The organism is Desulfosporosinus sp. FKA (assembly GCF_002196785.1).
Taxonomy (GTDB): Bacteria; Bacillota; Desulfitobacteriia; order Desulfitobacteriales; family Desulfitobacteriaceae; genus Desulfosporosinus; species Desulfosporosinus acididurans.
This window is the reverse complement of the sequence record NZ_NAHZ01000026.1, coordinates 57,126-154,651: the sequence shown is the minus strand read 5'-3', so window position 1 is coordinate 154,651 and position 97,526 is coordinate 57,126. Positions and strand designations below refer to the sequence as shown.

99 protein-coding genes, 1 pseudogene and 1 riboswitch (1 of these 101 only partly in view) are annotated in these 97,526 nt (G+C 42.5%); of the genes and pseudogenes, 91 read left to right on the top strand and 9 right to left on the bottom strand.

The annotated features are described in order from the left end of the window. Positions 1-199: 199 nt before the first annotated feature. The 15 genes from B5771_RS09640 (at position 200) to B5771_RS09570 (ending at position 19,034) form a co-directional block, all read left to right on the top strand. Positions 200-1,198, top strand: a complete 999-nt coding sequence (locus tag B5771_RS09640; protein WP_088187331.1) for a tripartite tricarboxylate transporter substrate binding protein — start codon at positions 200-202, stop codon at positions 1,196-1,198. 96 nt (positions 1,199-1,294) lie between these two features. Further along, on the top strand, positions 1,295-1,777 hold the full coding sequence (locus B5771_RS09635; protein ID WP_172408223.1) for a tripartite tricarboxylate transporter TctB family protein: 483 nt from the start codon (positions 1,295-1,297) through the stop codon (positions 1,775-1,777). 24 nt (positions 1,778-1,801) lie between these two features. After that, complete coding sequence (locus tag B5771_RS09630) at positions 1,802-3,295, top strand: tripartite tricarboxylate transporter permease (protein WP_088187329.1); 1,494 nt, start codon at positions 1,802-1,804, stop codon at positions 3,293-3,295. A 94-nt stretch (positions 3,296-3,389) separates the two neighbouring features. Continuing rightward, entirely contained in the window at positions 3,390-4,907 is a 1,518-nt protein-coding gene (locus B5771_RS09625) for a sulfatase (protein ID WP_088187328.1), read from the top strand. A gap of 91 nt (positions 4,908-4,998) precedes the next feature. Further along, positions 4,999-6,510 carry a sulfatase gene (locus B5771_RS09620; protein WP_088187327.1) on the top strand — a complete coding sequence of 504 codons (1,512 nt, stop codon included), beginning with the start codon at positions 4,999-5,001 and terminating at the stop codon, positions 6,508-6,510. 16 nt (positions 6,511-6,526) lie between these two features. Then, a complete protein-coding gene (locus tag B5771_RS09615) occupies positions 6,527-7,534 on the top strand; it encodes a thioredoxin domain-containing protein (RefSeq protein WP_088187326.1) in 1,008 nt (335 codons plus the stop codon). An 82-nt stretch (positions 7,535-7,616) separates the two neighbouring features. Further along, positions 7,617-8,036, top strand: coding sequence for a glycine cleavage system protein GcvH (gcvH, locus tag B5771_RS09610; protein ID WP_088187325.1), 420 nt, complete (start codon positions 7,617-7,619; stop codon positions 8,034-8,036). 255 nt (positions 8,037-8,291) lie between these two features. Next, positions 8,292-9,563 carry a glucose-6-phosphate isomerase gene (locus B5771_RS09605; protein ID WP_088187324.1) on the top strand — a complete coding sequence of 424 codons (1,272 nt, stop codon included), beginning with the start codon at positions 8,292-8,294 and terminating at the stop codon, positions 9,561-9,563. 56 nt (positions 9,564-9,619) lie between these two features. Further along, positions 9,620-10,555, top strand: a complete 936-nt coding sequence (locus B5771_RS09600) for a triose-phosphate isomerase (RefSeq protein ID WP_088187323.1) — start codon at positions 9,620-9,622, stop codon at positions 10,553-10,555. Between the two features lie 33 nt (positions 10,556-10,588). Beyond that, positions 10,589-11,965 carry a dihydrolipoyl dehydrogenase gene (gene lpdA, locus B5771_RS09595; protein WP_088187322.1) on the top strand — a complete coding sequence of 459 codons (1,377 nt, stop codon included), beginning with the start codon at positions 10,589-10,591 and terminating at the stop codon, positions 11,963-11,965. A gap of 24 nt (positions 11,966-11,989) precedes the next feature. Further along, positions 11,990-13,429, top strand: a complete 1,440-nt coding sequence (locus B5771_RS09590; protein WP_088187321.1) for a lactate racemase domain-containing protein — start codon at positions 11,990-11,992, stop codon at positions 13,427-13,429. A gap of 1 nt (position 13,430) precedes the next feature. After that, positions 13,431-14,600, top strand: a complete 1,170-nt coding sequence (locus B5771_RS09585) for a class II fructose-bisphosphate aldolase (protein WP_088187320.1) — start codon at positions 13,431-13,433, stop codon at positions 14,598-14,600. Then, positions 14,593-15,765, top strand: a complete 1,173-nt coding sequence (locus tag B5771_RS09580) for a diphosphate--fructose-6-phosphate 1-phosphotransferase (RefSeq protein ID WP_088187319.1) — start codon at positions 14,593-14,595, stop codon at positions 15,763-15,765. The genes B5771_RS09585 and B5771_RS09580 overlap by 8 nt, the downstream gene beginning before the upstream one ends. 245 nt (positions 15,766-16,010) lie before the next feature. Then, positions 16,011-17,729 (top strand): methyl-accepting chemotaxis protein, encoded by a 1,719-nt coding sequence (locus B5771_RS09575; protein WP_088187318.1) that lies wholly within the window; start codon positions 16,011-16,013, stop codon positions 17,727-17,729. Positions 17,730-17,885: 156 nt separating this feature from the next. Next, the gene (locus B5771_RS09570; protein ID WP_088187317.1) at positions 17,886-19,034 is read left to right on the top strand and encodes an anaerobic sulfatase maturase; all 1,149 of its coding nucleotides are present in this window, start codon (positions 17,886-17,888) and stop codon (positions 19,032-19,034) included. Between the two features lie 64 nt (positions 19,035-19,098). Here the strand turns inward: B5771_RS09570 and B5771_RS09565 are convergent, their stop codons facing one another. Further along, positions 19,099-19,944 carry an aldose 1-epimerase family protein gene (locus tag B5771_RS09565; RefSeq protein ID WP_088187316.1) on the bottom strand — a complete coding sequence of 282 codons (846 nt, stop codon included), beginning with the start codon at positions 19,942-19,944 and terminating at the stop codon, positions 19,099-19,101. Between the two features lie 379 nt (positions 19,945-20,323). Between B5771_RS09565 and B5771_RS09560 the strand changes: the two genes are divergently transcribed. From B5771_RS09560 to B5771_RS09550, 3 genes are all read left to right on the top strand, one after another. Next, on the top strand, positions 20,324-21,580 hold the full coding sequence (locus B5771_RS09560) for a sodium:proton antiporter (RefSeq protein ID WP_088187315.1): 1,257 nt from the start codon (positions 20,324-20,326) through the stop codon (positions 21,578-21,580). Positions 21,581-21,850: 270 nt separating this feature from the next. Further along, on the top strand, positions 21,851-22,519 hold the full coding sequence (locus B5771_RS09555) for a hypothetical protein (RefSeq protein WP_088187314.1): 669 nt from the start codon (positions 21,851-21,853) through the stop codon (positions 22,517-22,519). Positions 22,520-22,532: 13 nt separating this feature from the next. After that, the gene (locus B5771_RS09550; RefSeq protein ID WP_088187313.1) at positions 22,533-23,534 is read left to right on the top strand and encodes a GGGtGRT protein; all 1,002 of its coding nucleotides are present in this window, start codon (positions 22,533-22,535) and stop codon (positions 23,532-23,534) included. A 206-nt stretch (positions 23,535-23,740) separates the two neighbouring features. Here B5771_RS09550 and B5771_RS09545 read toward each other — a convergent pair whose 3' ends face one another. From B5771_RS09545 to B5771_RS09525, 5 genes are all read right to left on the bottom strand, one after another. Beyond that, positions 23,741-24,499: an ABC transporter permease subunit gene (locus tag B5771_RS09545; protein WP_088187312.1), complete on the bottom strand. Its 759-nt coding sequence runs from the start codon at positions 24,497-24,499 to the stop codon at positions 23,741-23,743. Next, positions 24,496-25,191, bottom strand: coding sequence for an ABC transporter ATP-binding protein (locus B5771_RS09540; RefSeq protein WP_088187311.1), 696 nt, complete (start codon positions 25,189-25,191; stop codon positions 24,496-24,498). The genes B5771_RS09545 and B5771_RS09540 overlap by 4 nt, the downstream gene beginning before the upstream one ends. After that, positions 25,184-25,573, bottom strand: a complete 390-nt coding sequence (locus B5771_RS09535) for a GntR family transcriptional regulator (protein ID WP_088187310.1) — start codon at positions 25,571-25,573, stop codon at positions 25,184-25,186. Before B5771_RS09535 ends, B5771_RS09540 begins: the two co-directional genes overlap by 8 nt. A 323-nt stretch (positions 25,574-25,896) precedes the next feature. Beyond that, positions 25,897-26,280, bottom strand: coding sequence for a hypothetical protein (locus B5771_RS09530; RefSeq protein ID WP_088187309.1), 384 nt, complete (start codon positions 26,278-26,280; stop codon positions 25,897-25,899). A gap of 114 nt (positions 26,281-26,394) precedes the next feature. Beyond that, positions 26,395-26,583, bottom strand: coding sequence for a helix-turn-helix domain-containing protein (locus tag B5771_RS09525; protein ID WP_047809632.1), 189 nt, complete (start codon positions 26,581-26,583; stop codon positions 26,395-26,397). A 293-nt stretch (positions 26,584-26,876) separates the two neighbouring features. Here B5771_RS09525 and B5771_RS25075 point away from each other — a divergent pair, with 293 nt between their 5' ends. The 4 genes from B5771_RS25075 to B5771_RS09505 all read left to right on the top strand — a co-directional run bounded on the left by B5771_RS25075 (position 26,877) and on the right by B5771_RS09505 (position 32,470). Continuing rightward, positions 26,877-27,446, top strand: a complete 570-nt coding sequence (locus B5771_RS25075) for a TetR/AcrR family transcriptional regulator (protein ID WP_088187308.1) — start codon at positions 26,877-26,879, stop codon at positions 27,444-27,446. A 188-nt stretch (positions 27,447-27,634) separates the two neighbouring features. Next, a complete protein-coding gene (locus B5771_RS09515) occupies positions 27,635-30,727 on the top strand; it encodes an efflux RND transporter permease subunit (RefSeq protein WP_088187307.1) in 3,093 nt (1,030 codons plus the stop codon). Beyond that, the gene (locus tag B5771_RS09510; RefSeq protein WP_172408222.1) at positions 30,717-31,946 is read left to right on the top strand and encodes an efflux RND transporter periplasmic adaptor subunit; all 1,230 of its coding nucleotides are present in this window, start codon (positions 30,717-30,719) and stop codon (positions 31,944-31,946) included. The genes B5771_RS09515 and B5771_RS09510 overlap by 11 nt, the downstream gene beginning before the upstream one ends. Positions 31,947-32,221: 275 nt before the next feature. Beyond that, positions 32,222-32,470: a hypothetical protein gene (locus B5771_RS09505; protein ID WP_088187305.1), complete on the top strand. Its 249-nt coding sequence runs from the start codon at positions 32,222-32,224 to the stop codon at positions 32,468-32,470. A gap of 71 nt (positions 32,471-32,541) precedes the next feature. Here the strand turns inward: B5771_RS09505 and B5771_RS09500 are convergent, their stop codons facing one another. Together B5771_RS09500 and B5771_RS09495 are read right to left on the bottom strand one after the other, a co-directional pair. Beyond that, entirely contained in the window at positions 32,542-32,922 is a 381-nt protein-coding gene (locus B5771_RS09500) for a response regulator (RefSeq protein ID WP_088187304.1), read from the bottom strand. Positions 32,923-33,055: 133 nt separating this feature from the next. Then, positions 33,056-33,143, bottom strand: a riboswitch (cyclic di-GMP riboswitch). Between the two features lie 207 nt (positions 33,144-33,350). Beyond that, positions 33,351-34,337, bottom strand: coding sequence for a DUF4405 domain-containing protein (locus B5771_RS09495; protein ID WP_088187303.1), 987 nt, complete (start codon positions 34,335-34,337; stop codon positions 33,351-33,353). 261 nt (positions 34,338-34,598) lie between these two features. On the opposite strand from B5771_RS09495, the gene B5771_RS09490 reads away from it, so the two are divergent. The 69 genes and pseudogenes from B5771_RS09490 to B5771_RS09150 all read left to right on the top strand — a co-directional run bounded on the left by B5771_RS09490 (position 34,599) and on the right by B5771_RS09150 (position 97,006). Then, positions 34,599-35,129, top strand: a complete 531-nt coding sequence (locus B5771_RS09490) for a YqeG family HAD IIIA-type phosphatase (protein ID WP_088187302.1) — start codon at positions 34,599-34,601, stop codon at positions 35,127-35,129. Positions 35,130-35,227: 98 nt separating this feature from the next. After that, positions 35,228-36,061 carry a shikimate dehydrogenase gene (aroE, locus tag B5771_RS09485; protein WP_088187301.1) on the top strand — a complete coding sequence of 278 codons (834 nt, stop codon included), beginning with the start codon at positions 35,228-35,230 and terminating at the stop codon, positions 36,059-36,061. A gap of 20 nt (positions 36,062-36,081) precedes the next feature. Further along, positions 36,082-36,516, top strand: a complete 435-nt coding sequence (locus B5771_RS09480; RefSeq protein ID WP_088187300.1) for a prepilin-type N-terminal cleavage/methylation domain-containing protein — start codon at positions 36,082-36,084, stop codon at positions 36,514-36,516. Between the two features lie 167 nt (positions 36,517-36,683). Next, on the top strand, positions 36,684-37,832 hold the full coding sequence (gene aroC, locus B5771_RS09475) for a chorismate synthase (RefSeq protein WP_088187299.1): 1,149 nt from the start codon (positions 36,684-36,686) through the stop codon (positions 37,830-37,832). Between the two features lie 27 nt (positions 37,833-37,859). Continuing rightward, entirely contained in the window at positions 37,860-38,387 is a 528-nt protein-coding gene (locus tag B5771_RS09470) for a shikimate kinase (RefSeq protein WP_088187298.1), read from the top strand. Beyond that, the gene (gene aroB, locus B5771_RS09465) at positions 38,365-39,459 is read left to right on the top strand and encodes a 3-dehydroquinate synthase (protein WP_088187297.1); all 1,095 of its coding nucleotides are present in this window, start codon (positions 38,365-38,367) and stop codon (positions 39,457-39,459) included. The genes B5771_RS09470 and aroB overlap by 23 nt, the downstream gene beginning before the upstream one ends. Before the next feature lie 284 nt (positions 39,460-39,743). Beyond that, a complete protein-coding gene (locus B5771_RS09460; RefSeq protein ID WP_242966808.1) occupies positions 39,744-40,118 on the top strand; it encodes a type II secretion system protein GspG in 375 nt (124 codons plus the stop codon). Between the two features lie 199 nt (positions 40,119-40,317). Then, positions 40,318-40,668, top strand: a complete 351-nt coding sequence (locus B5771_RS09455) for a hypothetical protein (protein WP_088187296.1) — start codon at positions 40,318-40,320, stop codon at positions 40,666-40,668. A gap of 1 nt (position 40,669) precedes the next feature. Next, positions 40,670-41,188 carry a prepilin-type N-terminal cleavage/methylation domain-containing protein gene (locus tag B5771_RS09450; RefSeq protein ID WP_242966807.1) on the top strand — a complete coding sequence of 173 codons (519 nt, stop codon included), beginning with the start codon at positions 40,670-40,672 and terminating at the stop codon, positions 41,186-41,188. 50 nt (positions 41,189-41,238) lie between these two features. Further along, a complete protein-coding gene (locus B5771_RS09445) occupies positions 41,239-41,544 on the top strand; it encodes a hypothetical protein (RefSeq protein ID WP_242966809.1) in 306 nt (101 codons plus the stop codon). Between the two features lie 2 nt (positions 41,545-41,546). After that, positions 41,547-43,214, top strand: coding sequence for a GspE/PulE family protein (locus tag B5771_RS09440; RefSeq protein WP_088187294.1), 1,668 nt, complete (start codon positions 41,547-41,549; stop codon positions 43,212-43,214). A gap of 14 nt (positions 43,215-43,228) precedes the next feature. Further along, positions 43,229-44,278, top strand: a complete 1,050-nt coding sequence (locus B5771_RS09435) for a type IV pilus twitching motility protein PilT (protein WP_088187293.1) — start codon at positions 43,229-43,231, stop codon at positions 44,276-44,278. Then, positions 44,275-45,474, top strand: coding sequence for a type II secretion system F family protein (locus B5771_RS09430; RefSeq protein WP_088187292.1), 1,200 nt, complete (start codon positions 44,275-44,277; stop codon positions 45,472-45,474). Before B5771_RS09435 ends, B5771_RS09430 begins: the two co-directional genes overlap by 4 nt. A gap of 82 nt (positions 45,475-45,556) precedes the next feature. Then, complete coding sequence (locus B5771_RS09425; protein ID WP_088187337.1) at positions 45,557-46,069, top strand: prepilin-type N-terminal cleavage/methylation domain-containing protein; 513 nt, start codon at positions 45,557-45,559, stop codon at positions 46,067-46,069. Between the two features lie 54 nt (positions 46,070-46,123). Further along, a complete protein-coding gene (locus B5771_RS09420; protein WP_088187336.1) occupies positions 46,124-46,888 on the top strand; it encodes an A24 family peptidase in 765 nt (254 codons plus the stop codon). A gap of 15 nt (positions 46,889-46,903) precedes the next feature. Further along, positions 46,904-48,352 (top strand): competence protein ComA, encoded by a 1,449-nt coding sequence (locus tag B5771_RS09415; protein WP_088187291.1) that lies wholly within the window; start codon positions 46,904-46,906, stop codon positions 48,350-48,352. Between the two features lie 32 nt (positions 48,353-48,384). Then, complete coding sequence (locus tag B5771_RS09410) at positions 48,385-48,867, top strand: hypothetical protein (protein WP_047809568.1); 483 nt, start codon at positions 48,385-48,387, stop codon at positions 48,865-48,867. 78 nt (positions 48,868-48,945) lie between these two features. Further along, a complete protein-coding gene (locus B5771_RS09405) occupies positions 48,946-49,464 on the top strand; it encodes a LysM domain-containing protein (protein ID WP_088187290.1) in 519 nt (172 codons plus the stop codon). 287 nt (positions 49,465-49,751) lie between these two features. Then, positions 49,752-50,198 (top strand): type II 3-dehydroquinate dehydratase, encoded by a 447-nt coding sequence (gene aroQ, locus B5771_RS09400; protein WP_088187289.1) that lies wholly within the window; start codon positions 49,752-49,754, stop codon positions 50,196-50,198. A 14-nt stretch (positions 50,199-50,212) separates the two neighbouring features. Continuing rightward, positions 50,213-51,275 (top strand): annotated as a pseudogene (locus B5771_RS09395) (Xaa-Pro peptidase family protein). A 118-nt stretch (positions 51,276-51,393) separates the two neighbouring features. Then, complete coding sequence (efp, locus tag B5771_RS09390) at positions 51,394-51,951, top strand: elongation factor P (protein WP_088187288.1); 558 nt, start codon at positions 51,394-51,396, stop codon at positions 51,949-51,951. A 69-nt stretch (positions 51,952-52,020) separates the two neighbouring features. After that, the gene (locus tag B5771_RS09385; protein ID WP_088187287.1) at positions 52,021-53,694 is read left to right on the top strand and encodes a ribonuclease J; all 1,674 of its coding nucleotides are present in this window, start codon (positions 52,021-52,023) and stop codon (positions 53,692-53,694) included. Positions 53,695-53,865: 171 nt separating this feature from the next. Continuing rightward, positions 53,866-54,888 carry a stage III sporulation protein AA gene (gene spoIIIAA, locus B5771_RS09380; RefSeq protein WP_053006327.1) on the top strand — a complete coding sequence of 341 codons (1,023 nt, stop codon included), beginning with the start codon at positions 53,866-53,868 and terminating at the stop codon, positions 54,886-54,888. After that, entirely contained in the window at positions 54,888-55,397 is a 510-nt protein-coding gene (locus B5771_RS09375) for a stage III sporulation protein AB (RefSeq protein ID WP_088187286.1), read from the top strand. The genes spoIIIAA and B5771_RS09375 overlap by 1 nt, the downstream gene beginning before the upstream one ends. A 20-nt stretch (positions 55,398-55,417) precedes the next feature. Beyond that, positions 55,418-55,615, top strand: a complete 198-nt coding sequence (gene spoIIIAC / locus B5771_RS09370; RefSeq protein WP_047809561.1) for a stage III sporulation protein AC — start codon at positions 55,418-55,420, stop codon at positions 55,613-55,615. Positions 55,616-55,626: 11 nt separating this feature from the next. Next, positions 55,627-56,013 (top strand): stage III sporulation protein AD, encoded by a 387-nt coding sequence (gene spoIIIAD, locus B5771_RS09365; protein WP_047809560.1) that lies wholly within the window; start codon positions 55,627-55,629, stop codon positions 56,011-56,013. 13 nt (positions 56,014-56,026) lie between these two features. Continuing rightward, positions 56,027-57,199, top strand: a complete 1,173-nt coding sequence (spoIIIAE, locus tag B5771_RS09360; protein ID WP_242966806.1) for a stage III sporulation protein AE — start codon at positions 56,027-56,029, stop codon at positions 57,197-57,199. A gap of 12 nt (positions 57,200-57,211) precedes the next feature. Then, a complete protein-coding gene (locus B5771_RS09355) occupies positions 57,212-57,787 on the top strand; it encodes a stage III sporulation protein AF (protein WP_088187284.1) in 576 nt (191 codons plus the stop codon). A gap of 29 nt (positions 57,788-57,816) precedes the next feature. After that, on the top strand, positions 57,817-58,380 hold the full coding sequence (locus tag B5771_RS09350) for a stage III sporulation protein AH (RefSeq protein ID WP_088187283.1): 564 nt from the start codon (positions 57,817-57,819) through the stop codon (positions 58,378-58,380). Position 58,381: 1 nt separating this feature from the next. Then, entirely contained in the window at positions 58,382-58,951 is a 570-nt protein-coding gene (locus tag B5771_RS09345; protein WP_088187282.1) for a SpoIIIAH-like family protein, read from the top strand. A gap of 124 nt (positions 58,952-59,075) precedes the next feature. Continuing rightward, positions 59,076-59,435: a response regulator gene (locus B5771_RS09340; protein WP_047809556.1), complete on the top strand. Its 360-nt coding sequence runs from the start codon at positions 59,076-59,078 to the stop codon at positions 59,433-59,435. Positions 59,436-59,816: 381 nt separating this feature from the next. After that, on the top strand, positions 59,817-61,733 hold the full coding sequence (gene accB, locus B5771_RS09335; RefSeq protein WP_088187281.1) for an acetyl-CoA carboxylase biotin carboxyl carrier protein: 1,917 nt from the start codon (positions 59,817-59,819) through the stop codon (positions 61,731-61,733). Positions 61,734-61,744: 11 nt separating this feature from the next. Beyond that, a complete protein-coding gene (gene accC, locus B5771_RS09330; RefSeq protein WP_088187280.1) occupies positions 61,745-63,091 on the top strand; it encodes an acetyl-CoA carboxylase biotin carboxylase subunit in 1,347 nt (448 codons plus the stop codon). Positions 63,092-63,320: 229 nt separating this feature from the next. Then, a complete protein-coding gene (locus B5771_RS09325; protein WP_088187279.1) occupies positions 63,321-63,716 on the top strand; it encodes an Asp23/Gls24 family envelope stress response protein in 396 nt (131 codons plus the stop codon). A gap of 51 nt (positions 63,717-63,767) precedes the next feature. Next, positions 63,768-64,283: an alkaline shock response membrane anchor protein AmaP gene (amaP, locus tag B5771_RS09320; protein WP_088187278.1), complete on the top strand. Its 516-nt coding sequence runs from the start codon at positions 63,768-63,770 to the stop codon at positions 64,281-64,283. Beyond that, positions 64,280-64,525, top strand: coding sequence for a DUF2273 domain-containing protein (locus B5771_RS09315; protein WP_088187277.1), 246 nt, complete (start codon positions 64,280-64,282; stop codon positions 64,523-64,525). The genes amaP and B5771_RS09315 overlap by 4 nt, the downstream gene beginning before the upstream one ends. Before the next feature lie 15 nt (positions 64,526-64,540). Continuing rightward, entirely contained in the window at positions 64,541-65,047 is a 507-nt protein-coding gene (nusB, locus tag B5771_RS09310; RefSeq protein ID WP_088187276.1) for a transcription antitermination factor NusB, read from the top strand. A gap of 150 nt (positions 65,048-65,197) precedes the next feature. Continuing rightward, positions 65,198-66,040 carry a sulfide/dihydroorotate dehydrogenase-like FAD/NAD-binding protein gene (locus B5771_RS09305; protein WP_047809549.1) on the top strand — a complete coding sequence of 281 codons (843 nt, stop codon included), beginning with the start codon at positions 65,198-65,200 and terminating at the stop codon, positions 66,038-66,040. After that, positions 66,040-67,431, top strand: coding sequence for an NADPH-dependent glutamate synthase (gene gltA, locus B5771_RS09300; protein ID WP_088187275.1), 1,392 nt, complete (start codon positions 66,040-66,042; stop codon positions 67,429-67,431). The genes B5771_RS09305 and gltA overlap by 1 nt, the downstream gene beginning before the upstream one ends. A 157-nt stretch (positions 67,432-67,588) precedes the next feature. Next, positions 67,589-68,440: a tetrahydrofolate dehydrogenase/cyclohydrolase catalytic domain-containing protein gene (locus B5771_RS09295; RefSeq protein WP_088187274.1), complete on the top strand. Its 852-nt coding sequence runs from the start codon at positions 67,589-67,591 to the stop codon at positions 68,438-68,440. Beyond that, the gene (locus B5771_RS09290; RefSeq protein ID WP_088187273.1) at positions 68,440-69,075 is read left to right on the top strand and encodes a cyclodeaminase/cyclohydrolase family protein; all 636 of its coding nucleotides are present in this window, start codon (positions 68,440-68,442) and stop codon (positions 69,073-69,075) included. Before B5771_RS09295 ends, B5771_RS09290 begins: the two co-directional genes overlap by 1 nt. A gap of 325 nt (positions 69,076-69,400) precedes the next feature. Next, entirely contained in the window at positions 69,401-70,606 is a 1,206-nt protein-coding gene (gene xseA, locus B5771_RS09285) for an exodeoxyribonuclease VII large subunit (RefSeq protein WP_088187272.1), read from the top strand. A gap of 1 nt (position 70,607) precedes the next feature. After that, positions 70,608-70,880 (top strand): exodeoxyribonuclease VII small subunit, encoded by a 273-nt coding sequence (gene xseB, locus B5771_RS09280; protein WP_088187271.1) that lies wholly within the window; start codon positions 70,608-70,610, stop codon positions 70,878-70,880. Positions 70,881-70,887: 7 nt separating this feature from the next. Continuing rightward, positions 70,888-71,754, top strand: coding sequence for a polyprenyl synthetase family protein (locus B5771_RS09275; protein ID WP_172408219.1), 867 nt, complete (start codon positions 70,888-70,890; stop codon positions 71,752-71,754). A 14-nt stretch (positions 71,755-71,768) separates the two neighbouring features. After that, positions 71,769-72,209, top strand: coding sequence for a divergent PAP2 family protein (locus B5771_RS09270; protein ID WP_047809542.1), 441 nt, complete (start codon positions 71,769-71,771; stop codon positions 72,207-72,209). Positions 72,210-72,240: 31 nt separating this feature from the next. Then, a complete protein-coding gene (locus tag B5771_RS09265) occupies positions 72,241-72,855 on the top strand; it encodes a hypothetical protein (RefSeq protein WP_047809541.1) in 615 nt (204 codons plus the stop codon). After that, positions 72,830-74,740, top strand: a complete 1,911-nt coding sequence (dxs, locus tag B5771_RS09260; protein ID WP_088187270.1) for a 1-deoxy-D-xylulose-5-phosphate synthase — start codon at positions 72,830-72,832, stop codon at positions 74,738-74,740. The genes B5771_RS09265 and dxs overlap by 26 nt, the downstream gene beginning before the upstream one ends. An 18-nt stretch (positions 74,741-74,758) precedes the next feature. Beyond that, positions 74,759-75,568 (top strand): TlyA family RNA methyltransferase, encoded by an 810-nt coding sequence (locus B5771_RS09255; RefSeq protein WP_088187269.1) that lies wholly within the window; start codon positions 74,759-74,761, stop codon positions 75,566-75,568. Positions 75,569-75,571: 3 nt separating this feature from the next. Then, a complete protein-coding gene (locus B5771_RS09250; RefSeq protein ID WP_088187268.1) occupies positions 75,572-76,396 on the top strand; it encodes an NAD(+)/NADH kinase in 825 nt (274 codons plus the stop codon). A 69-nt stretch (positions 76,397-76,465) separates the two neighbouring features. Beyond that, on the top strand, positions 76,466-76,918 hold the full coding sequence (argR, locus tag B5771_RS09245; protein WP_047809537.1) for an arginine repressor: 453 nt from the start codon (positions 76,466-76,468) through the stop codon (positions 76,916-76,918). A gap of 10 nt (positions 76,919-76,928) precedes the next feature. Next, positions 76,929-78,599: a DNA repair protein RecN gene (gene recN, locus B5771_RS09240; protein WP_088187267.1), complete on the top strand. Its 1,671-nt coding sequence runs from the start codon at positions 76,929-76,931 to the stop codon at positions 78,597-78,599. A gap of 251 nt (positions 78,600-78,850) precedes the next feature. Beyond that, positions 78,851-80,116 (top strand): SpoIVB peptidase, encoded by a 1,266-nt coding sequence (gene spoIVB / locus B5771_RS09235; protein ID WP_088187266.1) that lies wholly within the window; start codon positions 78,851-78,853, stop codon positions 80,114-80,116. A gap of 133 nt (positions 80,117-80,249) precedes the next feature. After that, positions 80,250-81,074 carry a sporulation transcription factor Spo0A gene (spo0A, locus tag B5771_RS09230; protein WP_088187265.1) on the top strand — a complete coding sequence of 275 codons (825 nt, stop codon included), beginning with the start codon at positions 80,250-80,252 and terminating at the stop codon, positions 81,072-81,074. Positions 81,075-81,306: 232 nt separating this feature from the next. Further along, on the top strand, positions 81,307-83,037 hold the full coding sequence (locus tag B5771_RS09225; RefSeq protein ID WP_088187264.1) for a sigma-54-dependent Fis family transcriptional regulator: 1,731 nt from the start codon (positions 81,307-81,309) through the stop codon (positions 83,035-83,037). A 271-nt stretch (positions 83,038-83,308) separates the two neighbouring features. Then, the gene (locus tag B5771_RS09220) at positions 83,309-84,376 is read left to right on the top strand and encodes a Glu/Leu/Phe/Val dehydrogenase (protein ID WP_088187263.1); all 1,068 of its coding nucleotides are present in this window, start codon (positions 83,309-83,311) and stop codon (positions 84,374-84,376) included. 53 nt (positions 84,377-84,429) lie between these two features. Further along, positions 84,430-84,651 (top strand): 4Fe-4S dicluster domain-containing protein, encoded by a 222-nt coding sequence (locus B5771_RS09215; RefSeq protein WP_047809531.1) that lies wholly within the window; start codon positions 84,430-84,432, stop codon positions 84,649-84,651. Further along, entirely contained in the window at positions 84,644-85,717 is a 1,074-nt protein-coding gene (locus tag B5771_RS09210) for a 3-methyl-2-oxobutanoate dehydrogenase subunit VorB (RefSeq protein ID WP_088187262.1), read from the top strand. The genes B5771_RS09215 and B5771_RS09210 overlap by 8 nt, the downstream gene beginning before the upstream one ends. Beyond that, complete coding sequence (locus B5771_RS09205) at positions 85,714-86,463, top strand: thiamine pyrophosphate-dependent enzyme (protein WP_088187261.1); 750 nt, start codon at positions 85,714-85,716, stop codon at positions 86,461-86,463. The genes B5771_RS09210 and B5771_RS09205 overlap by 4 nt, the downstream gene beginning before the upstream one ends. Then, on the top strand, positions 86,463-87,011 hold the full coding sequence (locus tag B5771_RS09200) for a 2-oxoacid:acceptor oxidoreductase family protein (RefSeq protein ID WP_088187260.1): 549 nt from the start codon (positions 86,463-86,465) through the stop codon (positions 87,009-87,011). The genes B5771_RS09205 and B5771_RS09200 overlap by 1 nt, the downstream gene beginning before the upstream one ends. Positions 87,012-87,227: 216 nt before the next feature. After that, the gene (locus B5771_RS09195; RefSeq protein WP_088187259.1) at positions 87,228-87,764 is read left to right on the top strand and encodes an NUDIX hydrolase; all 537 of its coding nucleotides are present in this window, start codon (positions 87,228-87,230) and stop codon (positions 87,762-87,764) included. Next, the gene (locus tag B5771_RS09190) at positions 87,764-88,927 is read left to right on the top strand and encodes an endonuclease Q family protein (protein ID WP_088187258.1); all 1,164 of its coding nucleotides are present in this window, start codon (positions 87,764-87,766) and stop codon (positions 88,925-88,927) included. The genes B5771_RS09195 and B5771_RS09190 overlap by 1 nt, the downstream gene beginning before the upstream one ends. A 39-nt stretch (positions 88,928-88,966) precedes the next feature. Further along, entirely contained in the window at positions 88,967-89,566 is a 600-nt protein-coding gene (locus B5771_RS09185) for a stage II sporulation protein M (protein ID WP_088187257.1), read from the top strand. Between the two features lie 357 nt (positions 89,567-89,923). Next, positions 89,924-91,039 carry an alanine dehydrogenase gene (ald, locus tag B5771_RS09180; RefSeq protein ID WP_088187256.1) on the top strand — a complete coding sequence of 372 codons (1,116 nt, stop codon included), beginning with the start codon at positions 89,924-89,926 and terminating at the stop codon, positions 91,037-91,039. Positions 91,040-91,210: 171 nt separating this feature from the next. Continuing rightward, entirely contained in the window at positions 91,211-91,435 is a 225-nt protein-coding gene (locus B5771_RS09175) for a hypothetical protein (protein ID WP_047809524.1), read from the top strand. Between the two features lie 99 nt (positions 91,436-91,534). After that, positions 91,535-92,449 carry a site-specific tyrosine recombinase XerD gene (gene xerD, locus B5771_RS09170; RefSeq protein WP_088187255.1) on the top strand — a complete coding sequence of 305 codons (915 nt, stop codon included), beginning with the start codon at positions 91,535-91,537 and terminating at the stop codon, positions 92,447-92,449. Between the two features lie 36 nt (positions 92,450-92,485). Then, on the top strand, positions 92,486-93,658 hold the full coding sequence (locus B5771_RS09165) for a phosphopentomutase (protein ID WP_088187254.1): 1,173 nt from the start codon (positions 92,486-92,488) through the stop codon (positions 93,656-93,658). 32 nt (positions 93,659-93,690) lie between these two features. Further along, positions 93,691-94,992: a pyrimidine-nucleoside phosphorylase gene (locus B5771_RS09160; protein WP_088187253.1), complete on the top strand. Its 1,302-nt coding sequence runs from the start codon at positions 93,691-93,693 to the stop codon at positions 94,990-94,992. A 109-nt stretch (positions 94,993-95,101) separates the two neighbouring features. Continuing rightward, positions 95,102-95,587, top strand: a complete 486-nt coding sequence (locus tag B5771_RS09155; protein ID WP_088187252.1) for a CoA-binding protein — start codon at positions 95,102-95,104, stop codon at positions 95,585-95,587. Between the two features lie 270 nt (positions 95,588-95,857). Next, complete coding sequence (locus tag B5771_RS09150) at positions 95,858-97,006, top strand: D-alanyl-D-alanine carboxypeptidase family protein (RefSeq protein WP_088187251.1); 1,149 nt, start codon at positions 95,858-95,860, stop codon at positions 97,004-97,006. Between the two features lie 37 nt (positions 97,007-97,043). On the opposite strand, the gene sigF is transcribed toward B5771_RS09150, so the two are convergent. Further along, positions 97,044-97,526: the 3' portion of an RNA polymerase sporulation sigma factor SigF gene (gene sigF / locus B5771_RS09145; protein ID WP_088187250.1), read on the bottom strand. Its footprint extends 327 nt past the window's final position; only the last 483 of its 810 coding nucleotides appear in the window; its start codon lies off the right edge, out of view — the gene reads right to left on this strand; it ends in the stop codon at positions 97,044-97,046.

Here is a 97,526-nt window from a genome sequence, read left to right as displayed (position 1 = left end):
ATACCCAAATTCCCTGAATTAGGCATTCTATGCGTATTCTATCCGTGATGAGCTAGTTTGGTAAGTTAGGAATTCTATGAAAAAGCGAGAGATTCAAAGAAAATCATTAGATATTATAGGGAGGTGAGGTAAAGGAAAAAATTTATGATCTTATATTAAGTAGTTTGCTTAGAAAAATATAAAAAGGAGTTGTGTGTTGGTGAGATTTATTAAAAAGAGTGCACTTTTAGCCGGCTTACTTTCGGTATCTGTCCTCCTCTTAACAGCTTGTGGCTCTGCTCAGCAGTCAAATGGTTCCTCTCGAACAGCCAATGATACAAAGTTCCCAACGAAAGAAGTTAAAGTGTGGATTCCCATGGGCGCTGGCGGTACGATGGATTTAGCGGCCCGGGCAATGGGTCAGAAGTTTCAAGAGCTAACCGGCCAGCCTCTGATTGTTGAAAATGTTCCCGGTGGTTCTGGCGTGACAGGTACTACACAATTCATTAAAAATGCGCCTGATGGTTATAACATTTTTCTGTCAGCTAGCGGGCAGTTGAACCTGCGGCCATTATTACAAAAGGTTAGCTACCAATTCCCTAAAAATTTCACACCTATTATAGGTGTAGGCAGTAATGAAATGGTTCTTGCCGTTAAGAATGATGCGCCCTTTAAAAACTTCAGTGACATGGTTAAATATTATAAGGACAAGAATCAAGCTATCCGCGTCGGGAATACTGGGGTTAATACTGATGGATATCTTGCAGGTGCCCAGATTGGTCAATTGACAGGACTTAATGTTCGTTTGATGCCCTTTAACAGTAATAATGAAGAAATGACGAATTTACTTGGGGGACACATTGATTTATATATAGGTAACTTAGCTACAGCTTATAGTTCAATGAAAACAGGGACGGTAAAAATAATTGGTGCAGCGAACGACAAACGTTATGAGGATTTGCCGGATGTACCTACGCTCAAGGAGCAGGGAACTGACGTTTCAGGAGGATCATGGTTTGGCTTTTATGGTCCTGCTAACCTTCCCAAAGATATTACTGAAAAATTACAGGATGTTTTGAAGAAATCTATGCAATCAGATCAGTTTGTTAAATTTGCTAAGGATAATCAGTTAAGTATAAATATGACCTCTCCGGAAGAGATGACTAAGGCTCTTATCGATGGTGGGAACGAGTACGCCAAGTTAGTTAAGAAAAAGTAACTTTCTGATCTTAAATAACGTAATTGCATGGGTAAGGCGGTTATTGCTTTACCGCCTTACCCTCTCCTATAAAGTATGATTTAAGGAGTAATGGCTGTGGAAAAACATCAAACCGGTAACCTAATTGACAGTATCGCCACTATTCTTTTAGGTTTCATCATATGGTTTATGATACCATACCAGATTGTTATCCCATCGAGCCTAGCCCAGGTAGCAGTCAACCCGCAGCTTATACCGCGGATCCTGGCAGTGGTGTTGATCTTAGCAGGTGTTTTTCACTTGTTGTCCTGCTTTAGGCATAAGGAGAGAAGTATTGTCAATGAGGGAAAGCAGGAAGATGGTGCAATCATCAGGTTGTTATTAGGTATGATAGCAATCTTCGCTTATGTGGCCTTAATGCCGATTCTAGGGTTTGTCCTTGCTACAATTTTAGACATTTTATGCTTTATCTATCTGTTGGGACAGCCAAAATGGTATATCTCGCTGCCAGTGGCAGTTATTGCTTCTGTAATAATATGGGTTATCTTTTATCAATTACTGAATGTGCCATTACCTACCGGGTTTTTAGGTTTTATTTGATTTAGAAAGGAGGGACATTCATAAATGGAAGCAATAATGGGTAGTCTTCATTTACTTATTGATCCAAACGTCCTATTGTTTATGGTTTTAGGAGTTTTAGCAGGGCTTCTGATTGGTGTAATGCCGGGACTAACAGGTCCCATGGCTTTGGCCTTAGCGATTCCGTTAACGTTCTACATGGGAGCGCTTCAATCGATTTTGTTTCTGACATCGATTCATATGGGCGCGCTCTACGCGGGATCAATTACAGCAATAACGGTCAATACGCCGGGTAAAGCATCTGCAGCTGCGACAGCACTGGATGGTTATCCGCTTACTGTAAATGGACAGTCGCGTAAAGCCATACAGATGTCTGCTGTTGCAGCTCTTATCGGCTCCACGCTCTCAGCGATTTCTTTAATGTTCTTCGCCCCGTTATTGGGTAAAGTTGCCCTCGCTTTCGGACCTTCGGAATATTTTGCCCTTGGGTTATTTGGATTATCGGTGGTTGCTGCTGTAGCCGGTAAATCTTTGCCCAAAGCGGTCGCAGTCGCTGCTCTGGGGATTTTCATCTCAACAATTGGGTCTGATCCGCTCATGGGAACTGATCGCTTTATTTTTGGCATCAATGATTTATCTTCAGGCATTTCTCAGGTTCCTGCCTTAACCGGACTTTTTGCGGTGAGTGAAATCTTCAACCAATTGTATAAAAAGAAACATGTAAAAAAAGAAGCTCGCAATGTAGAAGGCGAAGGATTAACTTTGGTTGAAGTTAAGAAATCCTCTAAAACCTTAATTAAAAGTGGGATTATTGGCGTCATCGTTGGTGCTCTTCCCGGTACAGGATCCGTAATTGCATCCTTTCTAGGTTATAACGAAGCCGTTCGCTCATCGAAAACTCCCGAGAAATTTGGGAAAGGGGAATTAGAGGGTGTTGCTGCTGCTGAGTGTGCAGCAGTTGGTACGGAATCCGCAGCTTTGATCCCTCTTTTAACGTTTGGTGTTCCTGGAGATATTTCAGCGGCCATTTTATTGGGGGCATTTACTCTCCATGGTGTCCGAGTTGGACCGGAAATTTTTACGACGTTTCGGGATGTTACCTACGGTTTGTTTATCGGAATCTTTCTCATCCAGATGCTGGTGTTTGTTTTCGGGTGGTATGGTTCTGTATGGTTGGCCAAGATTGTCCGTATTCCTAAACACTTCTTGTTTGCAGTAATCTCAGTGTTAGTTGTGTGCGGCTCCTTTGCACTGAACAATAACATGTTTGATGTCTGGATCACTTTAATCTTTGGCTTAATAGGTTTTATTCTGCAGCGCAGAGACTATCCGATTTCCCCACTCCTCTTGGGGCTCATACTGGGACCGATTATTGAACAAAATTTCTGTTTAGCGATGACCTCTACGGGTGCCAATCCAATTTTATTTCTTATCAGACCCATAACATTGGCTATTCTCGTTTTGGCTGCAATCACAATTGTGTTCTCCTATAAAACTCACAGAAAAATGCAAAAAAGAACTGCATCAAATGCAGCATAGCATTGAATACGACTTTATATTTCTTTTGCTCTTAATTTTAATAGAAGAAGTTTTGCCTCTAAGGCATTTTAAATAATTATATGAGGTGTAAGACATGAATGTAGTTTTTGTTATTTCAGACACTTTCCGCCGGGACAACCTTTCCTGTTATGGACCAACACCCGTTAAGACCCCCAATCTGGATCGATTAGCCGAAGAATCCTATGTCTTTGATAATGCTTATTTAGGATCGTTCCCTACGGTTCCTAATCGTCTCGATATCATGAATGGCCGCTTCAATTTTATTGATCATGAGTGGTGTCCGCTTCCTTCCGAAACTGTAACTCTGCAGCAAATTCTCAGTGCCTCTGGGGTCGTCACTCAAATGGTCATTGATAATCCACATCTCATAGAAAATGGATTTAATTATGAGCGCGGGTTTGACGGCTGGGAATGGATTCGTGGACATGAATCCGACCGTTGGAAAGTATTGCCTAAAGAGGTGACTTTACCTGCTCACCCCAGTAAATTAAACAATGCACATTTTGTCCTTCCAAACTATTTGCGCAATACCGCCTGGTGGAAATCTGAAGAAGACCACTTTGCAGCACGCTCGGTAACAGAGGCCTGTAATTGGCTGGAGGAAGGGCAGAACGCGGAAAAATTCTTCTTATATGTAGACCTCTTTGATCCCCATGAACCTTGGGATGCCCCCAAAGAATATGTGGATATGTATGATAAAGGATATGAAGGGGAAGAAGTCATTTATCCTTATAACGATTATTGGGAAAACATCATGTCGGAAGCTGAGTTAAATCACTGCCGAGCGCTTTATAGAGCAAAAGTTTCCATGGTTGATCACTGGATCGGTATTCTGCGTGAGAAAGTGAAAAAATTAGGGCTTGAAGAAGATACTGCTTTTGTCTTCACAAGCGATCACGGTTATCTTTTCGGTGAACACGGACAAATCGGTAAAGCTTTCAAACCGGAAAACGGGTATTATGAAGCTTGCCGCATGTATAACGAAATGCGCAGAATCCCCTTGATGATTCATTTGCCCGGTCAAAAGAAAAGTGAACGTATTGGTGCTTTAGTTCAATCACCTGACTTGATGCCGACCATTCTGGATTTGTGCGGTTTGGTGGCGTCCAAGTCCTTTGGGGGAAAGGCTAATATCCAAGCCTTGCAGTGCGGCATTTTCTATACGAAAGACTGGCGTTTTGAACCGGAATCTATCCACGGTAAGTCCTTGATGCCATTAATTCGCGGTGAGGTAGATAAATTAAGAGACTTTGTTGTTTGTTCCAATACCATCATTCATCACACACCGGTTGTATCGAAATGCGCCGTTGTGACAGAGGATGGCTGGTGCTTACACTATTCCGGTTATTATGATGAAGTGTTAAAGGAAAGCGTAAAAGTTAATAAGGTGTTAATCGAACTTCAACCTAGCAAAGGCAAAGTAGAACCGGAACTTTATTATCTTCCTGACGATCCTAATGAGGAACACAACTTAATTGAGGGTCATGAAGATTTGGCAAGAGAAATTCATGCTCGTTATGTTAAATGGCTTGAAGAGGTTGGAACACCAGAAGAACACCTTGCCGGCAGACGTAAGTTAGTATTGAAATAATCGCAAATGAATAGTTAATAAATCGAATTGTAACAGGTAAGGACTGTGAATTTGTACTTCTTTAAAATATAACAATAGTGAGGTAAAAAAGATGAATGTCATCTTAGTAATTTCCGATACTTTTCGGCGTGATAACCTTTCCTGCTATGGCCCGACGAAGGTTAAAACCCCAAACCTTGACCGTTTAGCTCAAAAGTCTTATGTATTCAATAATGCTTATTTGGGCTCATTTCCAACGATCCCCAATAGACTCGATATCATGAGCGGACGTTTTAATTTTATCGATAAGGAATGGTGTCCTCTTCCTTCAGAAACGGTGACCCTGCAACAGATATTAAGTGCGTCAGGTGTTACTACCCAAATGGTCGTTGATAATCCACATTTAATTGAAAATGGCTTTAATTACGAGCGTGGGTTCGATGGCTGGGAATGGATTCGGGGACAGGAGTCTGACCGCTGGAAATCGATGCCCCGAGATATAACCTTGCCGGCAGATCCAAATAAATTGAATAATTCCCATTTCGTTCTGCCAAACTACTTGCGCAATACGTCTTGGTGGAAATCGGAAGAAGACCGCTTTGCTGCCCGTTCAGTAACTAAGGCTTGTAATTGGCTGGAAGATGGACAAAATTTAGAGAAGTTCTTCTTATATGTCGACCTCTTCGATCCACATGAACCCTGGGATCCCCCGAAAGAATATGTTGAGATGTACGAAAAAGAATATGATGGCGAAGATGTCCTCTATCCCTGCTACGATTATTGGAAAAATTTCCTCTCGGAAGATGAGCTTAAGCATATACGAGCCCTGTATATGGCTGAAGTCACTATGGTTGACCATTGGGTCGGCAAGTTGATCGACAAGGTTGAAAAATTAGGCTTAGAAGAAGATACTGCCTTTATTTTCACAAGTGATCATGGATACCTTTTTGGTGAGCATGGTTTGATTGGTAAGTCCTTTAACCCAAAGAACGGTTTTTATGAAACTTGCCGCATGTATAGTGATATACGCCGTATTCCCTTGATGATCCATTTGCCGGGTCAAAAAACAGGTGAGCGTGTTGATGCTTTAGTTCAATCGCCGGATTTAATGCCAACAATTCTCGAAATGAATGGTTTAGTAGCAACGGATTCCTTTGGCGGAAAAACAAATATTCAAGCATTGCAATGTGGTATTTTCTATACTCAAGATTGGAAGTTTAATCCGGAATCAATTCACGGTAAATCGTTGATGCCTCTCCTACGGGGTGAAACTGAGAAAGTACGCGATATTACCGTAAGCTCTAACACAATTATCCATCACACTCCAATTGTCGCTAAGTGCGCCATTGTTACAGAGGATGGCTGGTGCTTGCATTATTCAGGTGCCTATGAGGATGAAATTAAAGAAAGTATTAAAGTTAATAAAAAGATGATTGCTCTTAAACCTCAATATGAACGGGTTGAACCAGCCTTATTCTATTTGCCCGATGACCCCAACGAAGAACATGATTTAATAAATGAGCATGAAGATCTAGCCAGGAAAATACACCAACGGTATGTCGAGTGGCTCGAAGAGGTAGGTACTCCGGAAACGCATCTTAAAGGACGACGTAAATTTAAGTAGGAAGGAGAGAGGGAACATGACCGATCGACCCATCTTGCAACCGGGGATTACTGCGCCTGAGTTTATCTTACAACCTATCAATCGTGAGCAAGAAGAGTCTGTAAGCTGTAACTCTTCGGAAGTAACGGTTCTTCTCTTTTTAGGATCAGAAATGACTGAGAGAACAGTTTCTCAGCTGACTGAGTATCAAAGCCGTCACAAGGACTATGCTGCTAAAAAAGCAAGACTCGTCGCTATTACAGATGCATCGTCTGAGGAAATGAAAAAAATCGCGGCCGAAAAACAGATTGAATTCCCTATCGTTGCTTCTGAGAAGTCTCGTGAAGTGGCAAGCAGTTATGGTGTCTTTGTAAATGAGCAGAGTTTGACAGCAGTCTTTGTAGTAGACCAGGAAGGTTTGATCCGCCGTGTCTTTGAGCACGATCCGGAGGAGGGATTACCCAACCCTGCCATGGTCCTTCGGGCCGTCAATAATCTTTCCAATTCGCCGAAGCCGCCGCTGCTGAGAAGCGATGACTGGCGCTTAGGTTCAGCAGATGCCCCTATCGTATTGATTGAGTACGGTGATTATCAATGCAGTCACTGCAAGGATCTCTTTAGTGTTGTCAAAGAGTTGATGCCTTCTTATGAGAATAAGATTCAGTTTATTTTCCGGCATTTTCCTATGCGTCACGCCCATCCCTTTGCGGTCATAGCAGCTCAGGCTGCTGAGGCCGCCGGCGCTCAAGGGAAGTTCTGGGAAATGCACCACCGTTTATTCGATGTGTTCGGTATAGACAATGCTTTGGAAGAGGAGAATCTTAAGCGTTATGCCCAAGAAATTGGACTTGACATGGACAAATTCAGCTCTGACTTAAAGAGCCCAGAAATGGAAAGTGCCGTTATGGATGAATATCGCGAGGCGACAAGACATAAAATCAAGTCCCCACCGACCTTGTTTGTAAACTATATCCTCTTTGACAGTTCCCACACGCTGGAAAACTTGCGGAATAAAATTGACGGACTTCTTGCTTGCTTAAATTAAAGCTGCGGTTAATATTGACAATTCGATGAAAATAAGGGCGGGCAACACCCGCCCTTAAAAAATAACGAAAGGATTTTAGATTGTGAGTGATAAGAAAGGTTTAGAAGAACTTACGTTGCTTGAAGATCTTCGCTATGACCAGGAGCATGCCTGGGCTCGAGTAAAAGGAGACAATGTCATAGTAGGGATTAGCGACTTTGCTCAAGATCAATTGGGTGATATCGTGTTTTTAGAGTTGCCTAATGTTGGTGAGGTCTTCGAAAAAGGCGATGTTTTTGGACAGGCAGAGTCGGTGAAATCTGTATCAGCTCTCTATGTGCCTATCGGCGGTGAAATTGTGGCAGTCAATGAAGAGTTGGCGGACTCTCCAGATACTGTTAATAAGCAGCCCTATGAAGCAGGTTGGATGGTCGAATTGAAACCTAATGACTTAAGTGAAATTGAAGAGTTATTAACTAAGGAAGATTACTTAAGCTATCTCAGAGATTCTGAAAGTATCTAATTTGTACTGGCTCCAATCAGAATAGGACCTGAAGAGTCAATTTAAGGTTGCTCCAGCAAAATCTTAACTTGTATTGCTACTGAAAAACCTTTCCTAGTTGAGGCTTTGCAATCTAAATATCAGCTTGGAAAGAGTGCTTTTATTATACCATACATTTGTTATGAATTTTCTATTAACAGTATAAGAGTTCTTAATTGCGGAAATCTTCCGGCCAGTAACTTTGGATAAACATAAACATGGTTCAGGAGGTTAAGAATGAACGTCAAGCTTGATTATTCACGAGTTAGTCAGTTTATTAGCCAACAGGAAATCATTGACTCAATAGAAAAACATCGCCCCTTGATTGAAAAGGTTCTTGAAGCCTCAACAGAAGATAAAGACAATTTAGGATGGGTTGATCTCGACCTCCTTGCCAATACGTCGTTGATCCAGCAAATTCAAGCGAAGGCCCGGGAGATACGGGAGAAGGCTGATGTATTTGTTCTAATCGGTGTTGGTGGCTCGAATCAGGGATCCAGAGCTGTCATCGAATCTCTGGGCGACAATAACGTAGAAATAATTTACGCCGGAAATAACTTATCTCCTCACCATATGAATCGAGTAATGGCTAAGCTTTCTGATAAATCTGTTTATATTAATGTTATCGCCAAAAATTTCGCTACTTTAGAACCGGGAATTACCTTTAGAGTGCTCAGAAACTATTTAGAGCAACGCTATGGAGAGGCGGAAGCTGCGAAGAGGATTATCGCAACGGCCTCTCTGAATAACAGTAGTTTGGAAGTTCTCGGAAAGGAGAAAGGCTATACATTATTGCCTTTCCCTCTTGATGTGGGAGGGAGGTTTTCTGTACTCTCTGCCGTAGGCCTTTTACCGATCGCCGTCGCCGGAATCAATATTACAGAATTATTGCAGGGTGCTAACGATATAAAAAGGGAAATTCAATCCCTTAGTCCTGAAGATAATCCAGCAGTACTGTATGGCGTTACAAGAAATAGTTTGCTTCAGAAGGGTTATAATCTTGAAATTCTGGCATTTTTTGAACCTCTGCTCTCTTATTTCTCTAAGTGGTGGATTCAACTTTTTGGTGAAAGTGAAGGGAAACATGGGAAGGGGATCTATCCAACAGCCTGTTCCTTTACAGAAGATTTACATTCATTAGGCCAATATATTCAAGAGGGCCAAAGAATGCTTTTTGAAACATTTCTTAACTTGGAGAATCAAGGGTCGTCTTTCAAGATACCTCATGAAGAAACAGATAACGATGGCTTTCAGTATATTGACAGCAAAGATTTTACATTTTTAAATAAAACGGCCTATGAGGCAACGGTAAAAGCCCATGTAGAAGGGGGAGTGCCCTGCCTGGTCCTTAATATACCTGAACTAACGGCTTATTATATGGGGCAGCTCTTTTACTTTTTTCAATATGCCTGCTATATCTCGGCGTCTCTGCTGGGAGTAGACCCCTTCAATCAGCCGGGTGTAGAGGCCTATAAAAATGTGATGTTTTCGTCTCTAAAAACCATTTAAAGCAAAACAAATTTAGGCAAAGAATAACGGAATTTTTTAGAATGAGGTGAAGTTCTATGACCGAGATATTTGTAAATCTTAAACGTTTCGATGTTCCCCGAGATATGGGCGGTGTCTGTAATTATCAAAACCCTAAGGAATGGATTGAATGGATCATTGAAACAAGTATCCAAAAAGGTTTGGGAACTTTACAAACTATTGAAGTAACTTTTCTGATTCCTGAAGGATTAATTATGTGCGCTCATGAAAAACTCTCATCATTTCCGGCAGAGACTATAAAAAACATTCATATCGGCTGTCAGGGAATCTACCGGGAGGATGTGACTAAAGGCGGAAACTTTGGGGCTTTTACTACCAATAGACCGGCTGCTGCTGTTCGAAACCTGGGATGCACTTGGACGATCATTGGTCATTCGGAAGAAGTTAAAGATAAATTGGAAATCATGGCACATTACGATCCAGAAGTATTGCAAGATCCGGAGAAAAGAAATAGAGCCAAAGGGGCTATCCATTCCATTATCCGGCATGAAGTCCTTTGTGCTTTGCGGGCCAATCTCAATGTGCTTTTGTGTTTGGGGGAAACAGCCGAAGAACGGGGGAGCGGTACTTCCGAGGAACAGCGAGGGAATGTTAAGAAGGTTTTAAGAAGACAAGTTGAAGAGACACTTCAAGATTTCAAAGCAGACGACATCACTAATAACCTGGTCTTAGCCTACGAGCCACTCTGGGCTATTGGACCGGGTAAAACTCCGCCTGAACCGGACTACATTGAGTTTGTTGCTTCTTATATTAAAGAAGTTTTTAAAGAACGTTATGGTTCAGAAGTAACTGTTGTTTATGGTGGAGGCCTTAAAGAAGAAAACGCTGCATCCATCGCCCAAGTCAAAGCTATTGGGGGAGGGCTTGTTGCGTTGACTCAATTTAAGGGAGAAATTGGTTTTTATCCTGATGATTTAGTGAAAATTATTAAGAACTATGAATCTGCAAATTGATTATTGAAAGAATCAATTAGACGGGAGGTAAGCATGAATCATTACGACGTGGCAATTATCGGCGCAGGCCCAGGGGGGTATGTGGCTGCTATCAGAGCGGCGCAGCTTGGCTTAAAGACCGTTGTTATTGAAAAGGAGCAGGTCGGCGGAACTTGCCTGAATGTAGGATGTATTCCAACAAAAACTCTAATTATGAATGCGGAAATCCTTCATCAAATTAAACATGCCGAGAAAAGGGGTCTGAAGGTTCCTAAACCGGAAGTTGATATGTTGGGAACTCAGAAAATGAAAAATCGAGTCATTAACCAATTGGTGAATGGCGTAGAATTACTCCTTAAAGGCAATGGCATTGACCTCGTCCGAGGGGAGGCTAAAGTCCTGTCAGAAACGATGCTGACGGTTTCTGATCAGGAGATTCATTTTAGTCACTTAATTATAGCTACGGGATCCTCCAATGTTATCCCGCCCATACTGGGACTCGATGAAGAAGGTATCTTAACATCTACAGAGCTTCTGGAACTGGATCATGTTCCCGAAAAACTGGTTATTATTGGCGGCGGAGTTATTGGTTGTGAACTGGCAACAATTTTCAGCAATTTCGGCAGCAAGGTTACCATTATTGAAATGCAGCCTTATCTTGTACCTTTGATGGATCAAGAGGTTTCAGCAACCTTAATGACAAGTTTTAAGTCAAGCGGAATTAAAGTCTTGACCAATTGTAAGGTTGAGGGCGTTCAGAAAGAAAATGAGAGTTTAAAAGTTACCGTTTCGGGAGCCAAAGAAGCTGTTATTGATGCAGATAAGGTCTTAGTAAGTGTTGGGCGAAAAGCAAACTTAAAGGGATTAGAAGCCTTAAATCTTGACTTAGAAAAGAACTACATCAAAGTCAACGATCAAATGGAAACGAGTCTTAAAAATATTTATGCTGTGGGCGATATTACCGGGAAAATTCAATTGGCTCACGTTGCCAGTGCTCAGGGAATTATTGCTGCTGAAACCATTGCCGGTAAAGAAGCTGCCATGTCCTATCGAGTCGTTCCCAGTTGTATCTACACAATTCCGGAAATTGGTTCTGTTGGCTTGACGGAGACACAGGCGAAAGACGTATATGAGGACGTTTTAGTCGGTAAGTTTTCCATGAGGGCCTGCGGCAAAGCGGCAGCCATGGGCGCCGCCACAGGTTTTGCCAAGCTGATCGCTGAACGGAAGAGCGGAAGAGTTGTAGGGGGACATATCATTGGACCCAATGCCACCGAAATTATTGGCCAGGTTGCCTTGCTCATGGAAAAGGGCGGAACCCTTGAGGATATAACTCGAACGATTCACGCTCATCCGACCATTAGTGAAACGATCTTAGAAGCAGCCCATGCGGCTCTTAATGAGCCGATACACATGCTGAAGACACAATAACGAAGGTTTACGGAGGTATATACAATGACGAAGTTTGCATTTGAATATGGTGAAGGATTAATGGAGGCTGAACTGCCGGATACAACGGATGTTTTCATTCCCGGAGAAACAGTTCAGGATCCGCCGGTTCTAGAGGATATCATCGAAACAACTCGACAATCGATTTTAAATCCAATAGGGATGGATCCTATCGCCAAACAAGTAACGAAGGGCTCCAAAGTTGTCATCGTTTTTCCGGATAGAGTTAAAGGCGGATTTCAAGAGACGTCTCATCGTAAAGTTTCTATTCCTATTATCATCGAGGAGTGTCTCAAGGCCGGAGTGGAGAAAAAAGATATTCAGCTCATCTGCAGCAACGGACTCCATCGCAAGAATACCAGGGAAGAAATTAAGCGCATTTTAGGCGAAAAGACCTTTAATGAATTTTGGTGGTCGAATCAAATTAAGAATCACGACAGCGAAAATTGGGATAATTTGGTTGATCTTGGCCGGGATGAGATGGGAAATCCTGTGATCATGAACAAAGAAGTCTATGAAGCGGATCTTGCGGTTCTTATTGGCCACGTCCTTGGCAATCCTTATGGAGGATATTCAGGAGGATATAAGCATTGTGCCACCGGCATTACTCACTGGAGATCCATCGCCTCTCACCATGTGCCCCATGTAATGCATCGGGATGATTTCACCCCGGTCAATAACCATAGCCTGATGCGCAGTAAGTTCGACTCCATTGGGCAGTATATGGAAAAATGTATGCAGAAAACATTCTTCACCTGTGATGCAGTTCTGGACACCTACCAGAGACAAATAGCCATTTTCACCGGTTATGCTAAGGAAATTCAACCCTTATCTTGGGAAATAGCCAATAAAAGGACCTATGTTCCTTGGGCCGAGAAAAAATATGACGTTGTCGTTTTCGGCATGCCGCAAAGCTTTCACTATGGCAATGGTATGGGAACAAACCCGATCTTGATGCTGCAGGCCATATCCGCCCAAATTATTCGGCATAAGAGAATCCTCAGCGATCATTGTGTTGTTATTTGCTCATCCATTTGTAACGGTTATTTCCATGATGAAGAATTTCCATCCTACCGGAGTGTCTATGACCTGTTCCAAAAAGATTATCACAATACCTTGCCTGATCTGGAGAAGTACGGCGAATATATGGCTATGAATAAGGAGTATACGGATAAATACCGCTTTAACTTTGGCTATCACCCTTATCATGCCTTTTCCATGATCTCCTGTGGCCATATTGCGGAAAAACATTGCTCGGCAATTTATATCGTCGGTGCTTATGAACCGGGGTATGCGCGGAGCATGGGCATGAAAACACGGGCTAGCTTTGAAGAGGCCCTCAAGGATGCGGAAAAATACGTGGGAGCTAACCCAAACATTCTGGCTCTGCCCAAAGCCTTTAAAACAGCCAGCGTTCACTTAGGAATGCGGAAAGGAGATTTTTAAAATGCCGCTAATACCGATGAGGCCCTTATTGGAAACCGTTCGCCAGTATGGGTTTGCTCAGGGAGCCTTCAATGTTAATAGTGTAGTCCAAGCTGAGGCCGTGATTGAAGTCCATGAAATGTTTCGCTCAGCTGCCATCCTGCAAGGAGCGGATCTTGCCAACGCCTTTATGGGCGGCAATGCTAATTTTATGAAAGGGACCCTGGAAGACAAGCGCAAAGGAGCCAAGCTCATCGGAGAGGCTGTCGCCAAGCTTGCTAAGAATTCTCCTATCCCTATCGTACTCCATTTGGATCATGGCAAAGATTTTGATTCGGTGAAGGCAGCCATCGAAGGGGGCTATACTTCTGTCATGATTGATGGCTCGCATCTTCCGTTTGAAGAGAATGTTGATCTGACCCGCGAGGTTGTTCAATATGCCCATGAACGGGGAGTTACCGTAGAAGGCGAACTTGGCGTGCTTTCAGGCGTCGAGGATGATGTTTTTTCTGAACATTCGACCTATACGAACCCTCTTAAAGCCGTTGAGTTTTTCCGGAGGACGGGGGTTGACTGCTTAGCTATTTCCTATGGGACGAAGCACGGGGCAGTCAAAGGAGACAATATCCAATTACGCAAAGAGATTGTCATCGCTACCATGGAGAACCTCAAGCACGAAGGAATTTTTGGGGTCTTGGTTTCCCACGGGTCCTCGGCAGTTCCTAGATATATAGTAGAAGAAATTAACCAGCTTGGCGGGAAATTGGCGCAGGCCAATGGCATACCTTCATCCGAACTGAAACCGGTCATTCGAGCGGGGATCGGTAAAATTAATGTGGACACAGATATACGCTTGGCAGTCACCAGGAATATACGTGAGTTAATCTATAATCTAACAAACCATGTAAAGGATCACATGATTCAAGCGATTCGTGAACGTTTGGAGCAAGCTCCGGAACAATTTGACCCCAGAGCGTATTTAACGCCTATACTGGAAAACTTTATAACCGGTGACGATCAAAAGGATCCTATACTGCAGGAGCTTATGGCCTGCATTAAAAACGGAGTTAAAGAAGTCGTAGGTACTCAAATCGTGGAGTTTGGTTCTGTCGGGTACGCACCTAAGGTAGAGGTTATCAGCTTAGAAGAAATGGCCGAACGATACCGTAAAGGAGGGGGCAGGATTGAGTAACACAAGTGGGGGCAACCTGCTGATTGTTCATGGCGGAGGCCCCACGGCTGTTATCAATGCTTCGTTGTACGGAGCCATAGAAGAAGCTAAAATTCACCGGGAAATCACGGGAATATACGGGGCTACCGGGGGAATAGAAGGGATTCTGAAAGAAGGGCTAATCGACTTAAGACAGCAACCGGACAGCAGTCTCAGGCGGCTTCCCTTCACCCCGGCTTCTGCCATTGGTACCTCCAGGACGCGGCTTAGTGAAACAGATTATGAAACTATTCTAGCTAACTTGTTGAAAAAGAAGATTAAATATCTTCTTTTTAACGGTGGAAACGGCTCTATGGATACCTGTGGAAAAATCTTTCGCCTGGCCCGGGAGCATGATATTCGTGTTCTAGGAATTCCAAAGACGGTGGATAATGATATCGCCGTAACAGATCATTCCCCGGGATTCGGCAGTGCAGCGAGATTTATCGCGGCAACTACAGCCGAAGTGGCGCAAGATGTTAAGTCAATGCCCATCCACGTTTGCATCATTGAAGCCATGGGAAGGAATGCCGGCTGGATTACAGCTGCCTCAGCGCTGGCGCAAAAAAAATCCGACGATGCCCCGCATCTTATTTATGTCCCGGAAAGAGCCTTCGACTCTGAAGCGTTTCTGGAGGATGTGCAAGAGCGGCATAAGGAGTACGGAGGAGTCGTCGTCGTCGTTAGTGAGGGAATAAAGGATAGTCAAGGCAATTCTGTAGTTCCGCCCCTAATGACCAAGGGCAGAGATGTTTATTTCGGGGATGTCGGCACTCATCTTGCCATGCTGGTAATCAAAGAGTTAGGCATCAAAGCGCGCAGTGAGAAGCCGGGGATTATAGGGAGAGCCTCCATAGCCTATCAGTCTTCCAGAGATCGTGAGGAAGCCATCCTTGCGGGAGCTTATTCAGTTCAAGCAGCCCTGCAAGGTGAGACAGGTAAAATGGTTGGCTTCAAACGTATTTCCAATCAGCCCTATCAATGTGAACCGATGTTAATACCTTTAGAGGAAGTTATGATGCATGAGAAGAAGTTACCGAATCAATATATTAACGAAAGAGGGAACGGTGTTACGCCTGAATTTATTGAATACTGCCGACCTCTAATCGGTGAACCTCTGTTGACATTTTCAAACTTATTATTTTAATTCATTTCTTGGGCAAAGGTTTCATCAATTTGTGGCAATAGCTGAATTATCTTTCCTTAAGTTAATAACAGATACATGAGATATCCAATACGTCATAATTTCATTTAGTAAATGATTTATAAAGCATTCCCTTTTGCCTTTGACTTGGTAACAGTCTAATAATCCTTTCACCCCCATAATTGCTTCCCGATAGAGTGAATTAATATATTGGTAATGCTCAAGTTGTACAATTTTGGAGGGATACTATGAAATGGTTTCGCCATTTAAATACAAGCGTAAAGATCATGTCCCTGGTCGTTTTAATGGCAGTATTCCTGGCAGCAGTGGGTTTCACGGGATATTATAATAATAAACTATCCAATAATACGATCGATATTTTATACCTGGACAAGCTCCACGCAATATCAGCAATTAAAGAAGCAAGAATGCTCGACCGTAACCTTGAAGGGCTTGATTATCAATTTTTGCTTGCTCAACTTGACCCGGAACAAGAAAAAAGGCTTCAAGACCAGTCAAATGACCTTGTAAAACAAATTGACCAGGCGATCGCTAAGTATCAAAATGCTCAACTAACGCCCTATGAAACTCATCTCTTGCCTATATTTAATAATGAGTGGAAGTCTTACTGTGATCAAAGACAGAAAGCGCTTCAAATTGCTCAAAAGGGTGATAAATGGCTGGCTTACCAATATTATGTGAGTAATGCAGATACCCTTTTAGGATCTTTGAACGATCATTTTCAGCTTTTGGCAGATTATAATGGTAAAACCGCTAAGCAGCTGATGGAGCAGGCGAAAAATGATTATCAAATTTCTACGCTGATAATAATAGGCATAACGTTGATCTCCGTTGTTTTAGCAATTTTTCTCGGCTTGTTAATTGGGAAAATGATTTCTGGTCCCCTTAAAAAAGTAGTTTCACAAGTCAATGAAATAGCAGACGGCAATCTGAACGTGGAAGAGGTTGGAATTGATTCGAAAGACGAAATCGGGTTGCTCGCTCAAGCGATTAACACGATGACTGTCAGCTTAAAGGAACTGATAGGGCAAGTAGCTCTGACCAGTGAACAGGTTGCTTCTTCCGCTGAAGAATTAAGTACCGGCGCTGAAGAAAGTTCTCAGGCTTCTGAACAAATTGCCTCAGCAATTGCTGAGGTCGCTAATGGGGTTGAAATACAGTCCGGGGCAGTTGACGATACCTCTACAGCGATTGAACGAATTTCCGTAAGTATTCAAGAAATGGCGACTACTGCGAGTAAAGTCGCTCAACGAATGTCTGATACATCAACATCTACAGAAGTGGGTCAAAAGGCTGTTGATGATGCAGTTGAACAGATGGGTGCGGTTGCTCAAAGTACATCTCTCGTTGGAGAGGCCATCCAAAAATTATCAACAAGCTCTCAGCAAATTAGTGATATTACAAATGTTATATCCGCCATCGCTGAACAAACTAATTTGTTAGCTCTGAATGCCGCCATTGAAGCCGCGCGGGCAGGTGAACAAGGTCGAGGCTTTGCTGTCGTTGCCGAGGAGGTTCGCAAATTAGCGGAGCAATCGGCTGAAGCGGCTACCAAAATAGCAACGCTTATCATTGAAAATCAAGTTAATATTCAGGAAGCAGTTCAAGCGATGGAACACGGAGCTAATGATGTGCAAAGGGGAATTGACGTAGTTAATAAATCAGGAGATGTTTTTGCAGAAATTGCTCAATCTGTTGCAGAAGTGGCCGCCCAGGCTCAAGAAATTTCGGCAACGACTCAACAAATTGCCGGTACTAGTCAGCAAGTGGTGGATTCTGTGCTAGAAATTGATGACATCAGTAAAAAGAATTCAGCTCATACCCAAACTGTTTCAGCGGCAACTGAGGAACAATCTGCATCGATTGAGCAAATTGCCTCAGCCAGCCAAAGCCTGGCAGCTTTGGCCGGGGAGTTACAGAATGCCATAAGTAAATTTCGATTATAAGGCCTGACCAACACTATAACCGAAGCTATAACAGTTACTCCTGACGGCTAATTGGAAGGGGAGTCTCGAATGACATCACCTCCTAGAGATAGCGTGACTAGGAGGTGAATTCAGATGCAGCTATATTAAAATGAAGAGCGCTTAAGGGGTTAGAGCATGGAAAAGCTAAGTCAAATCAACCAAACCAATCAATCCTTGACAGGAATTATGTGGAAAACAGTATCCGAGGCTTGTAATCTGGCCTGCAGTTATTGTTACTATAGTCGGACGAAGGGGAGAAAACCATCACATATCAAACGAGTTGACTCTGTTCTCCTTAAAAAGGTTATAAAAGAATATATGGGTTTGTCACGAGGAGAAGTTTCCTTTTCTTGGCAAGGCGGAGAACCGTTGCTTGCTGGTTTGGACTTTTTTGAAGAAGTGGTTTATTACCAAGCAAAGTATGCCCCGCCTAATACAATGATTAGTAATTCAGTGCAGACAAACGCTACGCTTTTAAATGCAGATTGGGCCCGCTTTCTCAAAAAATATAATTTTTTGGTAGGAGTTAGTCTCGATGGTCCAAAAGATATAAATGATTCTCATCGCGTAACAAGGTCCGGGGTGGGGAGTTATCTTCAAGTCATAAAAGGGATCGAGTATCTGCGTCGGGCTGATGTTGATTTTAATATTTTGACAGTCCTTCACGAGCATAACATTGGCCGAGTTGAAGAACTCTTTGCATTCTATAGGGAAGAAGGATTTAATTTCGTTCAATTCATACCTGGTATGGATTTTAAGGCGCAAGAAACAAGTAAAGCCCCAGGGTACTTAATTACTTCTGAAGAATATGGACGATTCTTATGCCGTGCCTTTGATTTATGGTTTAACAATGGCTTTCCCACTCTTTCGGTGAGGTTTTTCGATAATATTCTCAGAGTATATTTAGATCAAGAACCGGAAATTTGCATGCATCGTCAAATTTGTCCAACGACATTGATCTTGGAACAGAATGGCGACGCTTTTCCATGTGATTTTTACATGAGTGATGACTATAGAGTTGGCAATCTAAGAAAGGATTCCTTGGTGTCGATTTTAAAGAGCATTACTTACGAACACTTCCTTCAAAAAAAGGCATCGCTGCCATCAAAATGTCAAGGTTGTGAATTTCTGAAGTTTTGTCATGGAGGGTGTCCGCGCAGCAGGTTATGGAATCCAGGTACCAATGAGATCGATGGTGATTATTTTTGCTCCAGCTATAAACAAGTTTATCAGTATAGCAGGAATAGTATGCAGAATTTAGCAGACCGTCTCAGTCGATCGTAATAGTAGAAAGAGGATTCCTCAGGCTCTTCGCCATTTAGAATCCTCGGTAAAAAGTTGGAACTGACTATCCGACAATTATTTGGTATGCACATCTGAACTCCTGATTTGGCTGTAAAGAGAGTATACCTTCTTTCGCAGAAATCTCTTGACTTTCCCCTGGCCTGTCAGTGATCCCGTACCATGGCTCAATACAAATAAAGGGTGCTCCTTCCGGTTTACTCCAGATTCCAAGGTAAGGGAACCCTTCAAAACGAAGGGTTAGTGTTCGGCCTGTTTTTCGGCTTCTTAGAGTGACAAACTGGGATTGCGGATTTTTAAAGGTTAGAACACCTTTGCTGAAGATATCATGTTTGAGCTGTAAAATGTTATCACTTGGTAAATGCAATTCTTCCTGCCCTTTGATAAAGTATCTTTCGGCTTTTTCAAAAGCTAACTCGCAGTCATTAAACATCTCTTCGGAAGAAAATGGGCAGTTAAAACCAGGATGTGCCCCAAGCGAAAAATAGAGCTCTTTATCATCCACGTTTTCTACAGTATACGCTATATCTACACCATTACCTTTTAGGGTATATGTAATTTCCAGTTCGAATTTAAAAGGAAATCTGGCAAGAGTAGTAATGTCATAGCCTAGATGGTATATTACATGGCTTTGAGAGATATCAATCTCATTAAATTCCATGTCTCTGGCGAATCCGTGGATGGGAAGTGAATAGGCATTACCCTTAACGTAATATTTGTCATTAGCTAATTTTCCGACGATAGGAAAACAGATGGGTGCATGCCAAGGCCAGTATTTTGGGTCTCCTTGCCAAATATACTCCGTGCTATCTTGTTTTGAGATTAGGCTTTGAATTTCTGCTCCCTTTGGTTCTACGATAACAGAAATAAACTCATTTTCTAATTTTGACATAAATTCACTTCCTTATTATAGTAGGACTTTATACGTTATCAGTATTGTAAATTCATGGTCATCTGGTTAATGCCAGTATAGTGTCGCGAAAATCTATTGTCAATGTTAAGAACTAAGTTGATTTTTCCGCCAAGTGAATTTGTTCAGCTGGGGAATCTATCCCACCTGAAGTTAACGAAGGCTTCCCCACTTAAGAAGTGGAGGGCTTAAAAACTGGATAAATATATAGCTAACATTCATGGCAATTAACTCAATGTCGCTAAAGCTTCGCCATATTAGCTGGAGAACTGCAAATTTTCAATGAGTCAATTTAAATTAGGAAGTAAAAAGTTTAGCAAGTTTAGTATTTCTAAGAATTTCATTGAAAGTAGGCAATGGTATGATTAATAGTATATCGCTATTAACTGATGAAATCATGAAATTGTTAGCCGTGATCATAGTTAGTGGGATAATAGGCATCAAGTTAAGTGCTTGGTTAAATATTCCTGATACAGTACTGTTTATTATTCTGGGAATTTTAATTGGGCCTGAGGCACTGGGTTTAGTTAACTTTCAGAATTTCAATGCAGTAAATCAATTTATTCTGACTTTCGGGGCAGCGTTTATTTTATACGATGGCGGCTGTGAAATTAATCTTAAAGTGTTGAACATAGTGAAATTTTCAGTTGCTATGTTAGCTACGGTTGGCGTTATTATCTCAACATTTATAATAGGATACTTTGTTCGGATGTTTCTTCATTTGAATTTTATGTATGCTGTACTTCTTGGTTCTGTTATTGCTGCTACTGATCCTTCGGTATTAGTTCCTCTGTTTAAGAATATGAACATTAACTCTAGGCTCAAACAAACTATTATTTCTGAATCAGCCTTTAATGATGCAGCTGGAGCTATTCTAACGTTTGCTGTCATGAGTCTTATCAGTGGAAGCTCTTTCTCATTAACAAACAGTATTTTGCAGCTTATTAAAACGGCGGGCGGGGGAATAATTATAGGCGCTGTGATTGGTTATCTGGCATTAGTGCTCGTTTCAGAGCATAAATTTGGTTTGCTTAATGGTTTTGCAGGCGAAATTGTTGTGGCTTCTGTATTAGGAGTCTATTATATTGCCAGTCAATTAGGATTCAGTGGTTTTATGGCTGTATTTGTTTTTGGGATCTTTATGGGCAATAAAGACAGCTTTCGTATTATTATTGAGGAGGAAAGTCTAAATCTTCATGACAATTTTAAGGATATGCTTTCAAGAATTTTAAGGATCATGATCTTTGTCATCTTAGGTACACAGGTTAATTTTAATATCCTACTTCATTATTGGCAGGGCGCTTTGTTGGTTGTTTTAATGCTTATGTTTGTTGCAAGGCCTGCTTCGGTGATTATTTCCGTAATTCCTGACCGTAAAGCACGATGGAATTTTAAAGAAATGTTATATTTGATGTGGACTCGGGAAACAGGGGTAATGCCTGCCGCACTTGCAGGTATGCTGGTCTCTATGAGAGTTCAAAGCTCACAGATGATTTCAGCAGTAACTTTTATGTCAATCATAATAACACTAAGTTTTCAAGCAAGTTCTGCCAAATATGTGGCCCGATTGTTAGGGTTAGAAGAAAATGCGAAAACAGATATATCTCTGTCTGTCTAGAGGCAGATATATTCTACTTGTTATGAATGAAGATCTGTACTAACTAAAATGCACCTTAATATTTGGAAAAACTCGTCTGGAAAGGCTGAATCTTAAAAGTCTGCCGATTACCAGACGACCAAATTTACCCGGGTAATGAACTAGAGTACAGGACGGATTCAAGAACCGAAAACTCACTGAATATCCAGGGCAAATACAGTGTTTTTAAGGGAAGTTACAACCTTTTACTAAGAGACAATAAAGTTATTTAAAAGAGAAGGAGAAGAAACTATGCCAGAAAAAGTATCAAGTTGTGCCCTTCATGGGCCTGCGCCGATTCCGCAGGAAGGGCGTTGGACGAAAGCATTTGAGATTCGTGATTTAAACGGCTTAACTCACGGAGTGGGAGCTTGCGCTCCGCAGCAAGGGGCCTGTAAGCTAACGCTGAATGTTAAAAATGGGATTATTCAAGAAGCATTAGTTGAAACCATAGGGTGTTCCGGTATGACACAAAGCGCAGCTATGGCCGGTGAGATTCTGCCTGGAAAAACCTTGCTTGAGGCCCTCAATACTGATCTGGTCTGTGACGCAATTAATGTGGCGATGCGTGAACTATTTCTTCAATTGGCCTATGGTAGAAGTCAAACGGCATTTTCTTTAGGAGGAATTCCTGTTGGGGAAGGTGGAGAAGAACTGGGGAAATTTATGCGTTCCCAAGTTGGAACCATATATAGCTCCAGTCAGTTTGGTCCCAGATATTTAGAGGTCACAGAAGGTTATGTTTTGGAACTGGGTCTGGATGACGAAAAAGAAATTATTGGTTATAAGTATGTGAATTTAGGGAAAATGATGGCCTTGATCCGTGACGGATTAACACCCGATAGCGCTTATGAAAAAGCAACGGGCATATATGGCAGATACCATGAAGCAGTAACTTTCATCGATCCAAGAAAAGCTTAAGGGGGTATAATCCGTGTTTTCAGGATATGAACATCGTCAATTGGGAATAAATGAAGTACTTGAACAGCTTGATATGAAGGAGCTTGGGGAAGTAAGAGATTATACTCTTGCCCGTGGGGTTGATGTTGAAGAAGCGATACGGGAAATTCAACCTATCGCCTTTGACAATGCCATTTGGGCCTTTACGATGGGAACGGCTCTAGCCTTGAAATCGGGAGACTCGCAGGCCACAAGAACGGCACACTTGATTGGGGAAGGCTTGCAGGCGTTTACCATTCCAGGATCGATTGCTCACCAAAGAGAGGTTGGTTTAGGGCATGGGCGATTAGCTGCTATGCTGTTAGATGATCAGACAAAAGTTTTTGCGTTTGTCGCAGGACATGAATCCTTTGCGGCGGCCGAAGGGGCCTTAGGCGTATCCAAATATGCCGATTTGGCTCGTAAGGAACCCTTAGAGGTTGTCTTGATTGGCCTTGGAAAAGATGCAGCAAAGATTATCGCGAGAATGACGGGATTCACCTATGTTCAAACAGACTATGATTTTTCGAAAAATGAACTCATGGTTATCCGTGAGAAACACTATTCAACGGATAAACGACAAGCTGTCAAGGTTTTCGGTGCTAACTCAGTGGATGAAGGCGTTGCCATTATGAAAGCTCGAAGCGTCAATATTTCGATTACCGGAAACTCAACGAATCCCACACGCTTTCAACATCCTGTGGTGGGAACGTTTAAAAAATGGGCCATAGAAAATAATCATTCTTTCTTCTCGGTTGCTTCGGGAGGCGGCACCGGCAGAACTCTGCATCCGGACAATATGGCGGCAGGTCCGGCCTCTTACGGCTTCACCGACACTCTGGGACGAATGCATTCTGATGCCCAGTTTGCGGGTTCGAGTTCTGTACCGGCTCATGTTGATATGATGGGATTTATAGGAATGGGGAATAATCCTATCGTAGGTGCTTGCGTCGCCTTGGCTGTTAAAACAGCCGCTGCAAACAGCAACAACGCTTAGATGAAAAAAGCTATTTTGCTTAATTAAGATTTAAAAGATAAACTGGAAGACTTAATGCTTCCAGTTTTCAGCGTTCTAGAACGTTATCAAGACGATAAACTACCCTTTGATACATCGCTCAGGATTTGACTTTTGTCAGCGATTAGAAAAAGAAACCATGATGATGCTTAAATTCTATCCGCATATCAGATGAGCAGATAAGGTGGTTATACCTCAACATGCTGAGTAAGAATGTACACCGAAAAAGCGAACAAAATTGCTGAAATAGAGAGAGAAAAAAGTAACGTTGTTAAGAAATTACTCCCATTCACACTGATGAAGTGCATTTGTCCATGATGGACAGAGGACGTACTCAACGGTAAAAGTCCAAAGACCTTTACCACGTATAAATTAACAATAAACCCAAACCCGAGACCGCCCCAGGCAATGGGGAATTTGGGCAGCCAATGGGACCTTGCAAAAGAAATTATCAGGGTACCCAGAAGGATTGAGAAAGGGCTTATAATTAACAACCAGCTAAGGTCTTCGGAACAAGCCTGAAATGCGTCCAATAGCTGAGTATGAGGGAGAAAAGGGGGCAGAGTTGAGTTGATTAAAAACAACTGTATTAATACGATAGCTAGTATGAATATGTAACTCTCTAAGAGAAGCAAAAAGCTTGCAATGCATTTGGCACTGAGCAGTAAGCTTCTAGGATAAGGAAGGGCAAGCCACCATCCAATAGTTCCATCATGCCATTCTTTATTTAGGATTGAGAATGAGATCACAAAAGGGATCGAAATTAAAACGCACCAGATGACAAAGCCACCGTTGATAAAACCCAGGGATGTGGCCCAGATTAATCCTCCCATCACTAAGGCGTTTGCTAATCCTTGATAAATGCCCATTAAAGGGGAACTCTCACGGTAATAAACTTTATCGAAGATCTTTGAATCATTTCTTACCAAAGTCCAAAGTGCTTTCATCGAAACAACCCCCTATATATGGATTCTATGCAGCCTTTTTCCTGGCGCAGGGCTTCTACATTTCCCTCTAAAACGAGCTTCCCCCTGTTCAGAAATACGACATGATCAAACAAGCTCTCTGTTTCGTAAATTTCATGGGTACTGATTATGATGGTTTGCGGTTGATCAATCATAGAATCGATTAGAGACTGAATTATGCGTTCACGAGACAAAAGATCAATCCCCGTAAAAGGTTCATCGAGTAGTACGAGTTTAACTTTCCGAGCCAGACATAGAATTACATACAAACTTGCTTGCTGACCTTTGGACAAGGCGGATACCCGTGAATCTAAGTCAAGATCCATAGTTATGACCATTTTAAGAGCGCGGGGCAGGTCAAAGCCCGGCAGAATGGTCAGAGCATAGTTTAAGGCTCGTTCAATGGTATGGGCTTTGTACCACTTGGCGCGGTCTGGGAGGTATGCAATCTTAGCGTTTAACTTCCAGTGAGGTGGTTGGCCAAAAAGCTGAACGTTCCCTGCCTGCGGTTTAACGAGCCCGACGATAACCTTGAGAAGCGTTGATTTTCCGGCGCCGTTGGGACCTAGAAGTCCTGTGATTTGTCCTTCGGGGAAGGAAACGTATAAGTCGTCGAGGGCGATCTTTGAACCGTAGGATTTGCTCAAGTATTTAATTTCAAGGGCATTACTCATGCCAAGCGACCTCCTTTAGTAGAGACTCTGCGGTTGGTCGGTCAATTCCTAGTTTTTTCATAGACGAGACAAAGGCAAGAGCAGCCTCACTTGCCAGCGCCTTTTTTACTTGTTTGACAGTATCGAGATCGGAGGTGATAAAAGTTCCCTGTCCCCGGCGGGTTTCTGTCAGGTGGTCACGATCTAGTTCTTGATAGGCGCGCATTACGGTGTTGGGGTTGATCTTTAATTGTTGGGCAAGCTCCCGCACGGAGGGCAACTTTGTTCCAGGTAGGACATCACTTCTCGCAATGGCATGGCGTATTTGCTGCAAAACTTGTTCATACAGTGGTTTGGATAAATCTATTTGGAAATTATAAGCACCGACTTGAATGTTTTCCAATATCGCGACTCCTTTATATAAATAACTGATCCTAAGTGTATTATATGAACTAATACACTTAGGATCAAGAGGATAAATGTTTATCATGTTGTATTTGGAGTTTTAAACATCAGGGATAAAATTTGCCTAAATCAAGGAAAGCGCACATTAAATTATCAATAGGTTTTGTTATATCATCCGATTGAGGTGTTGGTCACATCCCTATCTCTCTAATACGAAACGCCGTAAAGTTGAAATTCCTAATCGGCGTTTATTTTTGCTCAAACTCAGAAAGTTTGCGAAATGTATCCCAGCTGTGGAAATCTTTGCCACAGACAGACGTTTTATAAAGCATAGTTCAAGACCAATCTCGGCCACTGGTTTTCCTCCCTAGTAATTATGATAATCAGTACAGATCCAACTTCCTCACTGCTGGGCGCAGTAATCATAATTTGCTCTTGTTGTGAAGTGATGATAATTCCCGCCGCCCGAAAATCTATAGTATTGGTTGTGGCCGTAATATTTATCTTGCCATCGACATAGCTGGCAGACTTCACGCGCATAACGAATTCGTAACTGCGATCGTATTGCGAATCTGAGTTAACATATAAATGCACAGTCATACCAATAAGTCTTTTCATAATCTGATTTAATAATTCTAGGTCTTTAGGGTCAAATAGCCTTTGGTTTAAATGGGCTTTAACCAGGTTATAGAGGTGGTCAAACAAGAATATCACTCCCGCGTTAATCGTTATAAATTGCCATGTATGAGGTAGAAAGCTAAAGTAAGGCAAAGATTTATAACTTATGAGGTAATAATAGATGGGTAAGGGCTCCAATTATTAGAACCTTTCTCCACGTTTTTGCTTTTCAATAAATTCGTTAAGATCTTCTTTTTTTACCCGCCAGCTGCGTCCAACTTTAAAGGCGGGGATTTTGTCTTCCTGAACCAAACGATAGGTGGTAACCTCGCTGATTTGCAGGTATTCTGCCACTTGGCGTAAGGTCATTATTTCTTTGAATTCAGCCATTGGACACACTCCTTAATCTATTTGCCACTAGAAATGATTAATGCTGATCAAAATTGATAACTAAATTATATAATACGTAACTAATGGAGGCAAACTTAAGCAAAAGATAGAATGTTTATCCTAATTGCCATTCATGACTATTTGTGATAATGTACTAAAGGCACATTTGGGAATTGATGTTAATGAGTTAATCCATTATTATGTAATGGAATAGACAAATTATAGTAATGTTGGCTTTTACTATTTGTGAATTATGTGCTATAATTCGATGAATAGTGAAAAGAGGTTCATTTATGCAATATCTTAAGAATGAAGTTCGCAACAGGATAATTATGGAGGCAATGAAAGAATTTCAAGATAGGGGGTTTTTACATGCGTCAATGAGAACTATAGCTAATAATGCCGGAGTAGCTATAGGCAATGTCTACAGATATTTTAAAAACAAGGAAGATCTGTTCAATGAAATAGTAGAGCCGGTATATCAATGTTTTTTGAGGATGGAAGTACATAAGCAAGAGATATGTTCGTTTGAAGAAATCGTTAATTCTATTATGGAAGTAATGAAAGAGTATAAAATCCAGTTATTAATTATAGTCGATAAAAGCAAAGGGACAAAGTATGCGCGTTTCAAGGAAGAGCTAACTAAGTTCGCAGAAAAAAGTCTAAGAGAAAGTTTATGGCCTGAATTCCAAGAAAAAGGAATTGAAGTTAAAGATCCTTTTATTTTTTATGTTATTGCTTCGACGTTTATCGAAGGTTTATTCTTGATATTCAGAAAAGCTGAGGAGGAAGTGGCAACAAGATACTTGATTCATCAGCTGATGATGCTGTTTTTTGATAACCTAGACAAGCGGTTTGAGTAGTACTTATAAGTTTTAGATAGGGAAATTATCAGGGCATAAATGAAATTTGTCACATTTTTTATAACAAATAAGTATGAAGAGAAATTAGCTGGGTACTTAACTTAGTAGTCGATTATTTTGTTTGTCTATTTTGTAAGAGAGCGTAAACTAGTCAGTTACTAAATTTGAAATGAATAAGGAAGAAAAAAATGAATTTAACAGAGATATCGGTTAAAAAACCAGCGGCGATGTGGATGGTCGTCGTATTATTAGTGGCGTTAGGGATAATTGGTTATACCAATATGGGTGCCAATTTACTGCCTTCGATGAATATTCCGGTTATATCGGTAACAACAACCTACAGCGGCGCAAATGCTGAGGACATCAGGAAGGATATTATCAAGCCGATTGAAGATGCTGTCTCAGGTATAAGCGGGGTAGACACAATAAATTCCACGGCTAAAGAGGGATATGGAACTGTCACAGTTACTTTTAAAATGTCTGCTGACATGAATACCGCTTATTTGGATGTCCAAAAAGCTATTGATGGTATCTCAAATACTCTCCCGGCAAATGCTGATAAACCTGTTTTATTTAAGATGGATACCAACGCAATTCCAATCTTGCTGCTTTCTGTTAAAGGGGATAAGGTCGGCAGCGATGAGCTTTATAACGAATCAGATATTATCAAACAAAAGATAGAGAAAATTCCTGGGGTAGGTAATGTCACGCTCAGCGGCGGAGAAAAGAAAGAATTAATGATTAAACTGGATAAATCCGCCGTGGAGTATTATGGTATAACTGTTAACACCTTAATCAATAAGTTGAATTCCGTAAATATAAACATTCCTGGTGGAGAGCTGAAACAGGATAATGTTGATCAATCCGTCAGAGTTATTGGACAGTTCAAGAATATCGAGGATGCACAAAATTTGATGGTCCCTACGGCAAATGGAGGAACAGTACGTCTGGGCAACATCGCCCAAATTAGTCTTGAAGAACCGGAAGCGACTTCATTGGCACGGTTCAATGGCCATAAAACAATGACAATCATTGTGGGCAAACAAAGTGATGCCAATGTCGTTGAAGTGGCTAATAGTGTTAAAAAAGAATTAGAGTCTATTAAAAAGACCATACCCGTGGGAATACAAATGGATATCGCCTTTGACACGACTACATTTATTACAGACTCATTAACTGAGGTAAAAAACAACCTTATTGAAGGGGTTATCGTTACGGCTTTAGTGCTGTTTGCGTTTTTTCGCAGTTTCAGATCGTCCTTGGTAGTTTTGGTTGCCATACCAACCTCTCTGATTGCTACCTTTTTTATGATGTATAAGCTTAATTTTACATTGAATATGATGTCTTTAATGGGACTATCTCTAGTTGTCGGTACTCTGGTTGATGATTCTATCGTTGTTATTGAAAGTATTCAAAGACATCTGACGATGGGTAAAGGGCTGGTTCAAGCGGCAATTGATGGCCGAATGGAAGTCGGAATGGCTGCCATAGCTATCAGTTTATGTGATATTGTTATTTTTGCTCCTATTTCCATGATGTCTGGGATGATTGGTCAGTATTTCAAAGAATTTGGCTTGACTATAGTTGTAGCTACGTTATTCTCTCTCTTGGTATCCTTTACGATTACACCAATGCTTTCATCACGGTTATTAAAAACAGAGAAGAAACAAGTGACTCCCGAATATAAAAAGGACAGCATTTTCGGAAAAGTCACCCAGAAGTATCGAGACACACTTGTCTGGGCGCTTGGACATAGAAAAAGAGTACTGATTTTAGGAATTGCAGGCGTAATCCTAAGTATTGCTCTTGTGCCAATGGGAATATTGAAAACGGAATTTGTACCGACTACAGATCAAAGCAGTTTTACAGTCAATATGAAGCTCGCTCCCGGTTCGACTTTGGAGCAGACCAGCAACAAGGTCGCTCAGCTGGAAAACTATTTACACAATACGAAAGAAGTTAAGAGTTATTTTTCAATGATTGGCCAAAGCGGGCAATCGAACACGGACAAATCAGTCGCTCAGATCTATGTTAATTTAGTCCCTAAAAACGCTCGCCAAAAAACTCAAAGCCAAGTTGCCGGTGAAGTTCGCGGCTTTGGAAAAAGCATGACCGGAGTGGATTTTGATGTTGAAGAGTCACAAAGCGGAGGCGGAGCATCGAAGCCTATTTCAATCAACATTAAAGGAGATGATCAGGCTACCCTTGCGACTCTGTCCAAGCAAGTTGAAACTATTGTGAAATCAGTTCCCGGTGTTATCGATGTTGGTAATAGTGCAGATGTCAAAAGCAGCGAATTAAGAGTAACGATGGACAGTTTAGCGGCCTCACAGGCGGGAATTTCCACCTCGGATGTCGGCAGTACAATCAGGATGGCCTTGCAGGGCACAAAAGTAGGAGTCTACAGGTCCAACAACTCGGAAAATGATATTACACTTAAATTTATGGACGGACAAATAAAAAATGTCGATGATATCAAATCCATTAAGATCACTAATCAGGCGGGAGTACAAATTCCCTTAAGCCAAGTCGCAACAGTTGTTAGAGGAGAGAGTGAACCGTCTCTGTCCAGAGAGGATAAGCAAGACATAGTTACAGTTGATGCTAACCTTCAGGGAAGAGTTCTCGGTGAGGTCACCCGGGATATTCAAACAAAGCTTAGTTCTGTAACCTTGCCTTCAGGATATAGCATAAGCTATGGCGCAAGCCAGAAGAATATGGCAGACTCCTTCAGCTCTCTCGGCTTAGCCTTAGGTGCTTCCTTGGCGCTGGTCTATATGATCTTAGTAGTTCTCTATGAATCGTTTTTGACCCCGGCGATCAGAATGGTTTCTCTTCCCTGTGCTATTATCGGAGCGCTTCCTTTGCTGGCCTTAACCGGGCAAACATTAAATATGATGTCTTTTATCGGTTTGATTATGCTGGAAGGGCTGTCTTCCAAAAACGGCACATTGTTAATTGACTATACGAATACCTTAATGCACAAAGGTCTGAGCTTAAAAGAAGCCTTGATTGAATCGGGTACAACAAGACTAAGACCAATTATTATGACGAGTGCGACTATGATTGTTTCCATGCTGCCTGTTGCTCTTTCCATAGGTGAAGGAAGCGAAATGAAAAAGAGTATGGCTATCGTAATCATCGGAGGCATGGTCATGTCTACGCTCCTTTCGCCCATTGTCTTGCCGGTAGTTTATACTTTAATGGACGATTTAAAGCATCGTATTTCAAAGAAAAGAAAAACAATAAATGCCGGGGAGGTTCCACAAATTGAAATTTAATCTTAGTAGAATCAGGCAGATTAAGAAACGAACTATAATTATCGGTCTACTGGTAATAGCTGCTGCCTTAGGTGGGAATTATGCTTTAAAGCATAGAAAAGTTGAAGTTCCAGCAGTTACTGTGAAAAATGTAAAAGCGCAAAAGGTCGCTCTTGGTTCTTTATCGACTATGGTTGACTACGCCAGTAAATTTGATCCTGTCCAGGAAATACAGGTTTTTCCCAAGACTGGGGGAAGAGTAGCCAGTTTAAATGTTGATATTGGTTCCAAGGTTTCCAGCGGACAGGTTCTCTTTACAATTGATGCGTCTGATCTTCAAGCTCAGCTGCAAATACAACAGCAGTCCTTAGCCGTGGCAGAGGAAAACCTCGCAAAAACACGCTTGAGCTCACAACAAACCTTAGAAAAATCTCAAATCACTTATAACGATGCCCAAAAAGATTATAATAATGAAAAAGCTTTGTATGATGGAGGAGCTGCTTCTAAACAGGATTTAGACAGCGCCAAAACAAAATATGATAATGCTGCTATCGAGTTAAATGCCGCTAAAGATGATTTAGCAGTGTCAGCAGCAGAAGCACAAGTCGAACAAGCGAAGGCAAGTGTTAATGCAGCTCAGGTCCAGCTTGATAATCTAACCGTAGTATCCCCTATCTCGGGAGTAGTTTCTGCCAAAGACGTTAAAGTTGGAGGAATGGTCAGTAGCCAATCAGGTTCCGTTACGGTTATTGATTCCAGCAGTATGGTGGCAGAAATTAGTGTTCCGGATCTTGTTATCGGTAAAATTAAGGTTGGTCAAACTGTACCTGTGAGCATAAATGCCCTGAAGGACAAAAAGGTCTCCGGAGTTATTACTACGATTAGTCCTAACTCGGATGCGAAGGACAATTCGTATTTAGTGAAAGTAAAAATTGATAATTCACAAAGTGGTTTAACTGCAGGTATGTTTATTAAAGTATCGCTGCCGGCCGAAAGTGAAAGTAACATATTGCTCGTTCCCAATCAAGCACTCAACATAGAGAATAATGTAAATTATCTTTATGCAGTTGTTAATGGAAAAGTTAAAAAAATAGCAGTAACGGTTGGTATTTCTGATAATAAAAATACCGAAGTCAAAGGAAATATCACAAAGGGTATGGAGGTAGTTACAGAAGGACAGAGCTTTTTAAACGAGGGAGAAAAGGTGAATATTGTCGAAGGAAGTAGTAAGTCGGAATAAAAGTCTATTGATATTAAAATAGTTTATGTGAGATAAAAGGAAACCCCTAGACATTAGAACTGTGTCTAGGGGTTTCGTCATGCAGGCGGTATTTTCGTTTATGGTGAGCAAATTTATAGTGACTTTAAGATAAATCTGTGGTATAGTATCCCTAGTGATAGTATTCACAATCACAAATAATAACTTCAATTGTGAATTATGTGACAAAACTATTTTTTCGGTACTTATAAGCTGCCTAAAGCTTTTTAAGGTATATTTTAAAGGGGGAATTTAAAATGTGTCCATATATTAATGAAGGGATGAATGTTAACGGTTCGTATTATTATTGTGATGCTGCGGCTCGAGGTGTAAAGCTAAGCGCGAGGGAATTAAAAGATATTGGCTGTACCGTGGCGCAAAGGAAAACATGTAAGAGTTTAATGGAAATGACTCTTGGGTATGCTTTGCTTCCAGATTCTGTCGAGAAGAATACCAATATAATTCTTAATTTTAACAGAGATAGCAAAAAACTTTGTGCCAAATAGATTTATCTCACTTAGCTCATAGCGTGTATAGCTAAAGCCCTCACAGATGAGGGCTTTAGCTATGACCAACATTACTGATGCTTTTCGTTTAATAATAAGGTATCAACAGCAATGCTGAGCTCTTCCAAATCAAAAGGCTTAGTCATTACATAATCGATATCACCATTACGAAGTATTTCGTTGATCTCTTGTTGATCCGTGTAAGCGGACATTAAAATGATTCGAATGTTTGGATTATAACGATGTAGTTGTTCTCGAAGCTCTAAGCCGTTCAGGCCCGGCATCTTGATGTCAGATATTATTAAATCGGGCAACTGTGCTTTCGCCAATGACAATGCTTCGATTCCTGAAGTGGCAGTCAATACGGTGTACCCTTTCGAAGAAAAAAGAGCATTCAGGAGACTTCGAATTCCAAGATTGTCATCAACGATTAGTAAAGAACCTTGACTCAAGCAAATCCATCTCTCTTTCCATAGCTTTCCTACATATGTATGGGAATTATGGTATGTATATGACGCAATATAAGTAAAATAACTGTTTTTGAAACTAAGAAATGTAAGCAACGAAAGCTGCTTACATTTCTTAGTTTGCAGCCAGGCTGTCATATTCCCAATGGAAGTTAGACCCTTTAGCTTTGCGTCTTGTCCTTTCGAACAATTTGCCCTAATGTATATTATGTTGGTTCCGAGAAAATCAGAACTTTTCTTATATTATAAGATATTATAAGACAAAATTTAACAAATTACAACATAATTTAAACCTTAAGATAATACATTAACCGCCTAATTTTTTGTTAAATATTTTTTTCGATCTTCGATAGCTATTTTGCAGCACACACCTATTTAGGTATAATTGTACGAAGCTACAGCCATGGATCTGCTTATGCTCGGAATCCTGTTTTATGATAGCCACTATGATGATGCTTCTGAAATGTCCTATCATTAAATTGACCATTGTTTCTGTGATGATTTTCTTCTTGAGGATTTGGTATTTTATAGCCATCGTTATTACTATTATTATTATTGCTATTGTATTCGTTTCCCTGGTCTATTGTGGTGTTACTTGAAGTTTGACCATATAAGTTTTGATATTCTGTTTTAGCTGCTTGCATTTGTGCTTCACCTTTATTACATCCTGGGCTTATAAGAGGACAATGCTTATTACAGCCTGTGCAAAACAAGTTTCCAAGATAATCAAACAAACTAGGGCGATTAAGTTCTTGAGTGTTCTCAAAAGCCTGGTTGGAATTTGGACTGTCTCCCCGATTTGTGTTGTTTTTGTTAGGGAGATTTAGCGAATTTCGCATTGAGACAGTTGGAGGATTCGAGGGATTACTTGACCATTTATTAGATCCTAGTATATTACGGTCAAATATAATACCCATTATTAACCCTATTCCTAAAGTTAGTACAAACTTTCTTTCATCATTTGCAAGCATATTACCTAAGGAGGCAGACAAATACTTTCGATGCCATAAAACATGTATGGATATTATGACAAGGCAACAATATGAGACAACTTTATGAACAGTTACAAGAAAATCAGAATTTCCATTTGATACAGCAGGAAAAAGCACTTGAGAAATAAGAATGCCGGTTATGGCTATAGTACTAACACAAAGGAATAATCCAATATTAATTAAGAACATAAATAATAGTTTCTTTGCTGATTTTCCTCCGAATTGAAATTTGAAGATATTTTTAACCCACGTCAAGTTTGCCAAGATGTGAAGGATAAAAAGAGTGATTGCTAAGAGTCCTGCAATTTCGTGAAAAACCAGGCCAGTATCAAAAGGGTTTAATAAAAGCAAGTAAATAATGATCATTATAAAATCGAGAGCTATTTTTAAAGGCGGTTTACAATTCAATGAACTCACTTCCTTAAAAGATTTATAGTTTCATTTGGTCGATGTTTTTGCCTTATTATTAATATAAAGTGTTTTCCTGAAATTAATCTGAATAAATTCATTTCCGCATCGTTGGCTGATTTTCCATAGGGAATTGGAATTTTTGAGAAGTGACTCGAGAAAAGTTAGACACTAATTTAATTTAAATTAATAGCCTGTCGACTTGCTTGAAACGTGTTATCTAAGGTATAATTATGAAAAGTTCTATACTTGGAGGGTTCAATGTTTGACTATTTTCGACCAACACTTCAAGCTCCTTCCATAGATCTCATTCTTGTTGAGCAACTTGTTCGAGATGGAATTAAGGGGCTCATTATCGATTTAGACAATACCATGACACCTTGGAATGATGTCGAAGTGGGTCCAAAGGTTAGAGAGTGGTTTATCAAAGTTAAGGCAGCTGGCATCTCTGCCTGTGTCGTGTCAAATAATAAGAAGCGGCAACGCGTGGCAGTTGTTGCGGAACGGTTAGGAATTCCTTTCGTTTTTGGGGCGACAAAGCCGCGCAGAAGGGCTTTTCGTGCGGGCCTGAAAATGTTAGGAACAGGGCAGAATGACACAGCAGTTATAGGCGATCAATTATTCACAGATATTTTAGGCGGGAATCGACTCGGCCTCTATACGATTCTTGTGACGCCCATTAATGATCGCGAATTTATTGGAACGCGGATTATGCGGCGAATGGAAAAGGTTCTCGTTTGGCTGATGAAACATTTTGCTCCTGCGAAACCGTACAGCCCTAAAATACATTAAGAAATATACCAACAAGGGAATGGGTCAGCCATTCCTTTTTCTCTATAGTCGTAACTCATTGTCAACAATATTTTAATCTTTGATAAGGGATGGATGCTATGGAAAAACACTTTGCTGTGATTGGGAATCCTATTGGACATTCTTATTCGCCGGGAATGCATAATGCGGGCTATAAATATCTTGGTATTGATGCGCAATACCATCGTTTTCAAGTGCTCTCTGATCGCTTGGCAGAGGCTGTCAATGGGTTGTGTGCCTTAGGTTTTAGCGGTTGGAACGTTACACTTCCTCATAAGGAGACTATTATTCCGCATCTCGATACCCTTACGCCTCAGGCAAAGAGAGCTGGTGCCGTGAATACCGTAAAGATTGTCGATGGAGAAAAGATAGGTCATAATACGGATGGGGACGGATTTATCTGTTCCATTGAGAGTGAACTTCAGGAATTTACGGACAAAAAGGCAGTTGTTCTAGGTGCTGGAGGCGCTTCCAAAGGGATTGCTTTAGCTCTTGCGGCCAAGGGCATGCGCGTGCATATTCTTAATCGAACACCTGAAAAAGCAGCAGAGCTAGTTAGGATTCTAGATTCTAAAGGTGGTCGAGGAAGTTTTGGCGAATTTAAGCCTGGAGATTGGCTGGAGGACGTTGACCTATTAGTACAAACAACTTCTTTAGGTTTACGAGGTGAACCATTTCCCTTTACACTGGAAGGTATCTGTCCAAAGGCATTGGCCGTTGATATTATCGTAAACGTTCAAGAAACCTCATTTCTACAAGAAGCAAAAAAATTAGGTTGTCGTGTTTTAGATGGAACTGGTATGCTTCTCCATCAAGGAGCATTGGCTTGGGAATTTTGGCTAGGCGGACAGGCGCCGATTGAAGTTATGCGTAAAGGCCTCCAAGATCAGATGCAGCGGCGGGAGAGGTTATAAACAATAGAAGGAAGAGAGCCATGTCACAGATAGGGGAAAGAGAGTACGGATTTACCCTTCTAGAAATGTTGTTGGTATTGACACTCTTGGCGGGAGCGGGTTTTGCACTGCTCGTTAAGCTTCCCAATCGTTGGGAACAGGACCGGCTTTCCCTTGTGACTACCCAATTATTAGAAGAGATTCGTGATGTCCGCCAGGCTTCTTTGTCTGAAAATGATTGGTATCAGGTTAAGTTTTACACTCAAGGAGAACATCATTATCAGATTTTCAAAGAGGGAACTAGAATTGAAGATATTTCTCTGCTGAAGGGCATTCGATTTCTCGGACAGCCGGATAATCTTTTATTTAATGCTTCTGGCAGAAGTGCAGGTACAACCATTATTTTAACCAACTCTTTTGGAGAGTGTCGAAGTGTCGTTGTTGCTCCTGTAGGAATGAGAATTCGAGAGAAGTGAACTCGTTCAGCTAAAGCTGAACATCGAAACTTCGGTTGGGAACCCACTTCCATTTAAAGAAGTGGGAGTCTTACGATTGGATAAGTGAATATAGTCTGTAATTAAGCGACAATTTCTATGAAATTAAGATTTAGCAATTTTTGCTTTAGTAAAGGGAAGGGATTAGAGTGCGCTTTTTAACCGCAGGGGAATCTCATGGTCAAAAGTTGATAGGGATAATTGAAGGACTTCCCTCAGGAATGAAGATTTCGAAAGAAATAGTCGATCAGGCCCTAAAAAAACGGCAGCAAGGTCCGGGACGCGGGGGACGGATGGCTATTGAACAGGATCAAGTCCATTTTATTTCTGGAATGCGGGGCGGATTGAGTACTGGCGCTCCTCTGGCCATGGAAATTTTGAACCGCGATTGGGAAAACTGGGAGAAAATCATGACCTCGGAGGAAAAGGCGGATTTAGAAAGCCGTAAAGTGCTGACCCCGCGTCCAGGTCATGCTGATTTGACAGGGGCTTTAAAATATCATACAGAAGTAAGGAACATCCTGGAAAGGGCGAGCGCTCGCGAGACAGCTATGCGAGTGGCCATCGGGAGTGTTGTAAGGCAAGGCTTGTCCCAATTAGGAGTGGAAATTCGGGGGCGAGTGACCGCTGTTAGTGGTCTTCATGCCAAATTATCAGAAGATGATGGGTATTGGCGGCGTGTTCAGCAATCAGAATGGTCGGTGGGAGACCCTGAGGCCGAACGCCAAATGGGGGAACGTCTTCGGGAAGCTCGTGAGCAAGGAGAATCCTTAGGAGGCCTGTTAGAAGTCCAAGTCCTTCATCTTCCGGCAGGACTTGGTTCACATGTACAATGGGATCGTAAACTTGACGGAAGATTAGCTCAAGCTGTTCTTTCCGTACAGGCTATCAAAGGAGTCTCCTTTGGTATAGGCTTTGATGCCGGAGAAAAAATGGGTTCCTTGGTGCATGATCCAATAGGATATCAGCCGGGTCAAGGCTTTTACAGGGAATCAAATCGTGCCGGAGGAATTGAAGGAGGGATGAGCAACGGAGAGGCGATTGTCCTCCATGCTGTCATGAAACCAATTCCTACTCTCTATAAACCGTTAAATTCTGTTCATCTTGAAACAAAGGAAATCGTCAAAGCAAGTGTGGAGCGCTCTGATGTTTGTGCAGTTCCGGCAGCTTTGGTGGTTTTGGAACATGTCGTCGCATGGGTCATTGCAGAAGCAATTTTGGAAAAATTCCCAGCAGATAGTTTTCCGGAGTTAGAAACCGCTTGGCAGACTTATAAAGAATATCTAAAGAATATTTGAAAATACAGGGAGAGAGGAAGAAGCTCCATGAGAAACATCGTTCTCATTGGATTTATGGGAACCGGCAAAAGTACAGTTGGCCGGCGCTTAGCTCAGTCACTGGCATGGAATTTTGTCGATACGGATGCTGAAATCGGAGAAGTAACAGATTTAAGTGTGAGTGAAATCTTTCGGCGTTATGGAGAGACCCGCTTTCGATCCGAAGAAAAGATCGTCGTTGCACGGCTGGCTCAGGAGGAGGCACTTGTTATAGCTACAGGCGGGGGGACAGTATTGAATTCGTCAAATTGGGGGATTCTGGCGGAACACGGAGTTATCGTTAGCCTGTACGCCTCGTTGGACGTGATTTTAAGCCGAATTGGCCATAAAAATGACCGCCCGCTTCTCAGAAGTTCTCATGAAGAAATTGAAAGATTATTTCTGGAACGACAGCCGTTTTACGAAAAGGCCGATTTTACCATAGATACTACATTTAGAACTATTGATGAAGTGGTGGGCGAAATCCTGGCTCACCTGGGAAGGATGGCTATCCATGAGTTTACCAGAAGAAATTGAGGTCGCGGCGAAACAGAGTTATCCGGTTTATCTAGGAGCTGCGCTGGAAGAGTTAGGAGATTATTTGCAGTCTCTGCCCGATAAAATCCAACATATTCTTGTCATCTCGCATAAGAAGGTCTCAGATCTTTATCTGGAACGGCTTGTGAAGGGGCTGGAAGATTACCGCGTTGATTTGTTAACCGTACCGGAAGGGGAAGAGGAAAAGTCTTTGGAACGTCTGAGCCGGCTGACAACATCTGCTCTGGACTGCGGTGCAGATCGCAAAACGTTAGTTATTGCCTTAGGCGGTGGGGTTATCGGAGATTTAGCTGGTTTCTTTGCCAGTGCATTTATGCGGGGCGTTCGTTTTGTTCAAGTTCCTACAACGTTATTAGCTCAGGTAGACAGCAGCATTGGCGGTAAAGTTGCCGTCAATCATCCGGCGGGAAAAAATATTCTGGGAGCCTTTTATCCGCCGCTGGCTGTCTGGACAGATTTTTCGACGTTAAATAGTTTGCCTTGGAATGAAGTCGAAAATGGCTTGGCGGAAAGTATTAAACATGCTTTGATAGATGATGACGATCTTTTTGCTTTTTATGAGGCTCAGGCTGATAGTATCAGGCAGCGTGATCCCGCAATTTGGCGTGAGATGGTAACACGGTCCGCTTCAATTAAAATTAAGATTGTATCTCAAGATGAACGGGAACAAGGTATTCGCCGTTTATTGAATTTAGGACATACTTTTGGACATGCTTTAGAAACGGAAATGAATTATCGAGGCGTGACTCATGGCCAAGGAGTCAGCATAGGTATTGTTGCAGCATCTTATCTGGCCAATGCAAAGGGATTTCTCACTTTGACTGAGGTCGAAAGAATTAAACAACTGCTTCAACGTTATGATCTGCCGACGTCGATTCAAAAACAAGATCCTCAAACCTTGCTGCGGCGAATGCAAACGGACAAGAAAAATCAGGGGGGCCGTAAAATCCTTGTTCTTCCCCAAGGAATCGGGCAGGCAGTGGTTTCAGAGGATTGCACGGATGAGGAGATTCTGGCGGCTTGGCATAAAATTATTGTGGAAAACAATTAGACCGTGAAAGTGAACTTGGGAACCACTCCCACTTGTAGAAGTGGGAGGAGATTCGGCTGGGATATTAATTCCTAGTCGGATCTTTTTGTTTATTCTTGCTAAAATGTGACGCTATATTGTAGATGTGGTAGGAAAATGAAAAAGAACCATTAACATACATATAATGGATAAAGATGTGTCGACGTCTAAAGGAGATTTAAAATAGATAGAGAAGTTTAATAGAGAAGTTTAAATGAAAATCGAGGTAATTTGAGGTAATCCTCGATCTGAGGGGACGAATAACTTTGAATAGAACTATGACACTAAAAAGAGTGAAGAATGTACAAATGGGTTTTACTCTTTGGGAACTGATGGCTGTTCTTTGTTTAATGGGAGTTCTCCTAGGCGCAGCTGTTCCTCACTTTTATTCGTCTTCAAACTTTGTAAGATCAGAGGCCGATCTGGCTAATCGAGAAGAAATTGAAGGTGCCGTTCAGTTATATCGAATTGATATCGGTGCCTTTCCCGTCAGTGTATCTGATTTAGTCAATTTGCCTGATAAAAATATAAAGGGATGGAGAGGGCCATATTTGCCTGAAATCCCCGTAAATCCGTTTGATCCTAAGGTGGACTATCAAATCGACAAACTTGGGCAGGTCGTAACTATCAGTAATTGGTGATGAATAATGAGTGATTATGAAACATGTAATGTTTTAAGGGATACGATTAATTAGCAGTCGAGTACGAAAAAAGAGAGTTTGCAGACTATAGGAGAAGGAAGGTTGATAATGAAGTAACAAGCAAACCATAGAAGGAAAAATATAACAACGGGAAGGTGGTAAGACGAGAGATTATCGATATTTTCAGGGGTATATTTTGTTGGACGTTTTATTAGCAGTCTTCCTTTTTTCTTTAGGGTTTGCCACTCTTTATGGATTATACGAAAGAGCCTTAGCCGAAGCGCATCAGTCTTTATCCCTAATGGAAGCCGCAAATTTAGCTCAAATGAAGATGGAGCAGTTAGCGGCTCAAAGCTGGAGAGATAATATCGACGCACAGCGTTGCCTGCCGGGAAGAACAGTAGAGGGAAATGAAGGAAACTTGCAGTGGCGGATCGATTCCAACTGGGAGGATATCCCCCAATTATTGAGAGTTAAGGTGAACGTGCACTGGATCGAAAGAGAAACTTCAGAATACTACCAAATAGAGAGCTTATTTGAGGTTGAATGAAGTGAAAAAAGAAGACGGCTTCACCCTTTTGGAGGTCTTGAGCGGATTGCTGATTGCAGGCATAATTTTAATTACTGCCTTAAATCTTTTGGAAGGTATGTGGAAAGGGTCACGTACTCTAAAAGGTCAATTAGAGGCCCAATATGCCCTTATGACAGCCGGTAGAACAGTGAGCGATGAGATTCGGCGGGCAAAAACTGTCCAATGGGACGAAGATGCTTGTGAATTGAAGGTTTTGCCGCCAATAGAGGAGGAGAATCCTTCACAAATTGCCGATTCCTATTTTGTGGCTGATTTGGATTACGACGGAATAAAGGATCTCTATTGGAAACATATGGGTGTACCTCAGCCAATTGCAAGCTTCATGACCGGTTGGGAAAGCGTGGAGGTGGAACCGGGATTGTGGGAAATAATTCTAAAGGTGACTGTCGACAAGCAGAGTGTCACGTCGAGGCAGGTTATTCGGCAGCGTGTTTATCCCAGCGCATCTTCACAAAGTGCTGCTCCAGAGGCTTTGTAAGTCCTCTTGTACTTTTGCTCTTAGTTTCCTTTTCGGGATTGGGAATGGAAGTGTATTTGAAAGCAAATTTAGAAAAGAGAATGGTCAGAAGAGATACCCAGAGCCGACAAGCGCTTTATATGGCTGAAGGAGGAATCGAGTGGGCGAAGGCTCATTTGCTGTCTGATTTCGGATTGCGCCGTGGAGAGGTAGTATTTGACATGGGGCGGGCGGCTATCTCCATCGAGAGCAGCGGAGGTGACTATAAAGTCATTTCCGAAGGGCGTTCAGGTCTAGCCGTTCGTAAAATTGAGGAAATCCTGCAAGAGAAAACTGGGAAATGGATTGTTAAAAGTTATCAGGAGTTACATCAGTAATTATGAAACAAGCAAAGGAATTTGTTCGATATCTCAGGGGTTCTAGGGAATTCAGTGCTTATTCAGCAAACAAAACTAATGATAACAACAATAGTGAAGAGTATCTTCAGAAAAAAGTTCTATCCCAGGAAATATTCAAGGATGACTTGCGTCGATATTTGGGTATACCGGAGATTTCAATGACTCAAGTCATAGTTGACCCTGAGGCTGTTAATTTAATTCCTGAAGAAATAGCACGCCGTTATACCCTTATGCCTTATCAGCTTCAGGAGAAAAGCTTAATGGTCGCAATGGCTGACCCAATGGACGAAGGGGCTCTTCGTACCATTCGTATCATTACCGGCATGGACGTTGCTCCGGTTTATGCTCGAGAAGAAGAGATTAGAGCTGCAATTCGCCAGTATCTTACCGTAGAACAATCTGTGGCTCAATTGACGTATTTAATGGGTCAGACAGATAATGAAGCGATTGCGGAAAAAGGATCAGGTGAATCCAACGGTTGGGAAGAAGACGCCCCAACGCTAAGATTTGTTTACTCAGTGCTTCAGGAGGCGGTGATCGAAGAGGTAAGTGATATTCATTGGGAACCACGTCAGAAGGATTTTGTCGTTCGTTATCGTATTGACGGTAAACTGCTTAAAAAACATGTTCTTTCGGGATCAACAGCGCGCACGATTATATCTTCACTGAAAGTAATGGCCAATATGGATGTTGCAGAACGACGGATTCCCCAAGATGGACGAATGACCTTTAGCGTCGGCACGCGGCGGGTAGATTTGCGCATGTCTTCCCTACCGACGGTCTACGGCGAGAAAATTGTCGTTCGCGTCTTAAATCCTGAAATGGCCCAACGTTCCTTAGAAGATTTGGGCATGCGTCCGGAGGTTAAAGCTGGGGTTCAAGGGTTATTAAAGTATCCCAATGGCCTGATCTTAGTCGTTGGACCGACGGGAAGCGGCAAAACGACAACCCTTTATGCTCTTCTTCGCGAATTAAATGCTGAGGAGCAAAACATTATTTCTATTGAAGAGCCCGTAGAATATCAACTTCCGGGAATTAATCAAGTTCAGGTAAACCTGCCGGCAGGACTGACTTTTGCCGTCGGTTTGAGGCATATCTTGCGTCAGGATCCAGACGTGATTATGATTGGCGAAATTCGCGATGAAGAAACCGCTCGTATAGCGATTACGGCTTCCCTTACGGGCCACTTAGTGTTAACTACACTGCATACGAATACGGCGGCCGAGGCTTTAGAACGCCTTTTGGACATGGGGATTGAGCCTTATCTTTTAGCGTCTGCTGTAAGAGGAATCTTATCTCAACGCTTGGTGCGGCGCTTATGTAACTCTTGCAAAACGGTCTATGACATTTCTGAGACTGAAAAAAGGGTCCTCCGTTTACCGACGTCAATTAATCAATTATATCGCTCTCAAGGCTGTGCCCAATGCTTTGACATAGGGTTTAAGGGAAGGATCGGAATTCATGAGTTCTTGCTCTATAATCAGGAAATTAAGGAATTAGTACTTACGCGGCACAATTCCAGAGATATTGAACGACAAGCAATACGTTCAGGGATGTTAACGATTTATGAAGATGGTCTTTTGAAAGTCACCCAAGGTTTAACTACTATCGAAGAGGTGCTTTTTACGACGTCTGAGATAGAACGCTAAGAGGAGGGAACAAGATGCTTTCGATGGAAGAATTATTTCTCAATGCTGCAGAAAAGAAAGCTTCGGACATCCATTTAACAATCGAGAGTCCTCCTGTCCTCAGAGTGGATGGTTCATTAGTACCTTTGCTTATGGACAAGCTGTCTCAGTTCGATTTAGAAACTTTTGCCCTTTCTCTGATGAATGAGATTCAGAAAAAACGATTTACTGAATTCGGAGAATTGGATTTATCCTACAGTTTACCGCAGGTTGGGCGATATCGAGTCAACATCTTTCGCCAAAGAGGATCTATGGGGGTCGTTATTCGCTTAATCCCCCACGATATTCCTACTCCGGAAAGCCTTGGCCTCCCGGCCGTAAGTCTTGCTTTAGCTAGGCTGACCAAAGGTCTGGTGCTTGTGACAGGCCCTACCGGGAGTGGAAAATCCACAACCCTTGCTTCATTGATTGATTATATTAACCGGACGAGAGCTTGTCACATTATGACTATTGAAGATCCGATTGAGTATCTGCATAAACACCAATTAAGTTTAGTGAATCAACGTGAGATTGGCTGCGATACAAATTCTTTTGCTAATGCTTTGCGGTCAGTTCTGCGGCAAGATCCCGATGTGATTTTAGTGGGTGAAATGAGAGATCTTGAAACAATCGCCACGGCTGTGACAGCAGCCGAAACAGGACATTTGGTTTTTAGCACATTGCATACCAATGATGCTACACAATCGGTAGATCGGATGATTGATGTCTTCCCCTCCTATCAACAGCAACAGATCCGAGTACAGTTAGCGGCCGTATTACAGGGAATTCTGTCTCAACAGTTATTTCCAAGGGCAGATCATCAAGGAAGAGTTGCGGCAATTGAGGTTATGCTCGCGACTCCTGCTGTTCGAAGTCTAATTCGGGAGGGGAAAACTCATCAACTTCCTACAGTAATTCAAATAAATAGCAAATTGGGTATGCAAACGATGGATAAAGCCATTCTTGACCTCGTTCAAAAAGGATGGGTAACCTATGAAGTCGCTCAGGAAAAACTGCAAACAACAACTGACAATCTCCGCAGATGAGTAAACGCTGGTTTAAATGGAAAGCGGCGGATGCTCAAGGAACTTTGCAAAGCGGACGCTGCTTGGGAAACGACTCTTTGGAGGTTCAAACACTGCTGAAAAAAGAAGGATATTTACCGGTCAAGATTAAGAAACAATGGAATTGGTCCGCAGAGTTCCTCGTTCGTCCAAACGCTCAATGGGGTCATTTTGCAAACCGCTTGAGTTCATTATTAGAGGCCGGAATTCCTCTGCTTCAAGCTTTGGAGATCATGACCCAGTCTCGAGGGAATTTAACCTTTGAACAAAGTCAATGGTCAAGTGTCAAAAATTCTATATCTGCGGGATGTGATTTGTGGGAAGCGCTTCTCCAACTTAAATCGCCTCCGAACGCTTATGTATTGTCGATGATCAAAGCGGGAGAGTATTCAGGAAACTTAGCGAAGGTTTTGAGTGAAGTGGCCGCAGAATTAGAGCAAGAAGGTAACTTCCGACAGAAAATGAAGGCTGCCTTAGCTTATCCAATCCTTTTACTGCTGGCTGTTTTTGTTGTGCTTTGTAGTCTATCTATAGGTGTGCTTCCCATGTATGAGAGACTCTTTGAAAGCATGAACATTGAATTGCCCAAATTGACTCAAGTCATTTTTGCTGTCGGGCGAAAATTCCCTCTGACGTTACAAATAATAGGAGGACTAGCAGCGTCGATGGTGCTGATCTGCGTAATTTGGAAACCGAAGGATTGGCAGAGCTACCTCAACAACAAGATTAGACACTTGCCTTATCTTGGCAGGATTTATCGTCTCAGGGATTTGATTCAATTTACCAGTATCTTGGGTTACCTCTTAATGACGGGAATTCCCTTGCTAGAAGGGCTGCGTCTAACGGCAGGAACGCTGCAAACTATGGAAATGTTGGCCTTGACAGAACGGCTTATTCAGAGTGTTAAACAAGGGAATCCCATGGCTGATTTGTTGTTTGAAAGCGAAATTTTTCCTAAAGAAGGGGCAGAGATGATCGCTGTCGCCGAAGAAAGCGGGAACTTAGATAAAATGTTCTTGCAAATTGCGTTCTCGCTTCACAAGGACTTGGAATTTAAACTCGATCAATTTACGCGTATGCTTGGACCGGCCTTAATTCTTATTATGGCTGGGCTGGTTGGTTTAGTAGCCGGAGGAGTAATGATTCCTATTTTTGATCTTAGTTCTCAGTTGAAGTAAGGCTTTCAGACGGGAACTAAGGAAGGGAAGCTTCAAGATGAGAAAGGAAATATCCGAGTAGGAGGATGAAACAATGAAACCGATGAAACCGATGAATGATTTTCAGCGGGAGAATGGATTTACACTCATCGAAGTTATGGCAGTCATCATAATAATGGGTATTATAGCTGCTGTGATCATTCCCAAAATGACGTCAAGTACGGCTTTGGCACGAAAAAAGGCCGACGTGGCGACTGCGCATCAGGTTAAAGCGGCTCTCGACCGTTTTCAAGTTGAAAATGGAGTGTATCCGAAATCTGGAGAACTAACGGCGGATACAAACGGCGAAGTGACATGCAGTGAGCTGATTCCCAAATATATCGGAAAATTGGATAAAACAACAACTCAACAAACAGTGGCAGATGGCAACAAAGGGTTTGGTGTAGCCCAATTGACAGCGGATGATTCCGATAAAAGCCATTATTCGATTCCAGAACCGGGAGATAAAGGTGACATTAAAACAATCATGATCTATTTGTCCTCTGACGGTCTGGCGGCAGAAGTTCGGGCCTATGATGACGATTTAAAGACTGTTCTTTGGACATCATCAAATTAACTATCTAAATTATTAACTCAAATCGGTAAACTCGGAAAAGAGGAGACTTTTTTGATAGGTATTAATTTGATGATAGGTATTTTAGGCGTTATTATCGGCAGCTTCTTAAATGTTGTCATCTATCGTGTACCGAAAGAGGAATCCATCGTTTCACCGGGCTCGCATTGTCCTAAATGCGGGCAGGCTCTTCGCGCTTGGGAACTTATTCCCATTATTAGCTATTTAATTCAAAGAGGCCGATGCCGAAGCTGCCGGGCTAAGGTTTCTTGGCGCTATCCCATGGTTGAACTTCTTACAGGTTGTTTTTTTTACTTAGCGGGTACATTAGGTTTCTTAATGGGGCTTCACCCGGCCCGAGTTTTGTTTAATCTGGTCTTTATATCTTTTTTGATTGCTTTATCGTTTATCGATTTAGACACATACCGTTTACCGGATGTCTTGACGATTCCCCTATGGGGTCTGGGTTTGTTGGGGGCTTTTTTAATACCGGGGAGTCCGTCAGGATGGGAGAGTATTTTAAGTTCCCTGGGGGCTGGAGGCTTTTTTGGGCTGATAGCCAAATTTTATCCTCAAGGTATGGGCCTGGGAGATGTCAAATTGGTTGCCGGCTTAGGGGCTTTTTTGGGTTTTCCGGGGATTTTTTTGGCAGTCTTTGCTGGAAGCCTTCTGGGGGCAATTATTGGCTTAGCGTTTCTCGGCACAGGTCGAAAGGGATTTTGTCAACAAATTCCTTTTGGCCCCTACCTTTCTTTAGGTGCTGTCCTGGCTTTATTGTGGAAAACGAGGATTTTTGATTGGTATTGGGCATGGGTTAAATAGCCCAGGAGGTGGCTGATGCGCAAGAAACTTGTCGTATTTGAAATAACCGACAATGAACTTCGGGTCTTTAAAGCTTCTCTTCCCCTGGTTGCAAAACTTAAACAAAGTTATAGCTCTGCGGCGGTCAAGTTTGACCGAATTCAGATTAAGGGCTTAATTGAACAGGGGATTGTCCGTGATAAAGCCGCTCTGCTTGGCTGTTTAATGGATTATCAAAGAGAAAGCCCATGTGACGGACACTTGGCCTTTTTAGCAATGCCCATGCAAACAGGATTTGTTCGTTCCTATAAACTTCCCTGGCTTGCGAGATCTTATAGAGATTCCGCCATTGCTCTTTTAGTGGCTGAAGAAGTACCGAGCAGTGCAGATCTCCTTTATGATTACGTGATCCTTGGGGAAGAAAAGCATAAGAGTCTCACCATTTTGCTGGGGGCTTCCCGCCGTGAAGTCTTAGAACAGTTTGCAGCTATTTTTAAACAAGCTGGACTAAGGGTAAGTGGGATTAATTTCTCATGGGCCGTAATAGGTCAGGGGTTAGAACTAAATCCTGATGAGGATACCCTCTATGTTCGCGAAGAGACCGATGGATTTCACTTCGCACTTTTTCGAGGGCTGATCCCTGAAAGAGTACGAACTCTGTTCGTCCAAGAAACAAACGTGGCTCTTGGTGACGCTGAAATTTGCAGTCAAGATATTAGGGGATATTCTAAGGAATGGGAAAATGAAATTCAGAGCTTTCTCTTGTATCTTAAGGCGCAAAATCCAGATTTGAGTCTAAAATGTCTTCTTTGGAGCGGCGGTTTACCTCTTGAATCCTTGGTCAAGCGTGTAACACTACCTGATCACATCACGGTTGCTCAAGCTGAATTCAAGTCAGTTCCTGATTCCTGGTTATGGGCTCTTGGAGAAAATAGAGGTTTGGCAGAGGCTGCTATGGCCTATGGGCTGGTTCTTCTGAAAAAGTCTGCGTCCCTTAATCTTTGGAGACAACCCAGCAAGGCAGGGAAGATGCTGAAAAGGTATCAAATAATAGGTGCTGCGTTACTTTCTTTCTTACTGCTTGGAAACGGCAGCTGGGTGTTCCTGCGGCAAGAGACATCAGCTCTGAAGAATGAGGTTCAGCAGCTTTTACATCAAGGTTCTGAACTTGAAACCCAATTAAGACAACAAAAGGACTTGACGAGATCTTGGAAAATGACACAAGCCCGTTCTGAAAAAGTGGCCGACATTCTGGGGCAAGTGCAGAACTTACTGGACTCGCAGCTAACGATCAAGAAATTGGTTTATAGGCAAGGCACTCTTTCTCTAACCGGCAGCGCAGGAGACGTCAAATCGATTCAAGCCTTGATCCAGGGACTTCGCAAATTAGGTTGGTACCGGCCTGTCTTGACAGGCTATTCCTCGACGTCATCTGAGCAAATTGAATTTTCTATAAGCGCGAAACGAAAAGATGTCAACAATTGACCGCGTTCAATTTTGAAATGGAGGGATAAGCTTTGGCATTTTTTAAGAAGAATATCAGAGCTTGTCTAGTCGCATTTGCATTTTTAAATCTTTTGGAGTTTTGCATATTCTGGAATCCGGCCTATCGAAACCTTCGGAATCTGCAAAAGGAAATAAAATACTGGAAAACAATGTCGAAGACAAGCTTAGACATAGCTATTCCCAAGGTTCCTACAAGAGATCAATTTCTGGATATCGTGGAAGGATGCCGAGCTGATTTTCTTCAAGCCGGGGTTAAGGTAACTGATCTGAAAGTCGAAGGATTTGGAATGCAGGAAAACCGGGCGATTTCCCGAGGAGCAGCCATTGATTATGCTTTGCTGCGTTTGCATTTGCAGGGGAATTGGGAAACTATCATTTCACAGCTTGAAGGACTTGAAGATTCTCATGAAGAGATTTATATTCAGGAAATTATGTTAGATCCCACGGGTGGAGAGGGCGTGCTGCGGATTTATTATTATTCGCCAAATGAGTAACGTATCTGTTGATTTTATGGAATAATGTGGAACAGTACTTCCCTTCTCCAGCATATGTTAGCGAGAGGAGGGATTTCTGTGGTCAAAGATTACGTCCTTCAGCCTGGAGATAATTTTCATCGTCTGGCACAGCGCCTGGGATGCGCCTGCGACGATTTTATGCGGGTAAATCCAAATTTGGACCCTTGGAAACTTCAAATTGGACAAAAAATTGTTCTTCCCGAATTGAAAGCTAATTTAAAAGGAAAAGAACAATTTGCGGATATAGGGATTGATCGTGGTCAAGAATTTGCAGGGGATTATCTTGATGATGTAGAAATGGAAGTTGAAGGAGTCCAATTCCGTCTTAAACGAATTGGCGAGCCTAAAATTCCCCATGAAATTCACTTTATTCTTCCCCGAACTGAGATTCATAAAGTTCAGCCCGCCGGCGAAGGCGGGCCCACTGAGGTGCAGATTATGATCAGTAACTTGGATATTGTCCTTTCTCCGCGTCTCGTCAGCGGCGACAGCGCCGAACAGATTAAAGCTACGCCTCAAGCCACGGTTCAGATGAAAGAACAGCAAAGTGCTCAACCCTTTCAATCGTCTCCTTAGATGCAGGAGCGGCTTGGAACACTATCAAATAAATAACTATTTGAATAAAAAAGCAAATATGTGAAATAGGAAATTTTGCCTCCGTATAGCGGGGGTTTTTGTTTGGAATAGTAACTTGTAGTGTTCCCATACTTGCTTTGGCGGAGAGTCCATCCTTCAGCGCGATCGCATTTATTTTCGTCATCGAAGCCTCGATGTTCAGTTTTAGCTGAACGAGTTCATTTAAATACTTTGCTACTGTGCTAAATTATGATAATATTTTCAGAGAGGAATAAGGAAGTGATGAATTGGCAAATATTTATGTGTTTCATGGTCCTAATTTAAACTTATTAGGGACACGTGAGCCGCAGCATTACGGCATGCGTACTTTAGCAGAGATAAATCAAGAGGTGCAAGGGCTTGCTGAACAAGCAGGACTTAACGTCGAATGCCGGCAGACGAATCATGAGGGAGATTTGCTTGATTGGATACAAGCGTTAACGCCTGAGGATTTTCTGATTCTTAATCCTGGGGCATGGACTCATACAAGTTACGCCATTCGCGATGCCATAAGCGGTGTTAAGGTACCCACTGTAGAGGTTCATCTTTCCAATATTCATGCTCGGGAATCCTTTCGGGAAACGTCTCTGATCGCACCGGTTTGTCTTGGCCAAATATCAGGATTGGGATCTGAGGGTTACAATTTGGCAATGCATTTTGCCATTGATTATCAAATTAGACGGACAAAAGAATAAAGGGGGTTGAATCATTGACACGATTAGAACGGATGCGCCAGCGAATGCAGGAAGAAACCATTGATACCTATGTGGTTCTTCGTCCTGAAAACGGAAGGTATTTAAGCGGCTTTACCGGGGGCGAAGCGACATTGGTCATTACCTTGGAAAGGTCTTTTTTGTTGACAGATTTTCGATACATAGAACAGGCTAAAGATCAATCGCCTGATTTCGAAATTGTTAAAACGGGACATGATCATTTTTTAGCCATGGGTGATATGGGCCTTCAGTCGAAACGAGTGGGTTTTGAGGGAGACTTTATTACTTATGCGGATTACGAAAAGCTGCGGCAGACTTTTGCCCAAAGTGAGCTGCTCTCTCTGCCGAGTCTTGTCAATAATCTTCGTTCAGTTAAAGATGAACAGGAGATACCTTTAATCCGGCAAGCTGTTCAAATTGCCGATAAGGCTTTTGCTGAAGTCTTAAAAGCCATTGAAGCTGGACAGACAGAAGAGGAAATTGGACTGAATTTGGAGTTTTCCATGCGTCATCTGGGTGCCAGCGGAGGTTCTTTTGAATTTATCGTGGCTTCAGGACTTCGAGGTGCTATGCCTCACGGGACGGCTAGTTCGAAGAAGGTGGAAAAGGGAGAGTTTCTCACCATGGACTTCGGCGCAATTTATCAAGGATATTGTTCTGATATAACGAGAACAGTTTTCTTAGGCGAACCCGCTGAGAAACATCGAGAACTATATGCACTTGTTTTGGCGGCTCAACGGGCCGGTATCGCTGCTGTGGCACCGGGACGAACCGGCAGAGAGATTAGATGCTGCAGCTCGTAATATTATTGAAGATGCCGGCTTTGGTGAATACTTCGGACATGGCTTAGGACATTCTGTTGGTTTGGCGATTCATGAGGGTCCATACTTTAATCAGCGGGAAGAATGTGTTATCGAACCGGGAATGGTTCTTACGGTTGAACCTGGTATTTATATTCCTGATTGGGGCGGTATCCGCATTGAAGATATGGTTCTGGTGACAGAAGATGGCTGTGAAGTCTTGACCCAGGCCCCCAAAGAATTAATTCTCTTAACTTAAATTCGAGCCGATTCCTTTACTTCCTGACCTTTAAGTTATAAGAACTAGTTGCACTCGGGCTATCCGGAAGGTATACTTTCGTTGGTACAAAAGAATATATAGGAGGAACGATTAATTTATGATTTCTTCGAACGACTTTAAGACAGGCCTCACCATTGAAATTGATGGAGACGTTTTTTCGGTGGTTGAGTTCCAACATGTTAAGCCGGGTAAAGGGGCTGCCTTTGTTCGCACGAAACTAAAAAACGTTAAAACAGGCGGGGTTGTTGAACGTAAGTTTAATGCCGGCGAAAAAGTTAATACGGCTCATGTTGAACGGCATGAAATGCAGTATCTTTACAAAGATGGAGATCATTACGTGGTTATGGACAATGAGACTTATGAGCAAGTTTCTTTAACAGAAGGACAAATTGGTGACGGCGTGAAATGGCTCAAAGAAAATATGAACTTAGGGGTTCTTTTCTTTGATACGGAGGTTATCGGTGTTGATGTGCCGAACTCAGTCCAACTCCTTGTGACAGCTACGGAACCGGGAGTGAAAGGTGATACGGCTACCGGAGGAACCAAACCTGCCACCTTAGAAACCGGTGCTATTGTACAAGTTCCTTTCTTTGTCAATGAAGGAGATATGCTTATTATTGATACCAGAACAGGAAACTATGTTCAAAGGGCGTAATTAAACATGTAATCGCCTCCTATGGGACAAACTAAGAGTACTTAGTTGTTCTATAGGAGGTGTTTTTGTTTGTCTTCCAAAACTTCAAAACTTAGTGTAATTCCTCTTGGAGGAACCGGAGAAATAGGGAAAAACATAATTGTCCTTGAATATGAAGATTCAATTATTGTCATTGACGGAGGCGTGAAGTTTCCCGATGAGGAGTTGTTGGGGATTGATCTTGTCATCCCTGATATCTCCTATTTAGAAAAAAATCGGGAACGGATCAAAGGACTCTTTATCACCCATGGCCATGAAGATCATATTGGAGGCCTGCCCTTTATTTTGCCAAAATTGAATATACCGATTTACGGAACAAAGTTAACGATTGGCTTGGTGATGGCGAAGTTTCAAGAGCGCGCCCCTTATCCGGAATCGTTGGTTCACACTATTGAACCTGGTGAACTTATCCAGGCTGGGGCTTTTCAGGTGGAAGCCTTTCGAGTGACCCACAGTATTCCGGATGCTGTGGGGTATTCCTTGCTTACTCCTATCGGTAGAGTAGTCTATACCGGCGATTTTAAAGTCGACTATACACCCATTGATGGGCAGAATATGGAACTGGGGAAACTAGCCGGTTGGGGAGAAGAAGGAATTCTGGCTCTGATTTGTGATTCAACGAATGCCGAACGGCCAGGGGTTACTATGTCGGAAAGGGTTGTAGGAAAAACCTTGCGGGAATGGTTTGAACGGGCAGAAGGAAAAATTATTTTGGCCTCCTTTGCCTCCAACGTGCATCGGATTCAACAAGCCATCGATGCTGCTGCTGATATCGGCCGTAAAGTTTGTGTTGTTGGCAGGAGCATGGAAAGTGTTGTTCGGACAGCCATTGAGATGGGATATCTAAAACTGCCTGCTCAGGAGATCTTAATAGAAAGTTCGGAGGTAGATAAAATTCCTCGCTCAGGCTTACTGGTGCTTACTACCGGGAGCCAGGGAGAACCTCTGGCAGCTTTGACCAGAATGGCGACGGGGAGTCATCGTCAAATTAAAGTCGAGACCGGTGATATGGTGATTATCGCGGCAACGCCGATACCCGGAAATGAGAAACTCGTTGGCAAGACAATCAATCATCTCTATCAAATTGGGGCCGAAGTTGTTACCAAAGAGATGGGCCAGGTCCATGTATCTGGGCATGCCAATCAAGAGGAGCTCAAGCTAGTTATTCGTCTTGCCCGACCTCGTTTTTTGATACCTCATCATGGAGAAGTCCGGCATCAAGTAGCCCTGCGCAGAATAGGGTATATGCTGGGCTATGAGGATAAGGATATTGCCTTAACTCAACTTGGATCAAGAGTTGAGCTTTCGGCAGATCGGATGGAATTTGGAGCAAGTGTAGAAGCCGGGAGCGTAAATATCGACGGCTTGGGCGTGGGAGACGTGGGGCAGATTGTGCTTCGTGATCGTCAACAACTTGCTCAAGATGGTGTCGTTATTGTCGTGGCAGCTATTTCCAAAGCAAAACCCTGCACGCTCATATCCGGACCGGACATTATTTCCCGAGGGTTTACTTTTATGAAAGATGCAGGGGAATTGATTGAGGGAGCTCAAAAAGTAGGTAATAGTGCATTAACGGTTCAGCTGGAAAAGGATCAAATAGAGTGGGTGACGTTAAAAGGCGCTCTTCGAGATAGTCTCGGAAATTATTTTTGGGAGAAGACTCATCGCCGCCCAATGATTTTGCCGGTATTGGTTTCAATTTAAGAGCGCTTCGAGTTTTACTCACTTTGGAGCACAAAAACGGGGTGTTGTAAAACGAACTACTTAAGTTCGTTTTACAACACCCCCGTTTTTATAAAGATAAATACTTTTTCCCTTTTGAACATGTCTAAAATTGCCTGAGAGGACATACCTTCAATTAAGGGGGGCAAAGGCGTGTCGCTGCATTATCAGTTATCTGTCATCCAAGCAAAAAACGTATCGCCTTCACGGTCTGAGCAAAAGTCAACGGGTTGGGGAGATATGGCGAGATGGTTTGGTGAAACAGTTTGCTCGATTTTTCATAAAATTCAAGGTTTTGAGTTCCTGGAGGCTGAAGAAATACGATTACGAGTTGGTCAACCCTTAATGCTCAGAACGTCGGATAAAGACCTGTTTCTTAACTGCGAAGGACAAACTACATCGCCGGACAAAGCCTATTGTATTACCATGGCCGATTTGACAGCGGCTTTGGAGAAGATGACTCAAAGTTCCGTTTATGCAGTAGAAGAAGATTTGCGGCAGGGCTTTTTAACCCTGCCGGGAGGAAATCGGGTTGGAGTCACGGGAGAGGCGGTTCTGCAAAAAGGTAAACTACTCAAGCTAAAGCATATTTCTTCTTTGAATATTCGCCTTGCCCGTGATATTCAAGGACAAGGGCTGAGGATTTTGCCCAAACTATGCCGTAAGGACGGCTTCATCTATCATACCTTGGTAATTTCTCCGCCGCGGGCCGGAAAAACAACTCTTCTGCGTGACCTTATTCGGTTAATAAGCAATGGGGTCCCCCACCTGGGACTTGAGGGAAAGAACGTGGGAGTTATCGATGAACGGGGGGAGCTTGCCGGAATGAATCAGGGGGCAGCCTCTTACAATCTTGGTTATCGTACGGACGTACTCGACGGCTGCCCCAAGGCATACGGTTTATCAATGTTGATTCGTTCTATGGCTCCCCAAGTTGTCGTTATGGATGAGCTGGGGCATCTTGATGAGGTTGAAGCCTTAAAAGATGCCTTGCGTACAGGGGTGCGAATTTTATGTACGGCTCATGCAAGTTCTCTGGAAGAAGCTAAAACAAGACCAACCTTAGCTCAATTACTTGAGGAAGGAGTGTTTGAACGATTGGTTGTGCTGAATAGACAAACCGGACCGGGTACCATTGCAGGAGTTTATGACCTTAAAACGGGGAGGAGCCTTTAATGATCGTGTTCGGATGTATTGTCCTTATTGCCGGCTGTGGATCTATGGGACTCTGGCTTGCTCAGCGAGTTCGACGCAGACCGGAAGAACTTAGAGGATTTTTAGTCGCTCTTACTCTTTTGGAGACAGAAATTGTTTGGGGGTCAACCCCTTTACCTGAGGCATTTTGTGTCTTAAAGGAACGAACGAGTCCGCCATGGCAAGATTTTTTCTCTGCCCTTCAGCTGCGTTTAGAGAGGGGAGAATCGGCAGGAAAAGCCTGGAATGAAGAGACATCTCTGCAAAGATCCCGGTTTTGTTTAAAAGAAGAAGATTGGCGGGTGATTCGAGATATTGGCAGAGGATTAGGACGATCTGACAGTCAAGAACAGCAGAAGCAATTGCAGCTTGTCTTGCGCCAGCTTTCAATGCTGAAAGATCAAGTAGGATTATGGTCAGAAAAGCAAGCCAAAATGTGGTCCTATTTAGGGTTCCTTTGCGGAGTTGCAGGAGTGCTCATTTTAATATAACCAAGAGAGGAGTCGAAAGAATGAGCTTCAATTTAATTATTACAGTAGCCGGGATTGGGATTTTAGTTGGGGTTCTGGCTTCCGTTTTAAATCAATCCGGAAGAGGGGAAATGGCTCAAGGTGTAACCATTATCGGCGTGATTGTGGTTCTCTATATAGTGGTACAATCCATCGCAGAATTATTTACCTTAGTAAAAAGCGTTTTTAACCTATATTAGGGGGACAAGATGTGGAAATATGGCAAATCGTCGGACTAGCCCTTATTGTCACCATCATAAGTGTTGTTTTAAAACAGTTCCGTCCTGAAATAGCGTTACAACTTTCTATTCTCGCCGGTGCCACTATATTTATCCTAATTTTGAGCAAAATCAAAGTCATTATTGACCTGCTGCAAACGTTGGCGGATCAAGCCAATATAAGTTCTTATTATTTAATGATTGTCTTAAAAATTGTGGGTGTGGCCTATTTGGCCGAGTTTGGAGCCCAAATTTGTCGAGATGCAGGCGAAGGAGCCTTGGCGACAAAAATTGAGATTGCTGCCAAAGTTGGGGTTATAGTTTTAGCGTTGCCAATTATTGTTGCCATAACAGAATCCTTAGTGAGACTTGTTCCGTGAGGTGGTGATGCATTTGAGGGTAGCTATAATTAAAGTGATTCTTTTCCTTATTGTCTTATTGAGTGGGACAACTCCTAACGTGTTTGCCGCTGAAATTCCCACACAGCAGCTGCCTAAGGTGGAACTTTCCCGACAGATTGATTTAAGTCAACTGCGGGGCTTTCTGGACCAACTGGATCGGGATGCCCAAAGTGGAACCGGTTTTTCCTTAAGTCAAATGTTTGAGGATTTAAAGAGCGGAACATTAAACTTATCACCTGAGAAATTTGGTCAGTTACTGCTTGGAATTTTAGCCCGCCAAATATCTGCTAATGTTCCTTTAATTGGAAAACTTCTCGTGCTCGCAGCCTTAGGAGGAATTTTAAATCAACTCCAAACTGCCTTCAGCGGAAATGTTGGCAAAACAGCTCAAGTTATGACATATCTTGTTCTTCTGAGTATAGCGCTTACCTCTTTTCGTGAGGCCTTGACTATTGCATCGGGTGTTATTGATCAAATGGTAGGGTTAATGCAAACCTTGTTTCCGGTGATGATGACGTTATTAATTACTATGGGAAATCTCACCAGTGCAGCGCTCTTTAAACCGCTTATCTTGGGGAGTTTGACTGTCTTAGCAACAATTATTAAAACGGTTATTTTACCGCTCTTTTTTCTGGCTGCCGTATTAAAGCTTTTTAATCAAATCTCTAAGGAGTTCAAACTCAGTAAGCTGGCAGGGCTCTTTGAATTTGTGGGAAAAATTTCCTTAGGAGTAATCCTGACAATATTTATCGGCATTATGACTGTTCAGGGAGTCACGGGAGGAGTAGCCGACAGTGTCGCATTTAGAACAGCCAAATATTCGGCTGATCTTGTTCCGGTGGTAGGGAAGTTTTTTAAGGATGCCGTAGAATTAGTCATAACTTCAGGGCTGTTGTTAAAAAATGCAGTGGGAATTGTTGCCTTGCTGGCAATTATCGTAATTTGCCTAGGTCCTCTGCTTCGGCTTTTAACCATGATCCTTGTGTTTCGAATTTCTGCTGCTTTAATAGAACCGCTTGGGGAAAAGGCCTTGGCAGACAGTCTTCAGGATATGTCCAAAAGTTTAATCTTTATTTTGGTAACTGTTGCTTCGGTGGGAATTATGTTTTTTATGACAATTGCGGTGGTAATCGGAACGGGAACATTATCTGTAATGCTGCATTGAGGAGGAGATAGGGTGCAGACGCTGCAAGACCTGGTGCGGAATTTAGCGTTGATCTTGCTTATGGCAACCTTTCTGGAAATGCTTTTACCGAATAAATCCATGCGGGGATTTGTGCAAATGGTTATGGGGTTGTTTGTGATTTCAGCAGTACTTTCTCCTATTACGACCTTTTTACATACCCCGCTGGCAATGGGAGTGCCTGCTTGGAGTGCTTCAGTACCCCAAGACCTGCCAACAATTGCCGAAGGACAGGAGATGAATGTCGGGCGGGATGCTGTACAGGGACAATACCAGCAAATTCTCGAAAACCAGATAAAAGCATTGGCCCTTGGGACAAAAGACGTTAAATCTGCCGTCGTGGTTATAAAATTTGCAGAGGGTGGAGGGGGTATGACCGATCAGCCAAAGATTTCGGACATTAATGTAACGTTATCGTTAGATAAAGCTGGAATACAACCCGTTCAACCCATAGAAATTGGATCACAGCCTGATGTCAAATCGCAATCTTCTCGATGTGAAGAAGTACGAGATAAAATTTCGGCCTTGATGAGCTTGTCGAAAGACCTAATTCATGTTCAAGAAACTTAAAATGTTAGTTTGGAAGGAGGCAGCAATTTGTGAATCTGACAAAATATATTTCTTCGGAAAAAACTTTAGTGGGGTTAGTAGCACTCGTCGCTATAGGCATGTCCTTTATCTATTTGGGCAAAGGTCCGGAAAATCCTATGTCCAAAACGCAAGCCGTGCCTACAAGCTCGTCGATAGCAGCCTCAGGTTCGAAAATCACTGCTTTGGAAAAAGAATTAGAGAGCAAACTTCAAGCGAATTTATCATTAATGGATGGTGTGGGTAAAGTTCAGGTATCCGTAAGTTTAGCAACGGGACTAAAGACCGAATATGCCCGCAATCAAAATGTCACGAAGAACACATCTAAAGAGACAGATAAAACAGGAGGAACTCGAGAAACAACACAGGTTACGGAGAACAATCAAGTAGTTATGCCCAATGGTTCCTCTCAACCGGTTATGGTGATGGAAGATCGTCCTGAGGTAGCTGGAGTACTGGTAATTGCCGAGGGGGCTCGTGATCCTAAGGTAAGGGAAGCGATTCATACGTCAGTTCAAACTCTCTTGAGTATTCCCAGCGCTAAAATTACTGTGGTTCCAATGGGGGGAGAATAATGTGAAGAGTAAACTGCGCAAGCCTCTAATGATCATAAATAATTTTCTGCAATTATGGAGAGTATTGGGATTAGCTGTTTGTTTAATCATAATTTTGGGGGCGTTATGGGTTTGGATTAATAGCCCGCGGCATGTGGCTGCAGCGAAGCCGACAACCAAATTTTCTTCATCGCTTGTTGATTCGTCAATTAAAATCCAATATGAGACCATTCAGCCGAATGGAACCGGAGAAAACTATTTTGTAAATTATCGTTTAAAGAGAGATCAGTTTCGGCAGGAAACGAAATCAATGGTCTCAGAATTGCTGGATTCAACGGTGGAAAAAACTAAAATTCAAGCCCAGGAACAATGGCTGGCACTTAGTTCGAAGATTGAAAAAGAAGATGAAATCGAAAATCTCTTAAAGATTAAGGGATTTAAAGATCTGGTTACAGATGTCTGCCCAGATAATGTAACAGTGATTGTTTATGCTTCAGGTTTAACGCCTAACGAAATCAGTCTTATTCAAGAGGTTGTTGTGCGAGTTACAAAAGTAAGTTTGGATAAGATTATGATATCAACAAAACAGTGAGTGGATAAATTCCTCAATAAAAATTCGAACTCGTGAGCAGGAAAATCAACATTGAGCACGAATTTACTATAGATTGGGCTGAAGTCTTGGGGCTAAAGTCCTGGTTAAAGGAGAGAAACTCCGAATGAAAAGAATCTTAATCGCGGATGATGCTAGCTTTATGCGCTTAATGATCGGCGAAATTCTAGCACGTAAAGGTCTTCCCGAAACTTTGGAAGCTGAAAACGGTTTGCAAGCTGTTGAGCTCTTTAGAACTTATAGACCCATTTTAACGATTCTGGATATCACTATGCCGGAACTTGACGGCCTGGCAGCACTTGAGGAAATATTAAAGATTGATCCCTCAGCCAAAGTAATCATTTGTAGTGCCGTAGCCAGTGAAGCTACGGTATCTGATGCCTTGCAGCGGGGAGCTGCAGATTTTATTTCAAAACCTTTCCGCCCAGATGAACTGTTGCGAATTGTGAAGAAGTACCTTGAGTGAACTCGTTCAGTCAAAGCTGAACATCGGGAATTCGCTGGCGAAAGCGCCTAGCCCATAATAAATACTATTGCGCTGAAGGATAGACTCTCCCCCACTGAAGCAAGGTATGGGAACCACTCCCCCTTGTAGAAGTGGGAGTTTTACAATTGAATGAAAAAGTTTATGCATTAAAAAGCTGCCACTGGCGTGACAGCTTTTTAATGCTGGACCATGCTGATATAAAACAACTGAATTTTTCCGTAGGGAAGTAAAATACAATATACTTTACATTCCTGCGTTGAAAATAGCAACGCTGCCCCATATAATAAGAGATATGTTTTACTTAGGTAAAGTATCGTCTTAAATAAGATAAAAAAACAACTTAAGAGAGGGGCAACGGCAGTGAAACCGATTAAAATTACAGATACGACACTAAGGGACGCTCATCAAAGCCTTTGGGCTACTCGTATGCGTACAGAGGATATGCTGCCGATTTTAGAAGAGCTGGACGAGGCAGGGTATTTTTCTCTGGAAGTATGGGGAGGAGCCACCTTTGATGTTTGTCTGCGATTTTTAGGTGAAGATCCTTGGGAACGCCTGCGGGAGATTAAACGTCGGGTTCGTAAGACTCCTTTACAAATGCTGCTTAGGGGGCAGTCCCTAGTAGGTTATCAACACTATCCCGATGATGTGGTACGAGAGTTTGTCTCTCTCAGCGTAAAAAACGGCATTGATATTATTCGGATTTTTGATGCACTCAATGATGTGAGAAATATGGTTGTTCCCATGGAAGCGGCTAAAAAGGCAGGAGCTCATGTTCAAGCATCTGTTGTTTATACCATGAGTCCTGTACACACCATTGATCATTATCTGGAAACTGCCACAGCCCTTGCGGAACTGGGCGCAGATTCCATTTGTATAAAGGATATGGCTGGACTTCTGACACCCTTTAAAGCTTACGAGTTAGTTTCCCTCCTGAAAAAGAAACTGGGAATTATGGTTCATCTGCACAGTCATTATATTGGCGGAATGGCTGTTGGAGCTTATTTAAAGGCCGCAGAAGCCGGTGTTGATGTTATCGATACGGCGAGTGTTCCTTTAGCGTTTGGAGCAAGCCAGCCGCCAGTGGAAACAGTAGTTCGAGCTTTTCAAGATTCCGACTACGACAGCGGTTTGAATCTTAGACATTTGTTCCATATTTCGAAGTACTTTGAAGCTTTGCGCAAAAGCCGCGGTTTTGAACGTGGGATCACACGAATTACTGATATGAGGGTTTTCGAACATCAAGTTCCTGGCGGAATGATTTCGAATTTAGTCTCTCAATTGGAAGAGCAAAGGGCCCTTGACCGTATTCATGACGTGTTGGAGGAAATTCCTAAGGTTCGGGCGGAGTTGGGCTATCCGCCTCTGGTCACTCCTACAAGTCAAATTGTTGGAACTCAGGCTGTATTAAATGTTCTAAGCGGGGCAAGATATAAATTAGTGCCTGGTGAAGTAAAGGCTTATGTTCGCGGTTTGTATGGCCGTCCGCCGGCTCCAATGAATCTTGATATCCAAAGAAAAATCATTGGTGACGAGGAGCCTATGACTATACGTCCGGCAGATAGTTTAGAACCGGGGATGGAGAAAGCCGAACGGGATAGTTTAGGGTTAGCTAATTCCCCCGAGGATGTTATGAATTTTGCTATGTTTCCTCAAATTGCTAAGAAGTTTTTTGAAGATAGAAAAAAGGGCATGCTTCCTAACAGGGAAATTCAAACTGGCACCAATGTGCCTAAGGATACAAAGGCTGCGAGTGAACTATGGAAGACGGGATTATCTAAGGAGGATTTAAAAATGAACTTGAAGGAAATTAAAGAATTAATTAAGATAATCGACGATACGGAGATAAGTGAGTTAAATCTGGAAAGTGATGGGGTGAAAATAGCTATTCGCAAGGGGACAAACTCGCAATCTTGTGTCCCGGTTGCCGCACCTGTCCGGCAGGAAGTTAAAACAAGTCTTGCGGTGAGCCCCAATGTCCAGGCTGAGGTAAGCAGCGAAGAACCTCTTGTTTCTACGGATATAGCGAAGCGGGAAAATATTGAAACCATAACTGCTCCCATGGTAGGAACCTTTTATCATGCTTCAGCGCCGGATGCGGATCCTTTTGTTGAAGTAGGACAGCAAATCAGCATTGGTCAGCCTGTTTGTATTATTGAAGCTATGAAATTGATGAATGAAATCGAATCGGATGTCGAAGGAAAGTTACTTGAAATTCTTGTCGAGAACGGGCAACCGGTAGAATATGGTCAGCCGCTGTTTATCATCGAAAAATAAGGAGTAGAGGCATGTTTAAAAAAATCCTGGTTGCAAATCGAGGAGAAATTGCCCTTCGTGTCATTAGGGCCTGTCATGAATTGGATATTGAAACTGTCGCCGTGTTTTCTGAAGGAGATCGAGAAGCTTTACACGTGAAGGCCGCAGATGAGGCGGTGTGTGTTGGACCGGTTGCAAGCTCTAAAAGCTATTTGAATATTCCTAATATCATCAGTGCGGCCGAATTAACAGGTGTTGATGCGATTCATCCCGGTTATGGATTTTTATCTGAAAACGCTCGTTTTGCTGAGATTTGCGAGTCTTGCGGAATAACCTTTATTGGACCATCCTCGCAAGCCATAGAGATGATGGGCGATAAGGCCGTAGCCCGAAAAACGATGATTGATTCAGGAGTACCGGTTGTTCCGGGATCAAAGGACATTATTAAAGACCTGCACATGGCCGAAACAGTTGCTGAAAGTATCGGTTATCCAGTTTTAATAAAAGCCTCGGCAGGAGGCGGTGGTAAAGGAATGCGAGTTGCTCAGAATGTTAAGGAGCTGAGTAAAGCAATTCAAGCTGCTCAAACAGAGGCTCAGGCGGCTTTTGGCAACTCTGATGTTTATCTGGAAAAATATGTCGAAGAACCCAGGCATATTGAAATTCAAATCCTGGGGGATAAATATGGTGAAGTTGTACATCTGGGAGAAAGAGATTGCTCTCTGCAGCGCCGTCACCAGAAGCTCTTGGAAGAATCACCGTCCAGCGCCTTAACTCCTGAATTGAGGGCTAAAATGGGTGCGGTTGCCGTGAAAGCTGCCAAATCGGCAAATTACTCCAATGCCGGGACCATTGAGTTTTTGCTTGATCGCCATGGAAATTTTTATTTCATCGAAATGAACACCAGGATCCAGGTTGAACATCCGGTCACAGAACTTGTAACAGGTCTTGATTTGGTGAAAGAACAAATTCGCTTAGCAGCAGGAGAACCATTAGGCTATACGCAGGCGGATATTGAAATTCGCGGCTGGGCCATTGAGTGCCGAATTAATGCTGAGAATCCAGACAAAAATTTCATGCCTTCACCGGGTACGCTGAAATTGTATCATGCTCCCGGAGGGCCGGGAGTCCGGGTGGACAGCGCTGCTTATCAAGGTTATGCAGTCTCCCCTTACTACGATTCTATGGTTGGAAAGCTGATCGTTTGGGGGGCTACCAGACAGGAAGCTATCCAGAGGATGAAACGAGCCCTTGAGGAATTTGTAATTGAAGGAATTCATACCACCATACCATTCCATTTAAAAGTTTTAGAGAACGCCTTTTATCGGCGCGGGGAAGTTTATACGAATTTTATTCAGCGTCGTATTCTTGGAGAATAGGTCTAATAGATTTACAAGCACAGATAAAACTTAATTATTGATTCTCAATCGAGGGTATCTTCAAAGATGTAAACAATAATCTTTGCCAGAATGCCCTTGATTTGTTATAATAGCAACGATTAGAGGATACTTGGGTTTATCTTTTTGCTGATCTGATCGAGGTCTTGGGTTAACTCTAACTCGGATTTGAACTTATATGAATATTGATTTGCAGCGGGAGGTGTAAATAGTGGAAAGTCTTGAAACGGAGAACTCCTTGGGGTCCATCCGTATCGCCGATGAGGTTGTGGAGGTCATTGCCGGATTAGCAGCTTCAGACGTTGAGGGTGTCGTTGGTATGAGCGGAGGATTTGTGGGGGACCTTGCGCAAATGTTAGGGCGAAATAAAAATTTATCCAAAGGGGTTAAAGTCGAGGTTGGCGAACACGAGGTTGCCGTAGATCTTTTTATTGTTGTGGAGTATGGAGTATCAATTCCGGAAGTCGCTTATAAGGTTCAAGAGGCTGTTAAGGATGCCATTGAAAGTATGACCGGTTTGAGGGTTGTGGAAGCAAATGTACATGTACAAGGGGTTAACTTCAAATCGGTATCGGAAAGCAAAGAAGAAGACTTCCGTCTGAAGTAAAAAAGGCCCCCCCTGGAATTCCAGGGGGGGTTTCTGAAAGGAGGACGACACTTGTTAGCCTTTATTTTGGGAGTTCTCATGGTTCTGGGGGCACTTTGGATATTTGCCATGGCCACTGGGTGGGGACTCCCTTATATGTTGTTGCTTCAGGGACTCCATTGGCTTAAATGGAATCCTTGGGAGAGTTTAGCGGCGGCCGCTTTCTTGCTTTTAGGGGGATTGCTCCTGCTCCTAAAACCACATGATAACTCTAATCGTACCTTCCAAACACCTTCAAGCGGAGGGGAGGTTCGAATTTCCCAGGAAGCACTTGAAGAGATTATTGCCCGCAGTGCGAAAGCACTTACTGGTGTCATGGAGATTCAATCAACGTTCAGGGAGCGTGATGCAGGTCTTCAAATTACTGTCTCATGCCAATATGAGCAAGGGGTTTTAATACCTCAGCTGTCAAAAGAGCTGAAAGAAAAAGTAAAAGAGGATGTTGAACTATATACTGGAATCAGAGTAACAGAGGTGAAAGTGCTGGTGCGGCGCTTGGAAAAAGTGCGCACGGCACGTGTTCGATGAGTAATTTTTGGCAAAGCATAGGAGAGAAAATCTCTGGGTTTGTCATGTGGGCCTTAGAACATCATCCTGGTAAATTTATCGGAACTGTTAGTGGCTTTGCATTGGGGCTATTGATAGTGACTCTGGGTTTTTGGCGCACAGTGGTACTTATATTTTTTGTTATTCTGGGATTTATAATAGGTAAACGCCAAGATGATCATCAGGATATTATGACTTGGCTGGAAAAAACAATAAACAAGTAGTAGGAGGAATAATCCTTGAGCCGTAGATTAGCTCGTGAAACGGCATTACAGGTGCTGTTTCAAAAAGACCTGACAAAAGAAGCTCTGAAAACTTCAGCAGAAGTTGAGCGTTGGGCGGAAGAATTTAAAGTACCGGAGAGCAGTAAGATTTTTGCGCAAGAACTTGTCGATGATACAATTGCTCATTTAGAGGAGATTGATAAAACCATTGCCGCCTTTGCTCAAGGCTGGACAATTGGGAGAATGGCCAATGTTGACCGCAATGTCATACGTCTAGCTACCTGCGAGATTCTTTTTCGATCCGATATACCAGGCAGAGTGAGTCTTAATGAAGCCATAGAATTAGCCAAATCCTTTGGAGGGGAAGAATCGGCGAAATTTGTCAACGGAATCCTTGATCGAATCGTAGACAGCGTGGCGAAAGGAAATACTAAAGCGACTGATGGTGGATTGTCGATGCCAAAAAAATCCATGGACTCAATTGCTAATTCGAAGGATTTTAAATCACCGAGTGGCAGCTAATTATATTAATTTTCTTATGAGTTTAAATACTTTAATAAATGATTTTTTTATATACATTTTATTAAACTATTTTTGAAGGATATTGACCTGAAGATATCGAATAAATAATTAAATATAAGATAATTACTATGGACATTGAGGAGGAGTCAAATGTACCGTATTGTTAAAAAAAGACTTTTGGCTCAAGGTATAGCCTTGCTGGAAGTTGAAGCTGCGGCTGTAGCTGCTAAGGTTGAGCCCGGACAATTCGTAATTGTCCGGGTTGATGAGGTTGGCGAGCGAATTCCGCTGACTGTCATGGATTATAATCGTGAAAAAGGAACAATTACTATTGTTGTTCAAGATGTGGGATACTCCTCGGCGATCATTACTACGATGAATGAAGGCGATGCGTTCCAAGATTTTGTCGGCCCCTTGGGAGTTGCTTCTGAAATTGAAAACTATGGTACAGTTGTATGTATCGGCGGAGGTCTGGGGATCGCTCCGATTCATCCCATTGCTAGGGGATTAAAGGCTGCCGGCAATCATGTGATTTCGGTCTTGGGTTCCAGGAGCGCAGATCTCTTGATTTTGGAAGAAGAAATGCGCGCCGTGAGCAACGAGGTAGTCATTGCTACCAATGATGGCAGTGCCGGCGTAAAAGGATTTGTGACCGATGGTTTAGCAAAAGTCTTAAGCGAAGGGCACAAAATCGCTGCTATTTGGGCAATTGGTCCAATGGTAATGATGAAGGCGGTTGTAGAGTATACTCGGCCTTTAGGTATAAAAACTATTGTCAGCATGAATCCAATTATGGTTGATGGAACTGGTATGTGTGGTGCTTGCCGTATCAGCGTTGGCAATGAGACAAAATTCGCTTGTGTCGACGGTCCTGAGTTTGATGGTCATTTGGTTGATTTTGATTTGGCTATGAAGCGCCTCGCCTTTTACAAAGATGAAGAAAATCGAGCTAAGGCTCGTCTAGAATGTCATCACGAAGGAGGGCATCATTAATGGCCGCGAACAAAATACCCCGTCACGAAATGCCCTGCCAAGATTCAAAGGTCAGAGCGCATAACTTTGAAGAGGTTGCTCTGGGCTATACTAAAGAGATGGCTGTTGAGGAAGCTCAGCGCTGTCTGCAGTGTAAAAAACCATTATGCCGCACTGGCTGCCCAGTGGAAGTGTTAATTCCAGATTTTATTAAACAAATTGCTGAGGAAAACTTTGAGGAAGCTTCTAAAGTTTTAAAAATCAAGAATTCCTTACCTGCAATATGTGGCCGAGTTTGTCCTCAAGAAAGTCAATGTGAGAGTAAATGTATTCTGGGCATAAAAGGGGAGCCTGTAGCTATCGGACGTCTTGAACGTTTTGCAGCAGATTATGGTATGAAATCGAAAAAAGCTGAGATGGAAAAAACTGAACCGAGCGGAAAACGAGTTGCAATTATTGGTGCAGGACCAGCAGGCTTAGCCTGTGCCGGCGATTTAGCGAAAGCTGGACATGCTGTTACGATTTTTGAAGCGCTGCACGTTGCCGGAGGCGTTCTGATGTATGGTATTCCTCAGTTTCGTCTTCCTAAAGACATTGTGCAAACGGAAATTGATACCTTAAAACAAATGGGAGTTGAAATCCTCACCAATCAAGTTGTGGGAAAAGTAACTTCTGTAGATGAACTAATGGCAAACGGCTATGATGCCGTATTCATCGGCACAGGTGCAGGCTTGCCCTATTTTATGAATATCCCTGGAGAAAATCTCAATGGTGTATATTCAGCTAATGAATTTCTGACCAGAACGAATTTAATGAAGGGATATAAATTCCCGGACTATGCAACCCCTGTTAAAGTTGGAAAGAATGTGGCGGTTCTCGGCGCTGGAAACGTGGCCATGGATTCAGCGCGTACAGCGCTGCGTTTAGGTGCTGAAAATGTTTATATCATTTACCGTCGCTCACGTGACGAAATGCCGGCTCGGAAAGAAGAGCTTGAACATGCTGAGGAAGAAGGAATTCAATTCCGTCTTTTGACGAATCCTGTTTCCATTGAAGGGGATGAACGGGGCTGGGTGAAAAGTTTAACTTGCCTACGTTATGAACTGGGAGAACCGGATGCATCCGGACGACGCGCCCCGGTACCTATTGCTGGTTCGGAATTTGAGATTGAAATGGATACTGTCGTCGTAGCGATTGGACAAGGCCCTAATCCGTTAGTAACGACATCGACACCTGGCTTAGAATTAAATAAGCGCGGTAATATTGTCGCAGATCCAGAGACACTAATGACTTCGAAATCTGGCGTTTTCGCCGGTGGAGACATTGTTACAGGTGCAGCGACAGTTATTCTGGCCATGGGTGCCGGTAAAAAGGCTGCTGCCGGTATTGATGCTTACCTAAAAACGAAATAATACTAAATTTTTAGGCTGAATTTTGTTTGTCAAACGAATTCAGCCTAAATTCGATTAAAAGATTTCAGTCTTTTTATAATATTACAACTAATGAGCCCGAATTAACTTGTGATGGGTGGTACAAGGTATAGCCAAAATAATGAGAGGAGTGTGTCAATTGGCTCAACTACTAGATGGAAAGGCAGTAGCAAAAGTTCTGAAAGAAGAAATTCGTGAGGAGATCGTTCAGTGGAAAGAAAAAGGTATCCAACCAAAGCTCGCAGTAATCTTGGTTGGAGATGATCCGGCATCCGTAGTTTATGCTCGATCAAAGCAAAAAGTCAGTGAAAGTCTGGGCATGGCCTTCGAATTGTTTGTTATGTCTGGCAGTACGCCTGAAGCTGAAGTTCTGGCTCAAATCGAAAAACTTAACCAAGATCAGAATGTCCATGGGATAATGATTGAGCTCCCTCTTCCCAAAGGTATTGCCAAAGAAAAAATCATGGCAGCTGTTCGCCCGGATAAAGATGTTGACGGGGTGCACCCGATTAATCGAGGTTATATTTTAAGCGGTGAGGAAGGATTGTTCCCGGCTACTCCACAGAGTTGTATTGAGCTGCTTGTTCGTTCAGGTGTACAAATTGCAGGCAAGCATGTCGTCATCGTTGGCCGTGGAGAAACGGTTGGTAAGCCGTTAGTATTCTTAATTCTAAAACATAACGCCACCGTAACTATTTGCCATTCTAAAACACCGGATCTTGGTGCCTTTACTCGCCAGGCAGATATCGTCATCGCTGCAGTAGGACGTGCCAAATTAATTAAGAAAGATATGATTAAACAAGGTGCCATTGTCGTTGATGCAGGAATTAATGAAACACCGGAAGGAATTTGCGGAGACGTGGATTTTGAGGCCGTCAAAGAGGTAGCTGACCTGATTTCTCCTGTTCCCGGCGGAGTGGGCTCTTTAACAACAGCTTTGATCATGCGCAATGTTCTTAAAGGAATTGTCCTGCAAGGAGGTAAGCGATAATGGACTCAAATCAAATCTGGCAATGGACAACAGAGGAATTTTTAACGGTATCCGCCAGTTCTTCGCCAACGCCGGGTGGGGGAAGTGTTTCTGCCTATGTTGGCGCTCTTGCGGCTTCAATGACATGTATGGTCGCTAATCTAACCATTGGCAAGGAGAAATATAAAGAGGTTGAGCCAAAGGTAAAAGAGATTTTAGTACAGGCGGAAATGGTTCTGGACCTCTTAAAAAAAGGACTCAGTCAAGATATAGCCGAGTTCTCAAATTTTATGGCGGTTTTAAAATTACCAAAGGGTACTGAAGAAGAAAAAGTGATGAGGGCTAATAAGCTGCAGGAAGTATTGGTCTCAGCTACCAATACACCGCTGGGAATTGCCCAAAATTGTTTTAAAGTTTTGCAATTGGCTCAAGAATTAGCCCCAATTGGAAATAAGGGTGCCATTAGTGATGTAGGAGTCGCTGCTTATTTGGCAGAAAACGCTCTGAAATCGGCGATGCTTAGTGTCGATATTAATCTGCCTCAGATAAAAGATCAGGAATACCAAGAAAGGGTTAAGGCCGAACGGACTCGGTTATTTGAACAGGCTGCTGCAATTTGTGCAGAAACTGTTGCCGTAGTACAAAGCAGACTTTAAGAGTGAAGATAAGTTAAAGGCACATCGGGTATTGATTTATCATCTGCTGCTTATGACTGATCAATAAGAACTAGCTATGAATTTATGGTTGGGTAAGATAATTAAACAACACCATGCATTTAAGTGGATGATTTATACCACTATTTATGCATGGTTTTTGTTTTACGAGTGGCACTTATGCATTTGCAACGGCCGCTTTGTTTATGGCAAGACCCCACAAATACGAAGGCGTTCAGCTTTGAACTAATCTGCTGTTTTTGGTGAGGTCCGGAAAGCTTGACTCGATCCGCTTTTCTAATGGTATAATGATTTTGAGGTGAAGGTTGTGCCCAAAATATGGTCGGTATCTGAACTTGTGGGTCAAATCGGTCAAGTTCTTCAGGAACAAAAAGATTTTCAAAATTGTTGGATCAGCGGGGAGCTTTCGAACTTTAAGAATCATCGTGCCTCAGGGCATTGGTATTTCACCTTGAAGGACGAGTTTTCCAGTTTAAAAGCCGTTATGTTTAAAAGTCGTTCAGAAAGAGTTCGTTTTGCCCCGTCTGATGGATTGAAAGTCCTGGTACGCGGCAATCTGCGCATTTATGATCGTGAGGGAACGGTACAATTTTATGTTGAGGAAATGGAACCAAGTGGTCTAGGACAACTCTACTTAGCCTTTGAGCAGCTTAAAAAAAAGCTGGCCGCAGAGGGATTATTTGACCCTGCGCGAAAAAGAAAGATTCCTGCTTATCCTCGCAGTATTGGGATTGTAACCAGCCCAACAGGAGCAGTTATTCGAGATATAATCAATGTTATGGGGCGACGTCATCCAAAGCTTTCATGGGTTTTGGCACCTGCTGCTGTACAAGGTGAATTGGCTCCGCAAGAAATTGCCCAGGCAATTGATCGTTTAAACCGTTCAGAAGCAGTTGACGTTATTATTATCGGACGAGGCGGCGGCTCTCTCGAGGAATTGTGGGCCTTCAACACGGAAATTGTTGCAAGGTCAATAGCGGCCTCCCGAATACCCATTATCTCGGCAGTTGGACATGAGACTGATGTAACCATATCTGATTACGTGGCAGATTTGAGAGCTCCAACTCCCTCGGCAGCGGCTGAACTCGCTGTTCCCATACTGGTTGATTTGCAGCTGCAAGTCGAGCAATTGCGAACTCGTTTGAAGAATGGTTTGGAAGCGCAAATTGAACGTAAACGCCAACAGCTTGCGGGGATCGCTAATAAGGGCCCGCTTAAGGATCCGTTTTGGAGAATAGACCAGAATCGCCAGCGTTTGGATAGCCTTCACATGCGTCTTCAGGAAGGCATGACTAGATTTGTCAATGATAAAAATGGTATACTAAATTTATTGGCGGCAAAATTGGATTTACTAAGTCCGTTAGCGATCTTAGGCCGAGGTTATTCTTTGGCCTATAATGAAGAAGGAAAACTTCTTCGTTCGGCTGCAAATGTCGAGTTACTGGAACAGATTCGCGTTCAGTTAAGTGAGGGACGGTTGGTCTGCAAGGTAACAGAGAAGGAGATTGAATAATATGAATGAGGAGCTTCTCGATTTTGATATATCAGAAGAAAGAGACGCTATTTCTTTGGAAACTGGATTTGAACGATTAGAATCCCTTGTTAAGGCCCTTGAACAGAAAGACCTTCCCTTGGAAAACGCTTTGAACTATTTTAAAGTTGGTGTTGCTCTCGTCCAACATTGTTCCAGGGTGCTAAATCAGGCGGAGAAACAAATGCAGGTTTTACTTGAAGATCCTGATGGACAACTTCAGATTCAGCCCATTAGTTTCGATGTGAAAGGATGAGAGAGAAGTGTTCCAGGAAACCTTTCAACAGTATCTATCTATGATTGAGAAGTATCTTGCTCAAATGCCCTGGGGCAAGGATAAACTAAGTGAAAGCATGTCCTATTCTCTGGTTGGAGGAGGTAAGCGTATCCGGCCAGTTTTAGCTTTAGCTTCGGCGAAAGCAGTGGGGGGAGATCCGGAAAAGATTTTACCCGCCGCTATCGCTCTGGAGTTAATTCATACGTATTCTCTAATTCATGATGATTTACCGGCAATGGATAATGATGACTATAGAAGGGGAAGATTATCTAATCATAAGGTTTTTGGAGAGGCCAATGCAATTTTGGCAGGGGATGGGTTGTTAACCTATGCTTTTGAATTTCTCGCCGATCCGATTCTTGCTCAACCCGAAAGGCAGCTTCGAGTTATCCGTGAAGTGGCTGTTGCTGCAGGAAAAAACGGAATGGTGGGAGGACAAGTTCTAGATATTGCAGGGGAAAGAAAAAAACTTTCTTTGGCAGAGATCGAAGAAATACATAAAGCGAAGACGGGTGCTTTATTGACAGTTTCCGCCCGTCTTGGCGGGATATTAGCGGGAGGCAGCGAGGAGCAGATTGGGGCCTTAACCAAGTATGCTCAAGCTATAGGGTTGGCCTTTCAAATAAAAGACGATATTTTAGATGTAACTGGAGACAGCGAGACCCTTGGTAAACCCGCAGGCAGTGACCAACGTCAAGAGAAAGCAACTTACGTCTCGATATTGGGCCTTGAAGAAGCGAAACGCGTGCTGCATGCTCAAATTCAAGGAGCTCAATCCGCCTTAAAGCCGCTGGATAACCGCGCTGAGTTTCTTGGCGATCTCGCTGTTTATATCGAACAACGCCAGCATTGAAAGAGGGTGCTACCATGCCCATTTTTCCGGGAATTTTCTATAACGCGATACTTGTTTCGGCAGTAACGGCTTGGCTTGCTGCCCAACTTTTGAAAGTTGTTATAAACTTAATTGTGGCCGGTAAATTCAACCTTCAACTTATATTAAGTTCTGGAGGATTTCCAAGTTCTCATTCTGCTACGGTCAGTGCCTTAGCTTTGGGAATCGGGAAATATTATGGATGGAATTCTCCTATTTTTGCGGTCTCTGCTGTTTATGGTATGGTTGTTTTATATGATGCTGCGGGAGTCAGGAGAGCAGCTGGCAAACAAGCAGAAGTTCTTAATCAACTGGTTGAGCGATTGTCCCAAGGGTCAGATCTGTCCCAAGCTCGTTTAAAAGAATTAATCGGACATACACCATTAGAGGTGTTCGGCGGTGTTCTCGTAGGGATTATTGTGGGGCTTTTAATCTGATCAGATATATATTGAGGAGGTTTACGGAACGTTGGCAGTTCGCAAACGTAAAAGCTTGAAGCATCTAAGCTTTGTCTTCATTGGAAGCTTTCTTATTGCAGCCGTTGTTGGGGTCAGTTCAGAGTTATTAATTCGCAAAACCTCATCCTTATGGGTTGCAGCTTTCTTGCTTTTAACCGTAATTGGAGTGCATATTGTTTTCGATATTATAGGGATAGCTGCCACCGCTGCTCAGGAAGCTCCTCACCATGCCAGAGCTGCCAACCGAGTCCAGGGTGCACGTCAAACGGTGTTCCTTGTACGGCATGCAGATTTGGTAGCCAATATGGCGAATGATGTTGTGGGAGATGTTACAGGAACTTTAAGCGGAGTATTGGCAGCGGCAATTGTTATAGATATAGTCCGGTTATATCCGAACTTTGGAACGAAAGAAATTTGGCTAACGACGATTATCTTGGCCTTGGTGGCGTCAATAACTGTCACCGGTAAAGCAATAGGTAAGTCTCTGGCTATTCAAGAGGCAAATACAATTATTGCCTGGGTCGGGAGTGTTATTGCTGCTTTCGAACAAATTACGGGTTGGAATCTGACCGGAGCGAATAAACGAGGGGGCAAAAAGGATGGGACTACTCGAAAAAATCCATGAGCCAAATGACTTGGGTTCGTTGGATTTGGCCGAGCTTAACACTCTGGCTCAAGAGATTCGGAAACATATGATTGATGTGATCTCTAAAAATGGCGGACATTTAGCACCTAACCTTGGAGTCGTCGAATTGACAATAGCACTGCATAGGGTATTTGACAGTCCTAAGGACAAGATTGTCTGGGATGTCGGTCATCAAACCTATGTTCATAAATTATTAACGGGTCGTTTTGACAGATTTTCTACAATACGTCAATATCATGGTATCTCTGGCTTTCCCAAACGCTCTGAAAGTGTACACGATTGCTTTGAAACAGGTCATTCCAGTACTTCTATCTCGGCAGCGGTTGGTTTTGCTAAGGCCCGCGACATTCTGGGTGAAGATCATCATGTGGTCGCAGTAATCGGAGATGGAGCTATGACCGGTGGGATGGCTTATGAGGCTTTAAATCATGCCGGCCATAATGAAACAAATATTATTGTCGTTCTCAATGACAATGAAATGTCCATTTCACCTAATGTCGGAGCAATGTCTTCCTATCTCAATCGTTTAAGAACAGACCCGCTTTATGACAAGCGTAAGGAAGAAATTGAGGAGCTATTGAAACGTATTCCTAAAATCGGTTCGAAAGTTGCTAAAATGGTTGCCAAAGCAAAAGACAGCTTGAAATATTTGTTGGTTCCCGGCTTGCTTTTTGAGGAATTAGGGTTTACCTACTTGGGCCCAATTGATGGTCATGATCAGGCTTTATTAGAAGAAGTTCTCGATCAGGCTAAGCATAAAAAGGGACCTGTCCTTGTTCATGTAGTGACATGCAAAGGAAAAGGATTTAAACCTGCTGAAGAAAACCCTGATGTATTTCATGGGGTGGCTCCCTTTGATCCAGAAACAGGCAAGATTATCAAAAAATCGTCACCACCAACCTATACGGCAATTTTTGGGGATACTCTCTGCCGATTAGCGAAGGATGATCCTAAAATCGTTGCTATAAGTGCTGCCATGCCGAGTGGGACAGGGCTAAAGACTTTTGCGGAAATATTTCCGGAACGTTTTTTTGACGTAGGGATTGCGGAACAACATGCTGTAACGTTTGCCGCTGGTCTAGCTTTTGGAGGACTTAAACCGGTTGTTGCCATTTATTCGACGTTCTATCAGCGAGCCTATGATCAGGTTCTCCATGATGTTTGTCTGCAAAATGCTCCTGTTGTCTTAGCTATTGACCGAGCAGGAGTCGTAGGCGATGATGGACCAACTCATCACGGTGTTTTTGATATTTCCTTTTTAAGGATTATACCTAATCTTGTTCTTATGGCTCCTAAGGATGAGGATGAATTACGCCATATGATTTTAACGGCCTTGAAGTATGATGGCCCAGTTGCTTTGCGTTACCCGAGATCGGCGGGACAAGGTGTTTCCCTGACAGAACCCTTGCATGAGATTCCCATTGGCAAGGGGGAAGTGTTACGAGATGGTAAAGATGTAACGTTGATCGGAATTGGTCCTACGGTACAAATTTGTCTTTCAGCTGCGCAAGAATTGCGTCATAGGGGCATCGAGGCTGCAGTAATCAACTTGCGCTTTATTAATCCGCTTGACCGAGAATTGATCTTATCCTATGCGCAAAAAACCGAAAATTTCGTGACAATTGAGGATCATGTCTTAAAAGGTGGTATGGGCAGCGCTATTCTTGAACTTTTAGAAGAAGAAGGAATTCAGGGAGTTAACGTTGAACGTCTTGGATATACTGGTTTTGTGGAACAGGGATCAATTTCCCAGCTGCATATGGCTCAAGGATTATCTGTTAAGGGAATTATTCAGGCCATAGAGCGTTTGAAAATAGTCGGATCCATCACCCAATCTCCGGATAGAGTGTCTACCGGCAAATGAAGGGACGAAAAGAAACGATTGTCTAAAGGAAAAGAACGTATTGACATTTTAATGGTGAAAAATAATTTAGCAGCTAGTCGGGAGAAGGCTAAAGCCATGATTATGGCCGGAATCGTCTTTGTAGACGGGCAGCGTGTCGATAAACCCGGAGCAGAATTGGCGAATAATTCTCGAATTGAAATAAAAGGAGAAACCTTGCCTTATGTTTCAAGAGGAGGATTAAAATTAGCCAAAGCTGTGGAAACCTTTTCACTTCAATTTACTGACCAAGTCGTTGTCGATATAGGAGCTTCCACTGGAGGGTTCACAGATTGTGTCTTGCAAAATGGAGCCAAACGCGTTTACGCTGTAGACGTAGGCTATGGACAGTTAGATTGGAAACTGCGTACTGATCCTCGAGTAATCTCCATGGAACGAGTGAATGCTCGATATTTAACTAAGGATTCTTTGCCGGAACGAGTGGATTGGGTCGTTTCCGACGTGGCTTTTATTTCGATAACCAAGATTTTTACAGCAATGAAAGAAATCTTAAAGGAACAGGGCCAAGTACTCACTCTGATTAAGCCTCAATTTGAAGCCGGAAGAGAATTTGTGGGCAAAAAGGGTGTTGTCAAAGATATTATGGTCCATAAACAAGTTATTATGGATGTTCTCAATCAAGCGGAAGCTTCAGGTTTCCGCATATTGGGCCTTGAATACTCGCCGATCCGTGGCCCGGAAGGAAATATAGAATATCTTGCTTGGTTAAAACTAGGTGCCTCGTCAGGAATCGATTGGAAGAACGAGCTGGAGTTTGTTGTTGAACATGCTCAGAAAGAGACGGAATAACAAATGGAAAGAGTCGTGGGTTTATGGCTTAATAAGAGCAAACCAGAAGCAACTGTATTGGCTCAGGAGATAAATGACTGGTTTCGGAAACGTTGCTGGGTCGTTTTATCGCAATGGGAAGATATAATTAAACATAAAACGGACTTTTTGATCTCTTTAGGCGGGGATGGGACCCTGCTGGAGGCAGCTCGGGAAGGTGCACCTCACGGAATTCCGGTTATGGGAGTTAATTTCGGGCGACTGGGTTTTTTATGTGAAATCGAGAAAATTGATGTATTTCAGGCTTTAGAAAAGATACTTAACCGGGACTATCAAATTCAGGAACGACTTATGTTAAGGGCTGTGGTTAAACGAAACGACGTTGAAGCATATACACAGCTTGCCCTGAACGATGTGGTTTTTTCACGTGAGAGTCCTGAAGGAATTATCACACTACAAGCTAATTTATCCGGTGAACCCTCTGTTAGCTATCCCGCAGATGGTCTGATTGTGTCAACACCGACAGGCTCTACTGCCTATTCCCTATCAGCAGGCGGTCCAATTCTTAGTCCAAACGTTCAAGCCGTTCTTCTTACACCTTTGGCAGCTCATGCCTTGTCCGCCAGGCCGATGGTTGTCTCGGATCAGGAGGAAATCGAAATTTTTTTGTCCAATGGGGAGCAATGCCTCGTTAGTTTTGATGGTAGAAATAGTATTAAACTTCGTTCGGGTGAATCTGTCATTATTCAAAAAGCTTCTATTCGGGCAAAACTTATTCGCTTAGGTAATCGAAGTTTTCCCCAAGTAGTTCGAGAGAAGTTAAGGGATCGTTGGCACGAAAAGACCTGAGTTGAGAGGTGCGGCAAAATAACGCGGCTCTATATTCTTGAATTGTGTAATGAAACAGGAGGCAAATTGATGAAAGCTCGTCGCCAGATGAAAATTCAAGAAATTATTACTAAGGAGATTATTCGGACGCAGGAAGACCTTGCTGATAAATTACATCAAGCTGGTTTTGAAGTGACTCAGGCAACCGTCTCTCGGGATATTAAGGAAATGGGTTTGACTAAAATTCCTACTGCCGATGATGATTATCGTTATGCGATTCCCACCGAAGTTCATCCGACTAATCTCCAAGACCGTCTTAAACGTTTATTACGAGAAACGGTAATCTCTATCAATGATACAGAAAGCCTGATTGTGATTCGAACGATACCAGGAAATGCACATGCTCTGGCGGCAGTTATGGATAATATGAGTTGGGAAGAAGTTATTGGAACGGTTGCGGGAGATGATACAATACTTCTTGTGATCAAGCCTAAAGAAGTTGTACCAGTAGTTTTGAAACGGCTGACGGACTTGCTCGGTTAGGAGGGATATTATGCTCGAGGAGCTGCATGTCGAAAATTTTGGTTTGATGGAAGATGTTCGTTTATCCTTTCAACAAGGATTAACGGTATTTACCGGGGAAACCGGGGCCGGAAAATCTATGGTGATTGATGCTTTGGGGGTACTCTTGGGCGGGCGTGCGAGTTCAGATCTTTTGAGGCATGGTGAGAAACAGGCGAAAATTGAAGGGGTGTTCAGCGACTTAGCCCAGGAATGCCTTTTAAGACTAGAGGATGCCGGTTATTCGGCGGAAGATGGTCAACTGTTTCTGTACCGCGAAATCAATTCTTCAGGAAAGAATAGTTGTCGTATTCAAGGTCGGACGATTCCCCTTACTCTATATCGCTCACTTTGTGAAGGACTTGTAGATATCCATGGGCAAATCGAAAATTTATCCCTCTTTAACTCCGACAATCATCGTAAACTTTTGGATGCCTTAGGCGGCCTTCAAGATGACGTCCGTCTTGTGAAAAATGCTGCAAGATCGTATCTGGCTGTCCTGCGTGAAGAAAGAGAATTGTCTGTTTCTGAAGCAGACCGGGCCAGCAGGGAAGAAATGCTGCAATATCAGATTGAAGAAATTAATACCATTAATCCCCAGCCTGGTGAGGAAGAAGAACTGGTTCAAGAGAAAAAGCGTTTGAATAATGCTGAACGTATTACAAGCCTGATTTCTGAAGTTTATTCCTCGCTATACGAAGGTTCTGCGGGAAAACCGGCTGCGATTGATTTATTGGCAAGCTCTTTGAAAGCCCTCCAGGAGTTAAAGCGTTGGGATGAGGAACTAAATCTTTCAGAAGTGATGGAGACCATCTATTATGCGGCAGAAGATTTAGCCCATCAAGTCCGCAGCTATAAGGACAACTTGGAATTTGAACCCGGCAGGTTGGACCAGATCGAGGAACGGCTTATTCAGCTCTCCAAGCTAAGAAAGTATGGTGCAACCATTGATGAAATCGTAGCCAAGCGAGAAGAGTTGCTCGCAGAACTAGAGCAGATAACTCACTCTCATGAAAAGCAGGTACAAATTCAGGAAGAGAAGGAAAAAGCACGTCAAGCTTATGAGACCTTTGCTGGGAAGCTCAGTGCCAAGAGACGGGACATGGCAGAACTGATTGAAAAAGGTTTGATCGTGGAACTTTCCGATTTGGGTTTAGAAAGAAGTGCTTTCGAGGTGCGCTTTACAGCAATTGAAGAGCCCACCTTAGAGGGAGCGGAAACTCTTGAATTTTACTTTTCTGCTAATCCTGGAGAACCTCCTAAACCACTGAACAAAGTTGCTTCAGGGGGAGAAATGTCTCGTCTGATGCTGGCCTTAAAAAGTATGCTGGCCAAAGTAGAATCAGTAGGTACCTTTATCTTTGATGAAGTGGACAGCGGAGTTGGCGGGAGAACCATTCATAAAGTTGGTGAAAAGTTAGCGAAAATAGCTCAGGATAAACAAGTGTTTTGTATTACGCATGCAGCACAGGTAGCTGCTTTCGCCGAAGTTCATTATGGTATCGTGAAAGAGGTAGACGGCGAAAGAACTCGTACGAGGGTTAACGTTTTATCAGAAACTGAAAGACTTAAAGAATTGGCCCGCATGCTTGGAGGGGACGAGGAAGATATTACACGCCAGCATGCACAGGAATTGTTTGAACGTTGCCGGAAACAGTCTTAATTTTTCAGTCAAATTAAGTAAAAGCGAGACAAACCGTTAGTGAAAAAAATAAAACAGACTACATAAAGTGGTCTGTTTTTAATTTTGTTGTCTAAGTTACCAATGTTTAAAAATATGGCACGAAATTTACAGGATGAAACATGAGCAATTTGGATAATTTAAGATTGGAATTCACTTCAAATCATTAAAACACTCTAAAACGAGGAAAAAGGAAGAAAATTGGGGAGACTAGAGTGGAGGGTGATAAGTGAGTGAGAAAAGCGAGGATTCTTGTTTTATTCAGTCTCATGTTCTGCACCTTCCTATGTCTGAATCCAGAGTTTCAACAGTTGGTGGAGTTTCCTGAGCAAAATCTTACTCTGAATTTACAAACAGAGCCTCAGTTTCGAGGGTTTTGGTCCAAAATCGTCAAAGAAGAAAAAGAAGTTGTTTCAAATCCAACAATTTCAGTTTCATCTGGTGGGTTAGATTCAAAGATATCGGAAAAAATCGAAGTCGTTTATAAACTGTTTGGGATTTTTCCGATACGATCCGGAGAAATAGAAGTTATGCCTCCTATGAAATTGATTCCAGGCGGTCAATCCATTGGTGTTTCATTACAGACAAAAGGGGTTTTAGTAGTAGGACAAGCAGCCATTGAAGACAAAAATGGTCAAAAAGTGTACCCTGCAAAAGAGGCGGGAATTGAAGTCGGCGATACACTCTTAAAGATTAACAATCAAGAGGTTCGTACAGATCAGGATGTATCTGATGCCGTTAATTTAGCAGGACAACAAAATGGTGTAGCACATGTATTGTTTAAACACCAAGGACAAATTTTAGAAAAACTAATAAAACCTGTTTTTTGTGTGGAAACTGGGCGTTATAGAGTAGGTTTATTTGTTCGGGACGAAGCAGCAGGCGTTGGAACACTTTCTTTTATTGATCCGGCAACAAATCAGTATGGAGCATTAGGGCATGTAATTACGGATGCTGATACTAATCAAAAAATTGAAGTTTATAATGGTAAAATCATGGCTTCAACGATTTATTCAATTCAAAAAGGTAAACGTGGTCATCCCGGCGAAAAGATTGGTTCCTTTGTAACGAATTCACCTTTTTCCGGTACAATTGAGAAAAATACGTTAACTGGAATATTTGGAAAATTGAGAGGCCAAATTGTGAATCCTTTTTATAAAGAGCCAATCCCAGTGGGGTGGGAATCTGAAGTAAAAGTAGGGCCGGCTAAAATTTACACTGTAATTCAAGGGGAAAAAGTTGAGGAATTTAGCATCAATATAGATCGCGTTATGCATAATCGTACCGATAGTAAAAATATGATTGTTCGTGTAACAGACCCACGGCTTCTCGAAGCAACAGGGGGCATTATTCAAGGCATGAGCGGCAGCCCAATAATTCAAAATGGCAAAATTATCGGAGCAGTTACGCATGTTTTTGTTAATGATGCGCAACGTGGTTACGGAGTGTTTATTCAGAACATGATCAATGAAGGAATCAATAATAAAGTAGCTGCATAGTTCATCACTAGTAAAGAAGTGGCCAGACAGTCACTTCTTTTTTTCTATATTTATCATAATAAAGAAGGAGTCTAGAAAACAATTGTCGAAATTATAAGTTACATAATTTATCGAGAATGAGGAGGATCCTGGGATGCAAAGGCCTATACGAGTCTTATTAGCAGATGACAACCGGGAATTTGTTGAAATCGTTAAAGAATTTATTGAACGACAAGAAGATATGACTCTTGTTGGAGTAGCTTATCACGGAAATGAGGCCCTTGAATTAATTGCTCGTGAAGAACCCCATGTAGTACTTTTAGATATTATAATGCCTCATTTAGACGGCTTAGGAGTTTTGGAAAAACTTCAGGTTCTAACTCCCAGACCGAAAATCATTATCTTAACTGCCTTTGGTCAGGAATCCATGACTCAAAGAGCGGTTAATTTAGGAGCTAACTATTACATACTTAAGCCTTTTGATTTGGAAACCTTAGGAAAGCGCATTCGCCAATTGCAAGATGATTTTCCGGATACTCTTAGTTCTGTCCAACTTTTAAATCCGACTTCAAATAATAAAATTGTTAGTAATTCCCAAATATCCCCAAGTATCCTTCCGCCGACCTCCAAGAATCTTGAAGTGGAAGTTACTCGCATGATACATCAAATGGGTGTTCCAGCTCATGTTAAGGGTTATCAATATTTAAGAGATGCAATTGTGAGTGTGGTACAAGAAGTTTCCTTACTTGGAGCTGTTACCAAAGAACTTTATCCGATGATTGCGGAGAAATACCAAACGACTCCCAGCCGTGTGGAAAGAGCAATCCGTCATGCCATTGAATTGGCTTGGGATCGGGGAAATGTAGATTTTATGAATCGCTTTTTTGGCTATACCATTAACATTGACCGCGGCAAGCCAACGAATTCCGAGTTCGTGGCAATGGTTGCTGATAAGCTTCGCATGTCGATGATGTATTAAGTTTCTATGCTTGCTAATTTAAAAAATATTCTATCTTCTGAAACACCTTCCTTCATATTTTTGGTATGACTGGGGAGGTTTTTTGTTTTGTAATGGAATGGTGTTTGCAATAATCTGCAAAGCAGGATTTTGCAAAACTTTTGCCGAATATTTGGAATAGTTATTAAGATACTGTTTTTTCTGATAAATAATACTAAGATTACTGGTGGAACGGATTAAAAGGAGGTAGGGCATGTTCAGACGTCGTGAGCTTGAGAAAATGGCTGCCGAAATGAAACAAGCAATTATAGGAATAAACTTATTAAATGAAATTGTTATCTGTAATTCCCAAGCAGCCAACTTTTTAGGGTTTACCCCTGAAGAGATTATAGGTAAAGATTTATGGCAGATACTACCCGATGATCCTTTGCCTTCGATCAGAGATTCTCAGAGGATGGAGTTTAATAGATTTAGCCGGATAGGAAGCAAAATGTTTATAGCTAGTCGGGCCCCTTTTAAAGACGAGCAGGGAAGAGTTACCGGCGCTGTTGCTTTTTTGCAAGACATGACTGAACACGAAATTCTCAAGGCGAAGGTTCATTCTTTGCAGGAACTTAAGATTCTTTTGACTGCAATTATTGATTCTACGCAAGATGCCATTTCAGTCGTTGACGAAAACGGCTTGGGATTTTTAATAAATCAAGCATATACTCGATTAACCGGATTTACCGCCGAAGAGATCGTAGGCAAACCTCCGACTGTTGATATTGCTGAGGGAGAAAGTATGCATCTTAAGGTAGCCAAAACTCGCCAGCCTGTCAAGGGAGTAATTATGAAAGTAGGCCCTAAGCGAAAAGAAGTAATTGTCAATGTTGCCCCCATTATGGTATCGGGACAATTTCGAGGTACTGTGGGAGTTCTCCACGATATTTCCGAAATTCATAAACTCTCCGAAGAACTAGAGAGAGCAAAACGGATTATCCGGCACTTAGAAGCCAAGTATACCTTCAGCGATATTATCGGTGACAGCGAAGCCATTAGGGCGACGATTGCTCAGGCGGAACGTGCTGCTGCAACGCCGGCGACAGTGCTGCTGCGAGGAGAGAGCGGAACTGGGAAAGAATTGTTTGCTCATGCGATTCATCGTTCAAGTGACCGGCAGAAAGGTCAATTTATTCGTGTCAACTGCGCAGCTTTGGCGGACAACTTACTCGAAAGTGAGTTGTTTGGTTATGTCGAAGGTGCCTTTACAGGTGCTAAACGGGGCGGAAAAATAGGGCTGTTTGAAGAAGCTAATGGAGGAACTATTTTTCTTGATGAAATTGGGGAGATTAGTCTTAATCTGCAAGCTAAGTTGCTGAGAGTACTCCAGGAGCGTGAAATTGTTAGAGTTGGAGACAATCGGGCCTTTCATGTTGATGTCCGTGTTATCGCAGCGACTAATGCTAATCTTGAAGCCGAGCTTAGAACTGGGAGATTTCGCGAAGATTTATACTACCGTTTAAATGTTGTTCCAGTTATTATTCCCCCTTTACGACAGCGTAAGGATGACATTCCCTTGTTAGTTCATCATTTGATTGCCAGCTTTAATCAGGAATATGGCCGATGTGTTGAAAGAATTGGTGATGATGCCCTGCAAATTTTGTTGAATTATCATTGGCCGGGTAATATTCGCGAATTGGAAAATATTTTAGGCCGTGCAATTATTAATATGAGGATCAATGAAACTGTTATTGAATTGCTGCATTTGCCGGTTTTGCCGCTTCCCAACAGCAATATCATGGATCTAAAGATGCTTGAAGTTCAAGATATTACAGTTGGGGAAGAAGATATAGGATTTGAGGCTTTGCAGAGACAGTGGGAACGGAATTTACTTCTGGCGACGTTGCAAAGAACCGGTGGAAATAAAACAAAAGCCGCTAAATTGCTGCAAATGTCAATTCGAAACTTTTATTATAAGTTAGAACGACATGCTCTAATTTAAAACATTGAAAAATATTGCAAAATGTAGTTGAAGAAACATGCTTGCATATAATTGCAAGCATGAATTTTTTTGCAGTAATTGGTTCTTGCCATGGGAAACTAATGTGCCTTAATCAGAAGCATTCATGCGGTGTAATCCGCATCAATACTGAGTTTTGAAAGGGTGTAAAAATAATTTAAAAATTTGAAATATTGGATTACTTCTGGCATTTCTATTGCAAATCATTTAATCAAGTGTTTGAATGCGAAATGACATAAAGGAGGAAAAGACATTGGATATTTTTCGATATTTAGAAACGTATGATTATGAACAATTAATCGTTTGTCAGGATCGAACTTCGGGACTTAAAGCAATTATTTGTATTCATGATACGACCTTAGGCCCCGCACTTGGGGGAACAAGAATGTGGAATTATGCCAGCGAAGAGGAGGCAATCCTTGATGCTTTGAGACTCGCCCGAGGGATGACATACAAAAATGCTGCTGCCGGACTTAATCTCGGTGGTGGTAAAACCGTTATTATTGGGGATTCTCGCACTCAAAAAAGTGAAGAACTCTTTCGAGCCTTTGGACGATATGTACAATCTTTAAACGGCCGATATATCACGGCAGAAGATGTAGGTACAACAGTTCGAGATATGGATTGGGTACATCTTGAAACGAATTTCGTAACAGGGGTGTCCGCTTCTGGAGCATCGGGTGATCCGTCCCCGATGACAGCAAGGGGAGTATGGAGAGGGATGAAAGCCGCGGCGAAAGAGAAGTTCGGTAACGATTCACTTCAAGGAAAAAAGGTAGCTATCCAAGGGCTGGGGCATGTTGGGTACTATTTGGCCAAGCATTTACAGGACGAAGGGGCTAAACTCATAGTGACGGATATCCATGAGGATGCAATTAAACGAGTACTCAATGAGCTGGAAGCAACCGTCGTGGGGCCTGATGAAATTTTTGGCGTTGAGGCTGATATATTTGCCCCTTGCGCTATGGGTGCTGTTGTTAACGATGAAACAATACCTCGTTTTAAATTCGCAATTATTGCCGGGGCCGCAAACAACGTGCTTTTGGAAGAACGCCATGGCGACAAGCTTCACGAATTAGGGATTCTCTATGCGCCGGATTATGTCATTAATTCTGGCGGAGTCATAAACGTAGCCGATGAGTTAGAAGGATATAATTCTGAAAGGGCTTTGCAGAAGGTGGATATGGTTTACGATAATGTAGAAAAAGTTTTAAAAATAGCTAAGGAAATGAATATTCCAACCTATAAAGCCGCCGATCATTTGGCCGAAGAAAGAATACGGCGTTTAGGACAAATTCGTTCTACTTATTTAAGACAATAGGTAGATGTTTTGGATTACCAACCTCCCTTGAGATTTCGTAAAGGAGGGAAACTATGCTTAAAGTTGAGTTCGATGAGGATCGTTGTAAGGGGTGTGAACTTTGTCTGGAGGCCTGTCCCAAACATATTGTGAGTATGGCGGGGCATCTGAACGCTATGGGTTTTCATCCTGCCACGGTACTTGATCAGGAAAAGTGTATTTCCTGTGGGTTCTGCGCCAGAATGTGTCCGGATGTTGTAATCACGGTACGAAAGGAGGAAAAGGAGAATGGTTAAAGTCCTTATGAAAGGGAATGAAGCCTTGGCTGAAGCGGCGGTTCGTGCCGGCTGCCGGTACTTTTTTGGCTACCCAATTACTCCACAAAATGAAATTCCTCATTATTTAGCCAAGCGGCTTCCTGAAGTAGGCGGGGTTTTTGTTCAAGCAGAATCTGAAATTGCGGCCATTAATATGGTTTATGGTGCCGCAGGGAGCGGGGCACGGGTTATGACTTCTTCTTCAGGACCGGGGATAAGTCTTAAACAAGAAGGAATATCCTACATTGCCGGAGCTGAACTTCCTTGCGTTATCGTCAATATGCAACGGGGCGGGCCGGGGCTGGGTGGTATTCAACCGGCTCAATCGGACTATTTTCAAGCAGTCAAAGGCGGCGGACATGGGGATTATCGCTTGCTGGTTTTAGCTCCGGCGACAATTCAAGAAATGGTGGATTTGATGGGCAAGGCCTTTGACTTAGCCGATGAATATCGCAATCCGGTAATGATTTTAGGAGATGGGATTCTTGGTCAAATGATGGAAGCTGTTGAATTACCGTCTGAAGATCTAAGCTTAAAAATACCTTCTAAGCCTTGGTCGACTACGGGAGCAAAGGGCAGAACCCCTAATATTATTAATTCACTTTATCTGGATCCGTTGGAATTAGAGAAACATAATCTGCATCTCCGCAACAAATATGAACAGATGCGTCATGAATCTATGGGAGAAACTTATAAAACAGAGGATGCAGAATTAGTCCTTGTTGGTTATGGATCTGCTGCACGCGTGGCTAAAGCGGTTGTAGATCAAGGAAGAGGGAGGGGGTTAAAAGTCGGGTTGTTCCGACCGATTACGTTATTTCCATTTCCTAAAGATGATCTGCAAAAGGCCTGCCGCCAAGCCAATCATGTTATAACCGTCGAGATGAGTTTGGGGCAGCTTATCGAGGATGTTCGCTATAACTTGGAATTTAAAGTACCTGTTCATTATTGCGGACGTGTCGGAGGCATGATTCCGACAACCCGTGATATTTTAGCGAAAATTGAAGTCCTGGCGAACCTTCAAGGGGAGGGTGAAAAGGTATGATTACCGTTTTTGAACGACCGAAATCACTAACCTCTGCAAAGACTCATTATTGTCCAGGATGCACTCATGGGATTATTCATCGCCTCGTTGCCGAAGTTATCGACGAGCTTGGAGTACGTGAAAAAACCATTGGAGTTTCTCCTGTCGGATGCTCGGTTTTGGCTTACAACTACTTTAATCTGGATATGCAGCAAGCTGCACATGGCAGGGCCCCTGCCGTTGCTACTGGAATAAAACGAGTCAATCGTGATAAGGTAGTTTTTACCTATCAGGGCGATGGCGATCTGGCTTCTATCGGAACTGCTGAAATAATCCATTCCGCCGCCAGAGGGGAAAATTTTACGACAATTTTTGTTAATAATGCGATTTACGGGATGACAGGAGGACAAATGGCCCCGACGACGTTGTTAGAACAGGTAAGCCAGACCTCTCCCCAAGGGAGAGATCCTTCGCTTCAAGGATATCCTATACGGATGTCAGAAATGCTTGCGACCATTGATGGGGCTGTCTTCATTGCCCGAGTTTCTGTGCATAACCCGCAAGAGGTCAGTAAAGCCAAAAAGGCTATTAAAAAGGCCTTCGAACTTCAGCAGGCAGGGCGTGGGTTTACCTTGATAGAAGTTTTGTCAACCTGTCCTACCAACTGGGGTTTGAGTCCAAGAGAAGCGTTAAAATGGTTAGCTGATAAAATGATTCCTGTTTATCCTCTCGGTGTTAAAAAAACGCCTGAGGAGGGAGAAATCTAATGCTGCAAGAAATTATCCTAGCGGGTTTCGGTGGGCAAGGGGTTATGTCGATGGGACAATTGCTGGCCTATGCCGGGCTTGAAGAAAACAAATATGTCAGCTGGATTCCTTCATACGGACCGGAAATGAGAGGAGGAACGGCAAATTGCTCGGTTACAATATCTGATAAAGAAGTCAGCTCTCCGATCATTACAGAACCGAATACCCTCATCGTTCTCAATCGTCCATCCCTAGAAAAATTTGAAAAAGATATCCAGCCTGGAGGGTGGCTGCTTCTCAATTCTTCGCTTATTGACTTGGAACCACAACGACAAGATGTTAATGTTTTCAAGATCCCCTCCGTCGACATCGCCAGCGAAAAACTTAACAATTCTCGGGTGGCGAACATGATAATACTTGGGGCATATATTCAGATAATAGGTGCTGTGAGCTTAGAATCAGTCGTTAAAGCCCTTAAAAAGGTCCTGCCGGAGTATCGGCATGATCTTCTTCCCCTTAACCGACAAGCCTTAGAATTGGGAATTGAGCTGGCTCGGAAAGTTTTATAAAGAAAAGGAGATGCCGCTGCGCAACGAACTATCAGTTCTTTCTGCAGCGGCATTAGCATTTGCAAAACCTTAAGCCGGGTGAGCCATTAGTCACTGACTATTATATCAATTTTACGTTGTGAATTTTAAGAGAGTGGGATGTATTAGTGTGTTGTTTTGTATTCGTCGCTCAGATGGCATAAAATAGTGTCAGATGTGCTGAAAGAAGGGTTAATTATGAACGATAAGCAAAAATTATCTGAAACACGTATCGCAGGAGAGGTGATCTTTGAGGGGCGTATGCTTCGCTTGGAACGAGATAGAGTTCTTTTGCCCAATGGAAGTGAGACATATCGAGAGGTTGTTAGGCACCCCGGAGCTGTTGCTGTTATCGCTTTACAGGATCAAGAAATCCTTATGGTTCGTCAATATCGATATCCTATTGCCCGTGAAACGTTAGAAATACCCGCCGGAAAAATTGATCCCCAAGAATCTCCTTTGAACTGCGCGATTCGCGAACTGCGTGAAGAAACCGGTTATAAGGGAACCATGGAATTAATGGGTACCTTTTATACAACGCCGGGCTTTACGGATGAGGTGATGCACATTTTTTTAGCTCGAGATTTGGTTTGGGATCCTTTGTCGACGGATGATGACGAGTTTTTAATGGTGGAGAAAATTCCCTGGAGTGAAGCATTAAGACGTGCTCGCCAAAATGAGTTTAGTGATGCCAAAACAATACTTGGAATCTTGCTTGTCCAGGAGCATATATAATGATTTATGCGGATTTACATATTCATATCGGACAAAGTCTTGATAATAAGCTGGTAAAAGTCACAGCCTCGAAGTCTTTAACCCTTCCTAATATTCTGGAGGTTGCCCGGGATATCAAAGGCCTGAATATGATCGGTATTGTAGATGCCCATTCGGAGGGTGTGCGCAACGATTTCAGAACCTTGCTCACTTCGGGGGAGATCCATTCTCTGGCTGAAGGTGGATATGCTGCCAAGGGTTTAACAATTATTCCCGGACATGAAATCGAATTGCAAATTGGAGAAGGGAACGCACATTTTTTAGCCTATTTTCCTTCTCTCGGCCACATGGAAGACTACGTCCGGGAAATAAGAGCTGCTACAAAAAATTGGCAGTTGAGCACCCAGAAAGGCCATCTTCAAATTGAACAGTGGCTGGAGGCTGTCGGAAAGGCTGAAGGAATTTGGCTTCCAGCTCATGCTTTTACTCCCCATAAAGGAATCTATGGGAACTGCTGTCGCCGCTTGGCCGATGTCTTACCCATTCTCCCACGAGGACTGGAAATTGGTTTAAGTGCGGATAGAGCTATGGCCAAAAGTATCAGTGAACTGGAGAATGTGGTTTTGTTCAGCAATTCAGATGCTCACTCCTTAACCAACATCGCACGGGAATATAATCTGCTGGAGGGCGTCGAATCTTCTTTTCAAGGATTATATGATTTATTGTTAATAGATTCCAAAGGAAGTGTGCGAAATTTTGGTTTGCCGCCGAAAGTGGGCAAGTATCATCGGACATACTGCTTGCATTGCGAACAGGTTGCTTTAACGTCTCCGCCCCAATTATCCTGTCCCGTTTGCGGAAGCCATCACATAGTGACAGGAGTTTTGGATCGTGTAGTAAGCATTGCCGACAAGACCTTAACTGATAATGATCCTTCACGTTATGTATATCAGGTGCCCCTTCAAAGGCTTCCGGGAATTGGGCCTAAAATGTATCAGCGGCTGCTAAATCAGTTCAAAACTGAAATGGCTGTTTTGCATGAAGTTTCTGAAGAAGAATTAATCCCGGTAGCCGGTGAGAAAATAACAGCTTGGATATTAAAAGCTCGGCGCAATGACTTAAAATTTATCTCTGGCGGCGGGGGTGTATTTGGTAAAGTTTTGGACATACTTTCCTTTGAATAGGAATAAAATTCCATATAGAAAGGGAGAGGGAGATTTTCTATGTGGAAAAAGCTAGGCCAACATATTTGTAAATACTGGGTTATCTATCTAACGCTTTCGAGCGTTTATTTGGCTGGTGTCGTGTTTGGCGCTTTGGGAGTCAAAGCTTTAGGAACTTCGGCTTCCTCCCAATTGGGGGATTTTCTCAATACGCTTCTAAAAAATCAACCAGTTGATTTAAACCCGGTATTTCTCGGACAATTGGCGAGAGATGTATTTATAATCATGGCCGGAATATGGATCCTAGGACTTACCATCATTGGGGCCCCGTTAATTTATCTCATTGTTTTTACGCGAGGTTTTATTCTGGGCTTTACAGTTAGTTTTATTATTAGCTTTAAAGGGATGCTGGGCCTTGGCTTAATCCTTGTAACTGTTTTAGTACCTGCACTTATGGGGATCCCATTATTGTTATTAGGGGCTGGCTTGGCAACTATCTTTTCCTTTTTATTATTAAGGGGTAAAGCTAGAGGAGAATCGCTGCGCCGAGAGTTTTTGTATTATACTGTGGCTGCGGCGTTTGTTTCTCTTGGTGCAGTATTTGTAGGAATTTCCCAAGGGTATTTTTCAGTGTTAGGTTCTCGAGTTTTGGGGTTGTAAGTTTAAAAACGTTGTAAATAACCTGCAAAAATTTGCATTGCAAAAATAAGCACGCAAAATAATGCAGGTTATTTACAACAGCTGATTGTCATAAATATTTTAAAATTCAAAGATTACAGTCAGCTAACTCGTTCAGCTAAAGCTGAACATCGGGGCATCGGCAGGGAACTCTACCCCCACTGAAGCAAGGTATGGGAACCACTCCCACTTGTAGAAGTGGGAGTCTAACGATTGGATAAAGACAGCAAAGAAAGCTATTGAGAGAGTTAAAGCTTTTGCTATTTGGATCCGGCTTGCTTCTGGCATGATAATTGCATTATAATTAGCAAAGTTAGGATTAAAATGGAGGTTTGCATTATGCTGATTGGAGTACCAAAAGAGATTAAAAACAATGAGAACCGTGTTGCCATTACTCCTGCGGGTGTCCATGCTTTTACTCTGACCGGACATCAGGTCGTTGTGGAAAAATCTGCTGGAGAAGGTAGTGGAATTACCGACGAAGAGTATGTCAAGGCCGGTGCCCAAATCTTAGATTCTGCAGCCGACGTTTGGAATGCGGATATGATTATCAAGGTTAAGGAACCGATAGAACCCGAATACGACTTTTTTAAACCGGGACAAATTTTATTCACTTATTTGCATCTTGCTAATGAACCGGAATTGACTAGGGTACTTATGGAAAAACACGTTGTTGGGATAGCCTATGAAACAATTCAGTTAGATAATGGCTCTCTGCCTCTGCTCGTTCCTATGAGCGAAGTGGCCGGGCGAATGTCAATTCAAATCGGAGCCCAATTTTTAGAGAAACATTATGGCGGAAAAGGAATGTTGTTAGGTGGGGTTCCTGGTGTGTCGCCGGCTAAAGTTACGATTATCGGCGGAGGAATTGTGGGTACAAATGCGGCTAAAATGGCTGTTGGAATGGGTGCCAATGTCATTCTAATTGAAAAAAGCGCTCAACGGCTTCGCGAAATTGATGATCTTTTTAACGGGCGAGTTAAAACTCTTATGTCGAACCCTTATAATATTGCTGCCAGTGTCGCTCGGGCCGATCTGCTTGTCGGAGCTGTGCTTATTCCTGGTGCACGTGCACCCCACTTGGTTACGGAAGAAATGGTAAAAACCATGACTCCCGGAAGTGTTATTGTTGACGTGGCTATTGACCAAGGAGGCAGCATAGAAACCATCGATCGAGTCACTACCCATAGTGATCCGGTCTATATTAAACACGGTGTGGTACACTATTCGGTCGCTAATATGCCTGGAGCAGTCGCCCGAACTTCGACTTTTGCGCTGACCAATGTTACCTTAGGTTATGCCTTGGATATTGCAAATAAAGGATATTTTAAGGCACTCCAAGAAAATCGCTCGCTGCGCAAAGGAATAAATGTTATTAACGGTAAATTAACTTACAAAGCTGTTGCTGAATCATTAAATATTATGTATACGCCTTTAGAAGAAGCTTTGCTCTAGCAGGTGTCAAGAACGGCATTGTTAAAGCAGACTATTCTGAAAAGTTACTTCGAGTGAAATCGTGATTTGATTTCACTCTTTTTTTTAGGACCGACTAAAACACGGTCCTGATTTTTTGGGGGATAAGGACAATCGTGAGTTGCATAAGCTTTAAAGATAGGAGGTAGAGTTATGCCAAAAAAACATTGGGGAGACTTTTTCTTATATTTGGGACGGGTATTTCTCCTCCTGATTTTACTTGCGGTGTTGCTCCCGAAACTTGCAGTTGTCTGTAATATTTGGGTTTCATCATTGCTTCATAATGAAGATAAGCCTATGGGAAATCCGATGAAAGTTGAAGCGCCCGGATGGACAAAGTCTGTTTTGCAATTATTCCCTATCTCTCAGAAAGAGTAATAATTTTTCTCAAGATTTCGAGTAAACAAGGAAAAGTGCTTATCTATGTAGAATTTAGTAGAATTTAAATGCATTTTTGACTTTAAAAGGGGGGATTATATGATCTCCACAGAACAGTTTTTACAGCAATATATTACGTTTCTGAATGTCGAACGAGGGCTTTCCTTGAATACTCGTCAGGCTTATGAACGTGATTTGCGCCAGCTTGTTGTGTTCCTTGAGCAGAGGGAAACCGATGTTTTGAGATGCGAGCCTAATGATCTCTTCTTATTTCTGCTTTACTGGAAAGAACAGGGTAAATCACCTCGAAGTATTGCCAGGTGCAATGCGACCTTGCGAGGTTTTTTTGCCTTTTTAATGGAGGAAGGGAAACGAAGTGACAATCCCAGCACATATCTTGTTACTCCGAAGCTGAATCAATCTCTTCCCAAAGTGTTGTCTGAAGGAATAATGGCCAAACTATTAGAAACGAATGAGACAACGGATGCTGCTTCACGAGATTTGGCAATCTTGGAAATTCTCTATGGAAGCGGTTTACGCGTCTCAGAGTTAATTAATCTCCGCGTCGGAGATGTATCCTTGGATGTAGGGTATATACGCTGCCTGGGAAAGGGGAATAAGGAACGGATCGTGCCATTGGGAGAACCGGCGATACGGGCTATTACTCGTTATATAAATGGTGCAAGAAAGCGTATGTGCGGAAAGACCGCGAGTGATTTCTTATTCGTAAATGCGCATGGGCATACTCTAACTCGTCAAGGAGTAACCTTCATTCTGCAAAAATGGGGAGCGTCTCATGCTCTCGAGAAAAGGATTTCGCCTCATATGTTTAGGCATAGTTTTGCAACTCACTTGTTGGATCACGGTGCAGATCTGCGTTCTGTACAAGAGTTATTAGGCCACACTGATATTTCTACAACTCAGATCTATACGCATTTAACAAGAAAACGCTTGTTAGATGTTTTTAATAAGTCCCATCCGCGTGCTGAACGAAAAAATGATGAATTACAATAGTTTGAAATTATTTAAAGTGTAGATGGAGGCCGAATTATGAAGCGCAGTATTATTATTGTCTTAGACAGTGTCGGTATCGGAGAAATGCCTGATGCCTGTAATTATGGAGACGCAGGAAGCAATACGTTGCATAATATTGCCAAAGCTGTGGGGGGGCTGGAACTCCCTAATCTGGAATCGCTGGGACTAGGGAACATTTACCAGATCAAAGGTGTGCATGCCCAATCAAACCCCAAAGGATGTTATGGCAAAATGGCAGAGGCTTCTCGAGGCAAGGATACCACCAGCGGCCATTGGGAAATAGCGGGAGTTATTTTAGAGAACGCGCTCCCAACCTTTCCTCAGGGGTTCCCGCAGGAGTTCATTGCTCGTTACGAGAAGGCAATCGGTCGCGGTGTACTCGGCAACGAAGTTGCATCAGGAACAGAAATTATCCAGCGCTTGGGTGAAGAACATCTGAGAACGGGAAAACCTATTGTCTATACTTCTGCGGATTCAGTATTTCAGGTTGCGGCCCATGAAGAAGTTGTTCCCTTGCCGGAATTAATGCATTTTTGTAAGCTTGCTCGTGAAATGTTAACTGGTGATTTACAAGTAGGGAGGGTTATTGCTCGTCCATTTCTCGGACAAGTCGGCGAATTTTATCGAACTTCGAATCGGCACGATTTTGCCTTGGAACCACCTCGTACAACGTTATTAGAATACATTTCAGAACAGGGTCTCGCAGTCAATGCTGTTGGAAAAATTCGCGACATTTACGCGGGTAAGGGGATTACCGATTTTTGTTCAACGAAGAGCAATATGGATGGCGTTGATAATACTTTGGCCTATATGACTAAGACGAACGACGGTTTGATAATGACAAACCTCGTAGACTTTGATATGGTGTATGGCCACAGGAATAATGTGGAGGGTTATGCTCAAGCTTTGAAGGATTTCGACCAACGTTTGCCGGAACTAGTGGCACTTCTGCGCCCGGATGATTTGCTGGTCATAACGGCTGATCATGGCTGCGATCCAACATTCCCGGGAACTGATCATACAAGAGAATATGTTCCGCTGCTGGTTTATGGGCAAAGCGTCAAACATGGAGTGAATCTGGGAGTGAGATCAACGTTTGCCGATCTGGGGGCGACTGTCGCTGAGTACTTAGGCCTTGATCCTCTTCCAGTAGGAAAGAGTTTCTTGGCTGAAATTAGAAATGATTGAGAAACGGCAGTAAATGAGGTGATTTGATTTTTATGAGAATGGTTGATTTGATACAAAAGAAAAAACGTGGCGAAGCTTTAAATACCAATGAAATTTCCTATATAGTTCAGGGATATGTTAACAACGAAATTCCTGATTATCAAATGTCAGCATTTCTCATGGCTGTTTACTTTAAAGGAATGAATAAACGAGAAATCGCCGACCTGACGTTATCCTTTGTGGATTCTGGAGATAGAAACGATTTATCGGCAATTCAGGGGATTAAAGTTGATAAACATTCTTCGGGAGGCGTAGGTGATAAGCTTAGTTTGGTTATTATCCCGCTTGTTGCATCTGCGGGAGTACCCGTTGCTAAAATGTCTGGAAGAGGATTGGGACATACAGGCGGTACTATAGACAAATTAGAGTCTATACAAGGCTTTAAGACAGAGCTGGATAGAGAGACGTTTGTAAATAATGTCAATAAATATAATATGGCCATTGTCGGGCAGAGTTCCAATTTGACGCCCGCGGATAAGAAAATCTATGCCCTTCGAGATGTGACGGCAACTGTTGACAGCATACCATTGATCGCCAGCAGCATTATGAGCAAAAAAATAGCCTCTGGCGCTGATTGCATAGTGCTGGATGTCAAAGTTGGTTCCGGGGCCTTTATGAAATCCGTCCCCGAGGCGATTGAATTAGCTAAGACGATGGTGGAAATCGGGAAATCGCTGAATAGAAAAACAATTGCCGTTGTTACAGATATGAGTCAACCTCTTGGCCATGAAGTGGGAAATGCTAATGAGGTAAAAGAAGCTATTGAAATCTTGAAGGGACAAGGAGCAGACGATGAAACGACTATTGCGCTGACTCTGGCATCTTATATGACTGTCTTAGGAGGTGCCTTCAAGGATTTTGAGGCCGCTTATTCGGAACTTAGTCATGTCATTCATTCCGGCAGAGCCGTTGAAACGTTCAAAGAGTTGATAGAAATTCAAGGCGGAAATTCAAAGGTTGTTGACGAACCCATGTTACTTCCCCAAAGCGGCTGCCATATTGAAGTTAAAGCCCCAGGTAAGGGATATGTTTCAGCCATTGATGCTGAAAAAATTGGTGTTACTGCTATGCTGCTCGGTGCAGGACGAAAGAAGAAAGAAGATGTCATAGATTTTTCGGCGGGAGTTACCATGGTGAAGAAAGTTGGGGATAAGGTTAGTTTGGGGGATACGATTTGTATTTTGCATACAAATCTGAAGGATTATCAAGAAGCTGTGGAAATGGTGAAACAGGCATATTCCTTCAGCAATATAAAACCGAAGCCCAGTAAGTACGTTTATGAAGTTATTCAATAAGAATTAGCTTGTTTTCCAATAGCGATGAGAATGAACGGCTTCAGGTGCATAATCATAAATTTCTCTTCCCGGCGTATATGATAGAGAGGGTATCGGGAGGGGGAATTTTATGGCTCGAGAGAAAACAATTTTTTCATTTCTCGAAGGTCTGACCACGGAGGATATTTTTGCGGTTTTAGGGAATGCCCAAAAATTTAAAACTCACAAACATGCCTGGAAAGCTTGGCGGGCACTAAAAGAATTTGGCTGTTCAGCTTATCCTGTCGCTGAAGGTTTGCAGCGAATTGATGGGAGCAAAGTATATTCGAGTGTCCAAGAACTAAAGGATAAAATAACGGTCATCGTACCTTGTTTGTTACCAGAAGAAATGCCGTCACTACTCACAGAGGCCTCGTTTGCCGGAGTAAAAAAGATTTGGTTTCAAGAGCAGACATGGAGTCAAGCTTTTAAAGAGGAGTGCGAGAAAATGGGAATTCAAGTCTTCCGAGGATGTGTCCTGCGGCATAAAAAATATCCTGCACTGAGTCTTTGTTACCTAAATCCTTGTTACTGGCATGGTTTAAAGGATTTGAAAGTTCCTTCGAAACGTTACTAAAATAGTGAACTCGTTCCGCTAAAGCTGAGGAACCACTCCCCTCTGCAGAAGCGGGAGTCCTACGATTGGACAAACAAAAATAATAAAACAGGAATTTTTAAAGCCTTTGGGATATATCAAGCCTAAAGGCTTTTGCCATTTTGTAAGTCATTAGCCTTTGCAAGCTTTTTAGTTTAGTAATACATATTTTAATGCTGCTTTCAATTCTCATTACAATATAATTTCTCTTTTCGGGAATAATAACATCAAATTTAATGAGGAGGAGTCAAGATGAGAAAAGGATTAGCAGTTGTTCTTGCTTTCATGCTTGTACTAGGTAATATAGCCTTTGCTAATGTTTCTTCTGTAATGGGAGCGGAAATTGAAACGGAGGCCGCGAGTGCTGTATTGATGGATGCTGCATCAGGACGAGTTCTTTATGAAAAAGATATGCATAAAGAATTGCCTCCGGCAAGCGTCACCAAGCTAATGACCTTGTTAGTGGCTGCAGAGGCTGTCGAATCTGGGAAGGTTAAACTAACGGATAAAGTTACGGCAAGCGAGAATGCCTGTAAGCTAGGCGGGTCACAAATTTATCTTGAACCTGGAGAGACCTTTACCTTGGAACAAATGTTAATTGCCATTGCTGTTGGTTCAGCAAATGACGGTTGTGTCGCTGTAGCAGAACATATTGACGGAACTCATGAAGCTTTCGTTGAGGAGATGAATCGCAAAGCTCAAGCATTAGGTTTGAAAAACACTCATTTCGCAAATGCCTATGGATTACCCGCTGAAGGTCATTATACCAGTGCCTATGATTTAGCCGTAATTGCCAGAGAAACTCTTAAATATCCTTTGATTCGAAAATTAACAAGTATCAAAGAATATGATTTGCGTGATGGAAAATTTAAATTATGGAATACGAATAAACTTCTCTGGTGGTATCCAGGAACGGATGGCTTTAAAACCGGTTGGACCAATGAAGCCAAATATTGTCTGGCGTCCACGGTTGAGAGAGATGGGCTGCGCTTAATTTGTGTCGTAATGGGGGTGCCTCAGGTTAGGGGGCATTTCGCGGAATCAATGAAAATCTATAATTATGGCTTTGCCAAATATCAATTTAAAACCTTTGCTCCAACGGGTCAAAAAGAGGGAGTTGTTAAAGTTGCCAAAGGAAAAGAAGATACTGTAAATGCAGTCACAGAGAAGGCCTTTGGCGCTACTATCGAAAAAGGAAATGATAAAAATTTCTGGGTCGAAACGAAGCTCAACCCAGAAATAAGTGCTCCTATTAAAAAAGGACAAAAACTTGGCGAAATTCTCTTATATCGGAATGATGTTTTACAAAGCAGCGTAAATCTTATCGCCGATCATTCTGTGGAAAAAGCAAGCTTAGCCGAACAGGTAACACGTACTCTTAAAGGTGTTATCGGTTATTAGCCGAGGTTCTTCTGGGCTCCTTTTTCGAAGCTGTTTCTCAGTCTGAATCAGGGGCAGGGGTATGGTCAGAGCGTTCATCAATTTTGGATAATTCGCGGATTCTCATGAGGGCCGCTCTCTCAATTCTGGAGATTTGAACTTGTGAGAGGTTCAGGATCGCAGCGATTTGACTTTGAGTTTTATCTTCAAAAAATCGCATTAAAAGAACATTCTTTTCTCGTTCAGGCAGTTTATCCAAAACCTCATTCAAGGCAATTTTATCAAACCAACCAGGGTCTGCACCTTTTTCCGTTGAAAGTTGATCAAGCACATAGATGGGATCGGAATCATCCTGGTAGAGTGTATCATAGATGGATGTAGGGCTTTGTATAGCCTCCAAAGCCGCAACAATCTCCTCTCGATCAACTCCGATATTGGCGGCAATTTCTCCGATTGTCGCCTCTCGGCCTAAGCCGGAAGAAAGTTCATCCCGCGCACGATTAACTTTATAGACCAATTCTTTGTATGACCGAGGAACTTT

Coding starts and splice junctions, on each gene's coding strand:
- B5771_RS09305 (WP_047809549.1), top strand. CDS start 65,198: ATGTACCGTATTGTTAAAAAAAGACTTTTGGCTCAAGGTATAGCCTTG.
- lpdA (WP_088187322.1), top strand. CDS start 10,589: ATGAATCATTACGACGTGGCAATTATCGGCGCAGGCCCAGGGGGGTAT.
- B5771_RS09425 (WP_088187337.1), top strand. CDS start 45,557: ATGAAACCGATGAATGATTTTCAGCGGGAGAATGGATTTACACTCATC.
- B5771_RS09175 (WP_047809524.1), top strand. CDS start 91,211: ATGCCAAAAAAACATTGGGGAGACTTTTTCTTATATTTGGGACGGGTA.
- B5771_RS09290 (WP_088187273.1), top strand. CDS start 68,440: ATGGACTCAAATCAAATCTGGCAATGGACAACAGAGGAATTTTTAACG.
- dxs (WP_088187270.1), top strand. CDS start 72,830: ATGGGACTACTCGAAAAAATCCATGAGCCAAATGACTTGGGTTCGTTG.
- xseB (WP_088187271.1), top strand. CDS start 70,608: ATGAATGAGGAGCTTCTCGATTTTGATATATCAGAAGAAAGAGACGCT.
- B5771_RS09515 (WP_088187307.1), top strand. CDS start 27,635: ATGAATTTAACAGAGATATCGGTTAAAAAACCAGCGGCGATGTGGATG.
- B5771_RS09525 (WP_047809632.1), bottom strand. CDS start 26,583: ATGGCTGAATTCAAAGAAATAATGACCTTACGCCAAGTGGCAGAATAC.
- B5771_RS09435 (WP_088187293.1), top strand. CDS start 43,229: ATGCTTTCGATGGAAGAATTATTTCTCAATGCTGCAGAAAAGAAAGCT.
- B5771_RS09185 (WP_088187257.1), top strand. CDS start 88,967: ATGTGGAAAAAGCTAGGCCAACATATTTGTAAATACTGGGTTATCTAT.
- argR (WP_047809537.1), top strand. CDS start 76,466: ATGAAAGCTCGTCGCCAGATGAAAATTCAAGAAATTATTACTAAGGAG.
- B5771_RS09480 (WP_088187300.1), top strand. CDS start 36,082: ATGTCACAGATAGGGGAAAGAGAGTACGGATTTACCCTTCTAGAAATG.
- recN (WP_088187267.1), top strand. CDS start 76,929: ATGCTCGAGGAGCTGCATGTCGAAAATTTTGGTTTGATGGAAGATGTT.
- B5771_RS09195 (WP_088187259.1), top strand. CDS start 87,228: ATGAACGATAAGCAAAAATTATCTGAAACACGTATCGCAGGAGAGGTG.
- aroB (WP_088187297.1), top strand. CDS start 38,365: ATGAGTTTACCAGAAGAAATTGAGGTCGCGGCGAAACAGAGTTATCCG.
- spo0A (WP_088187265.1), top strand. CDS start 80,250: ATGCAAAGGCCTATACGAGTCTTATTAGCAGATGACAACCGGGAATTT.
- B5771_RS09375 (WP_088187286.1), top strand. CDS start 54,888: ATGATCGTGTTCGGATGTATTGTCCTTATTGCCGGCTGTGGATCTATG.
- gltA (WP_088187275.1), top strand. CDS start 66,040: ATGGCCGCGAACAAAATACCCCGTCACGAAATGCCCTGCCAAGATTCA.
- spoIIIAC (WP_047809561.1), top strand. CDS start 55,418: ATGAGCTTCAATTTAATTATTACAGTAGCCGGGATTGGGATTTTAGTT.
- xerD (WP_088187255.1), top strand. CDS start 91,535: ATGATCTCCACAGAACAGTTTTTACAGCAATATATTACGTTTCTGAAT.
- B5771_RS09215 (WP_047809531.1), top strand. CDS start 84,430: ATGCTTAAAGTTGAGTTCGATGAGGATCGTTGTAAGGGGTGTGAACTT.
- B5771_RS09200 (WP_088187260.1), top strand. CDS start 86,463: ATGCTGCAAGAAATTATCCTAGCGGGTTTCGGTGGGCAAGGGGTTATG.
- B5771_RS09490 (WP_088187302.1), top strand. CDS start 34,599: ATGTTTGACTATTTTCGACCAACACTTCAAGCTCCTTCCATAGATCTC.
- B5771_RS09440 (WP_088187294.1), top strand. CDS start 41,547: ATGAAACAAGCAAAGGAATTTGTTCGATATCTCAGGGGTTCTAGGGAA.
- B5771_RS09430 (WP_088187292.1), top strand. CDS start 44,275: ATGAGTAAACGCTGGTTTAAATGGAAAGCGGCGGATGCTCAAGGAACT.
- efp (WP_088187288.1), top strand. CDS start 51,394: ATGATTTCTTCGAACGACTTTAAGACAGGCCTCACCATTGAAATTGAT.
- B5771_RS09415 (WP_088187291.1), top strand. CDS start 46,904: ATGCGCAAGAAACTTGTCGTATTTGAAATAACCGACAATGAACTTCGG.
- B5771_RS09315 (WP_088187277.1), top strand. CDS start 64,280: ATGAGTAATTTTTGGCAAAGCATAGGAGAGAAAATCTCTGGGTTTGTC.
- B5771_RS09575 (WP_088187318.1), top strand. CDS start 16,011: ATGAAATGGTTTCGCCATTTAAATACAAGCGTAAAGATCATGTCCCTG.
- B5771_RS09270 (WP_047809542.1), top strand. CDS start 71,769: ATGCCCATTTTTCCGGGAATTTTCTATAACGCGATACTTGTTTCGGCA.
- B5771_RS09205 (WP_088187261.1), top strand. CDS start 85,714: ATGATTACCGTTTTTGAACGACCGAAATCACTAACCTCTGCAAAGACT.
- B5771_RS09555 (WP_088187314.1), top strand. CDS start 21,851: ATGCCAGAAAAAGTATCAAGTTGTGCCCTTCATGGGCCTGCGCCGATT.
- B5771_RS09630 (WP_088187329.1), top strand. CDS start 1,802: ATGGAAGCAATAATGGGTAGTCTTCATTTACTTATTGATCCAAACGTC.
- B5771_RS09625 (WP_088187328.1), top strand. CDS start 3,390: ATGAATGTAGTTTTTGTTATTTCAGACACTTTCCGCCGGGACAACCTT.
- B5771_RS09620 (WP_088187327.1), top strand. CDS start 4,999: ATGAATGTCATCTTAGTAATTTCCGATACTTTTCGGCGTGATAACCTT.
- B5771_RS09565 (WP_088187316.1), bottom strand. CDS start 19,944: ATGTCAAAATTAGAAAATGAGTTTATTTCTGTTATCGTAGAACCAAAG.
- B5771_RS09470 (WP_088187298.1), top strand. CDS start 37,860: ATGAGAAACATCGTTCTCATTGGATTTATGGGAACCGGCAAAAGTACA.
- B5771_RS09605 (WP_088187324.1), top strand. CDS start 8,292: ATGAACGTCAAGCTTGATTATTCACGAGTTAGTCAGTTTATTAGCCAA.
- B5771_RS09190 (WP_088187258.1), top strand. CDS start 87,764: ATGATTTATGCGGATTTACATATTCATATCGGACAAAGTCTTGATAAT.
- B5771_RS09340 (WP_047809556.1), top strand. CDS start 59,076: ATGAAAAGAATCTTAATCGCGGATGATGCTAGCTTTATGCGCTTAATG.
- B5771_RS09250 (WP_088187268.1), top strand. CDS start 75,572: ATGGAAAGAGTCGTGGGTTTATGGCTTAATAAGAGCAAACCAGAAGCA.
- B5771_RS09165 (WP_088187254.1), top strand. CDS start 92,486: ATGAAGCGCAGTATTATTATTGTCTTAGACAGTGTCGGTATCGGAGAA.
- aroE (WP_088187301.1), top strand. CDS start 35,228: ATGGAAAAACACTTTGCTGTGATTGGGAATCCTATTGGACATTCTTAT.
- B5771_RS09590 (WP_088187321.1), top strand. CDS start 11,990: ATGACGAAGTTTGCATTTGAATATGGTGAAGGATTAATGGAGGCTGAA.
- B5771_RS09545 (WP_088187312.1), bottom strand. CDS start 24,499: ATGAAAGCACTTTGGACTTTGGTAAGAAATGATTCAAAGATCTTCGAT.
- B5771_RS09615 (WP_088187326.1), top strand. CDS start 6,527: ATGACCGATCGACCCATCTTGCAACCGGGGATTACTGCGCCTGAGTTT.
- B5771_RS09505 (WP_088187305.1), top strand. CDS start 32,222: ATGTGTCCATATATTAATGAAGGGATGAATGTTAACGGTTCGTATTAT.
- ald (WP_088187256.1), top strand. CDS start 89,924: ATGCTGATTGGAGTACCAAAAGAGATTAAAAACAATGAGAACCGTGTT.
- B5771_RS09160 (WP_088187253.1), top strand. CDS start 93,691: ATGAGAATGGTTGATTTGATACAAAAGAAAAAACGTGGCGAAGCTTTA.
- B5771_RS09210 (WP_088187262.1), top strand. CDS start 84,644: ATGGTTAAAGTCCTTATGAAAGGGAATGAAGCCTTGGCTGAAGCGGCG.
- B5771_RS09225 (WP_088187264.1), top strand. CDS start 81,307: ATGTTCAGACGTCGTGAGCTTGAGAAAATGGCTGCCGAAATGAAACAA.
- B5771_RS09540 (WP_088187311.1), bottom strand. CDS start 25,191: ATGAGTAATGCCCTTGAAATTAAATACTTGAGCAAATCCTACGGTTCA.
- B5771_RS09570 (WP_088187317.1), top strand. CDS start 17,886: ATGGAAAAGCTAAGTCAAATCAACCAAACCAATCAATCCTTGACAGGA.
- B5771_RS09155 (WP_088187252.1), top strand. CDS start 95,102: ATGGCTCGAGAGAAAACAATTTTTTCATTTCTCGAAGGTCTGACCACG.
- B5771_RS09560 (WP_088187315.1), top strand. CDS start 20,324: ATGATTAATAGTATATCGCTATTAACTGATGAAATCATGAAATTGTTA.
- B5771_RS09150 (WP_088187251.1), top strand. CDS start 95,858: ATGAGAAAAGGATTAGCAGTTGTTCTTGCTTTCATGCTTGTACTAGGT.
- B5771_RS09585 (WP_088187320.1), top strand. CDS start 13,431: ATGCCGCTAATACCGATGAGGCCCTTATTGGAAACCGTTCGCCAGTAT.
- B5771_RS09600 (WP_088187323.1), top strand. CDS start 9,620: ATGACCGAGATATTTGTAAATCTTAAACGTTTCGATGTTCCCCGAGAT.
- accC (WP_088187280.1), top strand. CDS start 61,745: ATGTTTAAAAAAATCCTGGTTGCAAATCGAGGAGAAATTGCCCTTCGT.
- B5771_RS25075 (WP_088187308.1), top strand. CDS start 26,877: ATGCAATATCTTAAGAATGAAGTTCGCAACAGGATAATTATGGAGGCA.